This window comes from Streptomyces ambofaciens ATCC 23877 (genome assembly GCF_001267885.1).
Taxonomy (GTDB): domain Bacteria; phylum Actinomycetota; class Actinomycetes; order Streptomycetales; family Streptomycetaceae; genus Streptomyces; species Streptomyces ambofaciens.
In genome coordinates, this window is the sequence record NZ_CP012382.1 from 850,681 (window position 1) to 962,435 (window position 111,755).

Consider the following 111,755-nt stretch of genomic DNA (forward strand, 5'->3'; position numbering starts at 1 on the left):
CCTCGCCGTTGGCCTCGTTGCGCTTGTCGTTGTACGAGACGAGGTCGCGCAGGGTGAACCCGTCGTGCGCGGTCACGAAGTTGACGCTGGCGCGCGGGCGGCGCCGGCTGTGCTGGTACAGGTCGGAGGAGCCCGTCAGCCGGGAGGCGAACTCGCCCAGCGTGTGCTCCTCACCGCGCCAGAAGTCCCGTACCGCGTCCCGGTACATGCCGTTCCACTCCGACCACAGCTGGGGGAAGTTGCCCACCTGGTAGCCGCCCTCGCCGACGTCCCACGGCTCGGCGATCAGCTTGACCCGGCTGATCACCGGGTCCTGCTGGATGAGGTCGAAGAACGCCGAGAGCCGGTCCACCTCGTGGAACTGCCGGGCCAGGGTGGCCGCGAGGTCGAAGCGGAAGCCGTCGACGTGCATCTCGGTCACCCAGTACCGGAGCGAGTCCATGATCAGCTGGAGTACGTAGGGGTGCCGCATCAGCAGGCTGTTGCCGGTGCCGGTGGTGTCGTAGTAGTGCTGCCAGTCGCCGTCCACCAGGCGGTAGTAGGAGGCGTTGTCGATGCCGCGGAAGGAGAGGGTGGGGCCCTTCTCGTTGCCCTCGGCGGTGTGGTTGTAGACCACGTCGAGGATGACTTCGAGGCCGGCCTCGTGCAGCGCCTTGACCATCGACTTGAACTCGGTGACCTGCTGCCCGCGGGTGCCGAGGGCGGCGTAGCCGTTGTGGGGCGCGAAGAAGCCGATGGTGTTGTAGCCCCAGTAGTTGGACAGGCCGCGGTCCTGGAGGTGGCCGTCGTGCACGAACTGGTGCACCGGCATGAGCTCCACGGCGGTCACGCCCAGGGACGTCAGGTGGTCGACGACCGCCGGATGGGCCAGCCCGGCGTAGGTGCCGCGCAGTTCCTCGGGCACGTCGGGGTGGGTACGGCTGAGCCCGCGGACGTGGGCCTCGTAGATCACGCTCTCCGAGTAGGCGCGTCTCGGCGGGCGGTCGTCGCCCCAGTCGAAGAAGGGGTCGGTCACCACGCCGAGCATGGTGTGCCCCGCGCTGTCACCCGGGTCGGCCCGGCCCTTGGCCCGCTCGAAGAGGGACGCGTGGTTGTCCACCATCCCGTCCACGGCCCGGGTGTAGGGGTCGAGGAGCAGCTTGGCCGGGTTGCAGCGGTGGCCCACGGCCGGGGCCCACGGACCGTGGACCCGGTAGCCGTAGCGCTGCCCCGGGCCGACGCCGGGCAGATAGCAGTGCCAGACGAAGCCGTCGACCTCGGGCATGGTGACGGTGCTGTGCCGGCCCTCGTCGTCGACGAGGACGAGGTCGACCCGTTCGGCGACCTCGCTGAACAGGGCGAAGTTGGTGCCCTGCCCGTCGTAGGCGGCCCCCAGGGGATAGGGGTGCCCGCTCCACACGGGCGACCCCTTCCAGCTCGGCCTGGCGCGGGTCACCGGGCCTCCTCCAGTACGCCGTACGTCGTGCTGGCCCGCTCGGCCGGACGCGCCAGCCTGGCCACCGGCATGATCTCTCGCGGCACTTCCAGCCCCTCCTGGGTGATCGGTTCCGGCGCCGTGGCGACCAGCGGGACACGTTCGCCGGCCCGGGCGCGCTGCGAGAACCAGATGACCTTGGCCCCCGTCTCGGCGGCGCAACAGCCCCATCCGTCGCTGGTCGCGGCGAGGTGCTGCAGACAGGTGCGCAGGTCCTGGTCGGGACGGAGCGCGTGGTCGTTGCCCCCTACTGCCGTGATGAGGTGCTGGTGGTTCCACCACATCTCGATCGACGTGTTCTTGTCGCTCGCGTGCTCGTCGATCGCCCGCAGCAGCATCTCGGCGCCTGAGCAGACGGGTTCGACGAGGTTCTCCAGGTTCCAGAACCGGAGGTGAGCGGCCAGGATGCGCCTGACCTGTCCGACCCGTTCCGGGCTCACTTCCACGTCGAGGTGGTAGTAGCAGGGCACTGCGGTCTTCATCGTCGTGGCTCCTCACCGCGAGAGCTCTCGCTCCTCCCGTCCCTTGGGGGACGGGTCCCCGATCACGAAGCGTGAGCGCTGTTCGCTTCTGAGTCACTCCAGAGTGGGAGCAGTGCTCCATTCGTGCAACAGGAGAGAGAAGTTGAAGATCCAACAAGACGGGGAGTCACCGCGCATGCACCATGTGTGAAGACTCGCTCGTCCGTACCGGACCGTCCGGAAGGTGACCGGCCATGCTGCTTCCTGCGAAGACAGAAGTCGCCCGGCAGCTGCGGCGTTACCGCACCTGGGAACGCTCGATGCTCGCGTCCCCCGCGGACCTGCGGGTCCGGGCCACCTTCGAGGACGCCGGCTACACCCTGTGCGTGCTGATGGGGAAGCGGTGCGCTCGCGAGGCCGCGGACGCGGCCGAGCGCTACCTGCGCACGAACCTCGTCACCTATCTGCAGGAACAGAACGAACGGCCCCGCGCCGCCCGAACGGCACGCCGGGGCCCTCCGGTGGCGGACCGACTCTCCCCGTCGGGGCGGAAGACCCCCTCCGGCGCGGCTTGACCCAATCGGCCGGGCCGGCGCCCGGCCCCGAGCACGGCGGAGGTGAGAACGGATGAGCACGACCGTGGGAATCGGACGTATCCCCGTACGGGACGTCCACCCGGTGGTGGAGTACGGCCGGCGCCCGGCGAAGGCGGTGGCGGGAGAGACGTTCGAGGTCACCGCCTCCGTGTTCCGCGAGGGACACGACGCGGTGGCCGCCAACGTCGTGCTGAAGGATCCGGAGGGGCGGCCGGGCCCGTGGACGCCGATGCGGGAGCTGGCCCCGGGCAGCGACCGCTGGGGCGCCGAGGTCACCCCGGGCGCCCCGGGCAACTGGACCTACCGGGTGGAGGCCTGGAGCGACCCGGTCAGTACCTGGAAGCACCACGCGCGCATCAAGGTGCCGGCGGGCATCGACACCGGCCTCGTCCTGGAGGAGGGGGCCGAGCTGTACCGGCGGGCCGCCGCGGGGGTGCCGAAGGACGCCGGGCGCGACGCGGTCCTGGCCGCCGCCACCGCCCTGCTCGACGACACGCTGCCCGTGGCCACCCGGCTGGCGGCGGCGTTGACGCCGCAGGTGGACGCGGTGCTGGCCCGCCATCCGCTGCGGGAGCTGGTCACCAGCTCCGACCCGCTGCCCCTGCTGGTGGAACGCGAACGCGCCCTCTACGGCGCCTGGTACGAGTTCTTCCCCCGCTCCGAGGGCACTCCCGAGCAGCCCCACGGCACCTTCCGCACCGCCGCCCGCCGGCTGCCCGCCATCGCCGCGATGGGCTTCGACGTCGTCTACCTCCCACCCGTCCACCCCATCGGCACCACCCACCGCAAAGGCCGCAACAACACCCTCTCCGCCACCCCCGACGACGTCGGCGTCCCCTGGGCCATCGGCTCCCCCGAGGGCGGCCACGACGCGATCCACCCCGACCTGGGCACCCTCGACGACTTCGACCACTTCGTCACCGAGGCCGCCCGCCACGGTCTGGAGATCGCCCTCGACTTCGCCCTCCAGTGCTCCCCCGACCACCCCTGGGTCGACAAACACCCCGAGTGGTTCCACCACCGCCCCGACGGCACCATCGCCCACGCCGAGAACCCGCCCAAGAAGTACCAGGACATCTACCCCATCGCCTTCGACGCCGACCTGGAGGGACTGGTCGCCGAGACGGTCCGCGTCCTGCGCCACTGGATGGACCACGGCGTGCGGATCTTCCGCGTCGACAACCCCCACACCAAACCCGTCGTCTTCTGGGAACGGGTCATCGGCGAGATCAACACCGCCGACCCCGACGTCATCTTCCTCGCCGAGGCCTTCACCCGCCCCGCGATGATGCACACCCTGGCCCAGATCGGCTTCCAGCAGTCCTACACCTACTTCACCTGGCGCAACACCAAGCAGGAACTGACGGAGTACCTCACCGAACTGACGGGGGAGGCCGCCTCCTACATGCGGCCCAACTTCTTCGCCAACACCCCCGACATCCTGCACGCCTACCTCCAGCACGGCGGCCGCCCCGCCTTCGAGGTCCGCGCCGTCCTGGCCGCCACCCTCTCCCCCACCTGGGGCATCTACAGCGGCTACGAACTCTGCGAGAACACCCCCCTGCGCGAGGGCGGCGAGGAATACCTCGACAGCGAGAAGTACCAGCTCACCCCCCGCGACTGGGCCGCCGCCGAACGCGAGGGCCGCACCATCGCCCCCCTCATCACCAGGCTCAACACCGTCCGACGGGACCATCCCGCGCTGCACCGGCTCAGGAACCTGCGCTTCCACCGGACCGACAACGACGCGCTCATCGCGTACAGCAAGCGCGTGGGGTCCGACGTCGTGCTGGTGGTCGCCAACCTCGACCCCCGTCATCCGCAGGAGGCCACGATCTCGCTCGACATGCCGCAGCTCGGTCTCGACTGGCACGAGACGGTGCCGGTCCACGACGAACTCACCGGCGAGACCTACCACTGGGGCCGGACGAACTACGTGCGGCTGGAGCCCGGCCGGGCCCCCGCTCACGTCTTCCACGTCCGGCGGCCGTCCGCCGCAGCTCCCCAGAAGGGAAGGTCAGCAGCCTCATGAGCGTGAACGAGCCCGTCCCGGACAAGTTTGAGGACACACCGGCCAGGGACCGGGACCCGGACTGGTTCAAACGAGCCGTCTTCTACGAGGTCCTCGTCCGCTCCTTCCAGGACAGCAACGGCGACGGCGTCGGCGACCTCAAGGGCCTCACCGCCAAGCTGGACTACCTGCAGTGGCTCGGGGTGGACTGCCTGTGGCTGCCGCCCTTCTTCAAGTCACCGCTGCGGGACGGCGGCTACGACGTCTCCGACTACACCGCCGTCCTGCCCGAGTTCGGCGACCTGGCCGACTTCGTCGAGTTCGTGGACGCCGCCCACCAGCGCGGCATGCGCGTGATCATCGACTTCGTCATGAACCACACCAGCGACCAGCACCCGTGGTTCCAGGAGTCGCGCAAGGACCCGGACGGCCCCTACGGCGACTACTACGTCTGGGCGGACGACGACACCCGCTACTCCGACGCCCGCATCATCTTCGTCGACACCGAGGCGTCGAACTGGACCTTCGACCCGGTGCGGGGCCAGTACTACTGGCACCGCTTCTTCTCCCACCAGCCGGACCTCAACTACGAGAACCCGGCCGTCCAGGAGGAGATCCTGGCCGCCCTGAAGTTCTGGCTCGACCTCGGCATCGACGGCTACCGGCTCGACGCCGTCCCCTACCTGTACGCCGAAGAGGGCACGAACTGCGAGAACCTGCCCGCCAGCCACGCCTTCCTCAAGCGCGTCCGCAGCGAGATCGACGCGCACTACCCCGACACCGTGCTGCTGGCGGAGGCCAACCAGTGGCCGGAGGACGTGGTCGACTACTTCGGCGACTACGCCTCCGGCGGCGACGAGTGCCACATGGCCTTCCACTTCCCGGTCATGCCCCGCATCTTCATGGCCGTGCGCCGCGAGTCCCGCTACCCGGTCTCCGAAATCCTCGCCAAGACCCCGGCCATCCCGTCCGGCTGCCAGTGGGGCATCTTCCTGCGCAACCACGACGAGCTGACCCTGGAGATGGTCACCGACGAGGAACGCGACTACATGTACGCGGAGTACGCCAAGGACCCGCGCATGCGCGCCAACATCGGCATCCGCCGGCGGCTCGCCACCCTGCTGGACAACGACCGCGACCAGATCGAGCTGTTCACCGCACTGCTGCTCGCCCTCCCGGGATCACCGATCCTCTACTACGGCGACGAGATCGGCATGGGCGACAACATCTGGCTCGGCGACCGCGACGCGGTCCGCACCCCGATGCAGTGGACACCGGACCGCAACGCCGGCTTCTCGACCTGCGATCCGGGCCGCCTGTACCTGCCCACGATCATGGACCCGGTCTACGGCTACCAGGTGACCAACGTCGAGGCCTCCATGGCCTCGCCCTCGTCCCTGCTGCACTGGACGCGCCGCATGATCGAGATCCGCAAGCAGAACCCGGCCTTCGGCCTCGGCACCTACACCGAGCTGCCCTCGTCCAACCCCGCCGTGCTGGCCTTCCTGCGGGAGTACGAGGACGACCTGGTGCTGTGCGTGAACAACTTCGCGCGGTTCGCCCAGCCCACCGAGCTCGACCTGCGCGAGTTCGCCGGACGCCACCCGGTCGAACTCTTCGGCGGGGTCCGCTTCCCCGCCATCGGCGAACTGCCGTACCTGCTGACCCTCGGGGGCCACGGCTTCTACTGGTTCCGGCTCACCCGAGTCGCATCCCGCATCGGCCGCCGCGTTTGAGCTCGGGCCGAGGAAAGGACGCGTCACCATGCCGAAGACCGCATCCCTGCGCCCCAGACGCAGGCAACTCGCCGAGCCCATGGAGTCACTCGGCGAGCTGCTGCGGGAGTGGCTGCCGCGCCAGCGCTGGTTCGCGGGCAAGGACCGGCCCGTGGCCGAGCTGGGTCTGCTGTCGATGACCGAGCTCTTCCCGGGCTGCCTGCACCTGCTGGTGCACACCGGGCACGGCCCCGTGCCCGCTCCGGGCGGTGCTCCCCAGGCCGGGGACTGCTACCAGCTGCTGCTGGGCGTGCGCGAGCAGCCCTCGCCGCGCCTGGGCCGTGCGCTCATCGGGCAGGTGCAGGACGGCCCGCTGGCCGGCCGGACGGTCTACGACGCGCTGCACGACCCCCGGTCGGCCCAGTTGCTCCTGGAACGGCTCAGGCAGCCCGGCAAGGCGGGCCCGCTGCGCTTCGAGTCCGACCCCTCGCGGCCGGTGCCCGGCGGACTCGTACCGCGGCTGCTGGACGCCGAGCAGTCCAACTCCTCGCTGATCTACGGCGACGAGTTCATCCTGAAGCTGTTCCGGCGCATCCAGCCGGGCGTCAACCCCGACCTCGAGGTACCGGACGCGTTGGCCCGGCAGGGCTGCGGCCGGGTCCCGGCACCGGTCGCCTGGATGCGCACGACCCACCCGTACGAGGCGACGCTCGGGGTGCTCCAGCCCTTCCTGCACGACGCCTCCGACGGCTGGACCCTCGCCCTCGACGCGCTGGCCTCCGGGGACGACTTCACGGCGCAGGCCCATGAGCTGGGGCGGGCGATGGCCGACGTGCACCTCGCGCTGGCCTCGGCCTTCCCGGCCGGTCCGCCCGGGGAGAACGACCGGACCGCCGCGGCGATGACCGAGCGGCTCACCTCCGCCGCGCACTGCGTACCGGCCCTGCGGCCCTTCGTCCCCGGGCTGCGGGCGGCCTTCGCGGCGCTGTCCACCTGCGACTCCGGGCCGCCCGCCCAGCGCATCCACGGCGACCTGCACCTGGGGCAGGTGCTGCGGGCCGGCCGGGACTGGTTCGTCATCGACTTCGAGGGCGAGCCGTCCCGTCCGCTGTCCGAACGGCGCAGCGCCCACTCCCCCGTGCGGGACATCGCGGGCATGCTGCGTTCCTTCGACTACGCCGCCCGGCAGCGCCGCCCGTGGCGCCCCGAGTGGGCGCGCCGCTGCCGGGAGGCCTTCTGCGCCGGTTACGCCGCCCGCGCCGGGTGGGACCCCCGCAAGAAGCACGGCCTGCTGCGCGCCTACGAGACGGACCGCGCCGTGTATGAGGTGCTGTACGAGGCCCGGCACCGCCCCGACTGGCTTCCCGTACCCATGGCGGCGATCGAACGACTCGCCGTGAGAGGAGACTGACCCGTGGCCCTCCGCGACACCTCGCTCCCCGAGCCGTCCGGTCCCGTCCCGCCCGCTCCCGGGGCGTGCGGGACCGCACCGCCCCTGGACCCCACCGACCGGGGGCGCCTCCTGGCGGGCGCCCACCACGACCCGCACGCCCTGCTCGGTGCCCATCCGGTGCCCGGCGGCATCGCCTTCCGGGCGCTGCGCCCGTTCGCCCGCGAGGTGAGCGTGGTGGTCGACGGCGAGCGCCACGCCCTCGTGTCGGAGGAGGACGGCCTGTTCTCCGCCGTGCTTCCCCTGCCGCGCATCCCGGCGTACACCCTCGTGGTGACGTACGCGGAGGGCGAGCAGGAGACGCACGACCCGTACCGGTTCCTGCCCGCCCTCGGTGAGCTGGACCTGCACCTGGTCGCCGAGGGGCGGCACGAGCAGCTGTGGCGGGCGCTGGGCGCGGAGCCGATGACCCACGAGGGCGTCACCGGCACCCGGTTCACGGTGTGGGCGCCGAACGCCCAGGGGGTGAGGGTCGCCACGGACTTCACCCACTGGGACGGCACGGCGTTCCCGATGCGCTCGCTCGGCTCGTCCGGGGTGTGGGAGCTGTTCCTGCCCGGCGTCGGCGAGGGCACCCGGTACAAGTTCGAGATCCACTCGCGGTACGGGCACCGGTTCCTGAAGGCGGACCCGATGGCGCGCCGGACCGAGGAGCCCCCGAACACGGCGTCCGTCGTGACCGCCTCGCACTACGAGTGGGACGACGCCGAGTGGATGCGCACCCGCGCCGACCGGCCCGTGCACGAGGCGCCGTTCTCCGTGTACGAGGTGCACCTGCCGTCCTGGCGTCCGGGACTGACCTACCGCGAGCTGGCGGACGTGCTGCCCGCCTACGTCAGCGATCTGGGCTTCACCCACGTCGAGCTGATGCCGGTCGCCGAGCACCCCTACGGCCCGTCCTGGGGCTACCAGGTCACCGGCTTCTACGCGCCGACCGCGCGGCTCGGCTCGCCCGACGACTTCAAGTACCTCGTCGACGCCCTGCACCGGGCGGGCCTCGGCGTGATCATGGACTGGGTGCCGGCGCACTTCCCGAAGGACGACTGGGCGCTGGCCCGCTTCGACGGGGACCCGCTGTACGAGCCCGGGGACGAGCGGCGCGCGACCCACCCGGACTGGGGGACGTACACCTTCGACTTCGCGCGGACCGAGGTGCGCAACTTCCTCGTGGCCAACGCGGTGTACTGGTGCGAGGAGTTCCACATCGACGGGCTGCGGGTCGACGCCGTCGCCTCGATGCTCTACCTGGACTACTCGCGCGACTCCGGCCAGTGGGAGCCCAACCAGTACGGCGGCCGGGAGGACCTGGCGGCCATGGCGTTCCTCCAGGAGATGAACGCGACCGTCTACCGGCGCTGCCCCGGCGTGGTGACGATCGCCGAGGAGTCGACCGCGTGGGGCGGGGTGACCCGGCCGACGGACACCGGCGGGCTCGGCTTCGGCCTGAAGTGGAACATGGGCTGGATGCACGACTCGCTGGAGTACGTCGCCCACGAGCCGGTGCACCGCAAGTACCACCACCACGAGATGACCTTCTCGATGGTGTACGCCTACAGCGAGAACTACTGCCTGCCGATCTCCCACGACGAGGTCGTGCACGGCAAGCAGGCGCTGGTGTCGAAGATGCCGGGCGACTGGTGGCAGCGCCGCGCCAACGTCCGCGCCTACCTCGGCTTCATGTGGGCGCACCCCGGCAAGCAGCTGCTCTTCATGGGCCAGGAGTTCGCCCAGGGCGCCGAATGGTCGGAGAAGCAGGGCCCGGAGTGGTGGCTGCTGGACGAGGGCTACCACTCGGCGGCCGACCACCGCGGTGTGCAGGACCTGGTCCGCGAACTCAACACCCGCTACGCGCGGACCCCGGCCCTGTGGCAGCGGGACACCGACCCGGCCGGTTTCCGGTGGGTCGCCGTGGACGCGGCGGAGGACAACGTCTTCGCGTTCCTGCGCTTCGACGCGGACGGCGCTCCGTTGCTGGCGGTGACGAACTTCTCCCCGGTCGTGCGGCACGAGTACGCGCTCGCGGTCGGCGACGAGGCCGTCGCCTGGCAGGAGGTCCTCAACACCGACGCCGAGGAGTACGGGGGCAGCGGCGTGAGCAACGCCGACCCGGTCAAGCCCGAGGACGGGAGCATCCGGATCACCCTGCCCCCGCTGGCCACGGTGTGGCTGAGGCCGTACACCCTGTGAGACGGGACGGCGCGACGAGGTGTCCGGCCGCCCTGCCGGGGCATTCGGTGATCCTGCGAACGGGACGACCTCGTCGTCGCCGCGGCCGGGCTCACAGAAAGGCGGCATCACGTGCGCACCGTCGGAGTGGAGGAGGAACTCCTCCTGGTCGACCCCCTCAGCGGCGAGCCGCGGGCACTGTCCGCCGCCGTCCTCGCCCGGGCCTCGCTGGACGACGCGGAGCAGGACGTCTTCGAGAAGGAGCTGCACGAGCAGATGCTCGAGTTCGCCACGCATCCGCAGGCGGACATGGAACAGCTGCACGCGGAGATCGTGCGCTGCCGTGAGGAGGCCGGGCGGCACGCCGGCGGGATCGGCTGCGCCGTCGCCGCGCTCGCCACGTCGCCGCTGCCGGTCACCCCCTCGATCGGCATGAACCGCCGGTACGACTGGATGGCCGACCAGTACGGCGTGGTCGTCCACGAGCAGCTCGTCCTGGGCTGCCACGTGCACGTGTCCGTGGAGTCCGACGAGGAGGGCGTCGCGGTGATCGACCGGGTGCGGCCCTGGCTGCCGCTGCTCACCGCGCTGAGCGCGAACTCCCCGTTCTGGCAGGGCAGGGACTCCTCGTACAGCAGCTACCGCAGCCGGGTCTGGCAGCGCTGGCCGTCGGCGGGTCCGACGGAGCTGTTCGGATCGGCGGAGACCTACCACCGGCGGGTCGCGGACATGGTCGCCACCGGCACGATCCTGGACGAGGGGATGATCTACTTCGACGTCCGGCTGTCGCAGCGGTACCCGACGGTGGAGTTCCGGGTCATGGACGTCTGCCTGGACGCGAGCACCGCCGTCCTCATCGCCGCGCTGGCCCGCGCCCTGGTCGAGACGGCCGCGCGGGAGTGGCGGGAGGGCACGGAGCCGGCCGGGCACAGCGTGAGCCTGCTGCGCCTCGCGGCCTGGCGGGCCGCCCGCTCCGGGATGACGGAGGAGCTGCTGCATCCGGCGACGATGCGGCGGATGCCGGCCGAGACGGTCCTGCGGGCGCTGCTGGAGCACGTCGAGGAGGCGCTGGCGGCCGCCGGCGACCTCGACCGGGTGCGGGACGGCGTCGAGGAACTGCTGCGAAGCGGCAACGGCGCCCGGGTGCAGCGGGAACTGCTGGAGCGCACGGGCAGCCTGCGGGACGTCGTCACCGAGTGCGTGCGCCGTACGCAGGCGGTGTGAGACGCCCCGCGGGGCGCACGCGGCCGGCCCGCTCTCAGAGCATCAGGACCAGGGCGTAACCGAGGAAGCCCGCGGCGACGAGCACCACGAGGGCCAGGATCACCGTCAGCGGCGCCTTGGCCCAGCCTCTGGGCGGGTTGTTCCCCTCCCACGGTCCGGCTTCGGACATGCTGCTCTCCCCCGGCGGGGTCTCGCCGGGCGGTACGCCCCCTCCCGGTGTCAGTCCGGTGGTGCGGTCGGGTTCCGGATCGGGATTCACGTAGGTCATGACGACCGGGTCCCCCGATCCGCCGAGATCACCGGCCGGGATCACTTCTGCCGTCCCGGCCCCCCGCCGCCTGCGGCTCGGCTAGATTCCGAGCACCGCCGACGACGGTGCGCGGCGGTGCTCGTCGGTGCTCGTCCCGGTCCGCCGTCCGCCCACGTCAGGAGCCAGCGCATGCGCGACCTCGCTCTCGCTCCCCCGGCCGTCCCGCCCCTGACCGGCGGGCTCGCCGACAGCCTCTTCGAGAGGGCCGCCCGCGAGCCGACCCTGCCGATGCTCGCCCGCCGTACCCACCCGGACTCCGCCGTCTGGCAGGAGGTGACGGCCGTGGAGTTCCGCGACGAGGTGGTCGACCTGGCCAAGGGGCTGATCGCGTGCGGGATCGCGCCGGGCGACCGGGTGGCGATCCTGGCCCGCACCCGGTACGAGTGGACGGTCTTCAGCTACGCGCTGTGGGCGGTGGGCGCCGAGGTCGTGCCGATCTATCCGACGTCCTCGCGCGACCAGGTCGAGTGGATCCTGCGGGACGCGGGCTGTGTGGCCGTGGTGGTCGAGGACGAACAGAGCGTGATGACCGTCGGCTCGGTGTGCGCGTCGCTGCCGTCGCTGCGCCACGTCTGGCAGCTGGACGCGGGCGCGCTCGACACGGTCGTGGCGCGCGGCGAGTACCTGCCGTACACCACGGTCGACTCCATGCGCCGCATCGTGCTGCCGGACTCCACCGCGGTCGTCGCCTACACCTCGGGCACCTCCGGCCGTGCCATGGGCTGCGCGCTGAGCCACCGCAGCCTGGCCAGTCCGTGCGACACGCTCCTCGCCGGCTGGGGGCACACGGTGGCGCCCCCCGGTGAGCAGGGCGCCGTCCTCGCGTTCCTGCCCTTCTCGCACGTGTACGGGCTGATGATCCAGAGCCTGTGCGTCCGGGGCGGGCTGCTCATGGCGCACGAACCGGCGATGACCGACGAGGCGCTCTCCTCGGCCCTGCGGACCTTCCGCCCCACGTACCTCTACGCCGTCCCGTCGGTGCTGGAGAAGCTCTACAAGAACTTCCTGCGCACGGCACAGCAGGCGGGCCGGGGGGCGCTGTTCGAGCGGGCCGCCGGCACGGCGCGCGACTTCGCCGCCGCGCTGGAACGCCAGCGGCTGGGCCGGGGGGCGGGGCCGGGCTTCGACCTCCGTCTCCAGCACGCCCTGTACGAGCGGACGGTCTACCGCCGCCTGCGGACCGCGCTGGGCGGCCGGGTGCGCCGGGCGACGTCCGGCGGTTCACCGCTCAGCCGCGAGCTGTCCCTCTTCTACGAGGGCATCGGCGTGTACGTCCACGACGGCTACGGCCTGACGGAGACCAGCGGCGGGCTGACGATGCAGCCGCTGGGCCGGGAGAAGTCCGGCACCGTCGGACAGCCGCTGCCCGGCACGGAGATCCGGGTGGCCGACGACGGGGAGATCCTGGTGCGCGGGCCGTCGATGTTCCAGGGGTACGTCGGCGACGAGGCCGCCACCCGTCAGGTGCTGCGCGACGGCTGGCTGGCCACCGGGGACCTCGGGCACCTGGACGACGAGAACTACCTGGCGATCACGGGCCGCAAGAAGGACGTCATCATCACCAGCGGCGGCAAGAGCGTGGCCCCGGCCGCCCTGGAGGAGCGGCTGCGCATGCACCCGCTCGTCCACCAGGCCGTGGTCGTGGGTGACAACCGGCCCTGCGTCGGCGCACTGATCACGCTCGACCCGCAGTTCCTGACGCACTGGCGGGCGGGCCTGGCCCTCCAAGGGGACGCCCCGGCCCGCGAGGCACGCGAGGAGAACGCCCTGCGCGAGGAGGTCGCGCGGGCGGTCGCCGCGGCCAACAGCGCCGTGTCGCGTTCGGAGTCCATCCGGGTCTTCCGTGTCCTGCCGGAACCGTTCGACGTGGCCAACGGGCTGCTCACGCCGTCGATGAAACTCCGGCGGGACGAGATCGTGCGGACCTACGCCTTCGAGATCGACGCCATGTACGAGGCCCGGTCCCGGCGACCGCCCCAGGCGACGTTTCCGGAGCAGGCCGCCTGGGAGGACTCGGACAACGTCTTCCTGCGCTGACGCCCGGCGCTGACCGCCCGCTCGCCACGCCCGGTGACGCGCGCGGTGGGTGACGCCCCGTTCACCCCCGGCCACCGGCCCCGGGGTCCGGCACAACGAGGCGCGTAGGGTCGGCCCGCTCGGGAACTAAGAGACGAAGGGAATACGACGAAGGGACAACGCCCGGCATCGGCCGGGCCGGGAAGGCGAGATGGCAGCCGAGTCGCGTTGGGACAGGACACTGGCTTCCGAGGAGATCACGAACCGCACCGCCAGCTTCACCGGAGAGCTGCACAACGTGACCGGGGCACGCCTGGTCGCGGAGGAGTTCCTCTTCGATCTGGCCCGTGCGGCGCCACCCTCGGCGCCCGAGCACTGGGACGACATCCTTCTCGTCGTCACGGAGCTGGCGGCGAACGCGGTGCAGTACGCCCCCGGGCCCTTCCAGCTACGGCTGCGCCGCACCTTCGACGGGGTGCACGTGGTCATGCACGACACCAGTACCACGGAGCCCGCGCCGCGCGCCTTCCACCCGAACAGCGGCGGCGGCGGCATCGGCTGGCATCTGATCCACACCCTGTCCGACCAGGTGAGCGTGGTCACGGGCGAGCGGGGCAAGGACATCCACGTCTTCCTGCCCTGGTGACCGCGGCCTCCTGCCCGGGTGACCGCGGCCGCTCCGGTCAGCGGGCGCCCGTGTCCCGCAGGGGCACCAGCGCCCTGATGGTCTTGCCGCCCTCCGGGCGCCGGTCGACCGCGATGTCCCGGGTCAGGCGGGCCACGAGCGGCCAGCCGTAGCCGCTGCCCCGGTGCGTGGTGGGGAAGGCGTGCACGGCCCGGGGCACCACCGCGCTGTTGTCGTGGACGGCGATCCACACGCCCTCGCCCGTCGGCCGGACCTCGAAGCCGGCCAGCCCCTCGCCGTGCCGGATGGCGTTGGTGACCAGCTCCGAGACCACCAGCAGCAGGTCGACGACGTCTTCCTCCCGCACCCCGCGACCCGCACCCCAGTGCGTGCGGGCCACCGACTCCGCGTACGCGCGCGCGGTGGCCGCGCTGGTCACGGAGCCCGCCCCCGGTGCCTCGGCAGGGGGCGAGCCCGTACCTGCCGAGGCCGTGGTGATCCCGTCGATCGGTTTCATGTCAGTGGTGTCCCTGGTGTTCGCCGTACCGTCGTTCGGCACCGGGTCATTCCGCGGTGGTCTCCCGCGGCGGCAGCCGATGGTAGTAGTCGCCGACGGACGCCAGGTACTCCCGGTCCATCGTCTCGCTGTCGGTCCGGAACCGGGGCGCGGCCTTGACCTCCGCCCTGGTGCAGGCCACCGTGACCGTGCGGGCCTCGGTGTCGATGCCCCGGACCATGCCGACCGGCACGAGCACGCTCCGGCCGAAGACCCAGACGCCGGTGTCGACGACCAGGTGCCGCATGCCGAAGTGTTCGGCCTGCCGGTCGACGTGACCGATGGTGCCGTCGCCGGCGACGACGGTGCAGCCCGTCAGGTCCTGTCCCTCCACGTGACCGCTGCCCACCGCGTACGACCAGATGCTCTCCATCGGCACGCTGTCCCTTTCCTCCCGTGTCGGTGATGACGACTGTGGGGCCGGGCGGACGCCACGGGCCGGTCCGGCTCCACAGCAGCGGATACCCGGCCGGGGCCGCCGCATTCGGTCCGGCCGCGGATCGGCCGCGGGAAATCCGGCCGGGTACCCGCCGACCGGCCCTCCATGCACACCGTGCCTCGTCCGAGCACCGTTCTCCGCCCTCTGGCATCCCGCTTTGGTGCACGCCCCGCACCTGGGTTAGCCTCTGGCGTATTTTTCTCATGGGGCAGATCCGTGAACTGCGGAAATGCGCGCGCAGCAGGCCGGACCGCGCGATCGGTCCGGAGGGGGTTCCGAGTCCTCGCTCCGAGGGCTCCTGGGGAGCGGAACGAGGGTGCGAATGACCAGCGACAGCACCGGGACCGTGGAATCGGTTCCGGGCGATCAGGAGTTGCGCCGTCTGCTGGCGGGCCTGACCGCCGTACGGGACGGCGACTTCGGCACCCGCCTGCCGGACGAGGCGGACGGCCTGATGGGTGACATCGCCAAGGTCTTCAACGGCATGGTGGACCAGTTGTCCGTGTTCACCTCGGAGGTCACCCGGGTGGCCCGCGAGGTCGGCACCGAGGGGACCCTCGGCGGGCAGGCCAGGGTGCCGGGGGTGTCGGGCACCTGGGCCGACCTGACGGACTCGGTCAACGCCATGGCGGGCAACCTGACCACCCAGGTCCGCGACATCGCCCAGGTCGCCACCGCCGTGGCCAAGGGCGACCTCTCGCAGAAGATCGACGTGGACGCCCGCGGCGAGATCCTGGAGCTGAAGAACACCATCAACACGATGGTCGACCAGCTCTCCGCCTTCGCCGACGAGGTCACCCGCGTCGCCCGCGAGGTCGGCACCGACGGACGGCTCGGCGGCCAGGCCGACGTGCAGGGCGTCAAGGGCACGTGGCGCGACCTCACCGACTCGGTGAACTTCATGGCGGGCAACCTGACCAACCAGGTCCGCAACGTCGCCCAGGTCGCCACCGCCGTGGCCAAGGGCGACCTGTCGCAGAAGATCACCGTGGACGCCCGCGGCGAGATCCTGGAGCTCAAGAACACCATCAACACGATGGTCGACCAGCTCTCCGCCTTCGCCGACGAGGTCACCCGCGTCGCCCGCGAGGTCGGCACGGCCGGGAACCTGGGCGGACAGGCGCAGGTGCGCGGGGTCTCGGGCACCTGGAAGGACCTCACCGACAACGTCAACGTGATGGCGTCGAACCTGACGGGGCAGGTCCGCTCCATCGCCCAGGTCGCCACCGCCGTGGCGCGCGGCGACCTCTCGCAGCGGATCACGGTCGAGGCCAAGGGCGAGGTCGCCGCGCTGGCCGACGTCATCAACACGATGGTCGACACGCTGTCGGCCTTCGCCGACGAGGTCACCCGCGTCGCCCGCGAGGTCGGCACCGAGGGACGGCTCGGCGGCCAGGCGCACGTGCCGAACGTCGCCGGCACCTGGAAGGACCTCACCGACAACGTCAACTCCATGGCCAACAACCTCACCGGCCAGGTGCGCAACATCGCGCTGGTGACGACCGCGGTGGCCCGGGGCGACCTGTCGAAGAAGATCGACGTCGACGCGCGGGGCGAGATCCTGGAGCTGAAGACGACGATCAACACGATGGTCGACCAGCTCTCCGCCTTCGCCGACGAGGTCACCCGCGTCGCCCGCGAGGTCGGCACCGAGGGACGGCTCGGCGGCCAGGCGGAGGTCGAGGGTGTCTCCGGCACCTGGAAGCGCCTCACGGAGAACGTCAACGAGCTGGCGGGCAACCTCACACGGCAGGTCCGCGCGATCGCGGAGGTCACCTCGGCCGTCGCCGAGGGCGACCTGACGCGCTCCATCAACGTGGAGGCGTCCGGCGAGGTCGCCGAGCTCAAGGACAACATCAACGCGATGGTGCAGTCCCTGCGCGAGACCACCCGGGCCAATCAGGAGCAGGACTGGCTCAAGACCAACCTCGCCCGTATCTCCGGCCTGATGCAGGGACACCGCGACCTGCCCGTGGTCGCCGAGCTGATCATGGACGAGCTGGTGCCGCTGGTGGCCGCCCAGTACGGCGCCTTCTACCTGGCGGAGGACGGCGCCGAGGGCCCCGAGCTGCGGCTGGTCGGCTCGTACGGCTACCCGGAGGACTCGGCCAAGCCCACCCGCATCGCCTTCGGCCGCACCCTGGTCGGCCAGGCCGCGCGCAGCCGCCGCACCATCGTGGTGGACGAGCTGCCGCCGGGTTACGTGACCATCTCCTCGGGGCTCGGCGAGGTGGTCCCCACCGCTCTGGTGCTGGTGCCCATCGTGGTCGAGGGACAGGTCCTGGGGGTCATCGAGCTGGCGTCGGTCGCTCCGTTCACGCAGATCAACCGGGACTTCCTGGAACTGCTGATGGAGACCATCGGCGTGAACGTCAACACGATCGTGGCCAACGCGCGCACCGACGAACTGCTCGCCGAGTCGCAGCGCCTGACCGCCGAGCTCCAGGCCCGCTCCGCGGAGCTGCAGGTGCAGCAGGAGGAGCTGCAGCGCTCCAACGCCGAGCTGGAGGACAAGGCGTCCCTGCTGGCGACGCAGAACCGGGACATCGAGGCGAAGAACCTGCAGATCGAGCAGGCGCGCCAGGAGCTGGAGGCCCGTGCCCAGCAGCTGTCGCTGGCCTCGAAGTACAAGTCGGAGTTCCTGGCGAACATGAGCCACGAGCTGCGCACCCCGCTGAACAGTCTGCTGATCCTCGCCCAGCTGCTCGCGCAGAACCCGTCGCGCAACCTCACCCCGAAGCAGGTCGAATACGCGGGCATCATCCACTCCGCGGGCTCGGACCTGCTCCAGCTGATCAACGACATCCTGGACCTGTCGAAGGTCGAGGCGGGGAAGATGGACGTCTCCCCCGAGCGGGTGACGCTGCGGCAGCTCATCGAGTACGTCGAGGCCACCTTCCGGCCCATGACGACGCAGAAGGGCCTGCAGTTCACGGTGTCGACGGCCGCCGGGGCGCCGGCGGACCTGCTGACGGACGACTCCCGGCTGCGTCAGGTGCTGCGCAACCTGCTGTCCAACGCGGTGAAGTTCACCGAGCGGGGCGGGGTGGAGCTGGCCGTCGAGCCGGCGCACGACGACGAGGTGCCCCCGGGCGTGGTCCGGGGCGGTGCCGTCGTGGCCTTCCGGGTGAAGGACACCGGCATCGGCATCCCCGAACAGAACCTGGAGTCGATCTTCGGCGCCTTCCAGCAGGCGGACGGCACGACCAGCCGCAAGTACGGCGGCACCGGACTCGGCCTGTCCATCACCCGGGAGATGGCCCAGCTGCTCGGCGGCGCCGTCACCGTGGACAGCACCCCCGACCGGGGCAGCACCTTCACCCTGTTCCTGCCGGCGGCCCGGCCCGACTTCGAGGACCTGCTGGCGCGGGGCCCGGAGCACGTGCCGGCCGAGTCGCCGGCCGACGTGCTCACCCGCCCGGCGCCGGTGCCCGAGCTCACGAGCGGCCAGCGGCAGCGCCCCCGGCGGCTGCTCGTCGTCGAGGAGCGTCCGCGCGGTCTGCTGACCCTCGTGGCGGAGAGCGTGATCACCGACCTGACGCACGGACGCGACGACGCGGGCGACCGGCCGCCCCTCGACGTCATCACGGCCGTCGGGGCGCAGGAGGCCGCGGGGGCGCTGGCGGCCGAGCCGTGCCACTGCGTCGTCCTGGAGCTGGGCATGCGGGACGACGAGGCGTCCCGCTTCCTGCGGGCTCTGCGGGGCGACTCGGCGCTGGCGAGCGTGCCGGTGCTGGTGCACAGCGGTCACCGTGCGGACGCGGCCCTGGAGGAGAGCCTGCGTTCGGGCACGCAGGACGGGGCGCTGGAGTTCCTGTCCAGCCTCGACGAGCTGCGGGAGCGCATCGCGCTGCACCTGGCCGCCGAGGAGCCCGGGGACGTGCTCTCCCTGGTCCGGCCCGAGGAACCGCAGTACCTGGCCCCGCAGACCGTGGACGACTCGTCCGCCGGGCGCACCGTCCTCGTCGTCGACGACGACGCGCGCAACCTCTTCGCGCTCAGCGGCATCCTGGAGCTGCACGGCTTCCGGGTCCTGCACGCGGAGAACGGACGCCGGGGCATCGAGACGCTGATCGACCACCCGGAGGTCGCGCTCGTCCTCATGGACGTGATGATGCCGGAGATGGACGGCTACACGGCGACCGCCGAGATCCGCCGCATCCCCCGGTACGCGGAGCTGCCGATCATCGCCGTCACCGCGAAGGCGATGCCCGGCGACCGGGAGAAGAGCCTCGCCTCGGGCGCCAGTGACTACGTCACCAAGCCCGTCGACACCCAGGACCTCATCGCCTGCGTCCGACGGTGGCTGCCGGCATGAGCGCGCCGGCCCCCGTCCCGTACACCGGTGGGCCGGGCGGTGCGCGACGCGTCCCGTCGTGCACCGTGGCGGTCTCCAGCCGAGGAGCGTCCCCATCGTGAGCATGTCCGAGCAGCCCCGCGAAGCGGTCGGCGGCACCCCGCCCGACCCGCCCGACCCGTCCGCCACGCCGCCCGCGGTCCTGGGGCCGCCGCAGTCCCGCATGGTCGACGGGCCGGCCGCCGACCTGCGCGGCATGACCCCGCTGTCCCCCGTGGGCAGGCTGGCCGCCACCGTGGACCGGCTCAGCCGCGAGGTGCGTGCCGCCCAGGCGGAGGCCGAGGGCCGGGCTCTGATCGAGCTCGCCAAGGGCATCCTGGTGGCCCGGCTCGGGTGCGGTCCGGCGCAGGCCGCCCGCCAGCTCGCCGAGCTGGCCGAGCAGTCGCAGGTGACCCCGCTGGAGTTCGCGGTCGACGTCATCAACCAGGCCGCCCGGGACCGCGTGTCGGAGGTGACGGACGCCTTCCTCTCCGCCACCGCCGCCGTGCAGAGCGCGGACACCGAGGACGGCGCCGCCGACGGGGACGCGGTGGCGGAGTCGGCCGCCGTGCGCCTGCGGGCGGCCGAGAGCGGCGCGCTCGCCGCGGACGACACCCAGGCCGTCGCCGACGCCCTGCTGGAGCAGGCGCTGCGCCCGCTCGGCGCGGCCGCCGTGGCCATCTGGGCCGCCGGGCACGACGGGTCGCTCACGCTGGCCGGCAGCGCGGGCTTCTCCGCGGCCGAGGCCGCCCGCTGGCGGTACGTGCCGCCGGACGTGGCGACGGTGGCCCGCTCCGGGCTGACGGAGCGCGCGGGTCAGTGGATCACCTCCCTGGCCGGGACGGGCCTGCCCAGTGTGGGCCGGCACCAGTACCCGGACGGCGGCAGGGTCGCGGTCCCCGCCGGTACCGGGGGGCGCATCCACGGCGTACTGGAGATCGCCTGGCCGGTGCCGCTGTCACCGCAGCCGCCCCAGGTGGTGCGGCAGGTGGAGGCCCTGGCGGAGCTGTGCGCGCACACGCTGGAGTCGTACACGCCACCGCAGGGCGCGGGGCCGGAGCCGCGGGTCATGCCGGACGCCGTGGAACTGATGGACCTGGCCGACGGACTGCACGACCCCGCACTGGTCCTGGTGCCGCACCTGGACGCGGACGGTCACCTGGCGGACTTCCGCATCCAGCACGTGAACAAGCGCTTCCTGGACCCCGCCGGACGGCCGCGGGCCGTCGTGGGCGGCGCGCTGCTGCTGGAGGCCTATCCGATGGCCGCCGGCGACAGCGAGCTGTTCCGCAGCGTGGAGCGGGTGTACGCCACGGGTGAGCCCTTCCGGGCCCGGCGCATGAACCTGACCGCCCTGGTGGACCAGGTGCCGCTGTCGGCGATCGCGGACATCAGCGTCAGCCGGCACGGCAACGCCGTCCTGCTCATCTGGCGCATCGAGGACGAGACGGCCCGGCTGGCCAGCCTCCTCCAGCACGCCCAGCGCCTCGGCCGCATCGGCGGCTTCGAGGAGAACCTGCTGACCGGTGAGATCACCTGGAACGGTCAGCTGTTCGACCTGTACGGACGTCCGCAGACGAGCGTCCCGGTACCGCTGGAGGAGCTGGCCGCGCACGCCCACCCGGACGACGCCGTCGCCATCGGCCGGTTCCTGCGGACGCTCCTGCACCACCAGCGGCCGGCGTCGGCGGCGTTCCGGCTGCAGCGCCCCGACGGGGTCACCCGGCACGTGCGCGTGGTGGCCGAACCGGTCCTGGACACCGACGACCGCCTCCTCGTCGTACGCGGGGCCTATCAGGACATCTCGGCCCAGCACTGGACCGAGGTGGCGCTCGCCGCGACGCGCGACCAGCTGGCGCACACCGAGCAGCAGGCCATCGAACGCAACCGGCTGACGCTTCAGCTGCAGCACGCCATCATGCCGCCGACCCAGAGCCCGCTGAAGGTGCCGGACCTCCAGGTGGCCGTCCGGTACCGGCCGGCGGAGACGGAGCAGCTGGTGGGCGGTGACTGGTACGACGCCGTGATGCTGCCGAACGGGCTGGTGCTGCTGTGCGTGGGGGACGTGGCCGGGCACGGCATAGAGGCCGCGACCAGCATGGTGGTGCTGCGCAACGCGCTGCGCGGCCTCGCGGTGACCGGTGCGGGGCCGGGACAGCTGCTGTCCTGGCTCAACATCGTGGCGCACCACCTGACGGGCGGGGTCACCGCCACGGCCGTGTGCGGCCTGTACGACCCGGCCCTGCGGACGCTGCGCTGGGCCCGGGCGGGCCATCTGCCCCCGGTCCTGGTCCGGGGCGCGGCGGCCAAGCCGCTGCCGCTGGTGCGGGGCATGCTGCTGGGCGCGGTGGCGGAGGCGGCGTACGAGGAGGACGAGGTGCAGCTGGCCGGCGAGGACACGCTGCTGATGTACACCGACGGTCTGATCGAACGCCGTGACCGCTCGGTGGAGGAGTCGCTGGCCCAGCTGCTGAGCACGGCCCGTCCGGCGCCGGTCACCCTGGACCAGCACCTGGACCGGCTGCTCACCTACAGCCGGTCCGACACGGACGACGACACGTGCCTCGTGGGCATCCGGGTCGGGTGACGGACGGCACGCGGCCCCCGAATCCGGTCTCCGCCGGACAGGTGTGGAGATCGGATTCGGGGGTAAACGCCGGGCGCGGTGGGACATGACGTGCCACCGCGCCGGCCGCTTTGTTGGAGGTACACGTGCCCATAGCCCAGAACCCGCTGTCCGTCGAGGTGTCGCTGCCGCGGGAGGAGGTCGCGCTGCTCAAGGTGGAGGGCTACCTGGACGTCGACACCGCGACCGAGTTCCAGCACCATCTGGCCAACCAGCTGCACCACGGGCGGCGGCACTTCCTGCTGGACCTGTCGGAGGTCCCGTTCATGGACTCCTCCGGCATGAACATCATCCTGCGGGTCTACCAGGAGGCGCGCGAGCTGCCGGGCAGTGTGCACATCATCTCGCCGACCCCGGCGGTGCGCCGGGTCCTGGACCTGACGGGGGTCAGCATCACCGTGCCGGTCTCCGAGAGCGTCGACGAGGCGCTCTCGCGCGTCGACGCGCAGCCGGGGGGACCTCAGGTACCCGAGGCCTGAACCCGGTTCGCTGCCGCTCGTCCGGGAGCAGGTGCCGTTCATCCGGGAGCAGGTGTCGTACGAGGTCGGCGGGTGGTTACAGTTGTCGCCCGGCAGGATCACATCGCCGTCACGCTGCCTGCGGGTTCGGTGCGGCGCAACGCGGATGAGGAGTGGAACAGGTGCCGGAAGAGGCCGAGGGAACAGCGGGATCGCCGACCCACGAGGTCAGGGACTTTCTGCGGCGCCGTCGTGAACAGATCGCCCAGCGGTGGGCGGACGAGGCCCTGTTCCGGGCCGTGTTCACCGTCTCCCGTGACGAGGCGGTCGAGGCGGGCAAGGCGGTGGTGGATGGGCTGGCACAGGTCGCGGACGCGCAGCGGGTGGAGGACCCGGACGCCGCGGGGTTCACGTCGGTGCGCGAGCAGTTGGCGAGGATGGGCGCGGCCCGTTCCCGCGCCGGACTGAGCACCGCGCAGGTCTCCAGTGAGCTGGCCGCCCTGCGCCCGCCGGTCGAGAACCTGCTCCTGGCCGACCTGCCGGACGCCTCGCCCGAGGAGGCCCGGGCCTGCGTCACCACGCTGAGCGTGCTGATGGGCACCCTGCGGGTCGTGGTCATGCAGACGGCGCTCAGCGAGGGACAGGCCCTCATCGACCGCCAGCGGCTCCAGCTGCTGGAGGTGGCCACTCCCGTCATCAAGCTGTGGGACGGCATCGTCGCCGTGCCGCTGATCGGGACGCTGGACAGCGCCCGCAGCCAGGTCGTCATGGAGACCCTGCTGGAGTCCATCGTGGAGCAGCAGGCGCGCTACGCGATCCTGGACATCACCGGCGTGCCCACCGTCGACTCCCTGGTCGCCCAGCACCTGATGAAGACGGTGGCGGCGGCCAGGCTCATGGGTGCCGAGTGCATCGTCTCCGGCATCCGGCCCGCCATCGCCCAGACCATGGTCCACCTCGGTCTGGACCTGGGCACCGTGGTCACCCGGGCGAGCCTCGCCGACGCCCTCGGATACGTCCTGCACCAGCTCGGGGTCGGCATCGTCAATCCCGTGGTGAACGGGCCGGTCACCCGGTGAGCCAGGCGTTCCCGGGCCCCTACGGGGGGCCCGTGACGGGTCATGTGCCGGTCCTCCGGCTCGGTGAGGTGCTCCTGGTCACCCTGCAGGGAGACCTGCACGACAGCACGGCGCAGCAGCTCCAGCAGGACCTCGCCGAGACCATCTCCCGCAGCGGCGCGACGGGGGTGATCATCGACATCTCCGGTGTGGAGATCGTCGACTCCTTCCTCGGCCGGGTGCTGGCCGAGATCGCCGGGCAGACCGAGTTGCTGGCCGCCCGCACCGTGGTCGTCGGCATGCGTCCGGCGGTCGCCATCACCCTGGTGGAGCTGGGTCTGTCGTTGCCGGGGGTGCACACCGCGCTCAGCACCGAGGTGGCCATGGAGCTGCTCACCCAGCACGCCCCGTCGTCCCGCTACGGCGGACTGCGCCAGGAGAGTCCGTGATGCACACTGCCGCGGGCGCCCAGGCCCGCCTGCCGATCGGCTCGGACATGGATCTGGTGTGGGTCCGTCAGCATGTGCGGCAGGCGGCCGCCCAGATCGGCTTCGGTCTGGTGGACCAGACGAAGCTGGTCACGGCCGCCAGTGAACTGGCCCGCAACACGCTGGTGTACGGAGGCGGCGGAATCATGGAGGCGGAGCCCCTCACCGAGGGAGGTGTACCGGGGCTGCGGCTGACCTTCCGCGACGAGGGACCGGGCATCGCGGACCTGGAGCAGGCGCTCAGCGACGGCTTCACCTCGGGCGGCGGACTGGGCATGGGACTGGGCGGGGCGCGGCGCCTGGTGCACGACTTCGCGATCGAGAGCAACCCGGGATCGGGCACCACCGTGCGGGTGACCTCCTGGGTGGGCCGCCCTCCCCGCCCGCGTGAGGAGACCTGATGCCCCGCGTGTGGGACGTACCGGTGCACGACTCGACGCGGGTGCGCGACGCCCGGGTGGCCGCCGAGCACGCGGCGGCCCTGGCCGGGCTGGACGAGCAGCGGACCGCCGCCGCGGCGCTGGTGGCGACCGAGCTGGCGACCAACCTGCTCAAGCACGCCGGGGGCGGCCAGGTTCTCATCGACGTCGTCGCTCCGCCGGTCCTGATGACCGGCCGGGAGCACGCCCGGCTGGTGCAGGTCGCCACCGTCGACCACGGCCCCGGGATCGCCGACGTGTCCGCCGCCCTGAGCGACGGTTTCACCACGACGCAGTCCCTCGGCGCCGGTCTCGGCACCTGCGCCCGCCTCGCCGACGACTTCGACCTGCACAGCGTCCCGGGCCGGGGGACGGTGGTGGTCGCCCGGATCGGTGCGGTGCTCGACCGCCCCGCCGTCGAGTCGGGCCCGGCGTCCCGGGTGCGGGCCGGTGCCGTGAACGTGCCGTTCGGCGGCGCGGAGTACTCGGGCGACGCCTGGGCCTGGGTCCGGGACGGCGACCGGGTCACGCTGATGCTGGCCGACGGACTGGGACACGGCCCGGAAGCGGCCCGTGCCTCGACCGCGGCCGTGGAGACCCTGCGCGGTGCGGCCCACCTCCCGCCCGCCGAGGCGCTGCGGCGGCTCGACAAGGCACTGGCCGGCACCCGCGGCGCGGCCGTGGCGGTGGCCCAGGTCGACACGCGTGCCGCGGTGCTCAGGTTCGCCGGGATAGGCAACATCGGGGCGCGACTGTGCGAGGGCGGTACCTGGCGGCACCTGGTGTCCCGGCCCGGCATCGTCGGCACCCACCGGCCCACCACCCTGCGCGAGGAGGAGACCGCCTGGGCGGACGACCGTGTGCTGGTCCTGCACAGTGACGGTCTGCCGAGCCGCTGGGCGCCGACCTCCGACACCTGCCGCACGGCGACCGACCCGGCGGTGACGGCCGCCGTGACCGTCCGCGACGCCAGCAGTTCGGCCCGCCCGGTGCGGGACGACACCGCGGTCGCCGTACTGACCCCGACCCCGCCGGACCGCCCATGACCCGTACCTGGCAGATCACCGACGTCACCGAGGCCGCGCGGGCGCGCATCGCCGCCGCGCGCCTGGCCACCGCCTACGGAGTGCCGCCCCTGGAGCGCACCCGGCTGGTGGCCTCGCTCAGCGCGCAGCTGCGGCTGTGCCTGACCAAGGGCGGTGCCTGGCGGCTCACGCTGGAGACGGGGGCGGCCTCCCGCGCCACGCCGGACGCCACGGGGAGCGTGCTGCACGCCGTGGTGGCGCCGGACCGCGACACCGCTGCCGCCGGTCAGCCCCCGTGGCGGGTCACGGTGCCCTGCCCCGAGGGCGTGCCGGCCGCCGAGGCCGAGGCCGAGGCCGCGGTGGACGATCCGGCCCTGCTGGCGGAGGCGCTGCTGGGCGCGGACGAGGACACGGCCCTGGTACTGGAGCGGCTGAACGAGCAGGAACACCTGGTGGACTTCCACCGGGAGGAGTTGCAGCAGACCAATCAGGGCGTCGTGGCGTTGCACGCCGAGCTGGACGCCGCGGGGCGGGCCCAGCGGGAGGCGTTCGCCGCCGAACGCAAGGCACGCACGGAGGCGGAGAACGCCCGTCGCAGGCTGACCTTCCTCGCGAACGCGAGCGCGGTGCTCACGGCATCGCTCGACCACCACGAGATCGTGCGCCGGCTGCCGGAGCTGCTGGTGCCCGAGTACGCCGCGAGCGTCGACGTCTGGCTGTTCGAGCAGGAGGGCGAACGGCCGGGCCCGGCCCATCCGGCCGCCGCCGTGGTCGCGGCCCGCACCGGTCGGCCGCAGTACGCCGCCGCGGACCCGGGCGGTCTGCCCGGTGTCGAGGACCAGCCGCCCTCGGCGCTGGAGCCGGAGCGGCCCCTGCTGTGCATCCCGCTGCCGACGCGGCAGGCCCCCCTGGGTGTGGTGACCCTGTCCCCGCCCGGCGAGCGCTGGGACCCCGACGACGCCGTGATGCTGATCGAGCTGACCCGGCGGGCGAGCATCGCGATCGACCACGCCCAGCGCTACCAGCACAACCGGGACATCGCCGAGACGCTGCAGCGGGCCCTGCTCACGGAGCTGCCCGCTCCGCCGGGACTCGCCCTGGCCGCGCGCTACCTGCCCGCCACGCACGGGCTGAACATCGGGGGCGACTGGTACGACGCCTTCCGCCAGCCCGACGGCGGCACCATCGCCGTGGTCGGCGACGTGACCGGGCACGGGTTGCGGGCCGCCGTGATGATGAGTCAGCTGCGTACCGCTCTGCGCGCCTACGCCGTCGACGGCGGCAGCCCCGGCCGGCTGCTGACCCGGCTGCACACGTTCCTGCACCACCTCCAGCCCGACCTGTTCGCCACGGCGGTCATCGCGCGTTTCCACCCCGACGACCCCACCATGACGTGGGCCGCCGCCGGGCATCCGCCGCCGGTGCTGCGTACCCCGGACGGGCGGGTCCAGACCCTGGACGCCAAACCCGGTGCGATGCTCGGCATCCCGCTGCGGCAGGAGATCACCGACCACACCGTCCCGCTGCCTCCGGGCTCGACGCTCGCGCTGTACACCGACGGCCTGGTGGAGCGGCGCGCCCTGGGCATAGACCCGGGCATCGCGCGGCTCGCCGAGGCGCTCGGCGGGTTCGGCTCGGCCCAGCTGGAGGCGGACCTGGAGGGGTCGGCGGACGGCATCCTGCGTCCCCTGCTCAGCGACTCGCAACGCGACGACGACGTGTGCCTGTTGCTCTGCCACCTCCGCGGCTCCGGCTGAGCCGCCCGCGCCGCTCCCCAGCTCCCCAGCTCCCCCAGCTCCCCCAGGGGACGGTCCGGGCCCGTGCGCTCCGCCGGTTCACCCCGCCGGTTCACTCCGCCCGTTCACCCCCTCCGTCCACCCCGCCCGGTGCGCTCCGGGGCCGGGCGGGGCATGGTGGTGACCGAGGCGTGTCGCCTGCCTGCCGCGCCCGGCTGGCCGGATCGGCGTGGACGCGATGGGATCGACGAGGTGCGAAGCAGCGATCCAGGGGCAGGCGAATGGCGTTCGCGGCAGACCGCCTCGAGCCGCAGAAAGGGATGAACACCGTGACACGACCCAGGATCCTGGTGGTCGGCGCAGGTTTCGCCGGCGTGGAGTGCGTCCGCCGTCTGGAGCGCAGGCTCGCCCCGAACGAGGCCGACGTCACCCTGGTGGCGCCGTTCTCCTACCAGCTCTATCTGCCCTTGCTGCCCCAGGTCGCCTCCGGGGTGCTGACGCCCCAGTCGATCGCGCTCTCCCTGCGCCGCAGCAGCAAGTACCGGACCCGGATCATCCCGGGCGGTGCCATCGGGGTGGACCTCAAGGCCAAGGTCTGCGTGGTGCGCACCATCACCGACCAGATCGTCAACGAGCCGTACGACTACATCGTGCTGGCTCCCGGCAGCATCACCCGCACGTTCGACATCCCGGGGCTCACCGACAACGCGTTCGGCATGAAGACCCTGGCGGAGGCGGCGTACGTCCGCGACCACGTCATCGCGCAGCTCGACCTCGCCGACGCCAGCCAGGACCCGGTGGAACGCGCCTCCCGGCTGCAGTTCGTGGTCGTCGGCGGCGGTTATGCCGGCACCGAGACCGCGGCGTGTCTGCAGCGGCTGACGCACGCGGCGGTCAAGCGCTACAACCGGCTCGACCCGAGCCTGATCAAGTGGCACCTGATCGACATCGCGCCGAAGCTGATGCCCGAACTGGGCGAGAAGCTCGGACGGGACGCGCAGCAGATCCTCACGCGGCGCGGCATCGAGATCTCCCTGGGCGTGTCCATCGAGAAGGCGGGCCCCGAGGAGGTCACCTTCACGGACGGCCGGGTCGTGCCCACCCGCACGCTGATCTGGACCGCCGGTGTGGTGGCGAGCCCGCTCATCGCCACGCTCGGCGCCGAGACGGTCAAGGGGCGGCTCGCGGTCACCGCGGAGATGTGCCTGCCGAACCACGACGGGGTGTTCGCGCTGGGCGACTCGGCGGCGGTGCCCGACCTCGCCAAGGGCCAGGAGGGCTCGGTCTGCCCGCCCACCGCCCAGCACGCCATGCGGCAGGGCCGGCACGTGGCCGAGAACCTCATCGCCACGCTGCGCAACCAGCCGATGCGGCCGTACGTCCACAAGGACCTGGGTCTCGTCGTCGACCTCGGCGGCGCGGACGCGGTCTCCAAGCCGCTCGGCGTCGAACTCAAGGGCCTGCCCGCCCAGGCCGTGGCCCGCGGCTACCACTGGTCCGCGCTGCGCACGGGCGTGGCCAAGGCCCGGGTGGCGACCAACTGGGCGCTCAACGCGCTCGCCGGCGACGACTTCGTCCGCACCGGTTTCCAGGCCCGCAAGCCGGCCAAGCTGAAGGACTTTGAATACACCGACGCCTATCTGACGCCGGAACAGGTACGGGAGCGCGTCGGCGGGGTGAGCCGGGCGCAGTGACCCCGCGGCCGGGATCGGCTCGCGGCATGGCATGCTGAGAAGTGGATCTCGGCGCGAACCGGCCGGGTATCGGTCGTGAATCAGGAGAGTGTACGGCGGCGTGAAGGCAGCGGGGCGCTCGGTGCGGACACGGCTGCGGGACCGCGTCGCCGCGTCCGATCCCGGACTGTTGCGGCTGACGGCGGGGCTGCGGACGGTGGGCGCCATCGCCCTGGCCCTGGCCGTGCTCGCCGTGTTCGGCGCGGACGTCACCCACCTGGTGGCGGGGGCCATGGCGGCGATGGTCGCCACCTTCGCCATCCGGGAGAAGGAGCCCGGCCCGCAGGCGATCACGCTGGCGCTGGGGCTGCCCGTCGCCCTGGCCTCGGTCTCGATCAGTTCGCTGCTCACCTCGCGGGTCGTCATCGGCGACGCCTTCTTCGTCGTCCTGATCTTCTGCGCCGTCTTCGTGCGCAGGTTCGGCGACCGCGGCACCGCCCTCGGGCTGATCGGCTTCCAGGTCTACTTCGTCTCGCTGTTCGTCGGCGCGAAGGTGTCGGTGCTGCCGGAGCTGCTGGGCGCCATCACGGTGGCGTTCGTGTGCAGCGCGGTGGTGCGGTTCGCGGTGGTGCCGGCGACGCCCGCGGGCATCCTGCAGCGGTTGCGGCAGGCGTTCCGGGCCCGGCTGGCCCAGCTGATCGCCACCCAGGCCGAGTTGCTGGACGCCGGGCCGGGCGAGATCGACAAGACGCTGGAGCATCTGCGGGACGGCACCGCGCGCCTGCACGAGACGGCCCTGATGATCCAGTCCCGGCTGGAGGAGGGCACCCCCGACGAGTCCACGGCGCGGCTGGTGCAGCGGCGCGTCGCGGACGCCGAGATCGCCGCCGAGCGCCTCGGCCTGCTGCTGCTGACCGCGCGCAGCGCCGAGCGGGCGGACACCCTGACCCTGCACCTGCCGGGCGCGCCGGCGCCCGCGGTGGGCCGCTCGCCGGCGCCCGGCGAGGCGACGGAGATCCTGCGCCGCGATCTCGGGGCCCTGCGCACGCTGGTGCTGCGGCCGCCCGCCGAGGCGCGCGGTACCGCGCTGTCCCACCTGCGCAACCGGCTCCTCGGCTACCGCGACGAGGAGAACCTGCCCGAGGCGACCCCGGCGGTCCAGGACGTGTTCCGCGGCATCGGCGAGACCGCGCGTGCGGTCATGGGCCTGCGGATCGCCCTGGACGGGCCGCAGGACGAGTCGGACGACACCCCGGCGACGACCCGTTCCCGGGAGGAGCTGGACGCCGAGGACGCGGCCATCGACGCCGGCGAGGAGGCCGCCCCCAAGGAGGAGCCCACCGGACTGCGGCGGCCCACCACACGGGCCGCGGTGCAGGTGGCGGTGGGGTCCTCGCTCGCCATCGTCGGCGGGGAGTTCCTGTCCTCGCAGCGCTGGTACTGGGCGGTCCTGACCTGCTGGATCGTCTTCATCAACACCGCCTCCACGGGCGAGATCCTGGTCAAGGGCTACCGCCGTCTGCTGGGCACCGTGCTGGGGGTCGTGGCGGGCATCGTGCTGGCCGGCCTGGTCGGCAACCACACCTGGACCGCGTTCGGCCTGGTGCTGCTGCTGATCTTCGCGATGTTCTACACGGCGCCGCTGTCCTACACGCTGATGTCGTTCTTCGTCACCGCGATGCTCGGGCTGCTGTACACCCTGCTGCACACCTACAGCCTGTCCGTGCTGCTGCTGCGCATCGAGGAGACGGCCCTCGGGGCGGCCTGCGGGATCGTCGCGGCGGCGCTGGTGCTGCCGATACACACCGACCGCCGTACGAACGAACTGCTCGAGACGGTGCTGGAGCGGCTCACCGACGTCACCGAGGGCGCCGTGGACCAGCTCAGCGGCGGGCCGGCGGCCGATCTGCTGGACACGGCGCGGGAGCTGGACCAGGCGCTGGGCGACCTGCGGGCCGCCACCCAGCCGCTCACGCATCCGATCACGCCGTTGCGGGCCCGGCGCGACACGGCCCAGTACGTGGTCGCGCTGCTGGAGACCTGCGCCTATCACGCCCGGTCGCTGGCGGCGACGGCCGAGCTGCTGCCGACCCACCCCTCGATCGCGGCCGACCCGAGGCTGCGCGGGGCGGTGCGGCGCACGGTGCGCAACATCGAGGCGATCGCCGCGCGGGTCGCCGACGAGGACGCGCGGACCGAGGTGGAGACCGGGCCGAGCATCGCGTCGCTGCTGGAGCCGGACGCCGCCGGGGTGCCGCGGTACGGCCGGATCACCGGCCGGGTACTGCGGCACCTGGAGCGCCTGGACGAAGCGGTGGTGGGCCTCGCCCGGCCGCTGGGCGTGCCCGTCAGGACACCGCGGCGGTGAGGGTCAGAAGTCGCTGGGCAGACCGCTGGCCTCGGCGATGCCGCGCAGTTCCTCGTTCTGCACGTGGCGTTCCTTGAGGTAGTCGGCTATCTCCCCGAGGCGCTCGGGGTCGGAGGCGGTGGCCGCGTCGGTGACGACCCGCACCGGACCGGTCTCGTCGGTGCTGATCTCGACGACCTCGTTGTCCAGCCGGCCGGTGACCGCGGTGGCGATGACCAGGGCGGCCTCGTCCCTGATCTCCTGGGGCAGCGCTTCGGCGTTGTCCCCGTCCAGGGAGAAGTCGATGGTGGGCATCTGGTGCTCGTCGATCGCCTGGAGGACGGGTTCCACCACGCTGAGCAGCAGCTGGTAGTCGTCGGTCTCCATGCGCACGCGCAGGAGGTCGAGGTAGACGTCCACGGGACGTCCGTCCGGCGGAGGAATCTCGTGTTCGTTCATTCGACCCGTGTTCCCCGTGCCGCGCGGCTCAGACCCTGCGCCAGCGCGCGAGGGCGAAGGAGAACACGCCGAACAGCACCAGACCCGCGGCGACGCAGACCAGCAGCCAGGGTCCGAGCGGGGTGTCGGCGAAGGAGCGGAGGGTGTCGTCCAGGCCCTTGGCCTTGTCGGGTTGGTAGTCGACGGCGGCTCGCACGGCGAAGGCGCCGGCGGCGGCGAAGACGATGCCGCGGGCCGCTCCTCCCCCGACGCCGGTGACGTCGACCAGCCGCCGGGCCCGGGGGCTCAGCTCGCCGAGCTTCAGCTTCTTGTGGTAGCTGCGGCGCAGCGCCTGCACGGCGATCACGACGCCGGCGACGACTATCCCGGCGCCGACCAGGCCCACGATCCACTGCCCGGCGGGCACCTCCATCACCCGCGAGGTGACGTCGCGGGACTGCTGGTCACTGGAGCCGCTGCCGCCGGAGCCGGCCGCGAAGGCGAGGACCGAGTAGGCGACGAACGCGTAGAACACGCACCGGGCGGCGGCCGGGAGCCGCTTCTTCGCGGTGTGACCGTCCTTGCCCGTGACGCCGAAGAGCGCCTCCGACAGGCGCCAGAGCGCCATGCCGACCAGTCCGGCACCCAGCGCCCACAGCAGGACCGCCCCGAAGGGCTTGTCCGACAGCTCGGCCAGGGCGCCGCCCCGGTCCGCCTCGTGCTCACCGGTACCGAAGGCGATCTGCAGCGCCAGGATGCCGACCAGCAGGTAGATGACGCCGCGTGCGGTCAGTCCCGCCCGTGCGGCCCCCTCGGCTGTCGATCCGTTCGCCGCCCGGCGGGCCCGGCCGCGGCCGGAACGTGCGAGAACATTCGCGTTCATGTGTACATCCCCTCCCGGTGTTCCGCGTGCCCCGTCGTCCCGGGCACACACCCCGGCTGCCCGTACACCGCCGAGCGGTGTACGGGCAGCCGGGCCATCACATCTCCCCCGACCCGCCTACCGGGTCAGTCCGCCGTCAGGGCGGGTTCGGCGGCCACGGACGCCGGGGCCTGCGCGGCTGCGAGCCGGCGCCGCGCGGCCTCCAGGGCCTGCCGCACGTCTCGCGTGCCGGTCGACACGCAGAGCGTGTACGCCAGGTCCCGCGTCCCAGGACCGGGGTCCGTCCCCGAGGCGTCAGTCGCGAGTCGTGCGGGCAGTGCCCCGGTGGCCCGCGCGCTCTCCCAGTGCCTCGTCGCGCACGCGGGCGCAGCTGCGGCTGATGAGCCGCGAGACGTGCATCTGCGAGATGCCGAGACGATCGGCTATACGGCTCTGTGTCATGTCCTCGAAGAAGCGCATGTAGAGGATGGCCCGCTCGCGCTCGGGCAGCCTGCGCAGCCCTTCCTTGGCGGACTCGCGGTCGATCACGGTGTCGTACGAGCCGTCCGCGGCACCGAGGGTGTCCGCGAGGCTGTAGCCGTCGTCGCCCGCCGAGAGCTCCGCGTCCAGCGACAGGGTGCTGAAGCTCTCCAGCGCCTCCATCCCGGCGCTGACCTCGTCCTCGGTCAGCCCGGTGTGGGCGGCGAGGGCGGCCACCGAGGGTTCGGGGCTGCCCGGGTTCTGGGTGAGCTCGCGCCGGGCCACCCGCACCTTGTTGCGCAGTTCCTGGACCCGGCGGGGCACCCGCAGGGCCCACATCCGGTCCCGGAAGTGGCGCTTGACCTCGCCGGTGATGGTGGGCACGGCGTAGCTCTCGAAGGCGCCGCGCTCCGGGTCGAAGCGGTCGATGGCCTTCACCAGGCCGAGCGCCGCGACCTGGCGCAGGTCCTCGATGGACTCGCCGCGGTCCCGGAAGCGGCCCGCGATCCGGTGGGCCATGGGCAGCCAGGCGGTGACGAGTTCGTCGCGGACCGCGTCGCGTTCCGGCCCGTCCTCCAGTCCCGCCAGCCGTCCGAAGAGGGCCATGGTGTCGGGGGCGTCGTCGTGCCGGCGACGGGCTGTGGTGGCGGACGTCTGGGCGGACTCGGCGGGGGTTCCGGGGACGGTGGGTGTTTCGATGAGCATGCGGATCGCTCCTGAACGGTGGTCTCAGGGGAACATTCCGCGGGAACGGTGCTGTCCGGGTGATCTCACCCGGAGGGCCCACGCAGCCATACCGCTCCCGCTGCTGCGCCTCCGGTCCGAAGCACGAACTTGCGACTGCCCCCACCCCGGGGGAACAAACTCCGCTTTTCGAAAAGTACTCAGGACAGCGGAACGACCACGGTGATGCACTTGCCTCCCGCGGGAAGATCGGCTACACGCACGTCGCACGCGAGCCGGCAGACGATCGGCCAGCCCCGGCCGCCGACGCGGCGGCGCCCCTGGGGGTCGGTGCGCGGCACCGCGACCGGAAGGTCGTGGCTGCGGTCGCTCACCGACAGGCGCACCCCGGGGCCGACGACGTCGACCTGGAAGTCGGTGACGCCGCCGCCGTGCAGGATCGCGTTGGTGGTCAGCTCCGAGGCGACCAGCACGGCGTCCGACAGGGCGGCGGCGTCGCACGAGGCGTGGCCGTCGGTGCGGCCGCGTTCGGTGACGACGCGTTCGACGGTCCTGCGGGCCTCGGCGGGTTTGCACGGCCGGAACCGCCGGTGCCGGTCCGCGTCGGGCTGGTCGACGACGGTTTCGGTCGTGTGGCTGTCACACATCCGTCAGCTCCCTGGTCGGTGGGACGTACCGGGTCGGGCCGGTTTCGCGCGGTGGGCGCGCCGTGCGGCCTCGTCACTGTCGGCTCACCTCTGCCGGTGGGACCAAACCTCCCGGCCTCCTTACGGCCCAACAGCCATCCCGGCGCCGCACGGGGGTAAACGGAAGGCATGACGGATGTTGTGGACGCGGATGAACTGCTGCGCCGGATGCACCGGGCGCGGGCCTGCGCGCTGGAGCAGGAGCGGACCTGGCGAGGGCGGAGGGACGAGCTGCGGACTACCGACCCGGAGGGCTCCCGGGAGGCCGCCACGCGGTCGCTGGCCTACGAGGCCGTCCTGCGGGTGCTGGACGAGGTGCTGACGCCGGGCAGGAACACAGGGTGACGAGCCCACGGGGCTGATTGACCGGGTGGGCACCGGGAAACCGGACCGGCATGACAGCCGACCACACCCGAGCACCCGTTCTCGAAGCCCTCGTCGACTACCGCCGCGAGGGACGGCTGTCGTTCACGCCGCCGGGGCACAAGCAGGCGTGGGGGGCCGACCCCGCGGTGCGCGAGGTGCTGGGCGACGCCGTCTTCTACGGTGACGTCCTGGCGATCGGCGGACTGGACGACCGGCTGACCCGGGGGCGGGTGCTGCAACGCGCCCAGGACCTGATGGCCGATGCCGTGCACGCGGACCACACGTTCTTCACGACGTGCGGGAGTTCCCTCTCGGTGAAGGCGGCGATGCTGGCGGTCGCGGGGCCGCACGAGAAGCTGCTGATCGGCCGGGACGCCCACAAGTCCGTCGTCTCGGGGCTGATCCTCTCCGGCATCGAGCCGGTGTGGGTGGAGCCGCGCTGGGACGCCGAGCGGCACCTGGCGCATCCGCCGTCCGCCGAGGAGTTCGAGGAGGCCTTCGCCGCACACCCGGACGCCAAGGGTGCCCTGATCACCAGCCCGACGCCGTACGGCGCGGGTGCCGACCTGCGGGCCGTCGCGGAGGTCTGCCACCGGCGTTCGGCGCCGCTGATCGTCGACGAGGCCTGGGGTGCGCATCTGCCCTTCCATCCCGGCCTGCCCTCCTGGGCGATGGACGCGGGCGCCGACATCTGTGTGACCAGCATTCACAAGATGGGCAGCGGCCTGGAGCAGGGTTCCGTGTTCCATCTGCGCGGTGACCTGGTCCCGCCGGAGCTGCTGGGCATGCGGGCGGATCTGCTGAGCACCACCAGCCCCTCCGCGCTCATCTTCGCCGGACTGGACGGCTGGCGCCGGCAGATGGTGCTGCACGGGGAGGAGCTGATGGGCGGGGCGCTGAAGCTGGCCGCCGAGGTGCGCTCGGCCGTCGAGGAGATCGACGGCATGCACGTCAACGACCGGGACGACTTCTGCGCGCCCGGGATGGCCCACGACTTCGATCCCCTGCCCGTCGTCATCGACCTCCAGGGACTGGGCATCTCCGGTTACCAGGCGGCGGACTGGCTGCGCGAGCACCGGAGTGTCGTCGCGCACCTCACGGACCACCGCCGCATCGGCGCGCAGATCACTCACGGGGACGACCGGCAGACCGCCGGGGAACTGCTGACCGCGCTGAAGGATCTCGCGAACGCCGCCCCGGATCTCGCTCCCGCTCCGCGCGTGGAGGTGCCGCCGCCGTCCGAGCTGCGGATGCCGCAGGTGCTGCTGCCCCGGGACGCGTTCTTCGGGCCCACCGAGGACGTGCCGCTCGACCGGGCCGCCGGTCGTGTCGCGGCGGAGATGATCACGCCGTATCCGCCCGGCATCCCGGCCGTCCTGCCCGGCGAGCGGCTGGCCGAGCCGGTCCTGCGGTATCTGCGCAGCGGCCTGGAGGCGGGGATGTTCCTCCCGGACCCGAGTGATCCGGCGCTGGAGACGGTGCGGGTCGTCGCCGAGAACGGCGGCTGAGACCGGGTCCGCCCGGCGGCCCGTGGGGGCGGCCCGTGGGGCGGCCCTTGGGCGGCGCGTGAAACAGGTCACGTGGCCGGGTCCCGGTTTCACGGAACCCCGGAAGATGGTTTAGCGTTCATCCATACGTGGCGACGGAGTCGACCGAGCGTCCTTCGTACGTACCGCTTACGGCCCTGGCTGGCTTCCCCCGTCCAGCCAGGGCTTTTTCACGCCCTCGCGTCCCCGTCCCCGGTTCCGGCACGAATCCGTGCGGAATCCGCCGTCCGCCGAGGTGCTCAGGGAGCCGACAGCGACTGAAATGGGCATAGGGAAAGCCCCGGAACCGAATCGCCGGCGAGGAGCCCCGTGCCATGACCAAAGCGATCAAACTGCTGACCGCCCTCCCCCAGCCCCAGCGCGGACGGCTTACGGCACTCGCCCGGGAGGTCTCCTTCCCGGAGGACACCCGGATCTTCGAGGCGGGCGGCAGGGCCGACCGGTTCTGGGTCGTCCGCTCCGGCGCGGTCTCCCTGACCCAGCAGGTCACGTCCGTGCAGCAGGTCACGGTCGCCAGCCTCGGCGCGGGTGACCTGCTCGGCTGGTCCTGGCTGTTCCCGCCCTACGAGTGGGACTTCGGCGCCGAGGCCTTCAGCCCGGTGCGCGCCTACGAGTTCGACGCTGCCTCGGTGCTCGCCCTGTGCGAGGAGGACCCGCAACTCGGCATCGTGCTGGTGCGCTCCGTCGCCGAGATCCTCGCGCACCGGCTGGAGACCACCAGGGGCCGGCTGATGGAGCACTACTCCCTGCACGGGCGGGGCTCCCTGTGAGACGTCCCCGCCCCGGGGCCGGCGGCGGCTAGACCCGGTAGCGCCGCAGCGCCGGGATCGCGGCGGCGAGAGCCAGCATCGCCACGACGACCAGCAGTCCGCCGCCGGCCACCGCCTCCCGCGCGCCGAAGGCGGAGCCCGCCCCGCCGTGCAGGACGTCGGCCAGGCGGGGGCCGCCCGCCACGACGACGGTGAAGACGCCCTGCATGCGCCCGCGCATCTCGTCGGTCGCGGCGGAGAGCAGGATCGCCCCGCGGAAGACCATGGACACCATGTCCGCGACTCCGGCCACGACGAGGAAGGCCACCGCGAGCCACAGGCTGGAGCTCAGCCCGAAGCCGGCGATCGCGGCGCCCCAGACCACCACCGCGCCGATCACCATCCACCCGTGGCGGCGCGCCCGGGAGAAGGTGCCGGAGAACACCCCGCCGGCCACCGCGCCGATGGGTATCGCCGCGAACAGCAGGCCGAGGGCGAGCCCTTCGCCGTGCCCGGCGTAGCCTTCGGCGGCGAGCTGCGGGAAGAGGGCGCGGGGCATCCCGAGGACCATGGCGACGATGTCGGCCAGGAAGGACAGCAGCAGCACCTTGTGCCGCGCGATGTAGCGGAAGCCCGCCACGACCTCGCGCAGGCCCGCGCGCCGGACCGCCGCCCCCGACAGCGGCGGCAGCGCGGGAAGCCGGTGGACCGCCCAGACGGTGACGCACAGGGCCAGCGCGTCGATCAGATACAGCTCGGCCAGGCCGACGACCGGGATGAGGGCGCCGGCCAGCAGCGGGCCGACCACCTGGCCGGTCTGCATGACGGTCGAGCCGAGGGCGTTCGCGGCGGCGAGTTCGTCGTCGGGGACGAGCCGGGCGATGGAGGCGTTGCGCGCCGGGGCGTTCAGGCCCCAGAAGGCCTGCTGGAGCGCGAGCAGCAGCATCAGGGCGGCGACCGACTCCATGCCGGTGACGGCCTGCACCCAGAAGAGCAGCGAGGTGACGGCGATGCCGATGTTGGTGATCAGCAGCAGCTTGCGGCGGTCCATGGTGTCGGCGACCGCGCCGCCCCACAGCGCGAACACGATCAGCGGCAGCAGACCGGCGAGGCTCGCGGCGCCGACCCACGCCGAGGAGCCGGTGATGTCGTAGATCTGCTTGGGCACGGCGACGGCGGTGAGCTGGCTGCCGACCGCCGTGACGATGGTGGAGGACCACAGCCTGCGGTAGGCCGGGCGGCGCAGCGGGCGGGTGTCCATGGCCCAGCGGCGCCATCCGCGCCGTCGGCCCCCCTGCTGCGGATCGCGGCTCTTCGCCCCGGGTCCGGTGTCGCTCTCACTGGTCTCGCTCGTGTCCACGCGCTTCCTACGTGCTCATTACATCTTTCGGTTGCGGGCCTCACTATCCCAGCCCCGCCCCGGCGCCCTGAACCCGCGTGGCCGGTTCGGGTCTCCCGCTCAGGCCCCGGCGATGAGGGTGATGCCGAGGACGACCATGGTCGCGGCGACCAGTCCGTCCAGGACCCGCCAGGCCGCGGGCCTGGCCAGGAAGCGGCCGAGGTAGCGGGCGCCGAATCCGAGCGCGGCGAACCAGCACAGGCTGGCGGCCGCGGCTCCCACGCCGAAGGACCAGCGCAGTGGGCCCTGGTCGGCGGCGACCGAGCCCAGCAGGAAGACCGTGTCGAGGTAGACGTGCGGGTTGAGCCAGGTGAGCGCCAGGCAGGTGAGGACGGCCCGGCGGCGCGAGCCCGCGGCGTCTCCCTCCGCCCGCAGCGCGCCCGCCGGCCGGAACACCCGCCGGGCGGCCAGGGCGCCGTAGCAGAGCAGGAACGCGCCGCCGATCCAGCCGACCGCGGTCAGCGCGCCCGGCCATGCCACCACGACCGCGCCGACCCCGCCGACCCCGAGGGTGATGAGCAGGGCGTCGGACAGCGCGCAGATGCCGACCACGGCGAGGACCGCGTCGCGGCGGATGCCCTGACGGAGGACGAAGGCGTTCTGGGCTCCGATGGCGACGATGAGCGAGAGGCCGGTGCCGAAGCCGGCGGCCGCGGCGGTGAGGGCGTTGGTCATGCTCCCGACGCTAAGCGAGTGATCACACGACGTACAGCTAAAGATTCTTACGTAACATTAGCTGGCGTGATGACATCAGAAGCGGGCGCGGTGGCGGGGGCGGCGGCGTTCGCGGACCTTCCGATCGACCAGGTACGCACCCTGCTGGCCGTGGTGGACGAGGGCACCTTCGACGCGGCGGCCGCGGCGCTGCACGTGACACCGTCGGCGGTCAGCCAGCGCGTCAAGGCACTGGAGCAGCGCACCGGCCGGGTGCTGCTGCTGCGCACCAAACCGGTGCGGCCGACGGACTCCGGCACGGTGCTGGTACGGCTGGCCCGTCAGGTGGCCAGGCTGGAGCGGGACGCGTACGCCGAACTGGGGCTCAGCGGGGCCGGGGAGCCGACGCGGGTCTCGGTGGCGGTCAACGCCGACTCGCTCGCCACCTGGTTCCTGGGCGCGCTCACGCGGATGCCCCGAGACCCGGGGATCTGTTTCGAGCTGCGCCGCGAGGACGAGGACCACACGGCGACCCTGCTGCGCGAGGGCGTGGTGATGGCCGCGGTGACCTCCTCCGCCGACCCCGTCCCGGGCTGCACGGTCCGGCACCTGGGCCGGATGCGGTACCTCCCCTGCGCCGAACCCGCCTTCGCGGCGCGGTACTTGGACGGGCCGCTGCACCCGTCGATCGTGGCGGCGCCGGTGGTGGTCTTCGACCGGCGGGACGACTTCCAGGACGGTTTCGCGCGCCGGCTCGGTCACGGCGGCGCGGGTCCCGCGCGGCACTACGTACCGACCTCGGAGGGGTTCGTCGAGGCGGTCGCCGCCGGCCTGGGCTGGGGCATGGTGCCCGAACCGCAGGCCGAGCCGCTGCTGCGCGCGGGCCGGCTCGTCGACTTCGCCCCGGACCTGGCGGTGGACATCCCGCTGTACTGGCAGCAGTGGAAGCTCGACTCCCCGGCGCTGGCCACCGTGGCCGAGGCGGTGGTGTCGGCGGCGGCGCGGGCCCTGCGGACGTAGGCGCGCCCCGAGGCGAAAACCACACAGCCGGTTTCACACCGGTGGCGACCGGTCACCCGCAACGGAGCACACCATTCCCGAAAGCGCGAACGATACCGATCGCAGGTGACTTTGATGGACAACTGGCGAGAGCACGCCGCGTGCCGCGCGGAGGACCCCGACCTGTTCTTCCCGATCGGCACCACCGGACCGGCCGCGTTGCAGACCGAGCAGGCCAAGACGGTCTGCCGGGGCTGCCCCGTGCAGGAGCAGTGTCTGCGCTGGGCCCTCGACACAGGTCAGACCATCGGCGTCTGGGGCGGGACCAGCGAACTGGAACGCCGTGCGCTCAAGCGGCGCGAGGCCGTGCGCAGGCGGTCCGCCTGACCACGGCGCGGCGCGGTCGCCCCCGGCGGCCGGACGCCGACCCCCGGCAGAACCACCCCCGGAAGGACCGGCCATGACCGTGCGTGTGCACCGCGTCTACGACCCGCCCGCGCCGGACGACGGCGTACGGGTGCTGGTGGACCGGCTGTGGCCGCGGGGGGTGGCGAAGGACGCGTCCCAGGTGGACGCGTGGCCCAAGGGCCTGACCCCGTCGACCGAGCTGCGCCGCTGGTACCACGCGGGTGAGGGCCCCTACGAGGAGTTCGCCGCGCGCTACGAGGCGGAGTTGGCCGCCCCGGAGGCGGCCGAGCTCCTCGACCAGCTGCGGGAGCTGGCCCGCCGGGGGGACGTGACGCTGCTGACCGCGTCCAAGTCCCCCGGGCGGAGCCACGCTTCCGTGCTGCGCCGCCTCCTCGATCAGGCTTGAGGAGAGCGTGAGGCGAGCCCGAGGAGGGCAGCCGGCGAGGCGGGCGTCCGCGGCTCAGGCGGTCTGCCGCGCCGCCGCCCGGCCCGCCGCCCGCCCGGAGAAGAGGCAGCCGCCGAGGAAGGTGCCCTCCAGCGCGTTGTAGCCGTGCACTCCGCCGCCGCCGAAGCCGGCCACCTCACCGGCCGCGTACAGGCCCGCCACCGGGGTGCCGTCGGCGCCCAGGGCGCGGGAGTCGAGGTCGGTCTGGATGCCGCCGAGGGTCTTACGGGTGAGGATGTGCAGCTTCACGCCGATCAACGGTCCCGCCGACGGGTCGAGGATGCGGTGCGGGGTGGCCACCCGGCCGAGTCGGTCACCGATGTAGCGGCGGGCGTTGCGGATGCCCTGGACCTGGGCGTCCTTGGCGTACGGATTGGCCATCTGGAGGTCCCGGGCCTCGATCTGACGCCGGATCGAGGCGGCGTCGAGGAGCGGTTCGTCGGTCAGCCGGTTCATCCTGTCGACCAGTTGCTCCAGGTTCGGCGCGGTCACGAAGTCGGCGCCCTCGCGCAGGAAGGCGTCCACCGGGCCCGGAGCGCCCTTGCCCAGGACGCGTTCACGCAGGAACCCGGCCCGGTCCTTGGCGGTGATGTCGGGGTTCTGCTCGGAGCCGGAGAGCGCGAACTCCTTCTCGATGATCTTCTGGGTGAGGATGAACCAGGAGTGGTCGTGCCCCGCGAGACCGTCGGCCGTGCGCAGGTGCCGCAGGGTGCCGAGGGTGTCGTAGCCGGGCAGGCAGGGCTCGGGCAGGCGGCGGCCGAGGGCGTCGAACCACAGGGAGGACGGCCCGGGCAGGATGCGGATGCCGTGGCCGGGCCAGATGGGGTCCCAGTTGCGCACGCCCTCGGTGTAGTGCCACATCCGGTCGCGGTTGACCAGGCGGGCGCCCGCCTCGGCGCTGATGTCGAGCATCCGCCCGTCGACGTAGGCGGGGACCCCGGTGACCATCTCGGCGGGCGGGGTGCCGAGACGCTCGGGCCAGTGGCGGCGGACGATGTCGTGGTCGGCGCCGATGCCTCCGGAGGTGACGATCACGGCCTGGGCCGTGAGTTCGAACGCGCCGGTCTCCTCGCGGCTGGAGGCGACACCCCGGGGTGAGTGGTCCTCGGCGAGGACCGTGCCGCGCACGCCGCACGCGGCGCCGCCCTCGACGATCAGGTGGTCGACGCGGTGTCGGTGGTGGAAGGTGAGCAGCCCGTCCCGGGCGGCCTGGCGGGCGTGGCCCACGAACGGCTCGACGACGCCCGTGCCGGTGCCCCAGGCGATGTGGAAGCGGGGCACGGAGTTGCCGTGCCCGCCGGCCCGGAGGTCGCCGCGCTCGGCCCAGCCGACGGTGGGCAGGAAGGTGATGCCGTGCCCGGCCAGCCAGAACCGCTTCTCCCCCGCCGCCCATTCGACGTACGCCCGGGCCCAGCGCACCGCCCAGGAGTCCTCGTCCTCGGTGCGGTCGAAGGCCGCGCTGCCCTGCCAGTCGTTCCAGGCCAGGTCGAAGGAGTCCTTGACGCCGAGGCGGCGCTGCTCGGGGGAGTCCACGAGGAAGAGGCCGCCGAAGGACCAGAAGGCCTGTCCGCCGAGGTTGGCGGCGTTCTCCTGGTCGACGAGGGCGACCCTGCGGCCCCGGCTGGTCAGTTCGTGCGCCGCGACCAGGCCCGCCAGGCCCGCTCCGACCACGATGACGTCGGCATCCATGGCGACCGTCCCTTCCTGTTCCGTGCGATGGGGGTTCAAGAGGATCCGAGGGGTGCTGCGCCGTCCTCGGTGAGCGGGGGGCCGCCGCCCTCCGTGAGCAGGGCGGTGAGCAGGCGTCCCAGCCAGGCTCGGGCGTGCTCGACGTCCCGGTCCAGGAGCAGCTGGGTGGTGACTCCGTCGTACGCGGCGACCACGGCGTGCGCGGCGCCCTCGGCGCCGCCCAGCACGGCCGGCAGGGCGGTGTGCCCGCGCGCCCGGGCCAGCCGGTCGGCGATCGCGTGCCTGAGGCGCGCCCGGTGTTCCAGCAGGGTCCGCGCCACGGCCGGGTCGCGGGCGGCGTGCACCAGGAAGTCCGTCTTCACCAGGAGCCAGTCCCGGTCCAGGAGCAGCACCTCGGTGACGCGGTCCACGGCGGCGGGCACGTCCAGGTCCGGCCCGTCCAGCGCCAGCGCGCCGGACACCTGGTCCGCGATGAGATCGGCCCGCTCGCGGTAGAGGGCGAAGAACAGCTCGTCGAGGCTGTCGAAGTTCGAGTAGAAGGCACCGCGGCTGTAGCCGGCCGCGTCGCAGACCTCCTCGATCGAGACCCGGCCGAACCCCTTGGCCGCGAACACGCCGAACGCCGCGTCCAGCAGCTCCGCGCGGGTGCGCGCGCGCCGCCTGGTCACGCGCCCGGTGGTCGTCGGCTTCGCCGCCATGGCCGGACCCTCCCCCCGTTCGATACGCGAATGTATCGGATACACCGGCGTATGCGAAGGCCCTCGACCGCTCCACCCGACTCCCCGCACTCGGGACCAGGCCGTCCGCACCCCACCACTCGTATAGAACGGATTTTCGAATAAGGAGTACGCTGGTGGCATGACCACGCACCTCCAGGGCTCGCTCTTCGACCAGACCGACGAGGTCCGGCTCGGCCCGCTCGACGGAGTGCGCCGCACCCACCTCGGCTCCGGGGCCTGGATCGACCTGCTCCCCGGCTGGCTGAGCGGCGCCGACGCACTGTTCGAGCGGCTGGCCGCCGAGGTCCCGTGGCGTGCGGAGCGGCGCGCCATGTACGACCAGGTGGTAGACGTGCCCCGGCTGCTCGCGTTCTACGGGGCGGGCGACCCGCTGCCGCATCCGCTGCTCACCGAGGCACGTGCCGCGCTCTCCGCGCACTACGCCCCGGAGCTCGGCGAACCGTTCACCACCGCGGGGCTGTGCCACTACCGCGACGGCCGGGACAGCGTCGCCTGGCACGGGGACCGGATCGGGCGGGGAGCGCGGCAGGACACGATGGTCGCCATCCTCTCGGTCGGCGCGCCCCGGGACCTGCTGCTGCGCCCGGCGGGCGGGGGCGGCTCCACGGTGCGCAGGCCGCTCGGCCACGGCGACCTGATCGTGATGGGCGGCTCCTGCCAGCGCACCTGGGAGCACTGCGTCCCCAAGAGCACCCGCGCCGCCGGCCCCCGCATCAGCGTCCAGTTCCGCCCGCACGGCGTGCGCTGAACACCCTGCCGAGCGGGGCCCGCACCGCCCTGCGCGGAACGGGCCCCACGCTGCCGCCGCTCCCCCGACCTGCTTCCCTGGTACCGGCGAACCGGGACGAGCGGAATGCGGGACGATCATGCGGGCGCAGGTACGGCACGTCGGCGAGGGCATCCACCTGGTGCACGGTTCCCACACCAACTGGGTGATCCTGAGGGAGGGGGACGCCGTCACGCTGGTCGACACCGGGTATCCCGGTGACCGCGAGCAGCTCCTCGCCTCGCTGGCGGAGGTCGGAAGCGCACCCGAGGCGGTCGTCGCCGTGCTGATCACCCACGCCCACAGCGACCATCTGGGCTCGGCCGAGTACCTGCGCGCCGCCCACGGCACCCCGGTCCTCCTCCACGATGCCGAAGTCCCGCACGCCCGCCGGGACTTCCTCCAGCAGGTGACGGTCGCACGGGTGCTGCGCAACGCCTGGCGCCCGGGCGTACTGCCCTGGGCGGTGCACGTGCTCCGCTCCGGCGGCACCGAGCGACACCCGGTGAGCTCACCGGAGCCCTTCCCCACCGCAGGCCCCCTCGACCTGCCCGGCCGGCCCGTGCCGGTGCACACCCCCGGGCACACCGACGGACACTGCGCCTACCACCTCCCGGACGCCGGGGTGGTGATCTCCGGCGACGCGCTGGTGAGCGGGCACGCCACGTCCCGGGTGGCGGGACCGCAGCTGCTGCCCGGCATGTTCCACCACGACCGGGCACGCGCCGTCGCCTCCCTCGACGTCCTGGCCGGACTGGACGGCGACGTCCTGCTCCCCGGGCACGGCCCCCCGCACCGCGGTCCGATGGGGGAAGCCGCGCGACGGGCCCGGGAACGGGCGTTCTAGAGTCGGGGCATGGCCTTGCAGATCAGTGCCACCAATCCGGAGCACCCCGCGCTCCTGCTCGAACTGCCGTGGCAGACGCCGCTGGAGCAGTGGCCCGAGGAGTTGCTCGTCCCGCTGCCGCGCGGCATCTCGCGGCACGTCGTCCGCTACGCGCGCGCCGGGGACGAGGTGATCGCCGTCAAGGAACTCGCGGAACGCCCCGCGCTGCGCGAGTACCAGCTGCTGCGCGACCTGGACCGGCTCGCCATCCCCGCGGTGGACGCGCTCGCCGTGGTCACCGGCCGCGCCGACGCCGCCGGGGAGCCGCTGGAGCCGGTGCTGATCACCCGCCACCTCGGCGGCTCCATGCCCTACCGGTCGATGTTCGAGACGACGCTCCGCCCGGCGACCATGCACCGCCTGATGGACGCCCTGGCGGTACTGCTGGTCCGGCTGCACCTGGCCGGCTTCGCGTGGGGCGACTGCTCGCTGTCCAACACCCTCTTCCGGCGCGACGCGGGCGCCTACGCCGCCTACCTGGTGGACGCCGAGACCGGCGAGCTGCACCCCCGGCTCAGCGAGGGGCAGCGGGACTACGACCTCGACCTCGCCCGCGTGAACATCAGCGGTGAGCTGCTCGACCTGGAGGCCTCCGGCGCCCTGCACCCCTCCGTCGACCCCATCGACTTCGGCACCGAGATCTGCGCCCGCTACAAGAGACTGTGGGACGAGCTGACCCGCACCTCCGTCTACCCGGCGGGCAAGTACCACTACATCGAGCGCCGGATCCGGCGGCTCAACGACCTCGGCTTCGACGTGGCCGAGATGCAGATCGAGCACGCCTCCAACGGCGACACGGTCACCTTCGTGCCCAAGGTCGTCGACGCGGGCCACCACCAGCGCCAGCTGCTGCGCCTGACCGGCCTGGACGCCGAGGAGAACCAGGCCCGGCGGCTGCTGAACGACCTGGAGAGCTGGATGGCCACCCAGGACGACTACGCCCCGGGCGACCCCCTGGGAGCCCGCCCCGAAGTCCTCGCCCACCGCTGGGTGCGCGAGGTCTTCCGGCCCACCGTGCGCGCGGTGCCGGTGGAGCTGCGCGGCGCGATGGACTCGGCCGAGATCTACCACGAGCTCCTGGAGCACCGCTGGTTCCTGTCCGAGCGCGCCCAGCACGACATCGGCCTGCACACCGCCGTCGAGGACTACATCGCCACCATCCTGCCGAGGGCCCGGGAGACCCTGCGGCCCACCGCGGACTGAGCGGCGTACCGGACCGTCACGCGTGCGGGACCACCGCCACCGGGCAGTCGGCGTGGTGCAGCACGCCGTGTGCCACGGAGCCGATCCGGGCGCCGACGGCCGTACGGCGGGCCCGGCGGCCGACGACCATCAGCTGGGCGCCGTCGGCCACCGACAGCAGCACCTGACCCGCGCTGCCCATCTCGACGTGCTCGATCACCGGGACGTCGGGGTAGCGCTCGCGCCACGGCGCGAGCGCCTCGCCGAGTGCCTTGCGCTCGTACTGCTCCAGGCCGCCGGCCTCGTCGGCCAGGCGCATCGAGCCCGGGCTGTAGGTGAAGACCGTCGGCAGGGCCCAGGCCCGCACGGCCCGCACGGTGGCGCCGCGCGCGGCGGCCGCCTCGAAGGCGAAACCGATCACGTCGGCGCTGTCCTCGGGCTCGCCCTGCTGGCCCACGACGACCTCGCGGCCCGCGGCCTCGGTCGCGGCCTCGTCCCCGGCGCGCACGAGGACGACGGGCCGGGGCGACTCCGCGATCACCTGCTGGCCGACGGAGCCGAGCAGGAAGCCGACGACCGCTCCGTGGCCGCGCGACCCGAGCACGAGCGTCTCGGCGTCGGCCGTGGCGGCGAGCAGGGCGGCGACGGCGTCGTCGGCCTCCCGGACCTCCGTGGAGACCGTGAGCTCCGGATGCCGCTCGGTGACGGTGCGGACCGAGTCGGCCACCGACTCCCGGACGTACCGCTCCTGCGCGTCCCGGTCCCCCGTGCCGTCCGTGTCCTTGGACGGGAACCGCCAGGCGTGCACGACGCGCAGCGGCGCCTCCCGGCGGACCGCCTCCCTGGCGGCCCAGGCCAGTGCGGCCAGGCTCTCCTCCGAACCGTCCACACCGGCCGTGATCGGGCGCGTCATGCGGGTCCCTCCCTGTGTCGCCGTCTCGTTCATGGAGCCCAGTCTTCCCTACGCTGTCCGCATGACCTTGGAGTGGGAGCAGGTGAACGTCGACGCGGCCGATCCCGCCGCGCTCGGACGCTGGTGGGCCGAGGCGCTGGGATGGGTCGTGGTGAACGACGCGCCCGACGAGTACGAGATCCGCCCGGAGCCCGACCGGCTGCCGGGACTGCTGTTCGTCCCGGTGCCGGAGGGCAAGACCGTGAAGAACCGGCTGCACCTCGACTTCCGCCCCGAGGACCAGGAGGCCGAGGTGGCCCGCCTGCTGGAACTGGGCGCGGTCCACGCCGACGTGGGGCAGGGCGAGCAGCCCTGGGTGGTGCTGGCGGACCCGGAGGGCAACGAGTTCTGCGTGCTGGGCCCGCGGGGCGGCCGTCCGGCTGCCTGAGCGGTCCACCGCGATCGAACATACGATGGGCGGCAGGCCGGTGCGGTGACGGGGACGCCGTGCCGTGAACCGGCCGCTCGACGTGGGGGACGCATGGCACAGGCCGACGGGGCGACACGGACCGTCATCATGACCGTGGACGACGATCCGGGGGTCTCCCGCGCCGTCGCCCGTGATCTGCGGCGGCGGTACGGCGCCTCGTACCGCATCGTGCGTGCGGAGTCCGGCGAGTCGGCCCTGGAGGCGCTGCGGGAACTGAAGCTCCGCGGCGACCTGGTGGCCGTCCTCCTCGCCGACTACCGGATGCCGCGGATGAACGGCATCGAGTTCCTGGAGCGGGCCCTGGACGTGTACCCGGGCGCCCGGCGCGTGCTGCTGACCGCGTACGCCGACACCGACGCGGCGATCGACGCGATCAACGTCGTGGACCTGGACCACTACCTCCTCAAGCCGTGGGACCCGCCCGAGGAGAAGCTCTACCCGGTGCTGGACGACCTGCTCCAGGCCTGGCGCACCGGCGACCACCGGCCGGTGCCCAGCACGAAGGTCGTCGGGCACCGCTGGTCGGCGCGCTCCTCCGAGGTCCGGGAGTTCCTGGCCCGCAACCAGGTGCCGTACCGGTGGTACTCGTCCGACGAGCCGGAGGGGCGGCGGCTGCTGTCGGCGGCCGGGCAGGACGGACAGCGGCTGCCGGTGGTGATCACGCCGGACGGGACCCCGCTGGTGGAGCCGGAGGCACCCGAGCTCGCCGCGCGGGTGGGACTGGCGACGACGCCGGCGGCCGACTTCTACGACCTGGTGGTGATCGGCGGCGGTCCGGCGGGGCTGGGCGCGGCCGTGTACGGGGCGTCGGAGGGGCTGCGGACGGTGCTGGTGGAGCGGTCGGCGACCGGCGGGCAGGCCGGACAGAGCTCCCGCATCGAGAACTACCTCGGTTTCCCGGACGGCGTCTCCGGCGGGCAGCTCACCGACCGGGCCCGGCGGCAGGCCGCGAAGTTCGGCGCGGAGATCCTCACGGCGCGCGAGGTGACCGGACTGGAGGCCAACGGCGCGGCGCGGACCGTGCGGTTCTCGGACGGCTCGGCGATCGCCGCGCACAGCGTGATCCTGGCGACCGGCGTCTCCTACCGGCAGCTGACCGCTCCCGGCGCCGACGACCTGACCGGCTGCGGTGTCTTCTACGGCTCGGCGCTGACCGAGGCGGCATCCTGCCAGGGCCACGACGTGTACATCGTCGGCGGCGCCAACTCGGCCGGCCAGGCGGCGATGTACCTGGCCCGGGGCGCCAAGTCGGTGACGCTGCTGGTGCGCGGCGACTCCCTGGCGGCGTCGATGTCGCACTACCTGATCCAGCAGATCGAGGAGACGCCCAACATCCGGGTGCGCTGCGGCACGGCCGTGGAGGGCGCGCACGGCGACGGGCACCTGGAGCGGCTGACGCTGCGCGACGCGGCGAGCGGGGAGACCGAACAGGTCGACGCGCAGTGGCTGTTCGTGTTCATCGGAGCGGCCCCGCGGACCGACTGGCTGGACGGGACGGTGCTGCGGGACGAGCGCGGGTTCATCCTGGCCGGGCCGGACCTCACCCCCGACGGACGGCCCCCGGCCGACTGGGAGCTGGACCGGCCGCCGTACCACCTGGAGACCAGTGTGCCGGGCGTGTTCGTGGCGGGCGACGCCCGCGCGGAGTCCGCGAAACGGGTCGCGTCCGCCGTCGGAGAGGGAGCCATGGCCGTGATGCTCGTCCACCGGTACCTGGAGCAGTCGTGAGCGGCCGGCCGATGCCGTGCAGCCCCCGGGAGATCGGGGAGCTGTTCCTGTTCGAGAAGCTGACGCCCGAGCAGTTGGGGCGGCTGTGCGCGGAGGGCCGGGTGGAGGTGTTCGAGCCCGGGCCGGTGTACGCCGAGGGCGAGGACGCGACCTGCTTCTACGTGTTGCTCGACGGGGCGGTCGTCCTCTCCCGCCGGGTCGGCGGGGACGACGTGGAGACCAACCGCACCTCGCAGCGGGGGGTGTACGCCGGGGCGATGCAGGCGTACGTCGGCGACCGGGTGCCGCAGGTCTACACCAACTCGATGCGGGTCACCGAGCCGACCCGGTTCTTCGTGCTGCCGGCGCAGACGTTCGCGAGCGTCATGCAGGAGTGGTTCCCGATGGCGGTGCACCTGCTGGAGGGGCTGTTCTTCGGTTCGAAGAACACCCAGCGGGCCATCGGGCAGCGGGAACGGCTGCTGGCGCTCGGCTCGCTGTCCGCCGGCCTCACGCACGAGCTGAACAACCCGGCGGCGGCGGCCGTGCGGGCCACCTCGGCACTGCGGGAGCGGGTGGCGAAGATGCGCCACAAGCTGGCCGTCATCGCCGAGGGGCCGTTCACCCGCGACGCGCTCGCCGGGCTCATCGAGATACAGGAGCGCACGGCCGAGCGGGTCGCCAAGGCCCCCTCCCTGTCCCCGCTGGAGGCCGCCGACCGGGAGGACGCCCTCTCCGACTGGCTGGACGACCACGGCATCGAGCAGGGCTGGCGGATCGCGCCGACCTTCGTGCAGGCCGGGCTGGACGCCGAGTGGCTGGACCAGGTGGCGGCGGCGGTGGACGAGCAGATGCTGCCGGGGGCGATCGGCTGGCTCAACTACACGGTCGAGACCGAACTGCTGATGGACGAGATCGCGGACTCCACCGCCCGCGTCTCGCACCTGGTCGACGCGGCCAAGCAGTACGCGCAGCTCGACCGGGCGCCCTACCGGACCGTCGACGTCCACGAACTCCTGGACAGCACCCTGCTGATGCTCTCCGGCAAGATCGGGCCCCGAATCGACGTCGTCAAGGACTACGACCGGACGGTGCCGCGGATCCCGGCGTACCCGGCGGAACTGAACCAGGTGTGGACCAATCTGATCGACAACGCGGTCTCCGCGGTGAACGGCGCCGGCGGCGACGGCACGCTGACCGTGCGGACCGCGCTCCACCACGACCGTCTGCTGGTGGAGTTCCGCGACACCGGAACGGGGATCGCGCCGGAGATCCGCGAGCGCATCTTCGATCCGTTCTTCACCACCAAACCGGTGGGCGAGGGCACCGGGCTCGGTCTGGACATCTCCTGGCGGATCGTGGTCAACAAGCACCACGGCACCCTCCAGGTGGAGTCCGTGCCCGGCGACACCCGTTTCCAGGTGCTGCTCCCGCTGACCGCCGCCGAACCCGAACCGACCGAGGAGCCGGCATGACCAGCGACACCGGAATCGACCCCGCCGTCCCCCCGAGCGGCCCCGGCTGCGCCGCATGCGACGCGGTGGACGGCTGGTGGTTCCACCTGCGGCGCTGCGCGAGCTGCGGTCACATCGGCTGCTGCGACAGCTCGCCCGGACAGCACGCGACCGCGCACTTCCGCACCACCGGGCACCCGGTGGTGCAGAGCTTCGAACCGGACGAGGACTGGTACTGGGACTACGCGACCGAAGAGGTGCGGGAGTCGGGGCCCGAGCTCGCCCCACCGCGCAGCCACCCCGAGGACCAGCCGTCCCCCGGACCGGCCGGGCGGGTGCCCGCGGACTGGGCCCGGACGCTGCGGCGCTGAAGGGGCAGCATCGGGTACGGCCCCGCGTCGGACCGGACCGGGCCCGTATCCGATCCGGCCTGACCGGTCCGTCGGACCCGCGTGCCAGGATGGGCGGCGTGTCGCAGACCCTGTTCACCAGCCCGCTCGTCGGCCGCGAGGACGAACTCGCGCGCCTCCATGACGTACTGGAGCGAGCCCGCTCGGGAGAGGCGCGCGCGGTACTGATCGCCGGGGACGCCGGGGTCGGCAAGACCCGGACGCTCGACGAGGTCGCCGGGCGGGCCGCCGCGGCCGGGACGACCGTGCTCACCGGGCACTGCGTCGACCTGGGCGACGTGGGCCTGCCGTACCTGCCGTTCACCGAGATCCTCGGCGCGCTGGCGGCCGACGAGCGCTTCGCTGCCGTCCTGGCCGCCCATCCGGCCGCCGACCGGCTGCTCGGCGGCGGTGCGGACGGCGGTCCGGACGGCGGGGACGCCGCCACACGGTCGCGGTTGCGGCTGTTCGAGGGCGTGACGGCCCTGCTGACCGAGCTGGCGGACATCTCGCCGCTGCTGCTGGTCCTGGAGGACCTGCACTGGGCCGACCAGTCCTCCCGGGACCTGCTGCGGTTCCTGCTCAGCCGGGGCGTCCTGCAACGGCCCTCGGGCGGCGCACCCGGGCACCGGCTCGCGGTGCTCGCCTCGTACCGGACGGACGACCTGCACCGGCGCCACCCGCTGCGGCCCCTGCTGGCCGAGCTGGTGCGGCTGCCCGCCGTGGAGCGCCTGGAACTGCGCCCGCTGCCCGACGCCGACGTGGCCCGGCTGGTGCGCCTCCTCGGGGACCGGCCGCTGCCCGACACCACCGTGCACCGGATCGTGGAACGCGCCGAGGGCAACGCCTTCTACGCCGAGGAGCTGGTCGCGGCCGCGGACGCGCCCGCCGGAGGCGTGCCCAGCGGTCTGGCCGACGTCCTGCTCATCCGGTTCGAGCAGCTCTCCGAGACCGCCCAGCAGGTGCTGCGCACCGCCGCGGTCGCCGGGCGGCGCGTGGGGCACGAGCTGCTGCGGGAGGCGGTCGGGCTACCCGAGGAGGAGCTGGAGACGGCCCTGCGGGAGGCGGTGGGGCGGCAGTTGCTCGTCTCCGGCGACGACGGCACCTACTCCTTCCGGCACGCCCTCGCCCGGGAGGCGGTCTACGCCGACCTGCTGCCCGGGGAACGGGCCCGGCTGCACGGCGCGTTCGCCCGGCTGCTCTCCGGGCCGAAGAGCCGTGCCGACAGCGCGGCCGAGCGCGCTCATCACTACCGGGAGAGCCACGACCTGCCCGAGGCGCTCGCCGCGTCCCTGGCGGCCGCGGACCACGCCCAGCGCGTCGGGGCGCCCGCCGAGGAGCTGCGGCACGTCGAGACCGCCCTCGACCTGTGGTCGGCGGTCGACGCGGCGGCGCGGCCGGCCGGTTCCGACGTCGTGACGCTCACGCTGCGTGCCTCGGCCGCCGCCGCGCACGCCGGGGAGCTGCACCGCGCGGTCTCCCTCACCCGCTCCGCGCTGGCCGGCCTCGGGCAGGACGCCGACCTGGAGCTCGCCGCCCGCGTCCGGTACACACTCGCCGGGAACCTGCTGAACGTCGACAACCTGTCGGCCGCGTTCGCGCACAGCAGCGAGGCGCTCGAGCTGATCCCCGCCGAGCCGCCGTCGACGACGTGGATGTGGGCCGCGGCGACGCACGTCATGGCGGCCCGCCAGGTCGGGGAGTACGAGACGGCGCTGCGGGTCGCCCGCCGGGCCCTGCGCGTCGCCGATCAGCTGGGCGTCGTCGACGCCCGCGCCGACCTGCTGATCTCCCTGACCAGCCTCGAAGGCGGCAACCGGAGCACGCCGCAGGGCCGGGAGCAGCTGCTGGAGGCGCGGGAGCTGGCGCGGCGGGCGGGGAACGCGCCGGTGGAGATGCGCGCCCTGTTCAACCTCGCCATCGGGAGTTTCGAGTCCGGTGACCTGGAGGAGTGCCGGCACTGGGCGTCGGAGGGACTGGACCGGGCCCGGCGTTCCGGGTTGCTGTCCTCGCCCTACCCCCGGGAGATGCGGTACCTGCGGCTGCTGGTGCAGTACACGCTGGGCCACTGGGACGAGTGCGTGCGCGCGGCGGCCGACGAGGCCGGTGCGGTGCCCGCCACGGGCGGTCATGCCGCGGGCCCCGGGCTCTACGTGGCGCTGGCGCGCGGGGACTTCGGGGCCGTCGATCGGGCCAGGCTGCTGCTGGAGGGCCCGTTCGACTGGATGGGCACGCTGGTGGCGGGCATCGTGCTGACCGACGCCGCCGCTTCGCGGGGTGACGCCGAGGAGGCCGTGCGGTGGACGCGGTCCACCGTCGAGGTGCTCTCCGACGACGCGGGCGTGCTGCCCGCCGCCACCGTCCGGCTGGCCGCCCTCGCCCTGTCCGCGGTCGCCGACCGCGTCGTCGAGCTGCGCGGGGCCGGCGACGAGGCGGCGGCGGACCGCTGGACGGACACGGCGACGGAGCTCCTGGGGCAGGCCCGCCGGGCCGCCGGGCACGGGGAGGACGGGGTACCGCAGGGGCCGGAAGGGCAGGCGTGGCTGGCGCGCGCCGAGGCGGAGTGGGCCCGGATCGCGGGGGCCGGACCGGACCCGGCGGCCTGGCAGCGGGCGGTGGCCGGGTTCGCCCACGGTGACGTCTACGAACGCGCGCGGTGCCGGTTCCGGCTGGCCGAGGCGCTGCTGGCGGCCGGCCGCCGTGAGGAGGCGGCCGCCGAGGCCGACATCGTGCGCCGGGAGGCCGACCGGCTGGGCGCCACGCTGCTGCGCGAGCGTCTGGACGGCCTGGCCCGCCGCGGCAGGCTCACGGGCGCCAGGGAGGGTGCCGCCGTGCTGACGGCCCGCGAGCAGGACGTGCTGCGGCTCCTCGCGCTCGGCCGCAGCAACCGTCAGATCGGCGAGGAGTTGTTCATCAGCGCCAAGACGGCGAGCGTCCACGTCTCCAACATCCTCGCCAAGCTGGACGCCGCGAGCCGCACGGAGGCGGTGGCGGTCGCCTACCGACAGGGCCTCGTCGCCCCGGAGCCGACCGCACCGTCCTGACCCCGGCCCGCGCCGGCCGACGCGGCTCGGTACCACCAGCCCGCGGCCGGGCGCCCGGCCTCGGTACCACCCGCCCGGCCTCGGTACCACCCGCCCACGGCCGGGCGCCCGGCGCGGTCGCCGGCATCGGCCCAGGGGGCGGGAGCCCGGCGCGGCACGCCACCCACCGGCCCCCGGCCGGGCACTCGAGCCCCGCACGCCGCCACCAGCCCGCGACCAGGAACCGGCCCCGCACGGGCCGGACCGCCCCCGCCCGGGAGGCCGGCTCCGCTTCGCGGGGTCGCTCGGACGGTGACGGTGCTCCCCGCCCGCACCGGACCGTCGCCCGCCCCTCGCCGGGAACCCCCGGCGGGCGGCGGACGTTGAGCCGACACCGAGAGACCCGACCGGAGCGGACCACGACGAAGGACGGCACGATGAGCGAGTTGGTCCCCGGGGGCAACGTCCCTCTGCCGGACGGTCCCGTGAGCGTGCGGGTGCCCGGCGACTTCGACGTGTCGGCGCTCATCACGGACGACGGCGGGAAGGTGCGCGGCGACGAGGACTTCGTCTTCTACAACCAGCCGGAGGCGCCCGGCGTCCGGCTGCGGGACGGCACGCTCACCGTCGATCCCGGGCGGCTGCGCCCCGGTGCCACCCGGGTGACGGTGGCGGTCAGTCCCTCGGACCCGGGGACCGCCCTGAGCGCGCTGCCCTCCCCCACGCTCCAGGTCACCGACGCCCGCGGCCGGGCGCTGACCCGGTTCACCCCCGTACGCCCCCGGCAGGAGACCGTCCTGCTGCTCGCGGAGTTCTACCGGCGCGGCGAGGGCTGGAAGCTGCGCGCGCTCGGCCAGGGGTACGCGGACGGACTCGCCGGTCTCGCCCGGGATTTCGGGGTGGAGGTCGTCGAGGACGCCGCGGTGCCCGACCTCCGGCCACCAGCCGCCCCACCGATGCCCGACCTCCGGCCACCGGCCGCTCCACCGGTGCACGCCGACGCCGACGGCTTCCTGACCCTGGTCAACTCCGCCCGGGCGGAAGCCGGTTCCGGCCCGGTCGCCGCCGATGCGCGCCTGGTCTCCGCGGCGCGTGCCCACGCAACCGCCATGGCCGCCGCCGGCGCGCTGAGCGTGGAGACCCGCGACGGCGTCTCCGTCCACCAGCGCGTCGTCTCGGCCGGATACGCGTATCTCACCGTCGGCGAGCACCTGGTCTCCGGTCCGCGCACGCCCGCCGAGTTCGTCGCGTACTGCCTCGGCACCGAGCGCACCCGGCGCACGCTGCACGCCGCCTTCACCCAGACCGGGTGGGGGTACGCCACGGACGGCGGCTCGGGCGACATGTACTGGACCGTTCTGTGGGCTGTGCCGTTCACGCCCGACGGCCTGGCCCGCACCACGGCCGAGGTCGTCGCCCTCACCAACCGGGAGCGGACGGCGGCGGGGCTGCCCGTACTGGCGGCCGACCCACGGCTGACCACGGCCGCCCAGGCGCACAGCGCCGACATGGTGGCCCGCGACTTCTACTCCCACACCGACCCGGACGGCGGCAAGCCCTGGGACCGGGCCGCCGCCGCGGGCGCCGCACGGCGCACCGTCGGCGAGAACATAGCCTGCGGCCAGCGCTCCCCCGCCGATGTCGTGGAAGGCTGGATGAACAGCCCCGGGCACCGCGCCAACATCCTCAAGGCCGACTTCACCCACATCGGGATCGGTCTCGCCGGCGGCGGCCGGGCGGGCACGTACTGGACGCAGCTCTTCGGCGGCTGAACCGGCGCTCAGGGACCGATCTTGGCGGAAGGGACCCGTCCGGGCCAGGATGCCCGTATGAAGGGTGACCTCTTTTCCAGCGAGCACATGGTGCAGCCCGCCACCGCGCCGGGCATGACCGTCGAGAACTCCAAGTGCATCCGTTACACGGTGAGCGGCGACATGCTGGCCCGGCAGGGCGCGATGGTCGCCTACCGCGGCAACCTCCAGTTCGAGCGCAAGGGCCAGGGCGTGGGCGGCATGCTCAAGCGCGCGGTCACCGGGGAGGGGCTGCCCCTGATGGCGGTGAGCGGACAGGGCGAGGCCTGGTTCGCGCACGAGGCGCAGAACTGCTTCATCGTGGAGGTCGAGTCCGGCGACGAGTTCACGGTCAACGGCCGCAACGTGCTGTGCTTCGACACCTCGTTGTCGTACCGCATCGCCACCGTGAAGGGCTCGGGCATCGCCGGCGGCGGGCTGTTCAACAGCGTCTTCACCGGGCAGGGCAGGCTGGGGCTGGTCTGCGAGGGCAGTCCGCTCGTCATCCCGGTCTCGCCGCAGTACCCGGTGTACGTCGACACGGACGCGGTCGTCGGCTGGTCCGCCGGGCTCGCCACCTCCCTGCACCGCTCGCAGTCCATCGGGTCGATGCTGCGCGGCGGTTCGGGCGAGGCCGTGCAACTGGTGCTGCAGGGCGAGGGCTTCGTCGTCGTGCGACCGAGCGAGGTGACTCCGCAGAAGACGCAGCAGCACTGAGGCAACCCGGTCCGCTCCGTCGACGTCTTGATCGGCGACAGGTGACGCCGCCCTGGCCGCCCCACGCGGCCAGGGCCGGCTTTCGACGCACTATACACCGTACGTATACACCGAGTGCATAGTCATGCCCCCTCCCGGTGTACGCGTGACCTGTGCATCTGGACCGGAAGGCACCCATGTACGGCAAGGCATTCGCTCCGGAGTACCAGGGCGCCCTCACCGCCCTCTCCGTCAACTCCTCCCTGACCGACGTCCTGGCCGCCGGGAAGGAGCAGCTGGAAGCGGCCGAGCGCGCGGGGCGGCCCGCCGAGGCGGCCCGGTCCGGGCTCGCGGTGGCCGAGGCACAGCGCCGGCTCGGCCGGGTCGGGGACGCCGACCGGTCCTGGAAGGCGAGCTACCGCGCGGCCCGCACGGCCCGGGACACCCCGGCGATGGCCTGGGCGCTGTTGAGCGGGGGCACCCTGGCCCGGCAGCGCGGCGCCCTGCGACTGGCCCGGCGGCTGCTCGGGCTCGCCGCCGAGCTCGGCGAACGCGGCGGAGACCCGGTCGTCCGCGGCTACTCGCTCGCGGGGCTCGCGGAGACCGGCCGCATCCAGGGCGACTACGAGGCCGTGGGCCGGCTGCACGAGCAGCTGCTGGCCGAGGCCCGGCGGCGCGGTGAGGCGCGGCACACGGTGTGGGCGCTGGAGGGCATCGCGCAGATGCACCGCAACACCGGCTCCTACGACCGCGCGTACGCCCTCTTCGAGGAGGCGGCCGAGATCGCCGCACGGGCCGAGGACCGGCGCGGTCACGCCTGGGCGCTGCGCGGACTCGCCGACGTCGTCTCCGTGCGGGACGGCGACACCGGGCGGGCGCTGGAGCTGCTCACCGAGGCCGAGGCGGGCTGCCGGGCCATGAAGCTGTCCGGCGCGCTGGCCTACAACCACAAGATGCGCGGCAACGTCCTGTACCGGGCCGCGCGTTACCCGGAGGCCCGCGACCTGTACCGGCGGGCGCTCGCGGAGTTCCGTGCCATGGGCGAACCGCGTGGTGAGGCGCTGGCCCGCCTGGGCCTGGCCAAGTCGCTGGCCCGGCTGGGCCGTGACCGCGCCGAGACGGCCGCCGAACTCGCCGAGCTGGCCGAGGTCCTGGAGCGGATCGGACTGAGGCACGCCCGGCGGATGGTGGCACGGGCGCAGGAGGAGTTCGGTCTCCCGAGCGCGCCGGCGGACGCGGTCGCGGAGGCTGTCCGATGACGGCGCCGACCACGACGGCGCCGCCCCCGGCAGAGGCACAGGCGCCAGACCTCCTGAACCGCTGCCGCGCGCTGGTGCGGCCGGCGCTGGAGGAGGCCGTCGGGCGGCTGCACCCCTGGGTGGGCGAGATGGCCGCGTACTCCTTCGGCTGGTGCGAGGTGGGCGGGGAGCCCGCCCGGGACGCCCGCGGCGGCAAGGGCGTACGGCAGGCTCTGGCGGTCCTCGGAGCGGAGGCGGCCGGCGCGTCCGGACGGGCGGGGGTGCCCGCCGCGGTCGCGGTGGAACTGGTGCACGCCTTCTCGCTGCTGCACGACGACATCATGGACGGCGATCCGGACCGGCGCCGCCGCCCCGCCGTGTGGAAGGCGTACGGCACCGGGCCCGCCGTGCTCGCGGGCGACGCCCTGTTCGCCCTGGCCGTCGAGACGCTCGCCGTCGCCCCGGCCGGACCGCGGACGGTCCGTCTGCTCTCGACCGCGCTGAACGACCTGGTACGCGGCCAGGCCGACGACCTCCTGTTCGCCGAGCGGCCGTGGACGGGACCGGAGCGGGTGCGGCCCCACGAGTACCGGGCGATGGCCGAGCACAAGACGGGCTCGCTGCTGGGCTGCGCGGCGGCGATGGGCGCCGTGCTCGGCGGGGCGCCGCGGACGACCGTCACCGCGCTGGACCGGGCCGGACGGCAGCTCGGCGTCGCCTTCCAGGTCGTCGACGACGTGCTCGGCATCTGGGGCGACCCGGCGATCACCGGAAAGCCCGTCCACGGCGACCTGCGGGAGCGCAAGAAGACCTTCCCGGTGCTGGCCGCGCTCGAGGCGCCCCGGCCGGCCGCGCGACGGCTGGCCGCGCTGCTGGCGTCCGAGCCCGCCGACCCCGAGGCGGTCGCCGTGCTGATCGACGAGGCGGGCGGGCGCCGGGCTGCCCTGGCCGAGGCGCACCGGTGTCTGGGCGCGGTGGAGGCCGCGCTCACCGAGGTGGCCGCCGCAGCGGGGACGGCCGGCGCGGGAGCGGCCCGGGAGCTGAGGTCGTTGCTGGACTTCCTGGTGCGGCGCGAACGGTGAGAACCGCGGGCCACCGCGCCGGTGGCCCCCGCCCACGCCCACGCCCCCGCCCACGCCCACGCCCCCGCCCACGCCCACGCCTCGGGAACCGTGTTGACCTCGGACGCGTCACGCGAAAGGGTGCGCACGGGCGCGGATCACCGCCCGCGCCGGAAGGATGAGTGCCTTGATCGGGATCACGGAGATCGAAGCCGCCGCGGAGCGGATCGCCGGACATGTCGTACGCACCCCGACCGTGCCCAGCCCCGGGCTGTCCGCGCTGCTCGGGGTCCCGGTCACCGCGAAACTGGAGCTGCTCCAGCGCACCGGATCGTTCAAGGCGCGCGGCGCGACCGCGAAGCTGCTGTCGCTGACCGAGGCCGAGCGGGCCGCCGGCGTCGTCGCGGTCAGCGGCGGCAACCACGGCGTCGCGGTGGCGGTGATGGCCGCCGCCCTCGACGTCAAGGCCACGGTGGTCATGCCGCGCACGGCACCGGCCCGTTCCGTGGAGATCGCCGAGGAGGCGGGCGCGCTGGTACGGCTGACCGACGGGATGGACAGCGCCTTCGCACTGGTGGGCCGGCTCCGCGAGGAGGGCCTGACCCTGGTCCACCCCTTCGACGACCCCGTGGTGATCGCCGGCCAGGGCACCGTGGGACTGGAGTTCGCCGCGGACGCCGGGGAGCTCACCGACGTGCTCGTGAGCATCGGGGGCGGTGGGCTGATCGCGGGCGTGGCGGCGGGGCTGCGGGCGTTGCGGCCGGACGTGCGGGTCTGGGGCGTGGAGACCGAGGGCGCCGAGGCCATGTCCCGGGCGCTGGCCGCCGGCGGGCCGCTTCCGGTGCCCCTGTCGTCGATCGTCACCACGCTCAGCGCCCCGGCCGTCTCGCAGGTGACGTACGAGCATGTGTCGGCGCTGGTCACCGAGGTGCTGGTGGTTCCGGACCGGGAAGCCGTCGAGGGGTCGCTGGCCCTCGCGGAGCACGGGAAGGTGTGGACCGAGCCCGCCGCCGGATGTCTGCTGCCCGCGGCCCGGCGGGTGGTGGAGCGGGTGGGCGACAGCGCCAGGATCGGTCTGGTGGTGTGCGGCGGCAACGCCACCGTCGCCGACATGTCGGCGTGGGCGGACCGCTTCGGTCTGCGCTGACCTCCGGCTCCGGGCCGCAGCCGCGCGTACCGCGGGTTACCACCAGGTCGGACCCGCATTCACGGGCCGCGCGCCCGGCCGGGAATTCCCCTGCCGAACAGACGCGCGAGATCGCCCAGTTCAGGGGCCGTGCGCATCCGCACGGCCCTTTTTCCGTATTCACGTTCGTTCCGCTCTCCGCGGCTTTTGAATAACGGTCAGAAATGGATCCGGGATTCCGCATTCGTTGAACGCACCCCGGCCCTCTCACCGTACTTCTGGACAAGCTGAGAGCCGGCGGTGCGAGCGAGGGATGGCCATGAGCAGGGCGCACGTCTCCACACACGAATCGGTCGCCGGACGGTACCGTCTGCTCGATGTCGTCCACCGTGAGACGAACCGGCTCTGCTGGTCCGGCCAGGACGCGGAGACGGGCCGCCCGTGCCTGGTCACGCAGATCGCGCTCCCGGAGGACCACGCCGCACAGACCGCCCGCCGGGCCACCGGGCGTGTGGTGCGCACCTGCGAGACCATGAGGTCGCTGTGCCCCGGGCGGATCGCCGCGGTGTCCGACGCCGTGGTGACGGACGGCGTCCTGTGGACGGTGACCGAACGGGTCGCCGGCGTGCCGCTAGGCGAACTGCTGGACGGTCAGGGCAGGTTCAACTACGCACGGACGGCACGCATCGGCCTGGAGCTGCTGGACGTACTGGAGGCGGCCCACGAGCTGGGGGTCACGCACGGCGAGCTGAGCCCGGGACAGGTGTTCGTGCGTGAGGAGGGATCCGTCGTCGTCACCGGCTTCGGTCTGGCCGGCGCCACCCTCGCCCCCCGGCTCACGGCACCCTCGTACGCCTCGCCCGAGCAGGCCCGCGACGAGCGGATCGGGCCCGCGGCCGACCTGTGGGCGCTGGGCGCGATCCTCTACACGATGCTCGAGGGGCGTCCGCCGTTCCGTGACCGCGGCCGGCCCGAGACGACGCTGAAGGGCGTGGACCGGCTGCCGTTGCGCACGCCCCTGCGCGCCGGTCCGCTCACGCAGGTCGTGCAGGGACTGCTCCGCAAGGACCCGCGGGAGCGGCTGACCCGCCCGGTGGTGCGCGAGGCCCTCGCCCGGGCGCTGACCGAGGAGGCGGAGGCGGCCGTGCGTGCGGCCCCGCGCCCCCGGCTGCGGGGTGCGTGCGCCGCCGCCCGGTACGCGGGCCGCGGGTGGAGCCGGCGGACGGTGCTCGCCGGGACCGCCCTGGCCGTCGTCACGGTCACGGTGGCCGCTCTCGCCGTCACCCGCGGACTGCCCGGTTCGGACGGCGGCTCCGCGACCGGCACCGGCAGCCGGCAGCGCCCCTCGGCCCCCGTGTCGCCGCCCGCCGACGACACGGCCCCCTCCTCCCCCGCTCCCCGGCCGAGCGCGACCCCCTCGCCGTCGCGGCCGGGCAGCGCCGTACCGGCCGGGTTCCGCCGCTACGACGCGCCGGAGGGATTCTCCGTCGCGCTGCCCGAGGGCTGGCGGCGGTTGTCCACCTCTCGGGTGTCGGACGTGGCCTACCGCGTGGTCCTGGGCGCCTTGGGCGATCCGCGCACCCTCGCGGTCACCTACAGCGAGCGGGCCGGCGCCGATCCCGTGGCGGTGTGGCGCGACGACGTCGAGCCCGCTCTGGAGCGGGCCGGCGACTACCGGCGGGTCGGCGAGATCCGTGCGACGAGGTACCGGGGACGCGCGGCGGCCGACATGGAGTGGACGGCCGAGGACGAGGGCGTCCGGGTGCGCACGTTCGGCCGCGGCTTCCTCCTCGGCGGCGGACGCAGTTTCTCGCTGCGCTGGACGACCCCGGCCGACGACTGGGACGACGCCGGGAACGAGCGGGCGCTCGCCGTCTTCCTCGCGACGTTCCGGGAGGACGCGCGCCGTCCGGACTCGGCCTGACCACCGTCGCTCGGTGCGGGCCCGGCGGGGGCACCGGGCGCGCGCGGCATTCGCCCCGTTTTCGCTGCGCCCGGACGGGGACTCGCGCCTCATGGTGCAAATCGGATACACGATGATGACCGAGCAGGCCGGCCCCCGTGAGCTCGTCGGCCATCTGGTGCGGGCCGAGGAGGCGGGGTTCGACTTCTCGGTGACCTCGGACCACTACTTCCCGTGGCTGCGGTCGCAGGGCCACTCGCCCTACGCGTGGGCCGTGCTGGGCGCCGCCGCCCAGGCGACCTCACGCATCCCCCTGATGACCTACGTGACGTGTCCGACGTTCCGTTACCACCCCGCGGTGGTGGCGCAGAAGGCGGCGACGCTGCAGTTGCTGTCCGAGGGCCGGTTCCGGCTCGGTCTCGGCTCGGGCGAGAACCTGAACGAGCACGTCGTGGGCGGCGGCTGGCCGTCCGTCGACGTCCGGCACGAGATGCTCCAGGAGGCTGTGGAGATCATCCGGGCACTCTTCGAGGGCGGCCATGTGAATCACCGCGGCACGCACTTCGACGTGGAGTCGGCCCGGCTGTGGGACCTGCCGGAGACCGCGCCGCCCATCGGCATCGCCGTCTCCGGCGAGCGTTCCTGCGCGCTCGCGGGCGAGCACGCCGACCTGGTCATCGCCACGGAGCCCAAGGCCGGACTGCTGGAGTCCTTCGACCGGCACGGCGGGGCGGGCAAACCGCGCGTGGGGCAGCTCCCGGTGTCCTACGACCCCGACCGGGACACGGCGATCAAGCGCGCCCACGCGCAGTTCCGCTGGTTCGGCAACGGCTGGAAGGTCAACTCCGAGCTGCCCCACCCGGACTCCTTCGAGGCGGCCACCCAGTTCGTCACCCCCGACGACGTCGCCGAGTCGATCCCCTGCGGCGACGACCCGGACGCGTTCGTGGAGGCCGTGCGCCCCTACGCCGAGGCCGGGTTCACCGAGGTCGCCCTGGTGCAGATCGGTGGCGAGACGCAACCCGCCTTCCTCGACTGGTCGGAGAAGACCCTGCTGCCCGCGCTGCGCGAGGCCCTGGGCCGGTCCTGAGACCCGGCACGAGGGATGACCCGGCACGGGGAATCACCCGTGCCGGGGAATCACCCGTCTGCCTGAGCATCTTGCGGGTGAGCGGGGTACTAGAGGGCTCCACGTCCGTCCTCCGGAGGCCCCAGTCGTGAATTCCCTCGTGCACAAGACCCTGGTCGTGCAACTCCAGGCGGGCGACGCCGACCGCTTCCCCGTGCTCGCCCACCTCGGTTACGACGCCGCGGACCCGTTCGCGCTCACCGTGGTCTTCAGTCACGACGGGCGCGTCCTCGCCCGCTGGTCGCTGGACCGGGAGATGGTGGGCGACGGGCTCACCCGCCCGGTCGGCATGGGCGACGTGCGGCTGCGGCCCGAGTCGCGGGGCCCGTGGGACGAGCTGCGGATCGAACTGCTCGGCGACGCCCGGCCCGACGGGGGCCGCCACCACGCCGTGGTGTTCGTGTGGGCGGCCGCCGTCGAGGCCTTCCTGCGCGAGACCCACGCCGTGGTGCGGCCCGGGGAGGAAGAGGTGTGCGTCGACGACTTCCTCGCGGAGATCATGGCCGAGGGCTGAGTCGGCCTCAGCGGGTCGTGTGGCGGTACCGGGTCCACAGCGGGATGCCGAACCAGCACAGCAGGTACCAGAACACCACCCCGGCCACGAGGTAGGGCACGAAACCGTCGTGGGTCGCCACGCGCAGGATCAGCAGGAGCGAGGCGGTCGTCGTGGCGAGCAGCAGGACCAGGCCGAGCAGGGTGAGCCGGGAGGCCCACCGCACGGCCTGGGGCTTCACGCGCCGCCCGGCGACGATGCGGTGCAGGGACACGGGACCGATCAGGGCGCCGGTCGTCACGGCCCCGAGGACCACCGTCACCAGGTAGATCATCTGGTCGGTGTCCGAGAGGTCGTCGTACTTCGGGGTGAACACCACGGTGAGGAGGAAGCCGAACAGGATCTGCACGCCCATCTGCGCGACGCGGACCTCCTGGATCAGCTCGGTCCACATGCGGTCCGCCCGCTCCTCCTCGGTCTCGTTGCGCCCTCTGCGCCGACCCGAGTCCACTCTCGCGCCCTGGTCCGTCACGGTTCCTCCCGGTTGCCGCGGCCTGCGTTCCCTTCCCTCTTCCCGGCTTCCCCGCCCTCAGGCGCCACGTCGGGCCGTCGGCGCCCGGTTTGAGTGATCAGCGCACGGATACACGGGCCCGGACCGACGCGAATCCAGGGAAGGGCGAAGAATGTCCGACACACAGCTCACCGTGACCCTCAGCGGTGGCGGCATCGACGACGCGCGGGCGATCGTCCGCGCACTGGAGGAGGTCTTCGGCGCACCGGACGGCCTCCCGGGGGACGAGCAGGCGACGGTGCGCACCGCGACCTTCGACTCCCCGGACGCTCCGCGGGCGTCCACGGCCGCCCGGGCGGGCTCGCTGTCGGAGCCGGTCTCGGTCACCGTCCAGGGCTCGCCCCAGGCCGTCGAGGCGGCGAGCGAGACGCTGTCCCACGCCTTCACCACACGGAACGAGGGGGCCGCCTCCGGCGACCAGGAGCGGGAACGACAGCTGCTCCTGGTGCCGTGACGTGCAGTACGCCTACCAGCGGCTCTCGACCTGGTCCTTGATCCGGCGGTCGTAGAGGTCGCGGATCGCCGTGAGCGTCTCTTCGGACAGCTCCGGCAGCCTGGCCGCGTCCGTGTTGGCGCGGGCCTGTTCGGGCGAACGCGCACCCGGGATCACCGTGGTGACGCCGGGCTGCTGGATGATCCAGCGCAGGGCCAGCTGGGCCGGGGTGTACCCCTCGGGGGCGAGCGCGGCGAACTCCGCGGCGGCCTCCACCCCGGTGGCGAAGTCGACACCGGAGAAGGTCTCGCCCTGGTCGAAGGCCTCGCCGTGGCGGTTGAAGTTGCGGTGGTCGTTCGCGGCGAAGACCGTGTCCCTGGTGTACTTGCCGGACAGCAGTCCGGAGGCCAGCGGTACCCGGGCGATGATGCCGACGCCCGCCTCACGGGCCGCCGGCAGCACTTCGCGCAGGGGCTTCATCCGGAACGGGTTGAGGATGATCTGCACGCTCGCCACGTTCGGCCGGGCGATCGCGGTCAGCGCCTCCGCGCAGGTCTCCACGCTGACCCCGTACGCGGCGATGCGCTCCTCCTCGACGAGGGTGTCCAGGGCGTCGTACACCTCGTCGCTGGAGTAGACGGGGGTCGGCGGACAGTGCAGCTGCACCAGGTCGACGACGTCCACGCCGAGGTTGCGCCGGGAGCGGTCGTTCCACTCACGGAAGTTGTCGAGGACGTAGTTCTGCGGGATCTGCTCGACCCGGCGGCCCATCTTGGTGGCGATCAGCACGTGCAGGTCGGGGCGGCCGCGCAGGAACCCGGCGATGGTCTCCTCGCTGCGCCCGTCGCCGTAGACGTCCGCGGTGTCGAAGAACGTCACCCCGGACTCGGCCGCCGCCTCCAGCACCGCGAGGGCTTCCTTGTCGTCGACGTCCCCCCAGTCGGCGCCCAGTTGCCAGGTGCCGAGGCCGACCACCGACGCGTGCTGATCCGACCTGTCGAAAGTGCGCTCGTCCATGGCGACAGTCTGTCACCCGGAGCGCTCCCGCACCGCGCCGGGACCTGCCGTGGCGGCCTGCCTAGTCGCGCGCGGCGAGACTCCGCGCCTGGACCGTCCGCGCGATCCTGGGTCCCAGCCAGCGCTTGAGGCGGCGCAGTGCCTCCAGTCGGCCGGCCGCCCGGTCGAGCCGGTGGTAGAGCCGGGGCGGGACGTACGGCAGCAGGGGCGAGTGGCGCTGGCCGAGCAGCGCGAACATGTGCTCCGGGGGGAGGCCGATGTAGCGGGGCAGGTTCTCGTACCACTGCGCGCTGAGCCGGGCCGCGCTCTGCACCGGCAGCAGGGCTTCCCTGCGTTCCCGCTCGTAGTGGGCGAGGGCCTCGGGGAGGGTCGCCCGTTCGCGCAGTGCGGCGGACAGGGCCATGGCGTCCTCCAGGGCGAGCGTGGTGCCGGCGCCGATGGAGTAGTGCGTGGTGTGGGCGGCGTCGCCGAGCAGGACGAGGTTGTCGCGGTGCCAGGTGCGGTTGGTGAGGGTGCGGAAGGTCTGCCACGAGCCGCCGGCGCCGGCCGCGGACCGTCCGGTGAGCGGGTGGCCGTCGAGGACGTCGGCGAAGAGCTTCTCCAGCACGGTCAGGGCCTCGGCCTCGTCGGCCCCGTCCAGCCCCAGGCCGGTCCAGGTCCCGGGCGCGCACTCGACCACGCAGGTGCTGCCCTCGGGGCCGAAGCCGTAGCCGTACGCCCAGATCCAGCCGTGGTCGGTCTCGGTGAACGCGAAGGTGAAGGCGTCGAAGACCTTGGTGGTGCCGAGCCAGGCGTAGGGGTTGCGCCCGGCCCGTACCTCGGTGCCGAAGTGGCCGGCGTGCCGGGTGCGCAGGGCGCTGCCCACTCCGTCGGCGGCCACGACGAGGTCGGCGGGGGGCGGGTCGGCGGCGTCGACCTCCAGGTCGAACTCCAGGCGTACGCCGAGGGCCCGGGCGCGGGCGGCGAGGATCTCCAGGAGCCGGTGACGGCCGATGCCGAAGCCCTCGTCCCCGCGGTGGCGGGCGCTCTCCCCGTCCACGTGGGCGACGCCGTCCCGCCAGCGCACGGAGTGCTCCTCGACGGCGCGCGCGGACTCGGGGTCGTGTTCGTGGAGACGGTCGAGCAGTCCGCGCCAGTAGGTCACGCCCCAGCCGTAGGTGGATCCCTCGGGGTTGCGCTCGTACACGGTGATGTCGTGGGAGGGGTCCTGCAGCTTCAGCAGGATCGACAGATACAGGCCGGCGGGTCCGCCACCGACGCATGCGACCTTCACACTCACCCCTGGAATGCCATCAAAACGGTCATATGGCATGGCACGTTAGCAGGGAGCCGCACCGCCGGGGACAACTCGGCGGCGGGCGACGGTGATTCACCGCGGAGACCGGCCGGCGGTTCGGCGGGGCAGCGGGGTGTGACCGGTGCGAGCGGTCCGGCGCGGGGCGCCCGGCCCTATCCGGCCGCCGCCGTGCGGCACTCGGGGTGGCCCCAGCCCTGGTCGTTCTTGGCGATGGGCTCACCGGCCGCGTAGGAACGGCCGCACAGGCACCGCCCGGGGAACTTGGCCTTGATGGTGCGCGCGGAGGCCCCGCCGCCCTTGCGGGTCGCGCCCGCCTTGCGCGGTGCCTTCTTCGTCGCCGGGGCGTCCGGTGCGGGCGGCGGCTCCGGGGAGCCGAGGCCACTGCCCGCCGGCTCCTGGACGACGGCGGCCTGGCTGGCGGCGCGGTCGGCGAAGTCGTTGAGGCGGTCGCCGTCCACCTGGTGGGCGGGCACGTAGCGGAACTCGACCGAGCGGCCGTCGAGCAGCTCGTCGATGCGCACGACCAGTTCCTGGTTGGCGACCGGCTTTCCGGCGGACGTCTTCCAGCCGTTGCGCTTCCAGCCGGGCAGCCAGGTGGTGACGGCCTTCATCGCGTACTGCGAGTCCATGCGGACCTCGAGCGGCACGTCCGGGTCCGTCGACGCCAGCAGGCGCTCCAGTGCCGTGAGTTCGGCGACGTTGTTGGTGGCCCGGCCGAGCGGGCCCGCCTCCCAGCGGACCGGGACCTCCCCCGCGTCGGCGACCACCCAGGCCCAGCCGGCCGGACCCGGGTTCCCCTTCGAAGCCCCGTCGCACGCGGCCACCACACGTTCACGCATGCGACCGATCATGCCATGGCTCGGCGGGTCACCCGGACGGGGTTCAGGAGACGTCCGTGGCCTTCGGCATCTCCCCTTGCGTCTTCGTGAGGTCGATCACCGAGAAGGTCGCGCCCTGCGGGTCGCCGAGCGTGGCGTACCGGCCGAAGGGCGAGTCCGTCGGCCCGAACCGCAGGACGCCGCCGAGCGCGGTGGCGCGGGCCACGGCGTCGTCGCAGTCGGCGACGGTGAAGTAGACGTTGATGTGGGGCGGCACCTCGGGCGGGAAGTCGTCCGTCATGGCCATGCGGCCGAGGACGGTGCGATCGCCCAGGTCGTAGAGGCGGAAGTCCACCCCGTCGTCCTCCATCTGCTTCGCCGTGTAGGAGAAGACGGCGGGGAAGAAGGCGTCCGACTTCCCGGGCTCGCGGGTGAAGACCTCGGCCCAGCAGTACGCGCCGGGCTCGGCCGTCGTCTCGAAGCCCTCGTGGGTGCCGCCCTGCCAGATCCCGAAGACGGCGCCTCCCGGGTCGCGCGCCAGGCACATGGTGCCGAAGTCGTCGACCCGCATCGGCTCCATCACGATCTCGCCGCCCGCCTCACGGATCCGCCCGGCGGTCGCCGCGGCGTCCGGGGACGCGAGGTAGAGGCACCACTGCGCCGGTTCCTCCTGGCCGGGCAGGGGCGGCACCACGGCCGCGACCGCCTTGCCGTCGGCGTAGCACTGCGTGTAGTCGCCGTACTCCGACGACGACTCGCCGAAGGTCCAGCCGAGGACGGCGCCGTAGAAGCGCTTGGCTCCTTCGAGGTCGCCGAACATCGCGTCGGCCCAGCAGGGGGCTCCTTCAGGTTGCACGGCCATGACCGCCGCCTCCCGTGCGATGGGGTGAATGGTCCGGGTGAGGGACGCTCCGTCTCCTCACGCTAGTCACCACCTCCCGACGCCGCGCGCCGGCTGCCGTCTCACTCGCCGGCGTACGCCTTCTCCAGCGCGGCGATGTCGAGCTTGCGCATCGTCATCATGGCCTGGTTGGCGCGCGCGACCTTCGTGGGGTCCGGGTCGCGGAACATCTCCTCCAGCCGCGCCGGGACGACCTGCCAGGACACGCCGAACCTGTCCTTGACCCAGCCGCAGGGTCCCTCCTCGCCGCCGCCCTCGGTGAGCGCGGTCCAGTAGTGGTCGACCTCTTTCTGGTCGTGGCAGGTGATCTGGAAGGAGATCGCCTCGTTGAACGTGAACTCCGGGCCGCCGTTGAGGGCGACGAACTTCTGGCCGTTGGCCGTGAAGTCGACGGTGAGCACGTTGCCGGCGGGCTGGTGCGCACCCTCGGGGTAGTGGGTGACGGCGCCGATGGCGGAGTTCTCGAAGAGGGACACGTAGAAGCGGGCGGCCTCCTCCGCCCGGCCGTCGAACCAGAGACACGTGGTGAATCCGTCGGTGTCCATGAGTACCTCCTGGGCGTGGAACACGGTCACCACTGTCGACCGGAGCGGGCCGGAGAACTCATCGGTCGGGGCGCCGCCGGTCCCGACGGCGGGAGCGATCTGCCCGTGGCGAATCTGCCGCGGGCAGAGAAACCCCCGCACGGGGCCGTGGCGGGCCAAGAGTGGAGGGACCGCGGCGTTCCGGCCGCGTACGGCTCACTCGACGACTCGACTAGGAGCGCCGATGTCTCCACTCATCACCGGCCCCGCCCCGGCCGCCCCGCCCCGGGCGGAGGAGGGTGACACCCCCGCGACCCGCTTCGACGACCACCTGGCCGCACAGCTGCTCACGCAGCGGATCGTGCTGCTGGGCACCCAGGTCGACGAGGTCTCCGCGAACCGGGTCTGCGCCCAGCTGCTGATCCTCTCGGCGGAGGACCCCCGCACCGACATCAGCCTGTACATCAACAGCCCCGGCGGCTCCGTGCACGCGGGGCTCGCCATCTACGACACGATGCGGCTGATCCCGAACGACGTCTCGACGCTCGCCATGGGGTTCGCCGCCAGCATGGGGCAGTTCCTGCTGAGCGTCGGCGCGGCGGGCAAGCGCCACGCCCTGCCCAACGCGCGGATCATGATGCACCAGCCGTCGGCGGGCATCGGCGGAACCACCGCCGACATCGAGATCCAGGCCGACAACCTGGAGTTCACCAAGCGCACCATCGAGCGGATCACGGCCGAGCACACCGGTCAGAGCCCGGAGACCATCTCCCGGGACGGGGACCGCGACCGCTGGTTCACGGCCGAGGAGGCCAAGGAGTACGGAATGGTGGACCAGGTCGTCCAGTCCCTCGCGGACGTGCGCCCGGCCGCCACCAGGCGACGGATGGGGCTGTGACATGGGGAGCTACACGATTCCGAGCGTCGTCGAGCGGACTCCGCAGGGTGAGCGCTCCTACGACGTCTTCAGCCGGCTGCTGTCGGAGCGGATCATCTTCCTGGGCACCGAGATCGACGACGGTGTCGCCAACGTCGTGATCGCGCAACTCCTCCATCTGGAGTCGTCGGCCCCGGAGAGCGAGATCGCGGTCTACATCAACTCCCCCGGCGGCTCGTTCACGTCGCTGATGGCGATCTACGACACGATGACGTTCGTGCAGGCGCCGATCTCCACGTTCTGCGTCGGGCAGGCGGCCTCCACGGCGGCGGTGCTGCTGGCCGGCGGGGACCCCGGGCGGCGGTTCGTGCTGGAGCACGCGCGGGTCCTGCTCGGGCAGCCGGCCAGCGGCGGGCGGCAGGGCACGGTCTCCGACCTGGCGCTGCAGGCCAAGGAGATGGTCCGCATCCGCGCCCAGGTCGAGGAGGTGCTGGCCCGCCACACGCACCACGACGTGACGACGCTGCGCGCCGACATGGACCGCGACAAGGTGTTCTCCGCCGAGGAGGCCGTGGCCTACGGGCTGGCCGACGAGGTGCTCGGCCGACGGCTGGCGCGGGTGTGAGGGGCCGGGCCGGCGTCCGCGGGACGCCGGCCCGTACGGCGGTCAGGCCGCCAGGCACATCCCGTCGCGCCGGGCGGCGGACGTACCGCGCGGCCGGCTCGTGCCGGTGTGCCGTGAGGTGAGGCGGACCAGCTCTCCCTGGGCCCGCGCCAGCAGATCACCGAGCCCCAGTCCGAGGGCGCCCGCCGCGGCGGCCAACACCTCGGACGACGCCTCCTTGCGTCCGCGCTCCACCTCCGACAGGTACGGCGTCGAGATCCGGGCGGTCTCCGCCACCTCCTTCAGGGTGCGTTCCTGGGAGAGGCGCTCACGGCGCAGGACGTCGCCGACCAGATCGCGCCACAGGGGCTCTCTGACGGCGGGGCGGGCTCCTGGACGCGCGGTCTGCGGGCGCAGGGCGATGACGCGGGCTTCGTTCGGCAGATGGCTGGTCACCTCCTCAGCCTAGGAGCCGGGCCGCGCGACGGAAGGGGCCACGATTGCGCCCAGAGGGAAATCGCCGGGTGCCACTCACCGTCGACGGGACTACGCTGGGGAGTGACAGAGCACGCCGCGACGCCGTGGCACCGTTTTTCGGCCACCCGTGAAAGACGGGGGCATGGGTCGCCGCGCCCCGGGTATCCGCAAGCGGGAAGAGCCTAGGGAGAGACGTCGAACCGTGACTTTCGTGGGAGAGGTAATGGAGACCGCCGTGATCCGGCCGAAAGCACAGGTCGTCGGGGAGACAACCGGGAGCAGGACGGGTGACGGACCACTGCCGGGTGTGGTGGACCCTCGCGCCGTGGCTCCCCGCGACGCACGGCAGCTGTCCCGCCAGTTCTTCCAGCGTCTGACGGAACTCGAAGAGGGCACGCACGAGTACCAGTACGCGCGCAACACCCTGATCGAGATGAACATGTCGCTCGTGCGGTTCGCCGCCGGCCGCTTCCGCGGGCGCGGGGACGACATGGACGACGTCGTCCAGACCGGCATGATCGGCCTGATCAAGGCCATCGACCGGTTCGAACTGTCGCGCGAGGTCGAGTTCACCTCCTTCGCGCTGCCGTACATCGTCGGCGAGATCAAGCGCTTCTTCCGTGACACCACCTGGGCCGTGCACGTGCCGCGACGCCTGCAGGAACTGCGGGTGGAGCTGGCCAAGGCCCGCGAGGAGCTCTCCTCCCGGCTGGACCGCGAACCCACCGTCGCCGAACTCGCCACGCTGATGAACATCAGCGAGAACGAGGTGGTCGAGGGCCAGATCGCGTCCAACGGCTACAACTCCTCCTCGCTGGACGCGGCTCTGACCGGGGACGGCCCCGAGGGCGGCGAGTCGGTCCTGGCCGACTTCATCGGCGTCGAGGAGGACGGGCTGCGGCTCGTCGAGGACTTCCACTCGCTCGCCCCGCTGATGGCCGAGCTCAGTGAGCGCGACCGGCAGATCATCCACATGCGGTTCGTGGAGGAGGCCACGCAGGCGGAGATCGGCGAGCGGCTCGGCTGCTCGCAGATGCACGTGTCGCGGCTGATCAAGCGGATCATCACCCGGCTGCGCGAGGGCATGCTGGGTGAGCTCGGCTGCGCCTGACGGCGGAGGCAGGAGCGTAGACGCGGTGGTCGCCCCACGCTCAGCAGTGGGGCAGAACGTCCGTGCCTCGGTGATTCACCCCCCGGTGATTCACGCCTCGGTGAGGGGAATCGTCGCCCGCACCCGCTTGCCGACCGGTACGTGTTCGACGACGACCGACTCCGTCAGGGCGTGGACGATCTCCAGTCCGTGCCGGCCGACGCGTTCGGGGTCACGCGGAAAGCGCTCGGGCACCGCGCCGCTGCTGTCGTAGACGGTCACCGCGACGGTGGCGTCCGTGCCCTCCAGTTCCAGGATGTACGGGCCCTTGCTGTGCCGGTCCGCGTTGGTGATCAGCTCGCTCACCACCAGCAGGACGGCTCCGTCGGCCCGGGGCCCGATCGTGGCGCACCACTCGGTCCTCAGCTGCTCCAGGAAGAGCGAGGCGAAGGAACGGGCCTGCGCGATGCAGCCCGGCTCGCCGGAGTAGTGCGCCGCCTGCCTCAGCGGGTCAACGGGTACGTCGAAACCAGTCGGTATCACTGCCCCGTCCAGGAACTCGGTCATGCGTTTCTCTCTCGGAAGCCGGACTGGCCGGACGCTGCTGCACCTGTCCTCGTACCCCGAGCCCGGCCTCACAGTCCCCGCGTCTTCACACTGCGGGCATTGTCACAGTGTCGCGGGGCACCCGGAGGTACGGGAAGGGTGTGCGATGAACGAACTGATGACCGCACGAAGCCTCACCACCCGGCCGGTGGTCACCCTCGGCGGCGACGCCGTCGCTCATGTCAAGGACACCGTATGCGACGACGCCGCGAGTCGGATCACCGGTTTCACCCTGACCGGGCGCGGTCTGCTGTCCGGCCCGCTGAAGGAGGGTCTGCCCTGGACCTCCGTGTACTCGCTGGGCCATGACGCGGTGATGATCCGCGACCGGCGGGCGCTGGTGAGCGCCGCCGTGCAGGCGCCCCAGCAGACCCTGCGGGCCCGGATGACGGGGGCTCCCGTGGTGACGGACGCGGGTGCCGAGATCGGCACGGTGCTGGACGTCGTGGTGGAGGGCGGCACCGGCGGGCGGGTCGTGGGCTTCCGGGTGGCGGCGAGCAGGTGGTTCGCGCCGGGTCCCAGCCGGCACCGGCGCCGGGTGTACGTGCCGCGCGGCGAGACGCTCACGGTGGCCGGCCGGGCCCTGGTCCTGCCCCACGCCGCCGTCCGGCACGTCGCCGACGATCTTCCGGGCCTCACCGCCGTCGTCGGTGGTGTCGCCGGCCGGCGCAGGGGTGCGCTGCCGTGATGCTGTTCACCGAGGTGCGGGGGCTGCCGGTGGTGCCGGCCGGGGCGGGGCCGCTCGGCACCGTGACGTCCCTCACCGTCGACATCGCATCCGGCGCGGTGAGCCATGTCCGGCTCCGTGGCGGCCTCTTCCGCAAGGAGACGGTGCTGCCCTGGGACGCGGTGCGGGCGATCGGCCCCGGCGCCGTCCGGGTCCGGCCCGCCGCGGTCCCCGACCGGGCCCCGCACCGCCACGACCTGCTGGGCCGTCAGGTCCTGACCGATGCGGGCGGCGGGCACGGCACGGTGCTCGACGTGGCGTTCGTCCCGGAGACGGGCCGGGTCCTCGCGGTCTTCACCACGCGGGGCGAGGTGGCTCCCGACCGCCTGATCGGGCTGGGCGACCACGCCCTCGTCGTCCGGGCGGGCTGAGACCGCTCGGAGGGACGCGGAGAGGTGCCGTTCGCCATCCCTTCCGCGCTCTTCGTGCTCCCCCCGGTGCTCTCAACCGGTGTGAAGGACCCGGAAGCGGCCGGGTTCCGCCGGGTCGCGGTCGACGACCTGGGTCGGCGCCCAGGCCCATTGCCACACGCTGACGCCGGGTGCACGGGAGAACCGGATCGGCCCACGGGTGCCTTCGACCGCGACGCGCGGCCAGGCTCCGGCGGTGCCCGACCGGTCCGTGCCGCGGGTACGCAGTACTTCGGCGAGGACCGCGACGGTGTCGTAGCCCTCGAAGGCGACGAAGGAGGGCTCTTCGCCCAGCCGCTCGCGCAGGGCGGTCGCGACGCGCGCACCCAGGGGACCGAGGCGCTCGGGCAGGTAGCGCAGGAACGGGACCGCGGCGCCGTCGCGGCCCAGCGACGCGGCCCACTCGGCGAACTCCGGTTGCCCGGCCGGAGCGCCGATCATGACCTCGGCGAGACGCCGGTCGCGGCGCACGGACCTGACGAGGGACACCGCGGGCTCCGGGTGGCCGACCAGCAGCAGGAGAGCCGTGGCGCGGCCGTCGACGACCGCGTCGCACACGGCAGCGGGGTCGAGCGTACGCGCGTCGAGGTCGATGACGGTGCCGCCGCGGGGCGCGAGGTGGTCCCGCAGGATGCGCGCCCCGGACGCCCAGTAGACGCTCGGTTCGGCCGCCACGGCGATCCGGCGGTGGCCGGCGCCGAGGAGGAAGTCCGCGTAGGTGCGCCAGCCGTGGGACTGCGCCGGGGCGAGGCGTGCCACCCATGGCGTCGGCCGTTCGGTGAGCGCGTCCAGCACCGCGGAGGAGCACAGGAACGGCAGGCCGAGGGCGTCGGCCCGCGCGGCGGCGGCGCGGGCGACGACGCTGTGGTACTCCCCCGCCAGGGCCGCCACGCCCAGACGCGCCAACTCGTCCACGACCGCGGCGGCCCTGCGCGGGTCGGCCGCGGTGTCCCGGACCACCAGTTCCAGCGGCACTCCGGCGATCCCGCCGGAGTCGTCGGCCTCCCGCACGCCCAGTTCCAGCCCGGCGAGCAGGTGGCGGCCCGCCTCGGCCCAGCCCGGCCGGCTCAGTGGAACGAGAGCGCCGATCCGCACGCGTGGCCTCTCGGCCCGGTCCGCCGGGGGCGACGCCGATGGTGTCCGCATGTGCCGGTCCCTCCCCCGTGGCGATCCGGTCGCCGTTCGTCGGGTCGATCGGCCTCATTGCATCCACCGCCGTCGCCGTGGGGCAAGCGATTAATCGCACGCCGTCTCCCCGCGCGCCGTCTCCCCGCGCGCCGTTCTCCTCGCACGCCGTTCTCCTCGCACGCCGTTCTCCTCGCACGCCGTGCCGTCCGGCTCCGCCGCGACGCCGCCGCGGGTGCGGGCCCGGCGCGGGTGCGGGCCCGGCGCGGACGGTCGTGTCGGCGGGCGGGAGCGGCGGCCGCTGCTTAGCGTGGCAGCGTGAGTTCGCGAACCCCCTCCGGTCCCCCCGGTTCGGCAGTTGCCACGCACGGCTGGCTCCAGGCCCTGGGGGTGGTGCTGGCCGGGCTGGTCGCCATGGGGGCCGTGGCCGCGCTCGGACTGTGGGCGGCCGGCGCCGCGGACCTGCCCGACAACGCCTTTCCCCGGGTCGTCACGGCCACCGTCGTCACCGCCGTGGGCGGGTCCCTGGAGCTGTCCGGTGACGCAGGGGGGTTCGCGGACACCGATGCCGGACTGACGGTGCTGCCGCTGTCCGTCACCCTGACCGGGGCGCTGGTGGTCGCGCGGGGGTTTCTGCGGCCGCTGCGTCGCCGGGCCGTCGCCGGACCGGCCGAGTCGGCCGGCTGGGCCGGCTGGGCCGGCTGGGCCGGCTGGGCCGGCTGGGCCTGCCGGATCGCCGTCCTGTGGCTGCTCGCCCTGCTCGGGCTGGCCTTCTCCGCGCGGCAGACCTTCGAGGTGTCCCTCGGGGAGGGGGTGCTGAGCGACCTCGGCGACCTCTTCGGCGTCACGCCGACGGTCGGCTTCACCACGAACGTGCCCTTGACCGTCCTCTTCGGGCTGCTGTGGCTGGCGGGCGTGCTCCTGCTGGCCCTGCTGGTCCCGCGCGGGGCGCCGCTGCCCGGACGGCTGCTGCGCCACGTGCCCTCGGTGCGTCCGACGGCGTACGCGATGACCGCGTTGCTGCTCGCGTACGTCGTCGTCGGCGGTGTCGTCGGGCTGGTCGTCGCCGGGACGCGGGGGCACCCGGCGGACACGTTCGCGGTACTGCTGCTCGGCCTGCCGAACCTGGCGTGGCCGGCGCTGACGATCGGACTCGGCGCCACCTGGGAGGGACGCGTGGAGGGGCCGTTCGGGCTGCCGATGCCGCACGTCCTCGACGAGGTGCTGCGCACCCCCGACGTGTCGACCCTGAACCTGGGGACGCTCGCCGAGCGCGACGGGCGGTGGTGGTGGCTCCTGGTCGCCGCGGCGGTCCTGCTCCTGGCGGCCGGGTTCGTGCTGGCGTCCCGCTCTCCGGCCGGGACACCGGCCTGGGTGCACGCCCTGCACATGGCCGTGGCGCTGGCCCTCACGGTCCTCATGATCACCCTGGTCGGGCGGATCTCCGCGCACTACGGTCTGTCGGTGCTCGGCATCGGCGACCTGGCCGGCGGGCTCGAGGGGGAGGTGTTCCTGCGGCCTCGGCTGCGCAGCGCGGTCGGTCTCGCCCTGCTGTGGGGGCTGGTCACCGGGTTCCTCGGGGCGTTGCTCGCGCGATGGGCGGCCCGGCGGGCCGACGGGGACGGGGCCCGGCCCCGGGGATGAGGCCGGAAGATGCCGGTTCCGGCTCAGGCGACGGGGACGACCAGGGGCGGGGAGGCCCGCTGCATGCGCAGCGCGTCCACGGACTCGGCCATGAGCTCGTACTCGGTGGTGTCGTCACTGGTGGCGATGCGCACCAGGCGCCCTGCCGCCAACTCGTCGGCGACCAGCTCCTGTTGGACGTCGTCGGCGCACCAGGTGCGCAGCACGCGCGAAACGTCGGGTGCGTCGTCGGCGACGGGAGTCAGGGCGCCGCGCGGTAAGTGGGGGGTGTCGGGCTGCGGGTCGAGCCGTTCGGCGATCCAGGACGCACGGTCGCGCAGCCACCACAGGGCGAGGGCGAGGGTGGGGGCCCGGTAGGTGCCGAGCGGTACACCGATGCGCCGGCCGCCGCAGACGCCGTAGGCGGTGACATGGCACAGGAACTCGTCGTGCACTGCTCCCCTCCCCCGTCGCCCGGCCCGCCGGCCGGTCGGGCCGGCGTCCGCGTGACTCGTGTGCGGTGCGTGAGGACGCTGTCGCGTGGTGTGAGACGCCCTAGAGGTGAGTATGTTCAGTGCTGAACCACTGTCACCATGAATTTCCGGCCAGTCTCCTGGCATATTCACGGTCGTTGGTGGCCGAAACACAGCGCAGGACCTTTCCGCCTCCACGGGCCCGGCGCACGCCGCTCCCACCGCCCTCGGGCGGCGCGGGTATGACCCCCGGGGTAATCGACGGCGGCGTCGGCCGCGGGCATGGTGGCGTCATCGGGTCGCCGCGACCGGCACCCGGCCCCTGACCAGCGCACACCGTCTCGATGGAGGTCGATCGCCATGTCCGCACCCACCCGCCGTTTCGAGGACGCCGTCACCCGCTACTTCGAGGCCTGGAACGCCGGGCCGCACGCCCTGGCCAAGGCGGTCGCCGCGGCCTGGACCAATGACGGCAGCTACACCGATCCCCTGGCCGACGTCCGCGGCCACGAGCAGATCGCGGCCGTGATCGCGGCGGCGCACGAGCAGTTCCCCGGCTTCGTCTTCCGCCTGTCGGGCTCCGTCGACGGGCACCACGACACGGCGCGCTTCTCCTGGGAGCTGGTGAGCGAGGCCGACGGCTCGGCGCCCGTGGCCGGGTCCGACGTGGTCACGCTGGACGGTGAGGGACGCATCCGGGCCGTGTTCGGCTTCCTGGACCGGGTGCCCGCCGGGGCGTGACGGTCCGCGGCCGGCGATGAGTTCCGCCGCTCCCGGGGGTCTACCGGGAAAGGACCACCGACACCCCTGGGGGCTACGCCGTGACGACCATGAGCCGGGATCTCGACGAGGAGTTCACCGCCACGCTGCGCAAGAGCGCGAACAAGGGTGGCTGGACCTATCTGGTCTGGCCGAAGTCCGCCGAGTTCTTCGGCACGCGTGGACTGGTGAAGGTCCGCGGCACCCTCGACGGACACGCGTTCCGCGGCTCCTTCATGGCGCTGGGCGACGGCACGCACAAGCTGCCGGTGAAGGCCGCCCTCCGCCGGGCCCTCGGCAAGGAGGAGGGCGACACGGTCAGGGTCCGGCTGGAGGAACGGCTCGGCTGAGTGCGCTACCGCGTGACGATCTTGTCGATCCGGGCCAGCTCGTCGGCGCCGAAGGCGAGGTTCCCGATGGCCGACACGCTGTCCTCCAGCTGCCGCGGGCTGCTCGCGCCCACCAGCGCGGACGTCACCCGGCCCTCGCGCAGGACCCAGGCCAGGGCCAGCTGGGCGAGCGACTGGCCGCGGGACCGGGCGATCTCGTTCAGCTCACGCAGCTTGCCGACCAGTTCCCCGGTGAGCGCGTCGGAGTTCAGGAAGGGGCTGTCGCTCGCGGCGCGCGAGTCCTCCGGGATGCCGTCGAGGTAGCGGCCGGTCAGCAGGCCCTGTTCCAGCGGGGAGTAGGCGATGGAGCCGACCTGGAGCTCGTCGAGGGTGTCCAGGAGGCCGCTGGTCTCGGGGCGGCGGTCGAGCATGGAGTAGCGCGGCTGGTGGATCAGCAGCGGGGTGCCCAGCTCGGCGAGGATGCGCGCGGCCTCGCGGGTCTGCTCGGGCGAGTAGTTGGAGACGCCGACGTACAGCGCCTTGCCCTGCTGCACCGCGGTGTGCAGGGCGCCCATCGTCTCCTCCAGGGGAGTCTCCGGGTCGGGGCGGTGCGAGTAGAAGATGTCGACGTGGTCCAGACCCATCCGGGACAGGCTCTGGTCGAGGGAGGACAGCACGTACTTGCGCGAGCCCCACTCGCCGTACGGGCCCGGCCACATCAGGTAGCCGGCCTTGGTGGAGATGACGAGCTCGTCGCGGTACGGCGCGAAGTCGGCCTTCAGCGCCTCGCCGAGGGCGGACTCGGCGGAGCCGGGCGGCGGGCCGTAGTTGTTGGCGAGGTCGAAGTGGGTGACACCGAGGTCGAAGGCGCGGCGCAGGATGGCGCGCTGGGTCTCCACGGGACGGTCCGGGCCGAAGTTGTGCCACAGGCCGAGCGAGAGCGCGGGGAGCTTCAGGCCGCTGCGTCCGGTGCGCCGGTAGGGCATGTCCGCGTAGCGGTCGGGGTGTGCGGTGTACAACGCGACTCCAGAGGGGTTGGCACCCGGGGTACGGGGCTTGGGCGGAACCGCGTCCCACTCTGCCGTGACCTGCGGACAGTGGTCCAACAGAAGAATCCGATGGGATTGTGCGGTTACGCTTCTCAATCATGGAACTGCGTCATCTCCAGCACTTCGTGGCGGTCGCCGAGGACCAGCACTTCACCCGCGCGGCGGAACGGCTGCTGGTCTCCCAGTCCGGCCTCTCGGCGTCCATCCGGGCCCTGGAGCGCGAGCTGCGGGCGCCGCTGTTCGTGCGCACGACGCGCAGCGTGACGCTGACGGAGGCCGGACGGGCGCTGCTGGGCGAGGCGGAGCGCATCCTGGCACAGGTCCGCTCGGCGCACGAGGCGGTCGCCGCGGTGCAGGGCGTCCTGCGCGGCACGCTGTCGCTGGGGGCCGAGCAGTGCATCGCCGGAGTGCCGGTGGCGGGACTGCTGGCGGCGTTCCGGCACCGGCACCCGGACGTGGAGATCCGGCTGCGGCAGGCGGGCTCGGGCGAGCTGGCGGAGGAGGTCGCGGCCGGGCGGCTCGACCTGGCCTTCGCCTACCGGACGCAGGACGACACCGACCAGTTGCGGTCGGTGTCGCTGGCCGGCGAGCCGATGACCGTCCTGTGCCACCCCGGTCACCGCCTCGCCACGGCCGACGCGGTGCGGTCACCGCACGACCTGGCCGACGAGGTCTTCGTCGACTTCCACCCGGACTGGGGCCCGCGCCGCGTCACGGACGCCGCCTTCGCCGCGGCGGGCGTGCGGCGGACCGTCGCCCTGGAGGTGAACGACGTGCACGGCCTGCTGGACCTGCTCGACGAGGACCTCGGCATCGCGGTCGTGCCGCGGCACTTCCGGCACAAGCGGGCCTCGCTCACCTCGCTGCCCCTGAAGGACAGCGCCGAGACGGCGTACGAGACCATCGCGCTGCTGCCGCCCGCGCAGGCCACCAGTCCGGCGGCGCGGGCGCTCATGGGACTGCTCGGAACGGGGAGCGGGTGAGGGCGGACTGCGCGATGGTGGACGCATGCATGCGAAGGACATCCTCATCGAGGGCTACGGCCGCATCCAGGAAGAAGTCCACGCCGCCGTCGAGGGCCTGGACCCCGACGGCCTGAACGCACGGCCCGCCGACGGCGCCAACTCCCTCGCCTGGCTCGTCTGGCACCTCACCCGCGTCCAGGACGACCATGTGGCGGACGCCTTCGGGCTCGACCAGGTGTGGCTCACCGGAGAGTGGCACAAGCGCTTCGGCCTCGGGCTGCCCTCCCACGACACCGGGTACGGGCACAGCCCGGCGCAGGTCGCCAAGGTGCGGGTCGACTCCGCGGAGCTGCTGACCGGCTACTACGACGCCGTGCACGAGCAGACGCTCGGAGCCCTGCGCTCGCTGGCCGCCAAGGACCTGGAGCGGATCGTGGACGAGAACTGGGACCCGCCGGTCACGTTGGGCGCCCGCCTGGTCAGCGTCCTGTCCGACGATCTCCAGCACGTCGGACAGGCCGCCTATGTGCGCGGGCTGGTTCAGAGCGCCGCGGCGTAACCCGGCAGGACGACGTCCTCGATCAGGGCCCTGCGCTCGTCGAACGGGATGAACGCGCTCTTCACCGCGTTCACCGTGACCGTGCGCAGGTCCTCGGCCGTCCAGCCCGCCTGCTCGACCAGCAGGGACATCTCACGGGTCATCGTCGTGCCCGACACGAGACGGTTGTCGGTGTTGAGGGTGACGCGGAAGCCGAGGTCCTTGAGCGCCGTGATGGGGTGCTCGGCGATCGAGGTGGCGGCGCCGGTCTGGAGGTTGGAGGTCGGGCACATCTCCAGGGCGATCCGGCGGTCGCGGATCCAGCCCGCGAGGCGGCCCAGCTTGCCGGCCGCGAGGTCGGGGATGTCGTCGGTGATGCGCACGCCGTGGCCGATGCGCTGGGCGCCGCACACCTGGAGCGCCTGGTGGATGCTGGGCAGCCCGTGCGCCTCGCCGGCGTGGATGGTGAAGGGCACGCTCTCGCGGCGCAGGTGCTCGAAGGCGTCCAGGTGGTCGGCGGGCGGGAAGCCGTCCTCGGCGCCCGCGATGTCGAAGCCGACGACGCCCGCGTCCCGGAAGGCGACCGCGAGGTCGGCCGTCTCGCGGGTGCGGTCGAACATCCGCATCCCGCACAGCAGGGTGCCGACGCGGACCGGCGTACCCGCGGCGGCAGCCTTGGCCATGCCGCCGGCCAGCCCCTCCTGAACGGTCTCGACGACCTCGGCGAGGGTGAGGCCGCCCTTCAGCATGAGCTCGGGGGCGTAGCGGACCTCGCCGTAGACGACCCCGTCGGCGGCGAGGTCGAGGACGTACTCCTCGGCCGTGCGCAGCAGCCCCTCGCGGTTCTGCATCACGGCGAGGGTGTGCTCGAAGGTGGCGATGTAGCGCACCAGGTCCCCGGAGTTGGCGGCCTCGAAGTACCAGGCGGCCAGCTCGTCGGGGTCGGTGGTGGGCAGGGTGTGGCCGACGCTCGCCGCCAGCTCCACGACCGTGGCGGGGCGCAGGCCGCCGTCGAGGTGGTCGTGCAGCACCGCCTTGGGGAGGCGGCGGAGGGTCTCGGTGTCTATGCGCGTAGATGACATGTGTGGCGGTTCCTCGGCGGGTCGGTGCGGAAGTTCGGGAGGGGTCAGGAGGCGGACGGCTGGAGCAGGTCCCAGCGGTTGCCGTACAGGTCCTGGAAGACGGCGACCGAGCCGTAGGGCTCGTGCCGGGGAGCCTCCAGGAAGGTCACGCCCGCGGCGGTCATGCGGGCGTGGTCGCGGGCGAAGTCGTCGGTGTGCAGGAAGAAGCCGACACGTCCTCCCGTCTGGTCGCCGACCCTGGCCCGCTGGGCCTCACCCTTGGCCCGGGCCAGCAGCAGCGCGGTGCCACCGCCCTCCGTGCCGGGCTCCACGACGACCCAGCGGGAGCCGTCGGGCCGGGGCGCGTCCTCGGCGAGGTGGAAACCGAGGGCCTCGGTGTAGAAGCGGATCGCCTCGTCGTAGTCGTCGACGACGAGGGTGACCAGGGCGACGCGTCTCATCGGAGCCTTTCGGGAGGGGCGATTGACGGGAGAGGTTATACGTAAAACCCATCGCTGCGCCAGTCTCGGACCGGTCTCCGGTCCTACGTCCCGGGCCCGAGGCGCGGGCGCCGTCCGCCCACTAGCGTCACGATCATGGAGAGCACCGCACCACCGCGCGGGCCCGCGCGACGCAGGCAGGACGTACTGGACCGACTGGCACGGGAGATGGACATCTGGGTGGCCACGGCGGACGCCGGCGGTCTGCCGTGCATGGTCCCGCTCTGGTTCGTGTGGCACGAGGAGTCGGTCTGGCTGTGGACCCGCCCCACGAATCCGACCGGTCGCAACCTGAGGGACGGCGGCCGGGCCAGGCTGGCGCTCGGACACACCCGTGACGTCGTCCTGATCGACGGCGAGGCGGAGACGTTCGGCGCGGGCGAGGTGCCCCCGGCCGCGGCCGCGGCGTTCCTCGCCAAGACCGGCTGGGACCCGCGCGAGGACCAGGCGCCGTACGCCTGCTACCGGGTGCGTCCGCTCGCGGTGCAGGCCTGGCACGAGGAGCACGAGCTGAAGGGCCGGCACATCATGCGGGACGGGGCCTGGACCGCGTAGCCCGGGGCGCGCGTTCCGGTAGGGGGCCGGGGCGCGTTCCGGTACGGGGCCGGGGGCGCGTTCCGGTACGGGCCCGACGGGCGTCCCGGTACAGGCCCGACGGGCACCTGTCCCGGTACGGGCCCGAGCGGGCACCCCGGTACGGGCCCGGCGGGCACCCCGGTACGGGCCCGGCGGGCACCCCGGTACGGGCCCGGCGGGCGCCCCGGGCCCGTACGTGCATCCCGGTGCGGGCCCGGCTCGCTTCGGCGCCGTGACCGCGCGGCACCCCACCGGACCGGCCGGGCCTCGCCCCTGCCGCTCCGAGCAGGGGCCCGCACGCCACCCGCGCCGTGCCAGGGCGGTCCCCGGCGACCGTGCGGCCCGGCCGGTGGGTGGGCGGCCACGAGACGGGTACTCCGACCTCCATCCGCGAGCCCGCCGACCCGGGCCCGAGCGACCGCGACCGCCTCCGGACAGGAACCCCTCCATGGACCCGTCCCTCGACGACAGCCTCCGCCTCCACTTCGTCGGCAACGCGACCCTGCTCCTCCAGTACCGCGACCTCAGCCTGCTGACCGATCCGAACTTCCTGCACCGGGGCCAGCGTGCTCACCTCGGCTACGGGCTGGTGAGCCGGCGTCTGACCGAACCCGCGCTGGACCCCGCGGACCTGCCGAGCCTGGACGCGGTGGTCCTCTCCCATCTGCACGGCGACCACTGGGACAGGCGCGCACGGCGGCACCTGTCCCGGTCGTTGCCGATCGTCACCACTCCGCACGCCTCCCGGCGCCTGCAGGGCGTGCACGGCTTCCACCGGGCCGTGGGACTGCGTACCTGGCAGGAGGAGACGGTGCGCCGTGGGGAGACCCAGGTCCGGGTCACGGCCCTGCCGGGTCGGCACGCGGGCCACCCGGTCCTGCGCCGTCTGCTGCCGCCCGTGATGGGCAGCCTGCTGGAGTTCGGGCCCGCCGACGAGCCACCGCGGCACCGTCTGTACGTCTCCGGGGACACCCTGCCCTTCGACGGTCTCGAAGAGATCGCGCGCCGCTTCCCCGGCCCGGACCTGGCGGTGCTGCATCTGGGCGGCACGACCCTGCCGGGCGGCTTCGTCGTGACGATGGACGGACGCCAGGGCGCGAAGCTCGCCCGGCTCGTGCGCGCGCGGCTGATCCTGCCGGTGCACTACGGCGACTACACCGTCTTCCGCTCGCCGATCGACGACTTCCTCGCCGAGGCCGACCGGGCGGGTCTGGCGGACCGCGTCGTGCACTGCCGTCACGGGCAGCGTGCCGTTCTGCGGCCGGGAGGCGGGCCGCCCGTCGTCCTCTGAGGGGCGAGGAGGTCACCGGCAGCGGACCCGGGTGCGTGGCCACGAGGTGTTGGCATAGCCCTTGGGGTTCCACAGCCGGCCGGGCGACTCGGGCATGGCGGTGCCGGCCGAGTCCCACGCGCGGGCCACGATCTCCACGTCACCGCGCGGCAGGTCCAGGGTGGTGTGCCAGTGCTGCCACACCCACGGGCCCGCGGCGGCGCTCACGTCGGCCCGCTGCCAGGAGCCGCCCGAGTCGCCGGAGACGTCGACGCGGGCGACGGTGCGGCCGTGGCCGGCGAGGGCGTAGCCGGTGACCGGCGTCGGGCCGCACGGCAGGTGGGCCCTGTCGTCGGGGCGCAGGATCGCACAGTTCAGCGAGAGGGGGCCGAGCGCGGTGCCGCCCTCGCCGGAGGCGGCGGTGCCCGGTTCCGGATCGGCCGGCGGCAGGCGGTAGGCGACGGCCTGGAAGTAGTTGTCCGAAGGGGTGCTCCGGACGGTGACGCGGGTCAGCCACTTGACGCTGCGGGCACCGATCCATCCCTGGACGACCGCACGCAGGGGTGCTCCGTGCACGTGCGGCAGCGGGGCGCCGTTCATGGACCAGGCGAGGAGGACCTCGGGGCGCAGCGCCTTGGCGAGCGGGACGGAGCCGCCGTAGGGCTGCGGCGGATCGGCGAGCGGGGAGACGTCCGGCGCGGCGAAGGCGACGTGTGCGGCCCCGGGCCGCGGCCGGGCGTCGGCGAGGACGTCGGCCAGGCGGATGCCGCGGAAGCGGCCGGTGGAGATCGCGCCCGGACCCCACGGGGTCTCGCCCGGGATGTCGCGCACCTCGGTCAGGCCGGTCCGCCGGTTGCCCGCGCACTGGAGGGTGACCTCGAGCTCCGTGGGCTCCCATCGCGCGCGCAGCTCGTCCAGGGACAGGCTCAGGGGCCTGTCGACCAGTCCGTCCACCTCCAGCCTCCACGTCGCGGGGTCCGCCGCGGGGACGGGGCCGTGGTTGCGGCTGTAGAAGGTGTCCGCGGGGGTAAGGCGCGAGTCGGCCAGCGCGGATCGGGGCGGTTCGGCGTTGTACGGGTCGCGCTCGTGCACCGTCATGTCGTCCCGCTTGCCCCACGCGCTCATGTGTCCTGATTATCCGCTTCCGTCCCTGCGGTCGCCCGGTGCGAGCGGCACGTGGCCCGTCGCAGGTGTGCCGTGCTCCCTGGTGTCGCTCGGCACGCTGCGGCGCCTCCGCCGACGGCGGGCCGCACCCGGGGGACGGCGGTCGCCGAGGGCCCGGTGCCACCATGGGCCCGGCGCCGCCGAGGGCCCGGTGCCGCCACGGGCCCGGTGCCGCCATATGGCAGCGGAATCCACCGCCCCGCCATCCGCCAGGCCGCCGTACAGCGTGCCGTAGTGCATCCTGTGCGCACTTACGGGATTTTGTAGCTGAATGTCCCGTTGGCCGGATGCAAGGAACCACATGACTGCACAGGCGGAGCCGACCACGTTGGTACCGGTGGAGGGGAAGCGCGGCAGAGGGCGCGTGCTCGTCTCCTGGCTGTCGACCACCGACCACAAGAAGATCGGGCACCTCTACCTGATCACCTCGTTCGCGTTCTTCCTGATCGCGGGAGTGCTGGCGATGGCGATCCGGGCGGAACTCGCCCGGCCGGGGCTGCAGTTCCTGTCGAACGAGCAGTACAACCAGTCCTTCACCATGCACGGCACCATCATGCTGCTGCTGTTCGCCACCCCGACCTTCGCCGGTTTCGCCAACGCGATCATGCCGTTGCAGATCGGCTCACCCGACGTCGCCTTCCCCCGGCTGAACATGCTGTCGTACTGGCTGTTCCTCTTCGGCGGGCTCATCGTCCTGAGCAGCTTCCTCACCCCGCAGGGCGCCGCCGACTTCGGCTGGACCGCCTACACGCCGCTGAGCGGACCGATGCGCAGCGACTACCTCGGAGCCGACCTGTGGATCATGGGCCTCGCGCTGTCCGGGTTCGGCACCATCCTGGGGTCGGTCAACTTCATCACGACGATCATCTGCATGCGCGCCCCCGGCATGACCATGTTCCGGATGCCGATCTTCACATGGAACGTGCTGCTCACGTCGGTCCTGGTCCTGCTGGCCTTCCCGGTCCTGGCGGCGGCCCTGCTGGTACTGGAGGCGGACCGTCAGTTCGGCGCGCACGTCTTCGACGCGGAGGTCGGCGGGGCCGTGCTGTGGCAGCACCTGTTCTGGTTCTTCGGCCATCCCGAGGTCTACATCCTCGCCCTGCCGTTCTTCGGCGTGGTCACCGAGATCATCCCGGTCTTCGCGCGCAAGCCGATCTTCGGCTACATGGGGCTGGTCGGCGCCACCATCGCCATCACCGGCCTGTCCGCGACGGTGTGGGCGCACCACATGTTCGCCACCGGCGCCGTGCTGCTGCCGTTCTTCTCCTTCATGAGCTTCCTGATCGCCGTGCCGACCGGCGTGAAGTTCTTCAACTGGATCGGCACCATGTGGAAGGGCTCGCTGTCGTTCGAACCGCCGATGCTGTGGGCGGCCGGTTTCCTCGTCACCTTCCTCTTCGGCGGACTGACGGGCGTCCTGCTGGCCTCACCGCCGATCGACTTCCACGTCACCGACAGCTACTTCGTCGTGGCGCACTTCCACTACGTGCTCTTCGGCACGATCGTCTTCGCGATGTTCGGCGGATTCAGCTTCTGGTGGCCGAAGATGACCGGCACCATGCTCGACACCCGCCTGGAGAAGGTGCACTTCTGGACGCTGTTCGTGGGCTTCCACACGACGTTCCTGGTGCAGCACTGGCTCGGCGCCGAGGGCATGCCCCGCCGGTACGCCGACTACCTGGCCGCCGACGGGTTCACCGCCCTGAACACCGTCTCCTCCATCGGCGCCTTCCTGCTCGGCCTGTCCACGCTGCCGTTCCTCTACAACGTCTGGAAGACCGCCCACCTGGGCAAGAAGATCGAGGTCGACGACCCCTGGGGCTACGGGCGCTCCCTGGAGTGGGCGACCTCCTGCCCACCGCCGCGGCACAACTTCGTCACGCTCCCCCGCGTCCGATCCGAGTCCCCCGCCTTCGACCTCCACCACCCCGACCTCGCCGGCCTCGACCAGGCGGAGAACACCGGGCAGCGCGACGCACTGGACACCTCCGGACACAAGGGCGACCGCCCGTGACCGAGGACCCGGCAGCCGGTGCGCCGCAGGCGCGGGCCCCCTCGCTCGCCGTTCAGGTCGAGGGGTATCTCCTGCTCCGCGCCGAGCGGGAGCAGGCTCGTCGCGAAGCGGCCGCCCTGTGCGCGCGCCTTCCCTGGCTCACCAGCGCTCAGGCCGACGACCTCGCATGCCACTACACCGAGCAGCGCCTCGGCCTGACCCGGCACGTGCTGCGGTCCACGGCCCGGCGCGCCGACCGGCTGCACGAGGAGTACGAGGCCCGCTACCTCGCCCTGCGCCGCACCCTGCTCAAGCGGCACGCCGCGGCGGCCTGCGCCATGGTGGTGTGCGTGAGCGCGGCCGTCGCGGCCGCGTCCCTGGCGGCCCGATAGGGCGTCGCCCCCGGCGCCGCGCCCTCGCCGGGGAAGGCGGGGACGCGCCGCCCGTCCGCCGGGTCGCGCCGGGGGCGACACGGCGAACGGGCCCCGCGGGGCTCAGCAGTAGAGGTTGCCCCCCCGGCGAGACGCCGAGGATCTGGCTGAACTGCTGGTACTTGGTGACACGGCTCTGGACCTGCGCGGGGTTCTTGCCGTCGCACTCCAGGGAGCCGTTGATGGAGCGGATGGTCTGGCCGAAGCCGGCACCGTTCACCATGGCGTTGTGCGGGGTCATGCTCCCGGGCCCGGACTGGGTGTTCCAGTACCACAGCGCGGTCTTCCAGGCGACGGCCGCGTCGTTCTGCACCAGCCAGGGGTTGCCCAGCAGGTCGATGCCGAGCGCGTCGCCCGCGGCCTTGTAGTTGAAGTTCCAGCTGAGCTGGATCGGGCCGCGCCCGTAGTAGGCGGCCTGGCCGGCGGGGCAGCCGTAGGGCTGGCCCCAGTCGCAGTAGTGCGGGTAGTTGGCGGTGTTCTGCTCGACGACATGGACGAGTCCGCCGGTCTCGTGGCTGACGTTGGCGAGGAAGGCGGCCGCCTCCTGCTTCTTGGTCGCGTCGCCGCCGGTGTTGGCGAACCCGGGGTAGGCGCTCAGCGCGGCGGTGAGGCCGCTGTAGGTGTAGAAGGAGTTCCGGCCCGGGAACATCTGGTTGAACTGGGCCTCGGAGACCACGAAGTTGCCGACCGGCGTCCCGGAACCGCCGTCACAGGCGTACGGCTCCCAGTACCAGGTGCTGATGATCGGGTCGTAGCCCGGGTTGGCGTGCTCGGCGATGTAGGCCTTGCCGTTCGTGTAGCGGACGATGTCGCCCGCGTTGTAGGACTTGCCGGCCGTCCAGCTCGGGTAGCTCGAGCACGCGGCGGCCGACGCCTCGGTGGCGGGCAGGAGCACGGGCACGGCTCCGGCGAGGGCGAGTGCGGTCACCACTGCGGATATACGGCGCCTCGACACGGGTCTGCCTCCTTCGGCGGGACACGGCCGCTCCCGTACAAGGACAGGGAGGAGCGGAGCCTTGAGCGCACGTGCCGGTCTGGCCGGCCACGGCGTGGGGGCGGCCGTGGTGGGGGGTGTGGAGGCACACTCAACCGCGTTGGTCTGTACCAGTCAAGGGTGTAGACCAGTCCAACCCGGCCGGTTCGCGGCCGGGTTGGCGAGGACTCGTCGTACGGTCAGGCCAGCGGCTTCTTCAGCACGGCCTTGCGGTGGCTGAACGTCTCGATGGACCAGCGTCCGTGGTAGCTGCCCATGCCGCTCTCCCCCACCCCGCCGAACGGCAGGTCGGAGACGGTGAGGTGGGCGAGCGGCAGCCCGTGGCCGAGGCCGCCGGAGGAGGTCTCGGCGGCGAACCGCTCCCGGGTGCCGTCGGACGCGCTGAAGACGTAGAGGGCCAGTGGCTTGTCGCGGTCGTTGACGAATTCGATCGCCTCGTCCAGGCCGGACACGGTGACGATCGGCAGGATCGGTCCGAAGATCTCCTCGCGCATCACGGCCGCGTCGGGAGCGACGTCGGCGAGGACGGTGGGCGCGATGTACTTCTCCGCCCGGTCGCCGTCGCCGCCGACGACCACCCGGCCGGAGTCCAGCAGGCCGGTCAGCCGGTCGAAATGGCGCTCGTTCACGATGCGCGCGTACTCCGCCGACCTCGCGGGGTCGGCTCCGTACAGGGCCTCGACGGCGCGGACCAGTGCGGGTTCCAGGGCGGCTGCGGTCTCGGGGTCGGTCAGCACGTAGTCGGGGGCCACGCAGGTCTGGCCGGCGTTCAGGAACTTGCCGCCGGCCAGCCGGGCGGCTACGACGTCGAGGTCGGCGTCGCGGTCGACGAACGCCGGGGACTTGCCGCCCAGTTCGAGGGTGACCGGCGTGAGGTGCTCGGCGGCGGCGCGCATGACGATCCGGCCGACCGTGCCGTTGCCGGTGTAGAAGATGTGGTCGAAGCGCTCGGCGAGCAGCGCCGTCGTCTCGGGGACACCGCCCTCGACCACGGCCACGGCCTCGGCGTCCAGGTACTCCGGCAGCAGCCGCGCCAGTACGGCGGAGGTGGCCGGGGCCAGCTCGCTGGGCTTGGCCACCACGGTGTCGCCCGCGGCCAGGGCCCCTGCGACCGGGGCGAGCAGGAGCTGCACCGGGTAGTTCCAGGGCGCGATGACGAGGACGACGCCCAGCGGGTCGTACTGCGTCCAGGCGGTGGCGTCGGCACCGAGGTGCGCCGGGACGGGGGCGGGCTCGGGGCGCAGCCAGTCGGTGAGGTGGTCGAGGGTGTGGTCGATCTCGCGCACGGTGAAGCCGATCTCCGTCCGCTGGGCCTCGGCCGCGCTCTTGCCGAGGTCAGCGTGGAGCGCGGCCTCCAGGTCCGGGCCCTTCTCCGTCAGCAGGTCGCGCAGCCGGCGCAGCTGAGCGGTGCGCCACTCCACGGGCTTGGTACGGCCGGTGCGGAAGGTGGCGCGCAGCCGGGCCACGACATCGGCGGGCTGCTCGGGGGCGGGGTGGTTCACGATGTGCCTCGCTGGGAGAGAAGACGGTCGGCCGGACAGTAGATGCAATCACCAACCTTTCATGCAGCGAAATAATTCCCGCCGCGGCACGCTGTTGCCGTGGCACCGTCGCTCCCTGGCACCTTCCGCCCCCGGCGTCCTTCGCCCCGTGGCGCCCTCGTCACGGGACGCCCGGGTCGCGAGAATCGCCGCATGACCACCACCGCACCTCATCCGCTCGTCGCCGGGGCCCGTCGGCTCGCGGACGGCCTGCTGGCCCCGTCCGCCCAGCACGTCGACCAGGACGTCGTGCCCGCGAGCCACATCGACGCCGTACGGCACTCGGGACTGCTGGGCGTGAGCGCGCCCGAGGAGTACGGCGGGGCGGGGGCCCCGGACCCGGTGGCCCGGGAGGTCGCGGAGATCCTGGCCGGGGCGTGCTGCTCCACCTGGTTCGTGCAGACCCAGCACCACACACCGGTCCGGCTGCTGACGAAGGCGGAGCCCGGACTCCCCGCCCGGGAACGCCTGCTGCGTCCGCTGGCGACCGGGGAACTGCTGGCCGGCATCGCCTACGCCCACGTCCGCTCCGCCTCCCGCACCCCGGTGCGGGCCGCCACCGAGCGGGGCGGCGTGCGCTTCGACGGCACCGTCCCCTGGTACACCGGCTGGGGTCTGAACGACGTGATGCTGCTCGCGGGCGTGACCGAGGCGGACGAGGTCGTGTTCGCCTTCGTCGACGCCCGCGAGCAGCCGGGACTGCGTCCTTCGCCGCCCCTGCGGCTCGCGGCGCTGACGGCCGCCCGCACGGTGTCCGTGAAGCTGGACGCCCTGTGGGTGCCAGGGGACGCCGTGGTGCTGCGCACCCCCCGCGAGGATTTCGCCCGCCTCGACCTGCCCCGCAGCACCAACACCTCGCCGGCCGTCTTCGGCGTGGCCCGCGCCGCGCTGGACCTGCTCGGCGACACACCGGACGAGCGGAGGACGGCCGACGCGCTGCGTGCCCGGCTCGACGAGGTCCGCACGCGGGCGTACGCCCTCGCGGACCATCCCGTCCCGCACGGACACGTCGAGGAACGGCTGGCGCTGCGGACCCGGGCGTACGACCTCCTGCGGGCGGCCACGGCGGCGGCGGTCGTCAGCGGCGGCGGACGCGCGACGAGCCTGGACAGCCCCGCCCAGCGGCTCGCCCGGGAGGGGATGTTCCTGCTGGTGCAGGGCCAGACGGCCCCGGTGCGCGAGGCGCATCTGGCCGCGCTGGCCGGCCTCTAGACCGCGACCGGCACCGGCGCGCCCCGGTCCGCCTCCGCGCGCGCGGGATGGCTCCACAGGCCGCGTGCGGCGAGGCGGGGCAGGACGCCCTCGCCGAACCAGTACGCCTCCTCCAGGTGCGGATATCCGGAGAGGACGAACTCGTCGATGCCGAGCGCGTGGTATTCCGCGATCCGGTCGGCGACCTCGTCGTGGCTGCCGACCAGGGCGGTGCCCGCGCCGCCGCGCACCAGACCGATGCCCGCCCACAGATTGGGGTGGATCTCCAGGTCGCCACGGGCACCACCGTGCAGGGCGAGCATCCGCCGCTGCCCCTCCGACTCGCTGCGGGCGAGGCCGGCCTGCACGGCCCGTACGGTGTCGGGGTCGAAGCCGTCGAGGAGGCGGTGCGCCTCCGTCCAGGCCGCCTCCGCGGTGTCCCGCGTGATGACGTGCAGCCGGATACCGAAGCGCAGGGTACGACCCTGCTCCGCGGCCAGCCCGCGCATCCAGGCGATCTTGCCGGCGACCTGCGCGGGCGGCTCCCCCCAGGTCAGGTACACGTCCACGTGCCGTGCGGCGACCTGCCCGGCGGCGGGCGAGGAGCCGCCGAAGTACACCTCGGGCACGGGGTCGGGCGTCCGGACCAGCTGCGCCTCCTCGACCTGGAGGTGCCGGCCGCTGAGGTTCACCGTGCCGCCCTCCCACAACTCCCTGACGACCTGCAGGAACTCACCGGTACGACGGTAGCGGGCGTCCTTGTCCAGGAAGTCGCCGTAGGCCCGCTGTTCGCGGCTCTCGCCGCCCGTGACGACGTTGAGCAGGAGCCGTCCACCGGTCTGCCGCTGGAAGGTGGACGCCATCTGCGCGGCGAGCGTGGGCGAGAGGAGACCGGGCCGGAAGGCGACGAGGAACTTCAGGCGCTCGGTCGCCTGGGAGACCATGGCGGTGGTCAGCCACGCGTCCTCGCACCAGGCACCGGTGGGCGTCAGCGCGCCGACGAAGCCGAGATCCTCGGCGGCACGGGCGATCTGGCTCAGATAGGCCACCGTCGGCGGCCGGTTGCGCCCCGAGTCGGTGGCCGGGGCACCGTGGCCACCGCCCACGACGTCGCGACTGTCGCCGCTGGTGGGCAGGAACCAGTGGAAGGTGAGGGACACGGGGATCTCCGTTCGAGGACGCGGTGCACGGGCCGGTGCACGGCGGAAGGGCCGCTGCACGGCGGACGGGCCGGTGCACGGCGGAAGGGGCGGGGGCACGGCGGAAGGGGCGGGGACCGGGCGAACGGCGGCCGAGCGGGCGGCGGGCGAGTGGGCGGCGGCCGAGTGGCCCGGCCCTCAGCCGGCCGCGGCCAGCACAGGTGCGTCGAAGCGGGTGCCGAGGACCGCCGAGAACTGGTCGACCACTTGGGCGAGGGCCTCCTGCGCCCTCTCGGCGAGCACGACCGCACCGTCCTCCCGGCTCGTGATGTCCCGGTCGAGGGTGAACCAGCCCTGCACGATGTGCGCCGCGCCCATGGAGTTCAGCACCGGGCGGAGCGCGTAGTCGATCGCCAGGACATGGGCGGTGGTGCCCCCGGTGGCGAGCGGCAGCACCGTCTTGCCGGTGAGGGCGTACTGCGGGAGGAGATCGAGGAGGGCTTTCAGCACCCCGGAGTAGGACGCCTTGTAGACGGGGGTGCCGACGACGACACCTTCGGCGCGCGCGAACAGTGCGGTGGCCTCGACGATCGCGGGGTGCGCGAAGTCCGCGCGCAGCAGGGCCTCGGCGGGAAGGGTGCGCACGTCGAGCGTAAGCACCTCGTGGCCCTGCGCGGCCAGCCGGTCGTCCAGGTGGCGCAGCAGCCTGCTGGTGCGCGAGGAAGCGGAGGGACTGCCGGAGACGGACAGGACGGTGGCCATGGTTCCTCTTTTCGGGTGGGCGGGCGCGCGGCGCTCGCCGGCCGGACCCCCGGTGCCGCGCGGACACGAGGAATCCGGCGGTGCGCGACCACCGGTGGGGAGTACGACGAGGGGGTGTGGGAGTGGAGGGGCACAGGGGACGGCCGCACGGCCGCACACGGGGCGTCAACGGCCCCCGGGGGCCACGGAATTCAGGCGCGGGGAGGGCCCGCCTGCGCGGACGCCGGCCCCGAGCGGCGGCTCGGCGGGCTCAGGCCGCGGCGCGACAGGCGGCGCTGGAGACGCGCGCGAGGTCGACGTGGCGTCGCCGCGTGAGGTCCGGTCGCGTTGTCATACCGGCGATCGTCGCAGCCGACGTCGAGGAGGGTCAACGGGAAACGGACCGGTCTCGGATCGCGGACCCGTATTTCACACGGGCGTGACAAAACCGGAGTTCGGGGACGTGACGAACCGGAGGCCCCGGGCGGGACGACGAGGGGCCCCACACACGTGCGGTGCGGGCGCCACCACGCCCGCACCGCACCCGACCCTGGTTCAGTCCTCGTCACGCCCCGGAACGACCACCAGGAAAGCGTCCGACTTCAGATCCATCACGACGGTCGCGGCCTCGCCCTGATCCCGACGTCGTGCGGCGTACTCCTCCGCCGGCCACGATCCGCGCGGCGACCCCGCCGGAAAACGCTCCAACACCTTCTCAGCCATAGCCGCGGCCACCTCCACTGTCCCTCTGTCCGTTCACGCTCCCTCAGCACTGCGCCTGCCCGCGATCCGCGTGGACATGTCCGGTCGGCTCCGCACCTCCTCCCCCGACTACACATAAGGGCGAAATAAGGGCACACTGGACATATGAGGCGCTACCGCACACCGCATCGGACGCGGTGAGCCCGGTAAGTCAAAGGAGACGACTCATGGCCAACGTCTCGCACACCCGAGGTGACATCACCAGCCATCCCGACGCCCCGGAGATGCAGCAACGCTACGACCGCATGCTGGGCGGTCGCGACGTGGCACTCGTGGACGGGCCGGTGTTCCTGCTCGGCCTGTACTGTGCCGTGTCCCCGTGGATAGTCCACTTCACCACGAGCCAGCCCGCACTGGTGGCCCACAACCTGATCATAGGGATCGCCATCGGTCTGCTGGCCCTCGGATTCACCCGCGCTCCGGAACGCATGTACGGCCTCAGCGGGGCGATGTGCGCGATGGGCATCTGGATGATCATCTCGCCGTGGATCGTCGGCACGAACCCGGACGCCGGCGTCATCTGGAACAACCTCATCATCGGCGCCCTGACCCTGGCCCTGGGGACGGTGTGCGCCGCTACGGCGGCGAAGAGCATGCGCAAGCCCAAGCACTAGACGCACCGGAAGGGGACCCCCACGAGCCGGCCCGCCCTCGCGGACCGGCTCGCGCACGCGCCCCGGGCCCTCCGGCGGACTGCGACCGCCCACAGGGGGCATACGCACCCGTGCGGGGGCTTGAACAAGAAGGGGCGGAGATGGAGATCGACGGCATCATCAGTGCCATCGTCATCGGAATAGTCATCGGCATCCTGGGCCGACTCGTCGTCCCGGGCCGCCAGCGCATCGGGATCCTGTGGACGATCCTCGTCGGCATCGCGGCCGCGCTGATCGGGTCGGGGATCGCGTCGGCCTTCGACGTGGCCGACACCGACGGGGTCGACTGGGTCGAGTGGCTCATCCAGATCGGGCTGGCCGCGGTCGGCGTGGCCGCGCTGGACCGGTCGCGCAGCCGCACCCGCCGCTGAGGGAGTGCGGCGCGTTGCCCGCGTCCTCGGCTCCTGCGCCCGCGCACCGCGGGCCGACGGGCCGACCGAGCAGCGGGCGGGCATACGCTTCCGGTGAGGATCGCATCGCCGAGGAGGACCTGCGCCATGGTCGTGAAGGACGTCGAACTGCCGCACCTGCGCCGCTGCGTGGAGCTGGCGGCCGAGGCGCTGGAAGCCGGTGACGAGCCGTTCGGGTCGGTCCTGGCCGGCGCTGACGGCGCGGTGCTCGCCGAGGACCACAACCGCGTGGCCTCGGGCGACCGCACCCGTCACCCCGAGTTCGAACTCGCCCGCTGGTCCGCCGCGCATCTCACGCCCGCCGAGCGGGCCGCCGCCACGGTGTACACCTCCGGCGAGCACTGCCCGATGTGCGCCGCCGCCCACGCCTGGGTGGGACTCGGCCGCATCGTGTACGTCGCCTCGTCGCAGCAGCTCGGGGGCTGGCTGGCCGAGTTCGGCGCCGCGGCGCCGCCGGTGCGGCCGCTGCCCGTGCACGAGGTGGCGCCCGGTGTGGTCGTCGAGGGCCCGGTGCCGGAACTCTGCGACGAGATCCGCGCGCTGCACCGTCGCTTCCACGAAGGGGCGGCAGGGCCGGCCTGAGGGCGGCGGGCGGAACGAGGCCACCGGCCACGCGGACACGCGCGGCGACGCACTCGTCGCCGGCGGAGCGGCACGTCCCGGCCGCGCTCCGCCCGCCGGCGCCCCGGGACGGCCGTCCGCCGTGGGTCAGCCCCCGGCCTCCGGCCGGAAGCGCCGGTAGAGGACGGCCCCGCCCAGCAGCAGCGCGGCGCCACCCGCGAGAGCGGGCAGGGTCTGGTCCGCGCCGGTGTGGGCGAGGGACACCGACGACGGGGCTGGTGGTGCGGAGTGCGCGGACGGCTTCGGCGGGACGCGCTCCTCCTCCGGCGCGGACGGCTCCGGCTCGGGTTCCGCGGGGGGCCGCTCGACCTCGGGGCGGTCACCGGAGGTGTTCGTCGACTCGTTGCCGACGGCCGGGTTGCCGATGCCGACCACGTTGACGCTGTTGCCGCTCACGTTCACCGGCAGGTGGACCGGGAGCTGCACGCCGTTGCCGGAGAGCACGCCCGGGGAGTCCTTCCCACCGCCCTCGGCGGTGGCGCCGCCGCCCGTGCCGGACGCTCCACCGCCCGCGGAGGTGCCCTGGCGGGACGTACCGCCCCCGTCGTCGTTGGCGCAGCTGTTGCCCGCGGCCGGGTTCAGGAGCCCGACCACGTTCACGGTGTTCCCGCACACGTTGACCGGCACGTCCACCGGGAGCTGGACGGTGTTGCCCGAGATCAGCCCGGGCGAGCCGACCGCGGAACCGTCCGCGCCGGCTCCGCCGGACGCGAACGCGGCATGCGCCGGCAGTGTCACGGCCAGCGCACCGGAGGCGGCGAGGGCGAACACGCCGTTTCGGGTAACCCTTCTCATGAGGTTCCCTGCCTTCCAGACATGGTCACGGGCGCTCGCCCGCACCGGTTCAACCGCGGACGCACCATCCGAGTTATGGCTTATAGGCCTTTCACCCCATCGAGTGGCCGTTTCATCGAACGAGCGGTGGAGCGTCCGCACGCCCGCCGCGCCGCCCACCGCACCGCGACATCGCCCGGAGGCGAGGTGCCGGGGGCCCGCTTATGGTGATCGAGGGCGTCGACCACCGGTCCGCGACGGGGCGCCCGGGAGGCATCGATGCTGGCCAAGCAGTCGAATCGGCCCGCGGCCCGGCGCCGCGCGGTCACCGGAGCGCTGGGGCTGGCCCTGCTGGGTGCCGGGCTGCCCGCCGTGACCGCGACCGCGAACGAGGCCGAACCCGGGACGGCCCGGTTCTACGACCAGAAGATCACCTGGTCGGCGTGCGAGGGCATGGACGTCCCGAAGGACCTGCAGTGCGGGAAGGTCACCGTCCCCCTGGACTACGACCGGCCCGGGTCGGGGACGCTCGACCTGGCCCTCGCCCGCTACCCGGCGACGACCGATGACCCGCGCGGCTCGGTCCTGCTCAACTTCGGTGGACCGGGCGGCTCCGGCGTCAGCGAACTCTCCGCCGGCGGCAAGGAGTTCATGCACCTGACCAACGACTACGACGTGGTGACCTTCGACCCCCGCGGCGTCGGCCGGTCCTCACCGGTGACCTGCGGGCCGGCCACGGTGGACATCATCGAGGCGACGAACGGGGACGAGACGCTCACCGAGCCCGAGGACGTGCTCAGGCGGCTGCGGGACGCGGCCGCCGAGTGCGCGGAACACTCCGGCCCCGTGCTGCGGCACATAGGCACGGTCGACGCGGCGCGTGACCTCGACGTGATGCGTCGGGCACTCGGCGACGACCGGCTCAACTACCTGGGATTCTCCTACGGCACCCGGCTCGGCGCGGTCTACGCCGCCCAGTTCCCGGACAAGGTCGGCCGGATGGTGCTCGACGGCGTGGACACGCTGACGGAACCGCTGACCGAGCAGGGACTGGCCGGCGCGCGGGGACAGCAGACGGCGCTGGAGAACTTCCTCGACTGGTGCGTGGAGGACATCGCGTGCCCGTTCGGACAGGACGCCCGGGACGCCCGCCGCCAGGTCGAACAGGTCATCGCCTCGCTCGACGAGGACCCCGTCCCGACGGGCTTCGGCGAGCCCTTCTCCGGACAGGACATGGTCGGCGCCGTCGGCCAGGCGCTGTACAGCGAGGAGTTGTGGCCCTCCTTGCAGCGGGCGCTCGCTCAGCTCATGGAGGACGGCGACACCCGAGGACTGGAGGGCTTCGTGTCCGGTGGGGTCACCTTCCCGGTCCGGGCGCCGAAGCCCGCGGAGGACCGGGAGCGCGCCGGCGGCGGCCTCACCGACCAGGAGGACGTCCCCATGGACAACCTGCCGGCCGCCCTCATGGCGATCAACTGCGCGGACGACCCCGACCGTCCCAGCGCCGCCCAGGTCGCCGGATCCCTGGGCCGGCTGCGCGAACGGTACGAGGAGGCCTCGCCCGTCTTCGGCCGCTACCGCCTCACCCAGGTGCTGATGTGCTACGGCCGCCCCAAGGGCACCGACTACATCCGCGACGACGTGAAGGACCTCGACACGGCCAGGATGCTGCTCGTGGGCACCCGGGGCGACCCGGCCACGCCGTACCGCTGGACCGAGGAGACGGCCGAGCGGCTCGGGGCCCCGGCCGTCGTCCTCGACAACAAGGGCGAGGGGCACACCGGCTACGCCTCCTCCGAGTGCGTGCACCGCAAGGTCGACGACTTCCTGCTGTACGGCTCCCTGCCGGCCGACGGCAGCTCCTGCGGCTCCGAGACCCCCCGGAGCGAGGACGACTGAGCCGGCGGCGGCCGGGCGGCGGCACCGGGCGCGAGGCCGGGACGGTTCGAGGCGGGTCGCCCCCGAATGCCCGATACGCCCATCGGTCCTATCGTGCTGTCATGGAGCACGATCTGAGTCCCGCCACCCTCGCCGAGCTACGGCGCCCCCGCCCGTACCCGGCCGTGTCCGTGCTGACGCCGACCCACCGCCGCGAACCGGACAACGCCCAGGATTCCGTCCGGCTGCGCAATGTGGTCGCCGAGGCCAAGAAACAGCTGGAGGACGATCCGGCGGTCACCCGCGAACGGCGCATGGAGGTGTCCCGGGAACTGGACCGGGCCCTCGCCGAAGTCGATCTGACCCACGCCGAGGACGGCCTGGCGATCTTCGCCGCTCCGGGCGAGCACCAGGTGTGGACGCTCGCCCGTTCCGTCCCGGAGCGCGTGGTCCTCGCGGACACCTTCCTGACCCGCAACCTCGTGGCCGCGCAGGCCGCTGAGCGGCCGTTCTGGGTGCTGTCGGTCGCGGCCGACCGCGTCACGCTGTGGAGCGGCGGTGCGGGCCGGGTCGTCGAGGACCGCACCGGCTGCTTCCCCATGGACCGGCCGCCGCTGGACTTCGACCCCGAACGCCAGGAGCGCATCGGCGACTCGCCGAGCACCTTCCGCGACGAGACCACCCGCCGGTTCCTGCGGGACGCCGACGCCGCGATGGGCAAGGTCCTGCGCGCGCATCCCCGGCCGCTGTACGTCACCGGCCCGCAGCCCGCGCTGTCCCTGCTGGAGGAGACCGGGAGCACCGTGCGGGAGGCGGTGCTCGTGCCGCACGGAGGCCTCGCGCACGGCACGGCCGAGGCCGTGTGGCAGGCGGTGCGGCCGGTGCAGGAGGACGAGGCGCACGGCTCCGTCGAGGCCGTGGCCAGGGAACTCGAGGCGGCCCGCGGACGCAAGGACTTCGCCGCCGGCGTGGACGAGTTGTGGGAGAGCGCGCACACCGGCCGGGTCCGACTGCTGGCCGTCGAGGAGAACTTCAAGGTGACGATGCGCGACGACGGGGAGCACCTGCTCCCCGCGGACGACGGCGACCTCGACGCCCGCGAGGACATCGTGGACGAGATCGTCGAGCAGTGCCTGGAGACCGGTGCCGAGGTCCGCTTCGTACCGGACGGCGCGCTCGGGGAGGCGGAGGGCATCGCGGGCGTGCTGCGGTACTGACCCCCACCGCCGCACCCGGGCGGCCCGCTCCTCTTGACGACCGTGAAACCCTGTCCGCCGTACACGTGTCCGCCCTCGCGGACACGCCGCGGACGGGGAAGGAGCCGACGGAGCGTGAGCATACTTCTGGGTGTGGCGGTCCTGGGCGCGGGGCACATGGGCGCCGATCACGTACGACGCCTCGACCGGGTGGTCAGCGGTGCCAGGGTCGCCGCGGTGGCGGACCCCGACGCCGACCGGGCGAAGGAGGCCGCGGCCGGGATCGACGGCGTGGCCGTGCACACCACCGCGGAGGCCGCGCTCGACGCACCGGGCGTCGAGGCCGTCCTGATCGCCTCGCCCGGAGAGGCGCACGAGGAGGCGCTGCTGGCCGCCTTCGCACGCGGACTGCCGGTGCTGTGCGAGAAGCCGATGGTGCCGGACTCCGCGGGCGCGCTGCGGGTGGTGGAGGCGGAGGCGCGAGGAGGCCGGAGGCTGGCGCAGATCGGTTTCATGCGGCGCTACGACCCCGAGTACCGTCGGCTGAAGTCGCTGCTGGACGGCGGGCGGCTGGGCCGGCCCCTGATGCTGCACTGCGTCCACCGCAACGTGTCCTCCCCGCCGCACTTCACCTCCGCGATGCTCGTCACCAGCTCCGTCTCGCACGAGATCGACGCGGCCCGCTGGCTGCTCGGGCAGGAACTGACCGCGGTGACCGTGCTCCGCCCGCGCCCCTCGGCGGGCGCGCCCGCGGGGCTGATCGACCCGCAGTTCGTGCTCTTCGAGACCGAGCGGGGCGCCCTGGTCGACGTGGAGATCTTCGTCAACTGCGGCTTCGGCTACGAGGTGCGCTGCGAGGCCGTCTGCGAGTCGGGCAGCGCCCGGATCGGGGAGGCGCACACCCTGCTGGTGACGGCCGCGGGCGCCGCGCGCGAAGAGGTGCCGCAGGACTACCTCGTACGGTTCGCGGACGCCTACGACCGCCAGGTGCAGGCCTGGGTCGACGCCACCCGGCGGGGCCGGGTCACCGGCCCGGGCGCCTGGGACGGGTACGCCGCCTCCGTGGCCGCCGAGGCCGGTGTGCGCTCCCTGGAGACGGGCACCCGCACCCCCGTCGTCCTGGCGCCCCGTCCGGCCCTGTACGACCCGTCATAGAACAAGGGTCCACCGAACACCAGGGCGACGACTCCGCAGACCCACGACGCCCGTCAAGTTCCGTAGGCATCCTACGACTTGGGCCTCCGCGCGCTTACCCCGCCGACGTGCCGAAGTCGCTCCGGGAAGACCGTGGCATATGCCCGAAGCACCACCGTATCGTGTGTCGCCGAATCCCTTACGGGGCGTCGCGGGCTGTGCAACAGTCGTAACGGTCCTTCCGCCAGCCTCGGTCCCGCCTTGGTCGTACCGTCTGCACATCGGAGTGCGTCATGTCGTCCCCTCTCTCCGCGGACCATCCAGCCGCCCAGCCACCAGGACGCGGCTCGGTGGAAGCCCTGATATCGCAGACGCGGCGGCTCAGGGGCGATGTGGACGCGGTGCGGCGGGACAGCCGGGACGACGGAACGGACCCTCATCGGCGCTGGCAGCGCGCCCTGTACGACCTGGCGCTGCACCAGCTCAGCGATCTGGACGAGCACCTGGCGCAGCTGCGGGACGGCCCGGCCCCCGTCCCCCGGCCGGGCTCGCTGCTCAGCCGGGTCGGCAGTGCGGAGTGGAACCTGCTGACCGACGAGGCCGAGTGGTCCGGGGAGCTCTTCCACATCTTCGGCCGCGACCCGGCGTCCGCCCCGCTCAGCCTCGACGAACTCCCTTCCCTGGTGGTCGCCGACGACCGGCCCGGACTGACCGCGATGGTCACCGGCTGCCTCGTCGACGGCCGGCCCATCGACGGGGAGTTCCGCGTGGTGCGGCCCGACGGCACGGTACGCACCGTGCACATGATGGGCGAGCCCGTGCTCGACGCCGACGGCAGCACCGCCTCGATGTGGGCGGTACTGCGCGACGTCAGCGAACTGCGCCGCAGTCAGCGGGCGGTGAGCGAGACCCGTGACTCGCTCCGGCACCGTCCGCTGCCCGCGGGCGGCGAGCCACGGGCCGCGGTCGAACCGCGGGACGCCGTGCTGCCACCCTGGCACGGCCTCCTGCGGTTCCCGCACGAGGGACGGCCCGGCCTGGACCTGGCCGCCGGGTACCTGCCGTCACCCGCGCACGCGCCCGGGACCGGTGCCTGGTACGACGCATGCGCGCTCCCCGGTGACGACACCCTGCTCAGCGTCGGCGCACTCGCCGGGCCGGACATCGCCGGGGCCCAGGCCCCGGCGATGGTCATCAGTGCTCTGCGCGGCCTGTCCGTGGCCGGCTCGCAGCCCGCACAACTACCGGACCGACTCGACCGGTTACTCGACTGCGGCGCCCTGCCCCCCGTGCGCGACGCCCTGTTCTGCGGCTACCGGTCCGGGACCCGCACCCTGACCTGGGCGCATACCGGACGAGCCGTCCCCCTGCTGGTCCGTGACGGAACGGCGCGGACGACGGCCGAGCGGCAGGCGGTGCCCCTCCGCGCCGGCGACCTGGTACTCCTGCACAACGGCGGACTCGTCGAGGAGGACGAGCATCACCTCCTCGCCCTGGCTCCCCGTCTGGCCGGGGTGCGTTCCGCCCAGGACGGCCTACGGATCGTGACGGAGGTGCTCGACGCGACCGCCGCTTCCGGCCGCCGGGGCGACACCTGCGTGCTGGTCGCCCGGGTGACGGGGCAGTAAGCACGTCGAGCGGGCGCGGGGACCACGGCGGGCACTACGCCGGCGCGACGTCGCCGCCCCTCCCCCTGGCCCTGGACGACTTCCCCTTGGGCAGCGCCCGTTCGATCTCCTCCCGCAGCTCCTGGATCTTCGGGAAGCCGGCGTACTCCGCGGTCAGCCGGTACATCTGACGCAGCCGGTCCCAGGTGCGCTGGGAGGAGTTGGTGCCCATGGACACGAGGGCCAGTCGCGCGTACCGGTCCGCCTGTTCGGGATCGTCGGCGATGAAGCAGGCGGAGGCCATGGACAGATAGTCGAAGATCTTGGACCGCTGCCGGCCGTCGATCCGCAGTGCCAGTGCCTTCTCCGCGTAGTGCTGGGCGTGCGCGGCGGCACCCGGTTCGAACTCGGCGAGCGTCCGGTAGGCCAGGGCCTGCATGCCGTACAGGTCCTCCTCCTTGAAGGTCTGCATCCAGTCCGGCGGCGGCACGTCCGCCTTGTCGGAGACGAAGAGGTCCTCGGCCCGTCCCAGGGTGCGACGCATCGCCTGGCCCTTGCCCATGGAAGCCTGCGCCCAGGCCTCGATGGTGTAGAGCATGGCCCGGGTACGCGGCAGCACCTCCTCGCCGGAGCCCGACTCGGCGAGCTTCATCAGGTCGAGCGCGTCGTCGGGCCGGCCCAGGTGCACCATCTGGCGGGCGGCCCGGGAGAGGGCCTCGCCGGCCCGGGGCCGGTCGCCGCCCTCACGCGCGGCATGGGCGGCGATGACGAAGTACTTCTGGGCCGTGGGTTCCAGCCCGACGTCGTGCGACATCCAGCCCGCGAGGACCGCGAGGTTGGCGGCGACGCCCCACAGGCGGCGCTGGAGATGGGGTGGGTGGTGGTAGGAGAGCATGCCTCCCACCTCGTTGAGCTGGCCCACCACGGCCTTGCGCTGCAGCCCGCCGCCCCGGGCGGCGTCCCAGGCGCGGAACACCTCGACCGAGCGCTCGAGTTCCTCCACCTCCTGGGACCCGATGGGCGCGGCCTCGTAGCGGTCGAACCCGGCGGGATCGGCGTGCAGGGGTTGGCGGGGGTGGGAGGCGTCGGCAGCCAGGGCCGGGTCGGTGTGCAGCCAGTCGTGCATGGCGCTGCTGAGTGCGGAGCCCGCGGCGAGCGCGGCGCCCGCGCCCACCAAGCCGCGTCGGTTGAGCATGAGGTCCATTCCCGTGAATTCGGTGAGGACCGCCGCGGTCCGCTCGGGCGCCCACGGCACTCCGTCGGGATGTTCCTCGCTCCCGCCGTCCTGCCGCTTCCCCGCGCGCCCGTGCCGAACCAGACCGAGGTCCTCGATGGTCACGACACGGCCGAGACGCTCGGTGAACAGAACCGCCAGCACCCGCGGCACCGGATCACGCGGGATCTCTCCCATGTCGATCCACCGCCGCACCCGCGAGGTGTCCGTCGCCAGTTGGGGGTGGCCCATGGCCGCCGCCTGCCGGTTGACCAGTCTCGCGAGTTCACCCTTGGACCAGCCGGCCAGGCCGAACAGGTCCGACAGACGGGTGTTGGGTTCCTTGTTCACGTCAAGCCCCCAGGTTCTCGGCTGAGTTGACAGTAGCCCCGTGCGGGTTGCCGAGCGACTATTCGCCACCGTTCGCCAGGGTGCGCCAGATGGTGTGCCAGGGGCGGACGGGTGTCAGGTAGGAATGCGCCACCCCGACCCGGTTGCCGTGGGGTTACTCCCCAGGGTGGCCCCCGGCGGCCGGTCGGACGGCGCGACGGCTTTCGGAAGGCGGCCCCTCCGCACGATCGGTCGGGCACCGCTCTTCAGGCAGGCACAGCAGGCACACGAAGGGATCTGTCTCGCCCATGTACGCAGCATCGTCCTCCGTGTCCGCCCCGCAGCGCTCGCTGCACCCCCGCCCGGCGGCGGGCGGCGGCCCCTATCTCGCCCCCGCTCGTCCGGCGGCCCCGGTGCTCGGGGCGGGCAGGGCGCGGCGCGGCACGGGCCCCGGCACCCAGCCGCTCAGCGGGAGAATCGACCTGTCCGGCCCCCAGGGGGCCCAACTGCGCACGGCGATCACCTCCGTGCACCGGATCTGTCCGGAGTTCGCCCCGGTGCAGGTGCTGCGCCGCAGCGGGCGCTCCGTCCTCCTGGTCGGTACGACCGGCCGCAGCACCGCGGTCGCCAAGTGTTTACTGGACCACTCCCCCGCGTGGGCGGAGCGCATCCGGCACGAGATAGGGGCATACCGCTCGTTCGTCCGGCACCGCCCCCCGGTGCGGGTGCCGAGGCTGATCGCAGCGGATCCGGACAACTGCACCCTGGTGATCGAGCGGATGCCGGGACGGGTGGCGGCTCTGCACCGGCATCCGCTGGAGGCCCCGCCGCGGGCGGACATCAGGGCGGCGCTCGGCGCGATCTGCCGGCTCAACGCCTGGCGTCCGCCGGCCGGCACCTTCGACGCTCCGCTGGACTACGCGGCCCGGATCTCCCGTTACCACGAGCTGGGGCTGCTCACCGACCGGGATCTGGGCGACCTCCAGAAGCTGCTGCACGGCATCGCCCACGCGGGCGGCCGCCAGGGCATGGGCCAGTTCTGCCACGGGGACGCGCTGCTCTCCAACGTCCTGATGTCACCGGCCGGTCCGGTGCTGGTGGACTGGGAGCACGCGGGCTGGTACCTGCCCGGTTACGACCTGGCGACCCTGTGGGCCGTCCTCGGCGACGCCCCGGTGGTCCGCCGCCAGATCAGCCAGATCGCCCAGGCGGGCGGGACGGCAGCGCGCGACGCGTTCCTGGTCAACCTGATGCTGGTGCTGACCCGGGAGATCCGTACGTACGAGACGGCCGTGCAGCGTTCCCTTCAGGACACCGCGCCGGTGGCACCGGTCCCTCCCGGTGCCGCGCCGTCCGGCGAGGAGCAGCGGCTGCTGTTGCGCCGGCTGCACGACGACTGCCAGATGGCCCGGCGGGCCGTACGCGCGGCGGTCGGCACGCGCTGACAGAAGGACGACGATCCGCGGTGCACCCCGGACGGGGGTGCACCGCGGCTTTCGTGTGCCGCGGCCCGCGCACCGATCATTGGTGTACGCCACTGACGCCGCCCAGGCCCGTGCCCCGCCGCCACGAAACTCGCCCGTCCCCCTGCTGACGTGGGCAATCGCCGTTGTGACGGCATGATTGACGGATCGTCGGACCGCCGGGTACCACTGACCCACGCCCGGCCCCGCACAGTCCGTCACGTCACGCCCGTCACAGGAGGCCGCTTTGCGCAGATCCCCCGTCGTGCCCGCCCTGGCCGCGGTGGCAGTGCTGCTGCCGTTGCTCGGCGCGGCGCCGTCCGCCGGCCGGCCGTCCGCGACGCCACCCACCCAGGAGGACCGCCTGCAGCGGGCGTTCGCCGCCGCGTCCGCGGAGTACCACGTGCCGCAGAGCGTCCTGCTCGGCGTCTCCTACCTCCAGTCCCGCTGGGACGCGCACGCGGGCGCGCCGAGTGTGACCGGCGGCTACGGCCCGCTGCACCTCACCGACGCCCGCACGGCCCTGGCCGGAGCCTCGCACCACAGCGAGGGCACCGAGGACCCCCGCGGTGACGACGCCCGGGCTCCGCTGCACCCGGCGGCGCCCGCCCGGCAGCCGGCCGACCTGCCGGCCCGGCTGTCCACACTGCCGAGGGCGGCCGAGCTGACCGGTCTGAGCCCCGAGGCGCTGCGCACCGACGCGGCCGCCAACGTGTCCGGCGGCGCCGCGCTGCTGGCCGCCGCCCAGCGGGATCTGGGCGAGCCGCTCAGCGCGGACCCGGCGGACTGGTACGGGGCGGTGGCCCGCTTCTCGGGCGCCGAGGACTCCGCGACGGCGGCCGTGTACGCGAACGACGTGTTCGAGGTGATCCGCGAGGGCGGGCGGCGGATCACGGACGCCGGACAGCGGGTCGCCCTGGCGGCCCGGCCCGACGTGGAGCCCGACGTCTCACAGCTGGCGCGGGCGGGTCTGCGCACCGCCTCGGCCGCCGGGACCGAGTGCCCGAAGTCGGTGTCGTGCGAATGGCTGCCGGCCCCCTACGAGGAGTTCGGCGACGGCGACTACGGCAACCACGACCTGGGGAACCGGCCCGCCACCCAGCGCATCCGGTACATCGTCGTGCACGACACGGAAGGCGCCTGGAACGGCGTGCTCGACATGGTCCAGGACCCGGCGTACGTGTCGTGGAACTACACCCTGCGCTCCACCGACGGCCACATCGCCCAGCACGTGAAGGCAAAGGACGTGGCCTGGCACGCGGGCAACTGGTACGTCAACGCGAAGTCGGTCGGCCTGGAGCACGAGGGCTTCCTCGCGGAGCCGGACGCCTGGTACACGGAGGCGATGTACCGGTCGTCGGCGCGGCTGGTGAAGTACCTGTCCAAGAAGTACGACATCCCACTGGACCGGCAGCACGTCATCGGCCACGACAACGTCCCGGGCACCACCACGGCGACGATCCCGGGCATGCACACCGACCCCGGCCCGTACTGGGACTGGCGGCACTACTTCGAGCTGCTGGGCCGCCCCTTCGAGCCGACCGCCGCGAAGAGGTCCGGCGTGGTGACGATCCGCCCCGACTACGCCGCCAACCGGCCCGAGTACACCGGCTGCGAGACGAGGGGCGAGCCCTGCGCCACGCACGGCTCCAGCGCGGTGCGGCTCTACTCCGACCACGACGTGAACGCGCCGCTGATCAGGGACGTCGGCCTCGGCACCACACCCACGACCGGGGTGAACGACCTGTCCTCCCGGGTCTCCACGGGCCAGCAGTACGCGGTGGCCGACCGGTGGGGCGACTGGACGGCCATCTGGTACCTGGGGCAGAAGGCCTGGTTCCACAACCCGCGGAAGAGCCCGGCGGCGGTGCCCGCCTCGGGCCGGGTGATCACCCCGAAGGAGGGTCTGGAGAGCGTCCCGGTGTACGGGCGCGCGTACCCCGAGAAGGCCGCCTACCCGGCGGACGTGCCCGCCCAGGCCGTGTCGCCGCTGCCGTACCGGATGCTCGCGGGGCAGAAGTACGTGGCCGGTGAGAAGGTGCCCGGCGAGTACTACTACGCGGTCACCTTCGACGAGGCCTCCCACCGGGTGGTGGGCGGTGAGGACCTGTACTACGAGATCCAGTACGGCCACCGGGTCGCGTACGTGCGTGCCGCCGACGTCACTCTCTCGACCGAGCGGTAGCCGGCCGGTCAGCCCTGCTGGAAAAGCTCCGCCGGGAGCGGCTTCAGCAGGGCGTACAGGTCGTCGGTGATGGGGCGGTCCCAGGCGGCGATGGTCACCAGGACGCCGTCGCTGCGGTCGAACTGCACACAGGAGATCCGGCCCTCGGAGAGCTTGAGGCGGCGCACGATGAGCAGGTTGTCGCCCTGCATCACGGGGACGTCCTCGGCGCCGACGACCGTCACCTCCTCGTCGTTCTCCAGGGCCAGCAGCAGCTGGGCCACCTCGAACGGGATCTCGCCCTCGGGGACCTCGCGGGCCGGGGAGCCGGCCGGCAGGTTGCCGATGATCATCGCGGGGCCGCGTCCACCGAACAGGTCGTAGCGCAGGAAGACGCCCTGGCAGCTGCCGTCCGGTGCGGGCAGGAGGCCGGCGCCCAGGTTCCCGGGCCAGTCGCCCGGGTCCATGGCCAGTACGTCGAAGTCGGGCCCGGCGGGCGTGGCGCTGCGGCGGCGGAGGAACGACATGCCGCCATGGTACGTGGCCGCGCCGCCCGGCACGGAGTGCGGGCGGCGCCCGACCGGACCGTGCGGCCCCGCCCTCGCGCGCGCCCGCCTCGTGTCACTCCTCCGGAGGGGCCGGCGGCACCACCGCGACCGGGGCGGCCGCGTGCAGCAGGACGGCGTGGGTGACGGAGCCCATCATGCGGGCGGGGGCCAGCAGGCGCCGGCGGTGACGGCCGACGACGACCAGGTCGGCGTCGCGCGAGGCGGCGACGAGGTGCCCGGCCGCGTCGCCGGGCACGACGTACGTCTCGGCCCGGACGTCGGGGTGGCGCCCCCGGTAGGGGGCGAGGAAGCCGTCGGCCAGGACCCGGGTCTCGCTCTCGATGGACACCTCGTCGATCACCAGCGGCATCGCCTGGCCCGCCGCGGCCCAGCTCTGCACCGGCCACGGGTGGGCGGCGACCACCTGGAGGCGGGCGCCGCGCAGCTCCGCCTCGGCGAAGGCGAAGGACAGCGTGGCGTCGTCGGGACTGTCCACGTGCAGGCCGACGACCACCCGGGGGCCGGGTTCGGCGGGCGGCTCCCCGTGGACCTCGCGCCCGGGGCGGGGCACCACCACGACGGGGCACTCGGCGTCGCGGGCGGCGGCCATGCCGTTGGAACCGAGGAGCAGACTGGCGAAGCCGCCGCGGCCCCGGGAGCCGAGAACCAGCAGCTGGGCGTCCACACCCAGCTCCGGCAGCACGGCACCCGGCACGCCCTCCATGCCGACGTACTCCGTCGCCACCGCGTAGGCCCGCCCCTGAAGGTGCGCGCGGGCCTGGTCGAGCAGCGGGTCGTCGCCGGTGTCCGGTGGACCCGCGACCAGGACCTCGGCCTGCGCCCAGGCGGCGTACTGACGCACGTGGACCACCCGCAGGGGTGCCTCGTGCCGGTGGGCGGCGTCGAATGCCCAGTCCAGGGCGCGCAGGCTGTCGTCCGAGCCGTCGACCGCCGCGATGACCGGCAGGGTGGTGCTCATGGGTTCCTCACCTCCGGGTACGACCGTCCCCCTCGTGGCGTCAGCCTCGCTCAGGCCTCGGCCCCGCGGGGGCGCTCACGGTCGCGTGTCCGGAAAAAGGAGGGGAACACCCCCGGATCGGGCGGACGGGCACCCGGCCCGGCCCCCGGGGAGGCGCCTCACGTGAGGTCGAACTCCCCCTCCCGCGCTCCTGACACGAACGCGCCCCATTCCGCGGGGGTGAAGATCAGGGAGGGGCTCTGCGGGCTACCGCTGTTCCGCATGGCGATGAACCCCTCGACAAAGGCGATCTGGACATCTCCCAGGCCTCGGCTGCTGGACTGCCACTGCGCGTTGCTGAGATCCAGCTCCGGCTTGTCCCAGCCCATGAGCGGGCGTTGTTGGGTGGTGCTCTCGGCCACGTCCGTGCTCCTCCCGGTCTCGTCGTCCGCGGTCAGCCTAGCGATCGGGTCCGACCGCCGACAGGCCACGTGGTCACGGTCCGGCGAACCGGTCGCGCAGCTCCCGCTTGAGGATCTTCCCGCTGGCGTTGCGCGGCAGCGCGTCCACGAACCTCACCCGTTTGGGCGCCTTGAAGGCGGTGAGCCTCTCGCGGGCGTGGGCGATCAGTTCGTCCTCCGTGACCTCGCCGCGCGGGACGACGATCGCCGTGACGGCCTCGATCCACCGCTCGTCGGGCAGTCCGATCACGGCGGCCTCGGCGACCGCCTCGTGCGTGTAGAGGGCGTCCTCGACCTGGCGGGAGGCGACCAGCACACCGCCGGAGTTGATGACGTCCTTCACGCGGTCGACGATCGTGAAGTAGCCGTCCGCGTCCCGGACCGCGAGGTCGCCGGAGTGAAACCAGCCGTCGCGGAAGGCGGCTTCGGTCTCCTCGGGCTTGTCCCAGTAGCCCTGGCACAACTGCGGTGAGCGGTAGACGATTTCGCCGGGCGTGCCGTCGGGCGCGTCCTTGCCGTCCTCGTCGACCACCCGCGCGTCGACGAAGAGGACGGGGCGCCCGCAGGAGTCCATGCGGCCCTCGTGCTCGTCCGGGCCGAGGACGGTGGCGAGGGGGCCGATCTCGCTCTGGCCGAAGCAGTTGTAGAAGGCCAGCCCGGGGAGGCGCTCGCGCAGGCGCTCCAGGACGGGGACGGGCATGATCGACGCCCCGTAGTAGGCCTTGTGCAGGCCGCCGAGGTCCCGGGTGGCGAAGTCGGCGCGGCCCGCGAGGCCGATCCACACGGTGGGCGGCGCGAACAGGCTGTCCACGCGGCCGGACTCGATCAGGTCGAGGATCCGGTCGCCGTCGGGCGCGTCGAGGACGATGTTCGTCGCGCCGATCGCGAGGTAGGGCAGCAGGAAGACGTGCATCTGCGCCGAGTGGTAGAGGGGCAGCGCGTGCGCCGGGCGGTCGCCGGCGCCGAGGTCGAGGGCGGTGATGGCGCTCAGGTACTCGTGCACGAGCGCCCGGTGGGTCATCATCGCGCCCTTGGGCAGCGCGGTGGTGCCCGAGGTGTAGAGCAGCTGGACCAGGTCCTCGCCGTCCGGCTCGGGACCGTCGTACACGGGTGCCGCGGCCAGCCGGGCGAGCAGTGAGTCGTCCGTGTCGCGCAGCGGGAGCGTGCGGACGCCGTCGGGGAGCCGGTCCGTGAGGTCCGGGTCGGCGAGGACCAGCGTGCTGCCGGACTGGTCCACGATGTAGGCGAGGTCGTCGCCGGTGAGGTTCTGGTTGACCGGGACGTGCACCAGGCCCGCGCGGGCGCAGGCGAGGAGGGCGATCAGGTAGGCGTCGGAGTTGTGCCCGTAGGCGCCGACCCGGTCGCCGGGGGCCGCCCCCTCGGCCAGCAGGACGCTCGCCGCGCGGGAGACGGCGGTGTCGAGCTCGTCGTACGTCCAGGAGCGGTCGCGGTACTCCACCGCGACGCGGGCCGGAGTGCGCCGGGCGCTGCGGCGCAGCACCCCGTCGACCGTGCTGCCGTGTCCGGGCGTCAGCGTCATGACATGATCCTCGGCCGGTGGGCGGGACGGGTCAAGACATGTGCGCGCGGCGCGGCAAGGCGCTTCTGTCATGCCACTGACACGTACACATACCCGCTGGTACGCTCAGCCGCCCCTTCCCCAAAGACGTCGGGAGGCACGATGCGCACCCGCCTGAGACGGCTCGTCGTCACGGCCGTCGCCCTGCTCACCGCGGCGACGACGCTGCCCGGGGCCGCCGCGGACGAACGGTCCGCCGGCCGGCACGAGCATCCGTCCCACGGCGGGCTGTCCGCCGTCATCCGCTACACCGAGTACGGCATTCCACACATCCTCGCCGAGGACTACGCGAACCTGGGCTTCGGCACGGGCTGGGCCCAGGCCGAGGACCAGGTGTGCACGCTGGCCGACGGTTTCGTGACCGTACGCGGCGAGCGCTCCCGGTACTTCGGCGCCGACGCGGTGTCCGACCTCTCGCTCTCCTCGGCCGCCACGAACCTCTCCAGCGACCTGTACTTCCAGGGGGTGCGCCGGTCGGGCACGGTGGAGCGGCTGCTCGCCGAGCCGGCGCCGCGCGGTCCGAGCCGGGACTCCGAGGAGCTGATGCGGGGCTTCGCCGCGGGCTACAACGCCTGGCTGGAGCAGAACCGGATCACCGACCCGGCGTGCC

The 111,755-nt window shown here is 73.1% G+C and carries 106 protein-coding genes and 1 pseudogene (2 of these 107 only partly in view); 66 read left to right on the forward strand and 41 right to left on the reverse strand.

The window, feature by feature from the left end:
* Together glgX and SAM23877_RS03845 are read right to left on the reverse strand one after the other, a co-directional pair.
* Window positions 1–1,435: the 5' portion of a glycogen debranching protein GlgX gene (gene glgX / locus SAM23877_RS03840; protein ID WP_053126939.1), read on the reverse strand. Its footprint begins 713 nt before the window's first position; only the first 1,435 of its 2,148 coding nucleotides appear in the window; it begins with the start codon at window positions 1,433–1,435; the stop codon falls past the left edge of the window.
* Window positions 1,432–1,956 (reverse strand): hypothetical protein, encoded by a 525-nt coding sequence (locus SAM23877_RS03845; RefSeq protein ID WP_053126941.1) that lies wholly within the window; start codon window positions 1,954–1,956, stop codon window positions 1,432–1,434. Before SAM23877_RS03845 ends, glgX begins: the two co-directional genes overlap by 4 nt.
* Window positions 1,957–2,189: 233 nt before the next feature.
* On the opposite strand from SAM23877_RS03845, the gene SAM23877_RS03850 reads away from it, so the two are divergent.
* The 6 genes from SAM23877_RS03850 (at window position 2,190) to SAM23877_RS03875 (ending at window position 11,097) form a co-directional block, all read left to right on the forward strand.
* On the forward strand, window positions 2,190–2,510 hold the full coding sequence (locus SAM23877_RS03850; RefSeq protein ID WP_053126943.1) for a DUF5133 domain-containing protein: 321 nt from the start codon (window positions 2,190–2,192) through the stop codon (window positions 2,508–2,510).
* A 52-nt stretch (window positions 2,511–2,562) separates the two neighbouring features.
* Entirely contained in the window at window positions 2,563–4,563 is a 2,001-nt protein-coding gene (locus SAM23877_RS03855) for an alpha-1,4-glucan--maltose-1-phosphate maltosyltransferase (protein WP_053126944.1), read from the forward strand.
* Complete coding sequence (gene treS, locus SAM23877_RS03860; RefSeq protein WP_053126946.1) at window positions 4,560–6,278, forward strand: maltose alpha-D-glucosyltransferase; 1,719 nt, start codon at window positions 4,560–4,562, stop codon at window positions 6,276–6,278. The genes SAM23877_RS03855 and treS overlap by 4 nt, the downstream gene beginning before the upstream one ends.
* A gap of 28 nt (window positions 6,279–6,306) precedes the next feature.
* Complete coding sequence (locus SAM23877_RS03865) at window positions 6,307–7,668, forward strand: maltokinase N-terminal cap-like domain-containing protein (protein ID WP_053126948.1); 1,362 nt, start codon at window positions 6,307–6,309, stop codon at window positions 7,666–7,668.
* Between the two features lie 3 nt (window positions 7,669–7,671).
* Window positions 7,672–9,894, forward strand: coding sequence for a 1,4-alpha-glucan branching protein GlgB (gene glgB / locus SAM23877_RS03870; protein WP_053126950.1), 2,223 nt, complete (start codon window positions 7,672–7,674; stop codon window positions 9,892–9,894).
* Window positions 9,895–10,005: 111 nt separating this feature from the next.
* Window positions 10,006–11,097 (forward strand): glutamate--cysteine ligase 2, encoded by a 1,092-nt coding sequence (locus SAM23877_RS03875; RefSeq protein WP_053126952.1) that lies wholly within the window; start codon window positions 10,006–10,008, stop codon window positions 11,095–11,097.
* A 34-nt stretch (window positions 11,098–11,131) separates the two neighbouring features.
* Here SAM23877_RS03875 and SAM23877_RS03880 read toward each other — a convergent pair whose 3' ends face one another.
* Window positions 11,132–11,365, reverse strand: coding sequence for a DUF6480 family protein (locus SAM23877_RS03880; RefSeq protein WP_053142141.1), 234 nt, complete (start codon window positions 11,363–11,365; stop codon window positions 11,132–11,134).
* A gap of 171 nt (window positions 11,366–11,536) precedes the next feature.
* Between SAM23877_RS03880 and SAM23877_RS03885 the strand changes: the two genes are divergently transcribed.
* The gene (locus tag SAM23877_RS03885; RefSeq protein ID WP_053126954.1) at window positions 11,537–13,444 is read left to right on the forward strand and encodes an AMP-dependent synthetase/ligase; all 1,908 of its coding nucleotides are present in this window, start codon (window positions 11,537–11,539) and stop codon (window positions 13,442–13,444) included.
* A gap of 190 nt (window positions 13,445–13,634) precedes the next feature.
* On the forward strand, window positions 13,635–14,069 hold the full coding sequence (locus tag SAM23877_RS03890; RefSeq protein ID WP_053126956.1) for an ATP-binding protein: 435 nt from the start codon (window positions 13,635–13,637) through the stop codon (window positions 14,067–14,069).
* Window positions 14,070–14,106: 37 nt separating this feature from the next.
* Here SAM23877_RS03890 and SAM23877_RS03895 read toward each other — a convergent pair whose 3' ends face one another.
* A complete protein-coding gene (locus SAM23877_RS03895) occupies window positions 14,107–14,565 on the reverse strand; it encodes an ATP-binding protein (RefSeq protein ID WP_079030632.1) in 459 nt (152 codons plus the stop codon).
* Window positions 14,566–14,611: 46 nt separating this feature from the next.
* On the reverse strand, window positions 14,612–14,977 hold the full coding sequence (locus SAM23877_RS03900; protein ID WP_079030005.1) for a PRC-barrel domain-containing protein: 366 nt from the start codon (window positions 14,975–14,977) through the stop codon (window positions 14,612–14,614).
* Between the two features lie 388 nt (window positions 14,978–15,365).
* On the opposite strand from SAM23877_RS03900, the gene SAM23877_RS03905 reads away from it, so the two are divergent.
* The 10 genes from SAM23877_RS03905 to SAM23877_RS03950 all read left to right on the forward strand — a co-directional run bounded on the left by SAM23877_RS03905 (window position 15,366) and on the right by SAM23877_RS03950 (window position 31,230).
* Window positions 15,366–19,361: a HAMP domain-containing protein gene (locus tag SAM23877_RS03905; RefSeq protein WP_079030006.1), complete on the forward strand. Its 3,996-nt coding sequence runs from the start codon at window positions 15,366–15,368 to the stop codon at window positions 19,359–19,361.
* A 202-nt stretch (window positions 19,362–19,563) separates the two neighbouring features.
* A complete protein-coding gene (locus SAM23877_RS03910) occupies window positions 19,564–21,966 on the forward strand; it encodes a SpoIIE family protein phosphatase (protein WP_053142145.1) in 2,403 nt (800 codons plus the stop codon).
* A 125-nt stretch (window positions 21,967–22,091) separates the two neighbouring features.
* The gene (locus tag SAM23877_RS03915) at window positions 22,092–22,484 is read left to right on the forward strand and encodes an STAS domain-containing protein (protein WP_053126964.1); all 393 of its coding nucleotides are present in this window, start codon (window positions 22,092–22,094) and stop codon (window positions 22,482–22,484) included.
* A gap of 161 nt (window positions 22,485–22,645) precedes the next feature.
* Window positions 22,646–23,542, forward strand: a complete 897-nt coding sequence (locus tag SAM23877_RS03920) for an STAS domain-containing protein (RefSeq protein ID WP_053142147.1) — start codon at window positions 22,646–22,648, stop codon at window positions 23,540–23,542.
* Window positions 23,539–23,970: an STAS domain-containing protein gene (locus SAM23877_RS03925; protein WP_053126966.1), complete on the forward strand. Its 432-nt coding sequence runs from the start codon at window positions 23,539–23,541 to the stop codon at window positions 23,968–23,970. The genes SAM23877_RS03920 and SAM23877_RS03925 overlap by 4 nt, the downstream gene beginning before the upstream one ends.
* Window positions 23,970–24,410 (forward strand): anti-sigma regulatory factor, encoded by a 441-nt coding sequence (locus tag SAM23877_RS03930; protein ID WP_053126968.1) that lies wholly within the window; start codon window positions 23,970–23,972, stop codon window positions 24,408–24,410. Before SAM23877_RS03925 ends, SAM23877_RS03930 begins: the two co-directional genes overlap by 1 nt.
* Complete coding sequence (locus SAM23877_RS03935; RefSeq protein ID WP_053126970.1) at window positions 24,410–25,474, forward strand: ATP-binding SpoIIE family protein phosphatase; 1,065 nt, start codon at window positions 24,410–24,412, stop codon at window positions 25,472–25,474. The genes SAM23877_RS03930 and SAM23877_RS03935 overlap by 1 nt, the downstream gene beginning before the upstream one ends.
* Complete coding sequence (locus SAM23877_RS03940) at window positions 25,471–27,210, forward strand: PP2C family protein-serine/threonine phosphatase (protein WP_053126972.1); 1,740 nt, start codon at window positions 25,471–25,473, stop codon at window positions 27,208–27,210. Before SAM23877_RS03935 ends, SAM23877_RS03940 begins: the two co-directional genes overlap by 4 nt.
* Window positions 27,211–27,509: 299 nt before the next feature.
* Window positions 27,510–28,883 carry an NAD(P)/FAD-dependent oxidoreductase gene (locus tag SAM23877_RS03945; protein ID WP_053142149.1) on the forward strand — a complete coding sequence of 458 codons (1,374 nt, stop codon included), beginning with the start codon at window positions 27,510–27,512 and terminating at the stop codon, window positions 28,881–28,883.
* Window positions 28,884–28,983: 100 nt separating this feature from the next.
* Window positions 28,984–31,230, forward strand: coding sequence for an FUSC family protein (locus tag SAM23877_RS03950; RefSeq protein ID WP_053142151.1), 2,247 nt, complete (start codon window positions 28,984–28,986; stop codon window positions 31,228–31,230).
* A 3-nt stretch (window positions 31,231–31,233) separates the two neighbouring features.
* Here SAM23877_RS03950 and SAM23877_RS03955 read toward each other — a convergent pair whose 3' ends face one another.
* The 5 genes from SAM23877_RS03955 to SAM23877_RS03975 form a co-directional block, all read right to left on the reverse strand.
* A complete protein-coding gene (locus tag SAM23877_RS03955) occupies window positions 31,234–31,668 on the reverse strand; it encodes a hypothetical protein (protein WP_053126973.1) in 435 nt (144 codons plus the stop codon).
* A gap of 28 nt (window positions 31,669–31,696) precedes the next feature.
* Complete coding sequence (locus tag SAM23877_RS03960; protein WP_053126975.1) at window positions 31,697–32,530, reverse strand: DUF1206 domain-containing protein; 834 nt, start codon at window positions 32,528–32,530, stop codon at window positions 31,697–31,699.
* Window positions 32,531–32,655: 125 nt separating this feature from the next.
* Window positions 32,656–32,847 carry a DUF5133 domain-containing protein gene (locus SAM23877_RS03965; RefSeq protein ID WP_053126977.1) on the reverse strand — a complete coding sequence of 64 codons (192 nt, stop codon included), beginning with the start codon at window positions 32,845–32,847 and terminating at the stop codon, window positions 32,656–32,658.
* Window positions 32,825–33,694, reverse strand: coding sequence for a SigB/SigF/SigG family RNA polymerase sigma factor (locus SAM23877_RS03970; RefSeq protein ID WP_053126979.1), 870 nt, complete (start codon window positions 33,692–33,694; stop codon window positions 32,825–32,827). Before SAM23877_RS03970 ends, SAM23877_RS03965 begins: the two co-directional genes overlap by 23 nt.
* A 179-nt stretch (window positions 33,695–33,873) precedes the next feature.
* The gene (locus SAM23877_RS03975) at window positions 33,874–34,320 is read right to left on the reverse strand and encodes an ATP-binding protein (protein WP_053126981.1); all 447 of its coding nucleotides are present in this window, start codon (window positions 34,318–34,320) and stop codon (window positions 33,874–33,876) included.
* Between the two features lie 168 nt (window positions 34,321–34,488).
* On the opposite strand from SAM23877_RS03975, the gene SAM23877_RS03980 reads away from it, so the two are divergent.
* The 3 genes from SAM23877_RS03980 to SAM23877_RS03990 all read left to right on the forward strand — a co-directional run bounded on the left by SAM23877_RS03980 (window position 34,489) and on the right by SAM23877_RS03990 (window position 37,042).
* Complete coding sequence (locus tag SAM23877_RS03980; protein ID WP_053126983.1) at window positions 34,489–34,704, forward strand: hypothetical protein; 216 nt, start codon at window positions 34,489–34,491, stop codon at window positions 34,702–34,704.
* A gap of 50 nt (window positions 34,705–34,754) precedes the next feature.
* Complete coding sequence (locus SAM23877_RS03985) at window positions 34,755–36,233, forward strand: aminotransferase class I/II-fold pyridoxal phosphate-dependent enzyme (RefSeq protein ID WP_053126985.1); 1,479 nt, start codon at window positions 34,755–34,757, stop codon at window positions 36,231–36,233.
* Window positions 36,234–36,586: 353 nt separating this feature from the next.
* Window positions 36,587–37,042, forward strand: a complete 456-nt coding sequence (locus tag SAM23877_RS03990; RefSeq protein ID WP_053126987.1) for a cyclic nucleotide-binding domain-containing protein — start codon at window positions 36,587–36,589, stop codon at window positions 37,040–37,042.
* Window positions 37,043–37,070: 28 nt separating this feature from the next.
* Here the strand turns inward: SAM23877_RS03990 and SAM23877_RS03995 are convergent, their stop codons facing one another.
* Window positions 37,071–38,381, reverse strand: coding sequence for an MFS transporter (locus tag SAM23877_RS03995; protein WP_053126989.1), 1,311 nt, complete (start codon window positions 38,379–38,381; stop codon window positions 37,071–37,073).
* A 99-nt stretch (window positions 38,382–38,480) separates the two neighbouring features.
* Entirely contained in the window at window positions 38,481–39,095 is a 615-nt protein-coding gene (locus SAM23877_RS04000) for a LysE/ArgO family amino acid transporter (protein ID WP_053126991.1), read from the reverse strand.
* Window positions 39,096–39,164: 69 nt separating this feature from the next.
* Between SAM23877_RS04000 and SAM23877_RS04005 the strand changes: the two genes are divergently transcribed.
* The 3 genes from SAM23877_RS04005 (at window position 39,165) to SAM23877_RS04015 (ending at window position 40,887) form a co-directional block, all read left to right on the forward strand.
* The gene (locus SAM23877_RS04005) at window positions 39,165–40,094 is read left to right on the forward strand and encodes a LysR family transcriptional regulator ArgP (protein WP_053126993.1); all 930 of its coding nucleotides are present in this window, start codon (window positions 39,165–39,167) and stop codon (window positions 40,092–40,094) included.
* Between the two features lie 114 nt (window positions 40,095–40,208).
* Window positions 40,209–40,460 carry a WhiB family transcriptional regulator gene (locus SAM23877_RS04010; RefSeq protein ID WP_053126994.1) on the forward strand — a complete coding sequence of 84 codons (252 nt, stop codon included), beginning with the start codon at window positions 40,209–40,211 and terminating at the stop codon, window positions 40,458–40,460.
* Window positions 40,461–40,533: 73 nt separating this feature from the next.
* The gene (locus SAM23877_RS04015; protein WP_053126997.1) at window positions 40,534–40,887 is read left to right on the forward strand and encodes a DUF488 domain-containing protein; all 354 of its coding nucleotides are present in this window, start codon (window positions 40,534–40,536) and stop codon (window positions 40,885–40,887) included.
* A gap of 54 nt (window positions 40,888–40,941) precedes the next feature.
* Here the strand turns inward: SAM23877_RS04015 and SAM23877_RS04020 are convergent, their stop codons facing one another.
* Both SAM23877_RS04020 and SAM23877_RS04025 read right to left on the reverse strand, forming a co-directional pair.
* On the reverse strand, window positions 40,942–42,615 hold the full coding sequence (locus tag SAM23877_RS04020) for an FAD-binding dehydrogenase (RefSeq protein ID WP_053126999.1): 1,674 nt from the start codon (window positions 42,613–42,615) through the stop codon (window positions 40,942–40,944).
* A gap of 35 nt (window positions 42,616–42,650) precedes the next feature.
* Complete coding sequence (locus tag SAM23877_RS04025) at window positions 42,651–43,313, reverse strand: TetR/AcrR family transcriptional regulator (protein WP_053127001.1); 663 nt, start codon at window positions 43,311–43,313, stop codon at window positions 42,651–42,653.
* A gap of 160 nt (window positions 43,314–43,473) precedes the next feature.
* Here SAM23877_RS04025 and SAM23877_RS04030 point away from each other — a divergent pair, with 160 nt between their 5' ends.
* The 3 genes from SAM23877_RS04030 (at window position 43,474) to SAM23877_RS04040 (ending at window position 46,210) form a co-directional block, all read left to right on the forward strand.
* Complete coding sequence (locus SAM23877_RS04030; RefSeq protein WP_053127003.1) at window positions 43,474–44,103, forward strand: alpha-ketoglutarate-dependent dioxygenase AlkB; 630 nt, start codon at window positions 43,474–43,476, stop codon at window positions 44,101–44,103.
* A 118-nt stretch (window positions 44,104–44,221) separates the two neighbouring features.
* Window positions 44,222–44,968: an MBL fold metallo-hydrolase gene (locus SAM23877_RS04035; RefSeq protein WP_053127005.1), complete on the forward strand. Its 747-nt coding sequence runs from the start codon at window positions 44,222–44,224 to the stop codon at window positions 44,966–44,968.
* Window positions 44,969–44,977: 9 nt separating this feature from the next.
* On the forward strand, window positions 44,978–46,210 hold the full coding sequence (locus SAM23877_RS04040) for a DUF4032 domain-containing protein (protein ID WP_053127007.1): 1,233 nt from the start codon (window positions 44,978–44,980) through the stop codon (window positions 46,208–46,210).
* Between the two features lie 16 nt (window positions 46,211–46,226).
* On the opposite strand, the gene SAM23877_RS04045 is transcribed toward SAM23877_RS04040, so the two are convergent.
* Window positions 46,227–47,102, reverse strand: a complete 876-nt coding sequence (locus SAM23877_RS04045) for a universal stress protein (protein WP_053127009.1) — start codon at window positions 47,100–47,102, stop codon at window positions 46,227–46,229.
* A gap of 61 nt (window positions 47,103–47,163) precedes the next feature.
* Between SAM23877_RS04045 and SAM23877_RS04050 the strand changes: the two genes are divergently transcribed.
* From SAM23877_RS04050 to SAM23877_RS04110, 13 genes are all read left to right on the forward strand, one after another.
* Window positions 47,164–47,529, forward strand: a complete 366-nt coding sequence (locus SAM23877_RS04050; RefSeq protein WP_053127011.1) for a VOC family protein — start codon at window positions 47,164–47,166, stop codon at window positions 47,527–47,529.
* Between the two features lie 93 nt (window positions 47,530–47,622).
* Window positions 47,623–49,299 carry an NAD(P)/FAD-dependent oxidoreductase gene (locus SAM23877_RS04055; RefSeq protein WP_053127013.1) on the forward strand — a complete coding sequence of 559 codons (1,677 nt, stop codon included), beginning with the start codon at window positions 47,623–47,625 and terminating at the stop codon, window positions 49,297–49,299.
* Window positions 49,296–50,753, forward strand: coding sequence for an ATP-binding protein (locus SAM23877_RS04060; protein ID WP_053127016.1), 1,458 nt, complete (start codon window positions 49,296–49,298; stop codon window positions 50,751–50,753). The genes SAM23877_RS04055 and SAM23877_RS04060 overlap by 4 nt, the downstream gene beginning before the upstream one ends.
* Window positions 50,750–51,103, forward strand: a complete 354-nt coding sequence (locus SAM23877_RS04065; protein ID WP_053127018.1) for a UBP-type zinc finger domain-containing protein — start codon at window positions 50,750–50,752, stop codon at window positions 51,101–51,103. The genes SAM23877_RS04060 and SAM23877_RS04065 overlap by 4 nt, the downstream gene beginning before the upstream one ends.
* 89 nt (window positions 51,104–51,192) lie before the next feature.
* A complete protein-coding gene (locus tag SAM23877_RS04070) occupies window positions 51,193–54,165 on the forward strand; it encodes a helix-turn-helix transcriptional regulator (RefSeq protein ID WP_079030009.1) in 2,973 nt (990 codons plus the stop codon).
* A 416-nt stretch (window positions 54,166–54,581) separates the two neighbouring features.
* Window positions 54,582–55,916 carry a CAP domain-containing protein gene (locus SAM23877_RS04075; RefSeq protein ID WP_053127022.1) on the forward strand — a complete coding sequence of 445 codons (1,335 nt, stop codon included), beginning with the start codon at window positions 54,582–54,584 and terminating at the stop codon, window positions 55,914–55,916.
* Between the two features lie 57 nt (window positions 55,917–55,973).
* On the forward strand, window positions 55,974–56,651 hold the full coding sequence (locus SAM23877_RS04080; RefSeq protein ID WP_053127024.1) for an AIM24 family protein: 678 nt from the start codon (window positions 55,974–55,976) through the stop codon (window positions 56,649–56,651).
* Between the two features lie 176 nt (window positions 56,652–56,827).
* Entirely contained in the window at window positions 56,828–57,889 is a 1,062-nt protein-coding gene (locus tag SAM23877_RS04085; RefSeq protein WP_053127026.1) for a tetratricopeptide repeat protein, read from the forward strand.
* The gene (locus tag SAM23877_RS04090) at window positions 57,886–58,950 is read left to right on the forward strand and encodes a polyprenyl synthetase family protein (protein ID WP_053127028.1); all 1,065 of its coding nucleotides are present in this window, start codon (window positions 57,886–57,888) and stop codon (window positions 58,948–58,950) included. Before SAM23877_RS04085 ends, SAM23877_RS04090 begins: the two co-directional genes overlap by 4 nt.
* 166 nt (window positions 58,951–59,116) lie before the next feature.
* The gene (locus SAM23877_RS04095; RefSeq protein ID WP_053127030.1) at window positions 59,117–60,076 is read left to right on the forward strand and encodes a threonine/serine dehydratase family protein; all 960 of its coding nucleotides are present in this window, start codon (window positions 59,117–59,119) and stop codon (window positions 60,074–60,076) included.
* Window positions 60,077–60,368: 292 nt separating this feature from the next.
* On the forward strand, window positions 60,369–61,979 hold the full coding sequence (locus SAM23877_RS04100; protein ID WP_053127031.1) for a serine/threonine protein kinase: 1,611 nt from the start codon (window positions 60,369–60,371) through the stop codon (window positions 61,977–61,979).
* A 91-nt stretch (window positions 61,980–62,070) separates the two neighbouring features.
* On the forward strand, window positions 62,071–63,048 hold the full coding sequence (locus tag SAM23877_RS04105) for an LLM class F420-dependent oxidoreductase (RefSeq protein ID WP_053127033.1): 978 nt from the start codon (window positions 62,071–62,073) through the stop codon (window positions 63,046–63,048).
* A 127-nt stretch (window positions 63,049–63,175) separates the two neighbouring features.
* Window positions 63,176–63,601: an SsgA family sporulation/cell division regulator gene (locus SAM23877_RS04110; RefSeq protein ID WP_053127035.1), complete on the forward strand. Its 426-nt coding sequence runs from the start codon at window positions 63,176–63,178 to the stop codon at window positions 63,599–63,601.
* Between the two features lie 7 nt (window positions 63,602–63,608).
* On the opposite strand, the gene SAM23877_RS04115 is transcribed toward SAM23877_RS04110, so the two are convergent.
* Window positions 63,609–64,112 (reverse strand): DUF6328 family protein, encoded by a 504-nt coding sequence (locus SAM23877_RS04115; protein WP_079030010.1) that lies wholly within the window; start codon window positions 64,110–64,112, stop codon window positions 63,609–63,611.
* 151 nt (window positions 64,113–64,263) lie between these two features.
* Here SAM23877_RS04115 and SAM23877_RS04120 point away from each other — a divergent pair, with 151 nt between their 5' ends.
* Window positions 64,264–64,605 (forward strand): hypothetical protein, encoded by a 342-nt coding sequence (locus SAM23877_RS04120; RefSeq protein ID WP_053127039.1) that lies wholly within the window; start codon window positions 64,264–64,266, stop codon window positions 64,603–64,605.
* A gap of 12 nt (window positions 64,606–64,617) precedes the next feature.
* Here the strand turns inward: SAM23877_RS04120 and SAM23877_RS04125 are convergent, their stop codons facing one another.
* The 5 genes from SAM23877_RS04125 to SAM23877_RS04145 form a co-directional block, all read right to left on the reverse strand.
* Complete coding sequence (locus SAM23877_RS04125; RefSeq protein ID WP_053127041.1) at window positions 64,618–65,601, reverse strand: aldo/keto reductase; 984 nt, start codon at window positions 65,599–65,601, stop codon at window positions 64,618–64,620.
* Window positions 65,602–65,662: 61 nt separating this feature from the next.
* Window positions 65,663–66,880 carry an FAD-dependent monooxygenase gene (locus SAM23877_RS04130; RefSeq protein WP_053127043.1) on the reverse strand — a complete coding sequence of 406 codons (1,218 nt, stop codon included), beginning with the start codon at window positions 66,878–66,880 and terminating at the stop codon, window positions 65,663–65,665.
* Window positions 66,881–67,050: 170 nt separating this feature from the next.
* Window positions 67,051–67,749 carry a ribonuclease H family protein gene (locus SAM23877_RS04135; RefSeq protein ID WP_053127044.1) on the reverse strand — a complete coding sequence of 233 codons (699 nt, stop codon included), beginning with the start codon at window positions 67,747–67,749 and terminating at the stop codon, window positions 67,051–67,053.
* 31 nt (window positions 67,750–67,780) lie between these two features.
* Window positions 67,781–68,578 carry a VOC family protein gene (locus SAM23877_RS04140; RefSeq protein WP_053127046.1) on the reverse strand — a complete coding sequence of 266 codons (798 nt, stop codon included), beginning with the start codon at window positions 68,576–68,578 and terminating at the stop codon, window positions 67,781–67,783.
* 101 nt (window positions 68,579–68,679) lie between these two features.
* Window positions 68,680–69,162: a VOC family protein gene (locus SAM23877_RS04145; protein WP_053142153.1), complete on the reverse strand. Its 483-nt coding sequence runs from the start codon at window positions 69,160–69,162 to the stop codon at window positions 68,680–68,682.
* A 223-nt stretch (window positions 69,163–69,385) separates the two neighbouring features.
* Here SAM23877_RS04145 and SAM23877_RS04150 point away from each other — a divergent pair, with 223 nt between their 5' ends.
* A complete protein-coding gene (locus SAM23877_RS04150) occupies window positions 69,386–70,039 on the forward strand; it encodes an ATP-dependent Clp protease proteolytic subunit (protein WP_053127048.1) in 654 nt (217 codons plus the stop codon).
* Window position 70,040: 1 nt separating this feature from the next.
* Window positions 70,041–70,643 carry a ClpP family protease gene (locus SAM23877_RS04155; RefSeq protein WP_053127050.1) on the forward strand — a complete coding sequence of 201 codons (603 nt, stop codon included), beginning with the start codon at window positions 70,041–70,043 and terminating at the stop codon, window positions 70,641–70,643.
* A 42-nt stretch (window positions 70,644–70,685) separates the two neighbouring features.
* Here SAM23877_RS04155 and SAM23877_RS04160 read toward each other — a convergent pair whose 3' ends face one another.
* Window positions 70,686–71,078, reverse strand: a complete 393-nt coding sequence (locus SAM23877_RS04160) for a helix-turn-helix domain-containing protein (RefSeq protein ID WP_053127051.1) — start codon at window positions 71,076–71,078, stop codon at window positions 70,686–70,688.
* 244 nt (window positions 71,079–71,322) lie between these two features.
* On the opposite strand from SAM23877_RS04160, the gene SAM23877_RS04165 reads away from it, so the two are divergent.
* The gene (locus tag SAM23877_RS04165) at window positions 71,323–72,210 is read left to right on the forward strand and encodes an RNA polymerase sigma factor SigF (protein ID WP_053127053.1); all 888 of its coding nucleotides are present in this window, start codon (window positions 71,323–71,325) and stop codon (window positions 72,208–72,210) included.
* Window positions 72,211–72,300: 90 nt separating this feature from the next.
* Here the strand turns inward: SAM23877_RS04165 and SAM23877_RS04170 are convergent, their stop codons facing one another.
* Complete coding sequence (locus SAM23877_RS04170) at window positions 72,301–72,756, reverse strand: ATP-binding protein (RefSeq protein WP_053127055.1); 456 nt, start codon at window positions 72,754–72,756, stop codon at window positions 72,301–72,303.
* Between the two features lie 145 nt (window positions 72,757–72,901).
* Here SAM23877_RS04170 and SAM23877_RS04175 point away from each other — a divergent pair, with 145 nt between their 5' ends.
* A complete protein-coding gene (locus SAM23877_RS04175) occupies window positions 72,902–73,483 on the forward strand; it encodes a PRC-barrel domain-containing protein (RefSeq protein WP_053127057.1) in 582 nt (193 codons plus the stop codon).
* Window positions 73,480–73,893 (forward strand): PRC-barrel domain-containing protein, encoded by a 414-nt coding sequence (locus SAM23877_RS04180; protein WP_053127059.1) that lies wholly within the window; start codon window positions 73,480–73,482, stop codon window positions 73,891–73,893. Before SAM23877_RS04175 ends, SAM23877_RS04180 begins: the two co-directional genes overlap by 4 nt.
* 72 nt (window positions 73,894–73,965) lie before the next feature.
* Here SAM23877_RS04180 and SAM23877_RS04185 read toward each other — a convergent pair whose 3' ends face one another.
* Window positions 73,966–75,078, reverse strand: coding sequence for an ABC transporter substrate-binding protein (locus tag SAM23877_RS04185; protein WP_053127062.1), 1,113 nt, complete (start codon window positions 75,076–75,078; stop codon window positions 73,966–73,968).
* A 297-nt stretch (window positions 75,079–75,375) separates the two neighbouring features.
* Here SAM23877_RS04185 and SAM23877_RS04190 point away from each other — a divergent pair, with 297 nt between their 5' ends.
* Entirely contained in the window at window positions 75,376–76,701 is a 1,326-nt protein-coding gene (locus tag SAM23877_RS04190) for a streptophobe family protein (RefSeq protein ID WP_053127064.1), read from the forward strand.
* 23 nt (window positions 76,702–76,724) lie between these two features.
* Here SAM23877_RS04190 and SAM23877_RS04195 read toward each other — a convergent pair whose 3' ends face one another.
* Complete coding sequence (locus SAM23877_RS04195) at window positions 76,725–77,135, reverse strand: hypothetical protein (RefSeq protein ID WP_053127066.1); 411 nt, start codon at window positions 77,133–77,135, stop codon at window positions 76,725–76,727.
* A 378-nt stretch (window positions 77,136–77,513) separates the two neighbouring features.
* On the opposite strand from SAM23877_RS04195, the gene SAM23877_RS04200 reads away from it, so the two are divergent.
* Together SAM23877_RS04200 and SAM23877_RS04205 are read left to right on the forward strand one after the other, a co-directional pair.
* Window positions 77,514–77,894 (forward strand): nuclear transport factor 2 family protein, encoded by a 381-nt coding sequence (locus tag SAM23877_RS04200; RefSeq protein ID WP_053127068.1) that lies wholly within the window; start codon window positions 77,514–77,516, stop codon window positions 77,892–77,894.
* Between the two features lie 89 nt (window positions 77,895–77,983).
* Window positions 77,984–78,262: a DUF1905 domain-containing protein gene (locus tag SAM23877_RS04205; protein WP_079030633.1), complete on the forward strand. Its 279-nt coding sequence runs from the start codon at window positions 77,984–77,986 to the stop codon at window positions 78,260–78,262.
* Between the two features lie 5 nt (window positions 78,263–78,267).
* On the opposite strand, the gene mgrA is transcribed toward SAM23877_RS04205, so the two are convergent.
* Window positions 78,268–79,260 (reverse strand): L-glyceraldehyde 3-phosphate reductase, encoded by a 993-nt coding sequence (gene mgrA / locus SAM23877_RS04210; protein WP_053127072.1) that lies wholly within the window; start codon window positions 79,258–79,260, stop codon window positions 78,268–78,270.
* Between the two features lie 128 nt (window positions 79,261–79,388).
* Between mgrA and SAM23877_RS04215 the strand changes: the two genes are divergently transcribed.
* Window positions 79,389–80,273 (forward strand): LysR substrate-binding domain-containing protein, encoded by an 885-nt coding sequence (locus SAM23877_RS04215; protein ID WP_053127074.1) that lies wholly within the window; start codon window positions 79,389–79,391, stop codon window positions 80,271–80,273.
* A 25-nt stretch (window positions 80,274–80,298) separates the two neighbouring features.
* Window positions 80,299–80,814 carry a mycothiol transferase gene (locus tag SAM23877_RS04220; RefSeq protein WP_053127076.1) on the forward strand — a complete coding sequence of 172 codons (516 nt, stop codon included), beginning with the start codon at window positions 80,299–80,301 and terminating at the stop codon, window positions 80,812–80,814.
* Here the strand turns inward: SAM23877_RS04220 and SAM23877_RS04225 are convergent.
* Window positions 80,796–81,875, reverse strand: coding sequence for an adenosine deaminase (locus SAM23877_RS04225; protein ID WP_053127078.1), 1,080 nt, complete (start codon window positions 81,873–81,875; stop codon window positions 80,796–80,798). The two genes, SAM23877_RS04220 and SAM23877_RS04225, sit on opposite strands and share 19 nt — an antisense overlap.
* Window positions 81,876–81,919: 44 nt before the next feature.
* The gene (locus tag SAM23877_RS04230; RefSeq protein WP_053127080.1) at window positions 81,920–82,315 is read right to left on the reverse strand and encodes a VOC family protein; all 396 of its coding nucleotides are present in this window, start codon (window positions 82,313–82,315) and stop codon (window positions 81,920–81,922) included.
* A 135-nt stretch (window positions 82,316–82,450) separates the two neighbouring features.
* On the opposite strand from SAM23877_RS04230, the gene SAM23877_RS04235 reads away from it, so the two are divergent.
* Window positions 82,451–82,909 (forward strand): pyridoxamine 5'-phosphate oxidase family protein, encoded by a 459-nt coding sequence (locus SAM23877_RS04235; protein WP_053127082.1) that lies wholly within the window; start codon window positions 82,451–82,453, stop codon window positions 82,907–82,909.
* A 469-nt stretch (window positions 82,910–83,378) separates the two neighbouring features.
* Window positions 83,379–84,221, forward strand: coding sequence for an MBL fold metallo-hydrolase (locus SAM23877_RS04240; protein ID WP_053127084.1), 843 nt, complete (start codon window positions 83,379–83,381; stop codon window positions 84,219–84,221).
* Between the two features lie 12 nt (window positions 84,222–84,233).
* Here SAM23877_RS04240 and SAM23877_RS04245 read toward each other — a convergent pair whose 3' ends face one another.
* Window positions 84,234–85,325 (reverse strand): sulfite oxidase, encoded by a 1,092-nt coding sequence (locus tag SAM23877_RS04245; protein WP_053127086.1) that lies wholly within the window; start codon window positions 85,323–85,325, stop codon window positions 84,234–84,236.
* 340 nt (window positions 85,326–85,665) lie between these two features.
* Between SAM23877_RS04245 and ctaD the strand changes: the two genes are divergently transcribed.
* Together ctaD and SAM23877_RS04255 are read left to right on the forward strand one after the other, a co-directional pair.
* A complete protein-coding gene (gene ctaD / locus SAM23877_RS04250; RefSeq protein WP_079030014.1) occupies window positions 85,666–87,378 on the forward strand; it encodes an aa3-type cytochrome oxidase subunit I in 1,713 nt (570 codons plus the stop codon).
* Window positions 87,375–87,749 (forward strand): hypothetical protein, encoded by a 375-nt coding sequence (locus tag SAM23877_RS04255; RefSeq protein ID WP_174532192.1) that lies wholly within the window; start codon window positions 87,375–87,377, stop codon window positions 87,747–87,749. Before ctaD ends, SAM23877_RS04255 begins: the two co-directional genes overlap by 4 nt.
* A gap of 102 nt (window positions 87,750–87,851) precedes the next feature.
* Here SAM23877_RS04255 and SAM23877_RS04260 read toward each other — a convergent pair.
* Together SAM23877_RS04260 and SAM23877_RS04265 are read right to left on the reverse strand one after the other, a co-directional pair.
* Window positions 87,852–88,743: pseudogene (locus tag SAM23877_RS04260) on the reverse strand (glycoside hydrolase family 19 protein).
* 218 nt (window positions 88,744–88,961) lie between these two features.
* Window positions 88,962–90,284, reverse strand: coding sequence for an aldehyde dehydrogenase family protein (locus SAM23877_RS04265; protein WP_053127091.1), 1,323 nt, complete (start codon window positions 90,282–90,284; stop codon window positions 88,962–88,964).
* Between the two features lie 192 nt (window positions 90,285–90,476).
* Between SAM23877_RS04265 and SAM23877_RS04270 the strand changes: the two genes are divergently transcribed.
* Window positions 90,477–91,535 carry an acyl-CoA dehydrogenase family protein gene (locus tag SAM23877_RS04270; protein WP_053127092.1) on the forward strand — a complete coding sequence of 353 codons (1,059 nt, stop codon included), beginning with the start codon at window positions 90,477–90,479 and terminating at the stop codon, window positions 91,533–91,535.
* Here SAM23877_RS04270 and SAM23877_RS04275 read toward each other — a convergent pair.
* The 4 genes from SAM23877_RS04275 to SAM23877_RS40160 all read right to left on the reverse strand — a co-directional run bounded on the left by SAM23877_RS04275 (window position 91,532) and on the right by SAM23877_RS40160 (window position 94,117).
* Complete coding sequence (locus SAM23877_RS04275) at window positions 91,532–92,674, reverse strand: LLM class flavin-dependent oxidoreductase (RefSeq protein ID WP_053127094.1); 1,143 nt, start codon at window positions 92,672–92,674, stop codon at window positions 91,532–91,534. The two genes, SAM23877_RS04270 and SAM23877_RS04275, sit on opposite strands and share 4 nt — an antisense overlap.
* Before the next feature lie 177 nt (window positions 92,675–92,851).
* A complete protein-coding gene (ssuE, locus tag SAM23877_RS04280) occupies window positions 92,852–93,415 on the reverse strand; it encodes an NADPH-dependent FMN reductase (RefSeq protein WP_053127095.1) in 564 nt (187 codons plus the stop codon).
* Between the two features lie 250 nt (window positions 93,416–93,665).
* The gene (locus SAM23877_RS42050; protein WP_395576402.1) at window positions 93,666–93,749 is read right to left on the reverse strand and encodes a putative leader peptide; all 84 of its coding nucleotides are present in this window, start codon (window positions 93,747–93,749) and stop codon (window positions 93,666–93,668) included.
* 200 nt (window positions 93,750–93,949) lie between these two features.
* Window positions 93,950–94,117: a hypothetical protein gene (locus SAM23877_RS40160; protein WP_167355224.1), complete on the reverse strand. Its 168-nt coding sequence runs from the start codon at window positions 94,115–94,117 to the stop codon at window positions 93,950–93,952.
* A gap of 206 nt (window positions 94,118–94,323) precedes the next feature.
* Between SAM23877_RS40160 and SAM23877_RS04290 the strand changes: the two genes are divergently transcribed.
* The 3 genes from SAM23877_RS04290 (at window position 94,324) to SAM23877_RS04300 (ending at window position 95,801) form a co-directional block, all read left to right on the forward strand.
* Window positions 94,324–94,770: an SPW repeat protein gene (locus SAM23877_RS04290; protein ID WP_053127100.1), complete on the forward strand. Its 447-nt coding sequence runs from the start codon at window positions 94,324–94,326 to the stop codon at window positions 94,768–94,770.
* 140 nt (window positions 94,771–94,910) lie between these two features.
* Entirely contained in the window at window positions 94,911–95,180 is a 270-nt protein-coding gene (locus SAM23877_RS04295) for a GlsB/YeaQ/YmgE family stress response membrane protein (protein ID WP_053127102.1), read from the forward strand.
* Between the two features lie 126 nt (window positions 95,181–95,306).
* Complete coding sequence (locus tag SAM23877_RS04300) at window positions 95,307–95,801, forward strand: nucleoside deaminase (RefSeq protein WP_053127104.1); 495 nt, start codon at window positions 95,307–95,309, stop codon at window positions 95,799–95,801.
* A gap of 126 nt (window positions 95,802–95,927) precedes the next feature.
* On the opposite strand, the gene SAM23877_RS04305 is transcribed toward SAM23877_RS04300, so the two are convergent.
* A complete protein-coding gene (locus tag SAM23877_RS04305) occupies window positions 95,928–96,635 on the reverse strand; it encodes a chaplin (RefSeq protein ID WP_053127105.1) in 708 nt (235 codons plus the stop codon).
* A 258-nt stretch (window positions 96,636–96,893) separates the two neighbouring features.
* Here SAM23877_RS04305 and SAM23877_RS04310 point away from each other — a divergent pair, with 258 nt between their 5' ends.
* The 4 genes from SAM23877_RS04310 to SAM23877_RS04325 all read left to right on the forward strand — a co-directional run bounded on the left by SAM23877_RS04310 (window position 96,894) and on the right by SAM23877_RS04325 (window position 102,450).
* Window positions 96,894–98,513, forward strand: coding sequence for an alpha/beta hydrolase (locus SAM23877_RS04310; RefSeq protein WP_053127107.1), 1,620 nt, complete (start codon window positions 96,894–96,896; stop codon window positions 98,511–98,513).
* 101 nt (window positions 98,514–98,614) lie between these two features.
* Window positions 98,615–99,709, forward strand: a complete 1,095-nt coding sequence (locus SAM23877_RS04315; protein ID WP_053127109.1) for a baeRF3 domain-containing protein — start codon at window positions 98,615–98,617, stop codon at window positions 99,707–99,709.
* A 114-nt stretch (window positions 99,710–99,823) separates the two neighbouring features.
* The gene (locus tag SAM23877_RS04320; protein WP_053127111.1) at window positions 99,824–100,843 is read left to right on the forward strand and encodes a Gfo/Idh/MocA family protein; all 1,020 of its coding nucleotides are present in this window, start codon (window positions 99,824–99,826) and stop codon (window positions 100,841–100,843) included.
* Window positions 100,844–101,115: 272 nt separating this feature from the next.
* A complete protein-coding gene (locus SAM23877_RS04325; RefSeq protein WP_053127113.1) occupies window positions 101,116–102,450 on the forward strand; it encodes a PAS domain-containing protein in 1,335 nt (444 codons plus the stop codon).
* 34 nt (window positions 102,451–102,484) lie between these two features.
* On the opposite strand, the gene SAM23877_RS04330 is transcribed toward SAM23877_RS04325, so the two are convergent.
* Complete coding sequence (locus SAM23877_RS04330) at window positions 102,485–103,993, reverse strand: DNA-binding protein NsdB (protein ID WP_053127115.1); 1,509 nt, start codon at window positions 103,991–103,993, stop codon at window positions 102,485–102,487.
* A 287-nt stretch (window positions 103,994–104,280) separates the two neighbouring features.
* Between SAM23877_RS04330 and SAM23877_RS04335 the strand changes: the two genes are divergently transcribed.
* Window positions 104,281–105,417, forward strand: a complete 1,137-nt coding sequence (locus tag SAM23877_RS04335; protein ID WP_053127117.1) for an aminoglycoside phosphotransferase family protein — start codon at window positions 104,281–104,283, stop codon at window positions 105,415–105,417.
* Window positions 105,418–105,682: 265 nt separating this feature from the next.
* Window positions 105,683–107,620, forward strand: coding sequence for an N-acetylmuramoyl-L-alanine amidase (locus SAM23877_RS04340; protein ID WP_053127119.1), 1,938 nt, complete (start codon window positions 105,683–105,685; stop codon window positions 107,618–107,620).
* Between the two features lie 8 nt (window positions 107,621–107,628).
* Here the strand turns inward: SAM23877_RS04340 and SAM23877_RS04345 are convergent, their stop codons facing one another.
* The 4 genes from SAM23877_RS04345 to SAM23877_RS04360 form a co-directional block, all read right to left on the reverse strand.
* Entirely contained in the window at window positions 107,629–108,126 is a 498-nt protein-coding gene (locus tag SAM23877_RS04345; RefSeq protein ID WP_053127120.1) for a hypothetical protein, read from the reverse strand.
* Window positions 108,127–108,220: 94 nt separating this feature from the next.
* Window positions 108,221–109,126 (reverse strand): universal stress protein, encoded by a 906-nt coding sequence (locus tag SAM23877_RS04350; RefSeq protein WP_053127123.1) that lies wholly within the window; start codon window positions 109,124–109,126, stop codon window positions 108,221–108,223.
* 158 nt (window positions 109,127–109,284) lie between these two features.
* Window positions 109,285–109,527 carry a DUF397 domain-containing protein gene (locus tag SAM23877_RS04355; protein ID WP_007446660.1) on the reverse strand — a complete coding sequence of 81 codons (243 nt, stop codon included), beginning with the start codon at window positions 109,525–109,527 and terminating at the stop codon, window positions 109,285–109,287.
* A gap of 73 nt (window positions 109,528–109,600) precedes the next feature.
* Window positions 109,601–111,106, reverse strand: a complete 1,506-nt coding sequence (locus tag SAM23877_RS04360; RefSeq protein ID WP_107408646.1) for an acyl-CoA synthetase — start codon at window positions 111,104–111,106, stop codon at window positions 109,601–109,603.
* A 141-nt stretch (window positions 111,107–111,247) separates the two neighbouring features.
* Between SAM23877_RS04360 and SAM23877_RS04365 the strand changes: the two genes are divergently transcribed.
* Window positions 111,248–111,755: the start of a penicillin acylase family protein gene (locus SAM23877_RS04365; protein WP_053127125.1), read on the forward strand. 1,910 nt of this gene lie beyond the right edge of the window; 508 of the gene's 2,418 nt are visible here — the first part of the coding sequence; it begins with the start codon at window positions 111,248–111,250; its stop codon lies beyond the right edge, outside the window.

Excerpts from the sequence above, each read along its gene's own strand:
- SAM23877_RS04220 (WP_053127076.1), top strand. The coding sequence starts at position 80,299 with ATGCATGCGAAGGACATCCTCATCGAGGGCTACGGCCGCATCCAGGAA.
- SAM23877_RS03895 (WP_079030632.1), bottom strand. The coding sequence starts at position 14,565 with ATGAAACCGATCGACGGGATCACCACGGCCTCGGCAGGTACGGGCTCG.
- SAM23877_RS03850 (WP_053126943.1), top strand. The coding sequence starts at position 2,190 with ATGCTGCTTCCTGCGAAGACAGAAGTCGCCCGGCAGCTGCGGCGTTAC.
- SAM23877_RS04175 (WP_053127057.1), top strand. The coding sequence starts at position 72,902 with ATGAACGAACTGATGACCGCACGAAGCCTCACCACCCGGCCGGTGGTC.
- SAM23877_RS04170 (WP_053127055.1), bottom strand. The coding sequence starts at position 72,756 with ATGACCGAGTTCCTGGACGGGGCAGTGATACCGACTGGTTTCGACGTA.
- SAM23877_RS04335 (WP_053127117.1), top strand. The coding sequence starts at position 104,281 with ATGTACGCAGCATCGTCCTCCGTGTCCGCCCCGCAGCGCTCGCTGCAC.
- SAM23877_RS04070 (WP_079030009.1), top strand. The coding sequence starts at position 51,193 with ATGGGCGGCGTGTCGCAGACCCTGTTCACCAGCCCGCTCGTCGGCCGC.
- SAM23877_RS03885 (WP_053126954.1), top strand. The coding sequence starts at position 11,537 with ATGCGCGACCTCGCTCTCGCTCCCCCGGCCGTCCCGCCCCTGACCGGC.
- SAM23877_RS03990 (WP_053126987.1), top strand. The coding sequence starts at position 36,587 with ATGACCAAAGCGATCAAACTGCTGACCGCCCTCCCCCAGCCCCAGCGC.
- SAM23877_RS04230 (WP_053127080.1), bottom strand. The coding sequence starts at position 82,315 with ATGAGACGCGTCGCCCTGGTCACCCTCGTCGTCGACGACTACGACGAG.
- treS (WP_053126946.1), top strand. The coding sequence starts at position 4,560 with ATGAGCGTGAACGAGCCCGTCCCGGACAAGTTTGAGGACACACCGGCC.
- SAM23877_RS04005 (WP_053126993.1), top strand. The coding sequence starts at position 39,165 with ATGACATCAGAAGCGGGCGCGGTGGCGGGGGCGGCGGCGTTCGCGGAC.
- SAM23877_RS04245 (WP_053127086.1), bottom strand. The coding sequence starts at position 85,325 with ATGAGCGCGTGGGGCAAGCGGGACGACATGACGGTGCACGAGCGCGAC.
- ctaD (WP_079030014.1), top strand. The coding sequence starts at position 85,666 with ATGACTGCACAGGCGGAGCCGACCACGTTGGTACCGGTGGAGGGGAAG.
- SAM23877_RS04325 (WP_053127113.1), top strand. The coding sequence starts at position 101,116 with ATGTCGTCCCCTCTCTCCGCGGACCATCCAGCCGCCCAGCCACCAGGA.
- SAM23877_RS04100 (WP_053127031.1), top strand. The coding sequence starts at position 60,369 with ATGGCCATGAGCAGGGCGCACGTCTCCACACACGAATCGGTCGCCGGA.
- SAM23877_RS03945 (WP_053142149.1), top strand. The coding sequence starts at position 27,510 with ATGAACACCGTGACACGACCCAGGATCCTGGTGGTCGGCGCAGGTTTC.
- SAM23877_RS03955 (WP_053126973.1), bottom strand. The coding sequence starts at position 31,668 with ATGAACGAACACGAGATTCCTCCGCCGGACGGACGTCCCGTGGACGTC.
- SAM23877_RS04090 (WP_053127028.1), top strand. The coding sequence starts at position 57,886 with ATGACGGCGCCGACCACGACGGCGCCGCCCCCGGCAGAGGCACAGGCG.
- SAM23877_RS03980 (WP_053126983.1), top strand. The coding sequence starts at position 34,489 with ATGACGGATGTTGTGGACGCGGATGAACTGCTGCGCCGGATGCACCGG.
- SAM23877_RS04020 (WP_053126999.1), bottom strand. The coding sequence starts at position 42,615 with ATGGATGCCGACGTCATCGTGGTCGGAGCGGGCCTGGCGGGCCTGGTC.
- SAM23877_RS04315 (WP_053127109.1), top strand. The coding sequence starts at position 98,615 with ATGGAGCACGATCTGAGTCCCGCCACCCTCGCCGAGCTACGGCGCCCC.
- SAM23877_RS04140 (WP_053127046.1), bottom strand. The coding sequence starts at position 68,578 with ATGGCCGTGCAACCTGAAGGAGCCCCCTGCTGGGCCGACGCGATGTTC.
- SAM23877_RS03960 (WP_053126975.1), bottom strand. The coding sequence starts at position 32,530 with ATGAACGCGAATGTTCTCGCACGTTCCGGCCGCGGCCGGGCCCGCCGG.
- SAM23877_RS03880 (WP_053142141.1), bottom strand. The coding sequence starts at position 11,365 with ATGACCTACGTGAATCCCGATCCGGAACCCGACCGCACCACCGGACTG.
- SAM23877_RS04350 (WP_053127123.1), bottom strand. The coding sequence starts at position 109,126 with ATGAGCACCACCCTGCCGGTCATCGCGGCGGTCGACGGCTCGGACGAC.
- SAM23877_RS04295 (WP_053127102.1), top strand. The coding sequence starts at position 94,911 with ATGGAGATCGACGGCATCATCAGTGCCATCGTCATCGGAATAGTCATC.
- SAM23877_RS04120 (WP_053127039.1), top strand. The coding sequence starts at position 64,264 with ATGTCCGACACACAGCTCACCGTGACCCTCAGCGGTGGCGGCATCGAC.
- SAM23877_RS04035 (WP_053127005.1), top strand. The coding sequence starts at position 44,222 with ATGCGGGCGCAGGTACGGCACGTCGGCGAGGGCATCCACCTGGTGCAC.
- ssuE (WP_053127095.1), bottom strand. The coding sequence starts at position 93,415 with ATGGCCACCGTCCTGTCCGTCTCCGGCAGTCCCTCCGCTTCCTCGCGC.
- SAM23877_RS04300 (WP_053127104.1), top strand. The coding sequence starts at position 95,307 with ATGGTCGTGAAGGACGTCGAACTGCCGCACCTGCGCCGCTGCGTGGAG.
- SAM23877_RS03905 (WP_079030006.1), top strand. The coding sequence starts at position 15,366 with ATGACCAGCGACAGCACCGGGACCGTGGAATCGGTTCCGGGCGATCAG.
- SAM23877_RS04015 (WP_053126997.1), top strand. The coding sequence starts at position 40,534 with ATGACCGTGCGTGTGCACCGCGTCTACGACCCGCCCGCGCCGGACGAC.
- SAM23877_RS03890 (WP_053126956.1), top strand. The coding sequence starts at position 13,635 with ATGGCAGCCGAGTCGCGTTGGGACAGGACACTGGCTTCCGAGGAGATC.
- SAM23877_RS04080 (WP_053127024.1), top strand. The coding sequence starts at position 55,974 with ATGAAGGGTGACCTCTTTTCCAGCGAGCACATGGTGCAGCCCGCCACC.
- SAM23877_RS04055 (WP_053127013.1), top strand. The coding sequence starts at position 47,623 with ATGGCACAGGCCGACGGGGCGACACGGACCGTCATCATGACCGTGGAC.
- SAM23877_RS03845 (WP_053126941.1), bottom strand. The coding sequence starts at position 1,956 with ATGAAGACCGCAGTGCCCTGCTACTACCACCTCGACGTGGAAGTGAGC.
- SAM23877_RS04135 (WP_053127044.1), bottom strand. The coding sequence starts at position 67,749 with ATGATCGGTCGCATGCGTGAACGTGTGGTGGCCGCGTGCGACGGGGCT.
- SAM23877_RS04030 (WP_053127003.1), top strand. The coding sequence starts at position 43,474 with ATGACCACGCACCTCCAGGGCTCGCTCTTCGACCAGACCGACGAGGTC.
- SAM23877_RS03970 (WP_053126979.1), bottom strand. The coding sequence starts at position 33,694 with ATGCTCATCGAAACACCCACCGTCCCCGGAACCCCCGCCGAGTCCGCC.
- SAM23877_RS04240 (WP_053127084.1), top strand. The coding sequence starts at position 83,379 with ATGGACCCGTCCCTCGACGACAGCCTCCGCCTCCACTTCGTCGGCAAC.
- SAM23877_RS03940 (WP_053126972.1), top strand. The coding sequence starts at position 25,471 with ATGACCCGTACCTGGCAGATCACCGACGTCACCGAGGCCGCGCGGGCG.
- SAM23877_RS04305 (WP_053127105.1), bottom strand. The coding sequence starts at position 96,635 with ATGAGAAGGGTTACCCGAAACGGCGTGTTCGCCCTCGCCGCCTCCGGT.
- SAM23877_RS03935 (WP_053126970.1), top strand. The coding sequence starts at position 24,410 with ATGCCCCGCGTGTGGGACGTACCGGTGCACGACTCGACGCGGGTGCGC.
- SAM23877_RS04225 (WP_053127078.1), bottom strand. The coding sequence starts at position 81,875 with ATGTCATCTACGCGCATAGACACCGAGACCCTCCGCCGCCTCCCCAAG.
- SAM23877_RS04200 (WP_053127068.1), top strand. The coding sequence starts at position 77,514 with ATGTCCGCACCCACCCGCCGTTTCGAGGACGCCGTCACCCGCTACTTC.
- SAM23877_RS04235 (WP_053127082.1), top strand. The coding sequence starts at position 82,451 with ATGGAGAGCACCGCACCACCGCGCGGGCCCGCGCGACGCAGGCAGGAC.
- SAM23877_RS04040 (WP_053127007.1), top strand. The coding sequence starts at position 44,978 with ATGGCCTTGCAGATCAGTGCCACCAATCCGGAGCACCCCGCGCTCCTG.
- SAM23877_RS04065 (WP_053127018.1), top strand. The coding sequence starts at position 50,750 with ATGACCAGCGACACCGGAATCGACCCCGCCGTCCCCCCGAGCGGCCCC.
- SAM23877_RS04000 (WP_053126991.1), bottom strand. The coding sequence starts at position 39,095 with ATGACCAACGCCCTCACCGCCGCGGCCGCCGGCTTCGGCACCGGCCTC.
- SAM23877_RS04150 (WP_053127048.1), top strand. The coding sequence starts at position 69,386 with ATGTCTCCACTCATCACCGGCCCCGCCCCGGCCGCCCCGCCCCGGGCG.
- SAM23877_RS03975 (WP_053126981.1), bottom strand. The coding sequence starts at position 34,320 with ATGTGTGACAGCCACACGACCGAAACCGTCGTCGACCAGCCCGACGCG.
- SAM23877_RS04360 (WP_107408646.1), bottom strand. The coding sequence starts at position 111,106 with ATGACGCTGACGCCCGGACACGGCAGCACGGTCGACGGGGTGCTGCGC.
- SAM23877_RS03865 (WP_053126948.1), top strand. The coding sequence starts at position 6,307 with ATGCCGAAGACCGCATCCCTGCGCCCCAGACGCAGGCAACTCGCCGAG.
- SAM23877_RS04185 (WP_053127062.1), bottom strand. The coding sequence starts at position 75,078 with ATGCGGACACCATCGGCGTCGCCCCCGGCGGACCGGGCCGAGAGGCCA.
- SAM23877_RS04105 (WP_053127033.1), top strand. The coding sequence starts at position 62,071 with ATGGTGCAAATCGGATACACGATGATGACCGAGCAGGCCGGCCCCCGT.
- SAM23877_RS03855 (WP_053126944.1), top strand. The coding sequence starts at position 2,563 with ATGAGCACGACCGTGGGAATCGGACGTATCCCCGTACGGGACGTCCAC.
- SAM23877_RS04010 (WP_053126994.1), top strand. The coding sequence starts at position 40,209 with ATGGACAACTGGCGAGAGCACGCCGCGTGCCGCGCGGAGGACCCCGAC.
- SAM23877_RS04290 (WP_053127100.1), top strand. The coding sequence starts at position 94,324 with ATGGCCAACGTCTCGCACACCCGAGGTGACATCACCAGCCATCCCGAC.
- SAM23877_RS04145 (WP_053142153.1), bottom strand. The coding sequence starts at position 69,162 with ATGGACACCGACGGATTCACCACGTGTCTCTGGTTCGACGGCCGGGCG.
- SAM23877_RS04125 (WP_053127041.1), bottom strand. The coding sequence starts at position 65,601 with ATGGACGAGCGCACTTTCGACAGGTCGGATCAGCACGCGTCGGTGGTC.
- SAM23877_RS04165 (WP_053127053.1), top strand. The coding sequence starts at position 71,323 with ATGGAGACCGCCGTGATCCGGCCGAAAGCACAGGTCGTCGGGGAGACA.
- SAM23877_RS04045 (WP_053127009.1), bottom strand. The coding sequence starts at position 47,102 with ATGACGCGCCCGATCACGGCCGGTGTGGACGGTTCGGAGGAGAGCCTG.
- SAM23877_RS04270 (WP_053127092.1), top strand. The coding sequence starts at position 90,477 with ATGACCACCACCGCACCTCATCCGCTCGTCGCCGGGGCCCGTCGGCTC.
- SAM23877_RS04205 (WP_079030633.1), top strand. The coding sequence starts at position 77,984 with ATGAGCCGGGATCTCGACGAGGAGTTCACCGCCACGCTGCGCAAGAGC.
- SAM23877_RS03985 (WP_053126985.1), top strand. The coding sequence starts at position 34,755 with ATGACAGCCGACCACACCCGAGCACCCGTTCTCGAAGCCCTCGTCGAC.
- SAM23877_RS04050 (WP_053127011.1), top strand. The coding sequence starts at position 47,164 with ATGACCTTGGAGTGGGAGCAGGTGAACGTCGACGCGGCCGATCCCGCC.
- SAM23877_RS04155 (WP_053127050.1), top strand. The coding sequence starts at position 70,041 with ATGGGGAGCTACACGATTCCGAGCGTCGTCGAGCGGACTCCGCAGGGT.
- SAM23877_RS04075 (WP_053127022.1), top strand. The coding sequence starts at position 54,582 with ATGAGCGAGTTGGTCCCCGGGGGCAACGTCCCTCTGCCGGACGGTCCC.
- SAM23877_RS03900 (WP_079030005.1), bottom strand. The coding sequence starts at position 14,977 with ATGGAGAGCATCTGGTCGTACGCGGTGGGCAGCGGTCACGTGGAGGGA.
- SAM23877_RS04085 (WP_053127026.1), top strand. The coding sequence starts at position 56,828 with ATGTACGGCAAGGCATTCGCTCCGGAGTACCAGGGCGCCCTCACCGCC.
- SAM23877_RS03910 (WP_053142145.1), top strand. The coding sequence starts at position 19,564 with ATGGTCGACGGGCCGGCCGCCGACCTGCGCGGCATGACCCCGCTGTCC.
- SAM23877_RS04345 (WP_053127120.1), bottom strand. The coding sequence starts at position 108,126 with ATGTCGTTCCTCCGCCGCCGCAGCGCCACGCCCGCCGGGCCCGACTTC.
- SAM23877_RS04310 (WP_053127107.1), top strand. The coding sequence starts at position 96,894 with ATGCTGGCCAAGCAGTCGAATCGGCCCGCGGCCCGGCGCCGCGCGGTC.
- SAM23877_RS42050 (WP_395576402.1), bottom strand. The coding sequence starts at position 93,749 with ATGACAACGCGACCGGACCTCACGCGGCGACGCCACGTCGACCTCGCG.
- SAM23877_RS03930 (WP_053126968.1), top strand. The coding sequence starts at position 23,970 with ATGCACACTGCCGCGGGCGCCCAGGCCCGCCTGCCGATCGGCTCGGAC.
- SAM23877_RS04215 (WP_053127074.1), top strand. The coding sequence starts at position 79,389 with ATGGAACTGCGTCATCTCCAGCACTTCGTGGCGGTCGCCGAGGACCAG.
- SAM23877_RS40160 (WP_167355224.1), bottom strand. The coding sequence starts at position 94,117 with ATGGCTGAGAAGGTGTTGGAGCGTTTTCCGGCGGGGTCGCCGCGCGGA.
- SAM23877_RS04025 (WP_053127001.1), bottom strand. The coding sequence starts at position 43,313 with ATGGCGGCGAAGCCGACGACCACCGGGCGCGTGACCAGGCGGCGCGCG.